108 protein-coding genes, 1 other RNA gene, 4 pseudogenes and 1 riboswitch (1 of these 114 cut by a window edge) are annotated in these 112606 nt (G+C 63.3%); of the genes and pseudogenes, 70 read left to right on the top strand and 43 right to left on the bottom strand.

Going from position 1 to position 112606, the window contains the following annotated elements; translation table 11 throughout:
* Both NKI49_RS12255 and NKI49_RS12250 read left to right on the top strand, forming a co-directional pair.
* Positions 1 to 1439: the 3' portion of a CoA-acylating methylmalonate-semialdehyde dehydrogenase gene (locus NKI49_RS12255; RefSeq protein WP_352600490.1), read on the top strand. The gene continues 58 nt to the left of window position 1, outside the view; the window shows 1439 of its 1497 coding nt (coding positions 59-1497); its start codon lies beyond the left edge, outside the window; its stop codon occupies positions 1437 to 1439.
* 245 nt (positions 1440 to 1684) lie between these two features.
* On the top strand, positions 1685 to 1990 hold the full coding sequence (locus tag NKI49_RS12250; protein WP_352600488.1) for a hypothetical protein: 306 nt from the start codon (positions 1685 to 1687) through the stop codon (positions 1988 to 1990).
* Between the two features lie 16 nt (positions 1991 to 2006).
* Here the strand turns inward: NKI49_RS12250 and NKI49_RS12245 are convergent, their stop codons facing one another.
* Complete coding sequence (locus NKI49_RS12245; RefSeq protein WP_352600486.1) at positions 2007 to 2666, bottom strand: GntR family transcriptional regulator; 660 nt, start codon at positions 2664 to 2666, stop codon at positions 2007 to 2009.
* 103 nt (positions 2667 to 2769) lie between these two features.
* Here NKI49_RS12245 and NKI49_RS12240 point away from each other — a divergent pair, with 103 nt between their 5' ends.
* The 13 genes from NKI49_RS12240 to NKI49_RS12180 all read left to right on the top strand — a co-directional run bounded on the left by NKI49_RS12240 (position 2770) and on the right by NKI49_RS12180 (position 17450).
* A complete protein-coding gene (locus NKI49_RS12240) occupies positions 2770 to 3663 on the top strand; it encodes a dihydrodipicolinate synthase family protein (protein ID WP_352600484.1) in 894 nt (297 codons plus the stop codon).
* Between the two features lie 27 nt (positions 3664 to 3690).
* On the top strand, positions 3691 to 5010 hold the full coding sequence (locus NKI49_RS12235; RefSeq protein WP_352600482.1) for an NAD(P)/FAD-dependent oxidoreductase: 1320 nt from the start codon (positions 3691 to 3693) through the stop codon (positions 5008 to 5010).
* Positions 5011 to 5026: 16 nt separating this feature from the next.
* Positions 5027 to 6028: a 4-hydroxyproline epimerase gene (locus NKI49_RS12230; RefSeq protein ID WP_352600480.1), complete on the top strand. Its 1002-nt coding sequence runs from the start codon at positions 5027 to 5029 to the stop codon at positions 6026 to 6028.
* Between the two features lie 334 nt (positions 6029 to 6362).
* Positions 6363 to 7265 (top strand): branched-chain amino acid ABC transporter permease, encoded by a 903-nt coding sequence (locus tag NKI49_RS12225; protein WP_352600478.1) that lies wholly within the window; start codon positions 6363 to 6365, stop codon positions 7263 to 7265.
* A gap of 5 nt (positions 7266 to 7270) precedes the next feature.
* Positions 7271 to 8866, top strand: coding sequence for a high-affinity branched-chain amino acid ABC transporter permease LivM (gene livM / locus NKI49_RS12220; RefSeq protein ID WP_352695639.1), 1596 nt, complete (start codon positions 7271 to 7273; stop codon positions 8864 to 8866).
* Positions 8866 to 10149: an ABC transporter ATP-binding protein gene (locus NKI49_RS12215; RefSeq protein ID WP_352600474.1), complete on the top strand. Its 1284-nt coding sequence runs from the start codon at positions 8866 to 8868 to the stop codon at positions 10147 to 10149. The genes livM and NKI49_RS12215 overlap by 1 nt, the downstream gene beginning before the upstream one ends.
* Complete coding sequence (locus NKI49_RS12210) at positions 10149 to 10877, top strand: ABC transporter ATP-binding protein (RefSeq protein ID WP_352600472.1); 729 nt, start codon at positions 10149 to 10151, stop codon at positions 10875 to 10877. Before NKI49_RS12215 ends, NKI49_RS12210 begins: the two co-directional genes overlap by 1 nt.
* A gap of 17 nt (positions 10878 to 10894) precedes the next feature.
* Positions 10895 to 11242, top strand: a complete 348-nt coding sequence (locus tag NKI49_RS12205) for a DUF6867 family protein (RefSeq protein ID WP_027027315.1) — start codon at positions 10895 to 10897, stop codon at positions 11240 to 11242.
* 137 nt (positions 11243 to 11379) lie between these two features.
* The gene (locus NKI49_RS12200) at positions 11380 to 12498 is read left to right on the top strand and encodes a branched-chain amino acid ABC transporter substrate-binding protein (protein WP_352600469.1); all 1119 of its coding nucleotides are present in this window, start codon (positions 11380 to 11382) and stop codon (positions 12496 to 12498) included.
* A gap of 273 nt (positions 12499 to 12771) precedes the next feature.
* Complete coding sequence (gene pyc / locus NKI49_RS12195; protein WP_352600467.1) at positions 12772 to 16230, top strand: pyruvate carboxylase; 3459 nt, start codon at positions 12772 to 12774, stop codon at positions 16228 to 16230.
* Positions 16231 to 16392: 162 nt separating this feature from the next.
* Positions 16393 to 16653: a DUF2312 domain-containing protein gene (locus NKI49_RS12190; RefSeq protein ID WP_027027312.1), complete on the top strand. Its 261-nt coding sequence runs from the start codon at positions 16393 to 16395 to the stop codon at positions 16651 to 16653.
* Positions 16654 to 16702: 49 nt separating this feature from the next.
* Positions 16703 to 17143: a hypothetical protein gene (locus tag NKI49_RS12185; protein WP_352600464.1), complete on the top strand. Its 441-nt coding sequence runs from the start codon at positions 16703 to 16705 to the stop codon at positions 17141 to 17143.
* 7 nt (positions 17144 to 17150) lie between these two features.
* On the top strand, positions 17151 to 17450 hold the full coding sequence (locus NKI49_RS12180; RefSeq protein ID WP_352600462.1) for a hypothetical protein: 300 nt from the start codon (positions 17151 to 17153) through the stop codon (positions 17448 to 17450).
* A 73-nt stretch (positions 17451 to 17523) separates the two neighbouring features.
* Here the strand turns inward: NKI49_RS12180 and msrB are convergent, their stop codons facing one another.
* From msrB to NKI49_RS12150, 6 genes and pseudogenes are all read right to left on the bottom strand, one after another.
* Positions 17524 to 17928, bottom strand: a complete 405-nt coding sequence (gene msrB / locus NKI49_RS12175) for a peptide-methionine (R)-S-oxide reductase MsrB (RefSeq protein ID WP_027027309.1) — start codon at positions 17926 to 17928, stop codon at positions 17524 to 17526.
* A gap of 371 nt (positions 17929 to 18299) precedes the next feature.
* Entirely contained in the window at positions 18300 to 19490 is a 1191-nt protein-coding gene (locus NKI49_RS12170; RefSeq protein ID WP_352600460.1) for a vWA domain-containing protein, read from the bottom strand.
* Between the two features lie 6 nt (positions 19491 to 19496).
* The gene (locus NKI49_RS12165) at positions 19497 to 19901 is read right to left on the bottom strand and encodes a type II toxin-antitoxin system HicB family antitoxin (protein ID WP_352600458.1); all 405 of its coding nucleotides are present in this window, start codon (positions 19899 to 19901) and stop codon (positions 19497 to 19499) included.
* An 11-nt stretch (positions 19902 to 19912) separates the two neighbouring features.
* Positions 19913 to 20107: a type II toxin-antitoxin system HicA family toxin gene (locus NKI49_RS12160; RefSeq protein WP_352600456.1), complete on the bottom strand. Its 195-nt coding sequence runs from the start codon at positions 20105 to 20107 to the stop codon at positions 19913 to 19915.
* 61 nt (positions 20108 to 20168) lie between these two features.
* Positions 20169 to 20615, bottom strand: a complete 447-nt coding sequence (locus NKI49_RS12155; RefSeq protein ID WP_352600454.1) for a GNAT family N-acetyltransferase — start codon at positions 20613 to 20615, stop codon at positions 20169 to 20171.
* A 90-nt stretch (positions 20616 to 20705) separates the two neighbouring features.
* Positions 20706 to 21544: pseudogene (locus NKI49_RS12150) on the bottom strand (AAA family ATPase).
* Positions 21545 to 21682: 138 nt separating this feature from the next.
* Between NKI49_RS12150 and ssrS the strand changes: the two are divergent.
* The 7 genes and pseudogenes from ssrS (at position 21683) to NKI49_RS12115 (ending at position 25657) form a co-directional block, all read left to right on the top strand.
* A non-coding RNA gene (gene ssrS / locus NKI49_RS12145) (6S RNA) lies at positions 21683 to 21838 on the top strand.
* Between the two features lie 94 nt (positions 21839 to 21932).
* The gene (locus NKI49_RS12140) at positions 21933 to 22520 is read left to right on the top strand and encodes a 5-formyltetrahydrofolate cyclo-ligase (protein WP_352600452.1); all 588 of its coding nucleotides are present in this window, start codon (positions 21933 to 21935) and stop codon (positions 22518 to 22520) included.
* Positions 22521 to 22584: 64 nt separating this feature from the next.
* Positions 22585 to 23409 carry a TIGR00282 family metallophosphoesterase gene (locus tag NKI49_RS12135; protein ID WP_352600450.1) on the top strand — a complete coding sequence of 275 codons (825 nt, stop codon included), beginning with the start codon at positions 22585 to 22587 and terminating at the stop codon, positions 23407 to 23409.
* 74 nt (positions 23410 to 23483) lie between these two features.
* A complete protein-coding gene (locus tag NKI49_RS12130; RefSeq protein ID WP_352600448.1) occupies positions 23484 to 24245 on the top strand; it encodes a TerC family protein in 762 nt (253 codons plus the stop codon).
* Positions 24246 to 24256: 11 nt separating this feature from the next.
* Positions 24257 to 24385 (top strand): annotated as a pseudogene (locus NKI49_RS12125) (transcriptional regulator); the annotation flags it as partial.
* 213 nt (positions 24386 to 24598) lie between these two features.
* Positions 24599 to 25348, top strand: coding sequence for a YebC/PmpR family DNA-binding transcriptional regulator (locus tag NKI49_RS12120; protein WP_352600446.1), 750 nt, complete (start codon positions 24599 to 24601; stop codon positions 25346 to 25348).
* A 12-nt stretch (positions 25349 to 25360) separates the two neighbouring features.
* Complete coding sequence (locus tag NKI49_RS12115) at positions 25361 to 25657, top strand: Rdx family protein (protein ID WP_352600444.1); 297 nt, start codon at positions 25361 to 25363, stop codon at positions 25655 to 25657.
* A 16-nt stretch (positions 25658 to 25673) separates the two neighbouring features.
* Here the strand turns inward: NKI49_RS12115 and NKI49_RS12110 are convergent, their stop codons facing one another.
* Together NKI49_RS12110 and NKI49_RS12105 are read right to left on the bottom strand one after the other, a co-directional pair.
* On the bottom strand, positions 25674 to 25820 hold the full coding sequence (locus tag NKI49_RS12110; RefSeq protein WP_352600524.1) for a glycine zipper domain-containing protein: 147 nt from the start codon (positions 25818 to 25820) through the stop codon (positions 25674 to 25676).
* A 70-nt stretch (positions 25821 to 25890) separates the two neighbouring features.
* Entirely contained in the window at positions 25891 to 26370 is a 480-nt protein-coding gene (locus tag NKI49_RS12105) for an anthrone oxygenase family protein (RefSeq protein WP_352600442.1), read from the bottom strand.
* Positions 26371 to 26533: 163 nt separating this feature from the next.
* On the opposite strand from NKI49_RS12105, the gene NKI49_RS12100 reads away from it, so the two are divergent.
* Positions 26534 to 27175, top strand: a complete 642-nt coding sequence (locus NKI49_RS12100; RefSeq protein WP_352600440.1) for a TetR/AcrR family transcriptional regulator — start codon at positions 26534 to 26536, stop codon at positions 27173 to 27175.
* A gap of 200 nt (positions 27176 to 27375) precedes the next feature.
* Here the strand turns inward: NKI49_RS12100 and rpmE are convergent, their stop codons facing one another.
* Positions 27376 to 27597: a 50S ribosomal protein L31 gene (gene rpmE, locus NKI49_RS12095; protein WP_006327661.1), complete on the bottom strand. Its 222-nt coding sequence runs from the start codon at positions 27595 to 27597 to the stop codon at positions 27376 to 27378.
* A gap of 206 nt (positions 27598 to 27803) precedes the next feature.
* Between rpmE and NKI49_RS12090 the strand changes: the two genes are divergently transcribed.
* On the top strand, positions 27804 to 29603 hold the full coding sequence (locus tag NKI49_RS12090) for an ABC transporter transmembrane domain-containing protein (RefSeq protein WP_352600438.1): 1800 nt from the start codon (positions 27804 to 27806) through the stop codon (positions 29601 to 29603).
* 8 nt (positions 29604 to 29611) lie between these two features.
* Here the strand turns inward: NKI49_RS12090 and NKI49_RS12085 are convergent, their stop codons facing one another.
* The 3 genes from NKI49_RS12085 to NKI49_RS12075 form a co-directional block, all read right to left on the bottom strand.
* A complete protein-coding gene (locus NKI49_RS12085) occupies positions 29612 to 29971 on the bottom strand; it encodes a PIN domain-containing protein (RefSeq protein ID WP_352600436.1) in 360 nt (119 codons plus the stop codon).
* 67 nt (positions 29972 to 30038) lie between these two features.
* Positions 30039 to 30320 (bottom strand): hypothetical protein, encoded by a 282-nt coding sequence (locus NKI49_RS12080; RefSeq protein ID WP_352600434.1) that lies wholly within the window; start codon positions 30318 to 30320, stop codon positions 30039 to 30041.
* Between the two features lie 64 nt (positions 30321 to 30384).
* Positions 30385 to 31872, bottom strand: a complete 1488-nt coding sequence (locus tag NKI49_RS12075) for a carboxypeptidase M32 (RefSeq protein WP_352600432.1) — start codon at positions 31870 to 31872, stop codon at positions 30385 to 30387.
* 142 nt (positions 31873 to 32014) lie between these two features.
* On the opposite strand from NKI49_RS12075, the gene NKI49_RS12070 reads away from it, so the two are divergent.
* Positions 32015 to 32368 (top strand): DUF1304 domain-containing protein, encoded by a 354-nt coding sequence (locus tag NKI49_RS12070; RefSeq protein WP_352600430.1) that lies wholly within the window; start codon positions 32015 to 32017, stop codon positions 32366 to 32368.
* Positions 32369 to 32466: 98 nt separating this feature from the next.
* Here the strand turns inward: NKI49_RS12070 and NKI49_RS12065 are convergent, their stop codons facing one another.
* From NKI49_RS12065 to NKI49_RS12040, 6 genes are all read right to left on the bottom strand, one after another.
* Positions 32467 to 33498, bottom strand: coding sequence for a peptidoglycan -binding protein (locus NKI49_RS12065; protein ID WP_352600428.1), 1032 nt, complete (start codon positions 33496 to 33498; stop codon positions 32467 to 32469).
* 1 nt (position 33499) lies between these two features.
* The gene (locus NKI49_RS12060; protein WP_352600426.1) at positions 33500 to 34525 is read right to left on the bottom strand and encodes a MotA/TolQ/ExbB proton channel family protein; all 1026 of its coding nucleotides are present in this window, start codon (positions 34523 to 34525) and stop codon (positions 33500 to 33502) included.
* Positions 34526 to 34911: 386 nt separating this feature from the next.
* Positions 34912 to 35604, bottom strand: a complete 693-nt coding sequence (gene trhA / locus NKI49_RS12055) for a PAQR family membrane homeostasis protein TrhA (RefSeq protein ID WP_352600423.1) — start codon at positions 35602 to 35604, stop codon at positions 34912 to 34914.
* Between the two features lie 103 nt (positions 35605 to 35707).
* Positions 35708 to 36508, bottom strand: coding sequence for an inositol monophosphatase family protein (locus NKI49_RS12050; protein WP_352600421.1), 801 nt, complete (start codon positions 36506 to 36508; stop codon positions 35708 to 35710).
* A 141-nt stretch (positions 36509 to 36649) separates the two neighbouring features.
* Positions 36650 to 37216, bottom strand: a complete 567-nt coding sequence (gene efp, locus NKI49_RS12045) for an elongation factor P (RefSeq protein ID WP_352600419.1) — start codon at positions 37214 to 37216, stop codon at positions 36650 to 36652.
* 112 nt (positions 37217 to 37328) lie between these two features.
* Positions 37329 to 37646, bottom strand: coding sequence for a UBP-type zinc finger domain-containing protein (locus tag NKI49_RS12040; protein ID WP_352600417.1), 318 nt, complete (start codon positions 37644 to 37646; stop codon positions 37329 to 37331).
* Position 37647: 1 nt separating this feature from the next.
* Between NKI49_RS12040 and NKI49_RS12035 the strand changes: the two genes are divergently transcribed.
* Entirely contained in the window at positions 37648 to 37950 is a 303-nt protein-coding gene (locus NKI49_RS12035; protein WP_352600415.1) for a hypothetical protein, read from the top strand.
* A 15-nt stretch (positions 37951 to 37965) separates the two neighbouring features.
* Here the strand turns inward: NKI49_RS12035 and NKI49_RS12030 are convergent, their stop codons facing one another.
* The 3 genes from NKI49_RS12030 to NKI49_RS12020 form a co-directional block, all read right to left on the bottom strand.
* Positions 37966 to 38961 carry a tetratricopeptide repeat protein gene (locus NKI49_RS12030; protein ID WP_352600520.1) on the bottom strand — a complete coding sequence of 332 codons (996 nt, stop codon included), beginning with the start codon at positions 38959 to 38961 and terminating at the stop codon, positions 37966 to 37968.
* A 46-nt stretch (positions 38962 to 39007) separates the two neighbouring features.
* A complete protein-coding gene (locus tag NKI49_RS12025) occupies positions 39008 to 39655 on the bottom strand; it encodes a thiamine phosphate synthase (protein WP_352600413.1) in 648 nt (215 codons plus the stop codon).
* Positions 39656 to 39800: 145 nt separating this feature from the next.
* A complete protein-coding gene (locus tag NKI49_RS12020; RefSeq protein ID WP_352600411.1) occupies positions 39801 to 40706 on the bottom strand; it encodes a DMT family transporter in 906 nt (301 codons plus the stop codon).
* Between the two features lie 133 nt (positions 40707 to 40839).
* Here NKI49_RS12020 and NKI49_RS12015 point away from each other — a divergent pair, with 133 nt between their 5' ends.
* Both NKI49_RS12015 and NKI49_RS12010 read left to right on the top strand, forming a co-directional pair.
* Entirely contained in the window at positions 40840 to 41319 is a 480-nt protein-coding gene (locus tag NKI49_RS12015) for an Lrp/AsnC family transcriptional regulator (protein WP_352600409.1), read from the top strand.
* A gap of 141 nt (positions 41320 to 41460) precedes the next feature.
* Complete coding sequence (locus NKI49_RS12010; RefSeq protein WP_352600407.1) at positions 41461 to 42231, top strand: sulfite exporter TauE/SafE family protein; 771 nt, start codon at positions 41461 to 41463, stop codon at positions 42229 to 42231.
* Positions 42232 to 42273: 42 nt separating this feature from the next.
* Here the strand turns inward: NKI49_RS12010 and NKI49_RS12005 are convergent, their stop codons facing one another.
* Positions 42274 to 42825, bottom strand: a complete 552-nt coding sequence (locus NKI49_RS12005) for a DUF2269 family protein (protein WP_352600405.1) — start codon at positions 42823 to 42825, stop codon at positions 42274 to 42276.
* 335 nt (positions 42826 to 43160) lie between these two features.
* Here NKI49_RS12005 and NKI49_RS12000 point away from each other — a divergent pair, with 335 nt between their 5' ends.
* The 6 genes from NKI49_RS12000 (at position 43161) to NKI49_RS11975 (ending at position 47833) form a co-directional block, all read left to right on the top strand.
* Positions 43161 to 43541 carry a hypothetical protein gene (locus tag NKI49_RS12000; protein WP_027027270.1) on the top strand — a complete coding sequence of 127 codons (381 nt, stop codon included), beginning with the start codon at positions 43161 to 43163 and terminating at the stop codon, positions 43539 to 43541.
* A gap of 378 nt (positions 43542 to 43919) precedes the next feature.
* Positions 43920 to 44453 (top strand): protease adaptor protein RcdA, encoded by a 534-nt coding sequence (gene rcdA, locus NKI49_RS11995; protein ID WP_352600403.1) that lies wholly within the window; start codon positions 43920 to 43922, stop codon positions 44451 to 44453.
* Between the two features lie 88 nt (positions 44454 to 44541).
* Positions 44542 to 45054 carry a crossover junction endodeoxyribonuclease RuvC gene (ruvC, locus tag NKI49_RS11990; RefSeq protein ID WP_352600401.1) on the top strand — a complete coding sequence of 171 codons (513 nt, stop codon included), beginning with the start codon at positions 44542 to 44544 and terminating at the stop codon, positions 45052 to 45054.
* Positions 45055 to 45067: 13 nt separating this feature from the next.
* Positions 45068 to 45688 carry a Holliday junction branch migration protein RuvA gene (gene ruvA / locus NKI49_RS11985; protein ID WP_352600399.1) on the top strand — a complete coding sequence of 207 codons (621 nt, stop codon included), beginning with the start codon at positions 45068 to 45070 and terminating at the stop codon, positions 45686 to 45688.
* A gap of 43 nt (positions 45689 to 45731) precedes the next feature.
* Positions 45732 to 46769: a Holliday junction branch migration DNA helicase RuvB gene (gene ruvB, locus NKI49_RS11980; protein WP_352600397.1), complete on the top strand. Its 1038-nt coding sequence runs from the start codon at positions 45732 to 45734 to the stop codon at positions 46767 to 46769.
* Between the two features lie 161 nt (positions 46770 to 46930).
* Positions 46931 to 47833: a metallophosphoesterase gene (locus NKI49_RS11975; protein WP_352600395.1), complete on the top strand. Its 903-nt coding sequence runs from the start codon at positions 46931 to 46933 to the stop codon at positions 47831 to 47833.
* A gap of 4 nt (positions 47834 to 47837) precedes the next feature.
* On the opposite strand, the pseudogene NKI49_RS11970 reads toward NKI49_RS11975, so the two are convergent.
* A pseudogene (locus NKI49_RS11970) lies at positions 47838 to 49087 on the bottom strand (glycoside hydrolase family 5 protein).
* Positions 49088 to 49144: 57 nt separating this feature from the next.
* Here NKI49_RS11970 and ybgC point away from each other — a divergent pair.
* From ybgC to NKI49_RS33375, 11 genes and pseudogenes are all read left to right on the top strand, one after another.
* A complete protein-coding gene (ybgC, locus tag NKI49_RS11965; RefSeq protein WP_352600393.1) occupies positions 49145 to 49615 on the top strand; it encodes a tol-pal system-associated acyl-CoA thioesterase in 471 nt (156 codons plus the stop codon).
* Positions 49616 to 49896: 281 nt separating this feature from the next.
* Positions 49897 to 50607 carry a protein TolQ gene (gene tolQ / locus NKI49_RS11960; protein WP_352600391.1) on the top strand — a complete coding sequence of 237 codons (711 nt, stop codon included), beginning with the start codon at positions 49897 to 49899 and terminating at the stop codon, positions 50605 to 50607.
* Between the two features lie 11 nt (positions 50608 to 50618).
* The gene (gene tolR, locus NKI49_RS11955; RefSeq protein ID WP_352600389.1) at positions 50619 to 51071 is read left to right on the top strand and encodes a protein TolR; all 453 of its coding nucleotides are present in this window, start codon (positions 50619 to 50621) and stop codon (positions 51069 to 51071) included.
* A gap of 7 nt (positions 51072 to 51078) precedes the next feature.
* Positions 51079 to 52239, top strand: a complete 1161-nt coding sequence (tolA, locus tag NKI49_RS11950; protein WP_352600387.1) for a cell envelope integrity protein TolA — start codon at positions 51079 to 51081, stop codon at positions 52237 to 52239.
* 40 nt (positions 52240 to 52279) lie between these two features.
* Positions 52280 to 53590, top strand: a complete 1311-nt coding sequence (gene tolB, locus NKI49_RS11945; protein WP_352600385.1) for a Tol-Pal system beta propeller repeat protein TolB — start codon at positions 52280 to 52282, stop codon at positions 53588 to 53590.
* A gap of 166 nt (positions 53591 to 53756) precedes the next feature.
* Positions 53757 to 53999, top strand: a complete 243-nt coding sequence (locus tag NKI49_RS11940) for a four helix bundle protein (RefSeq protein WP_352600383.1) — start codon at positions 53757 to 53759, stop codon at positions 53997 to 53999.
* Positions 54000 to 54243: 244 nt separating this feature from the next.
* Positions 54244 to 54750 carry a peptidoglycan-associated lipoprotein Pal gene (gene pal, locus NKI49_RS11935; RefSeq protein WP_027023578.1) on the top strand — a complete coding sequence of 169 codons (507 nt, stop codon included), beginning with the start codon at positions 54244 to 54246 and terminating at the stop codon, positions 54748 to 54750.
* A gap of 228 nt (positions 54751 to 54978) precedes the next feature.
* The gene (gene ybgF, locus NKI49_RS11930; protein ID WP_352600381.1) at positions 54979 to 56109 is read left to right on the top strand and encodes a tol-pal system protein YbgF; all 1131 of its coding nucleotides are present in this window, start codon (positions 54979 to 54981) and stop codon (positions 56107 to 56109) included.
* 58 nt (positions 56110 to 56167) lie between these two features.
* The gene (gene tilS, locus NKI49_RS11925) at positions 56168 to 57598 is read left to right on the top strand and encodes a tRNA lysidine(34) synthetase TilS (protein ID WP_352600379.1); all 1431 of its coding nucleotides are present in this window, start codon (positions 56168 to 56170) and stop codon (positions 57596 to 57598) included.
* Between the two features lie 120 nt (positions 57599 to 57718).
* Positions 57719 to 59647 (top strand): ATP-dependent zinc metalloprotease FtsH, encoded by a 1929-nt coding sequence (ftsH, locus tag NKI49_RS11920; protein ID WP_352600377.1) that lies wholly within the window; start codon positions 57719 to 57721, stop codon positions 59645 to 59647.
* Between the two features lie 276 nt (positions 59648 to 59923).
* Positions 59924 to 60297 (top strand): annotated as a pseudogene (locus tag NKI49_RS33375) (transposase).
* On the opposite strand, the gene NKI49_RS11910 reads toward NKI49_RS33375, so the two are convergent.
* Positions 60264 to 61121: a hypothetical protein gene (locus tag NKI49_RS11910; RefSeq protein ID WP_352600375.1), complete on the bottom strand. Its 858-nt coding sequence runs from the start codon at positions 61119 to 61121 to the stop codon at positions 60264 to 60266. The pseudogene NKI49_RS33375 and the gene NKI49_RS11910 sit on opposite strands and share 34 nt — an antisense overlap.
* A 368-nt stretch (positions 61122 to 61489) precedes the next feature.
* Between NKI49_RS11910 and glmM the strand changes: the two genes are divergently transcribed.
* The 5 genes from glmM (at position 61490) to serA (ending at position 67946) form a co-directional block, all read left to right on the top strand.
* Positions 61490 to 62842 carry a phosphoglucosamine mutase gene (gene glmM / locus NKI49_RS11905; RefSeq protein ID WP_027023573.1) on the top strand — a complete coding sequence of 451 codons (1353 nt, stop codon included), beginning with the start codon at positions 61490 to 61492 and terminating at the stop codon, positions 62840 to 62842.
* Between the two features lie 240 nt (positions 62843 to 63082).
* Positions 63083 to 63922 (top strand): outer membrane protein, encoded by an 840-nt coding sequence (locus tag NKI49_RS11900; protein ID WP_352600373.1) that lies wholly within the window; start codon positions 63083 to 63085, stop codon positions 63920 to 63922.
* A 213-nt stretch (positions 63923 to 64135) separates the two neighbouring features.
* Positions 64136 to 64900: an outer membrane protein gene (locus NKI49_RS11895; protein WP_352600371.1), complete on the top strand. Its 765-nt coding sequence runs from the start codon at positions 64136 to 64138 to the stop codon at positions 64898 to 64900.
* A 203-nt stretch (positions 64901 to 65103) separates the two neighbouring features.
* Positions 65104 to 66279, top strand: coding sequence for a phosphoserine transaminase (locus tag NKI49_RS11890; protein ID WP_352600369.1), 1176 nt, complete (start codon positions 65104 to 65106; stop codon positions 66277 to 66279).
* 65 nt (positions 66280 to 66344) lie between these two features.
* A complete protein-coding gene (serA, locus tag NKI49_RS11885; protein WP_352600367.1) occupies positions 66345 to 67946 on the top strand; it encodes a phosphoglycerate dehydrogenase in 1602 nt (533 codons plus the stop codon).
* 55 nt (positions 67947 to 68001) lie between these two features.
* Here the strand turns inward: serA and NKI49_RS11880 are convergent, their stop codons facing one another.
* Positions 68002 to 68913 (bottom strand): DMT family transporter, encoded by a 912-nt coding sequence (locus NKI49_RS11880; RefSeq protein WP_352600365.1) that lies wholly within the window; start codon positions 68911 to 68913, stop codon positions 68002 to 68004.
* A gap of 213 nt (positions 68914 to 69126) precedes the next feature.
* On the opposite strand from NKI49_RS11880, the gene NKI49_RS11875 reads away from it, so the two are divergent.
* Both NKI49_RS11875 and NKI49_RS11870 read left to right on the top strand, forming a co-directional pair.
* On the top strand, positions 69127 to 70425 hold the full coding sequence (locus NKI49_RS11875; protein WP_352600363.1) for an adenylosuccinate synthase: 1299 nt from the start codon (positions 69127 to 69129) through the stop codon (positions 70423 to 70425).
* A gap of 75 nt (positions 70426 to 70500) precedes the next feature.
* Positions 70501 to 72150 (top strand): hypothetical protein, encoded by a 1650-nt coding sequence (locus NKI49_RS11870; protein WP_352600361.1) that lies wholly within the window; start codon positions 70501 to 70503, stop codon positions 72148 to 72150.
* A 25-nt stretch (positions 72151 to 72175) separates the two neighbouring features.
* Here NKI49_RS11870 and NKI49_RS11865 read toward each other — a convergent pair whose 3' ends face one another.
* From NKI49_RS11865 to NKI49_RS11850, 4 genes are all read right to left on the bottom strand, one after another.
* Positions 72176 to 72517: a CcdB family protein gene (locus NKI49_RS11865; RefSeq protein ID WP_352600518.1), complete on the bottom strand. Its 342-nt coding sequence runs from the start codon at positions 72515 to 72517 to the stop codon at positions 72176 to 72178.
* Positions 72471 to 72653 (bottom strand): type II toxin-antitoxin system CcdA family antitoxin, encoded by a 183-nt coding sequence (locus NKI49_RS11860; RefSeq protein WP_352600359.1) that lies wholly within the window; start codon positions 72651 to 72653, stop codon positions 72471 to 72473. The genes NKI49_RS11865 and NKI49_RS11860 overlap by 47 nt, the downstream gene beginning before the upstream one ends.
* 116 nt (positions 72654 to 72769) lie before the next feature.
* The gene (locus NKI49_RS11855; RefSeq protein ID WP_352600357.1) at positions 72770 to 74590 is read right to left on the bottom strand and encodes an ABC-F family ATP-binding cassette domain-containing protein; all 1821 of its coding nucleotides are present in this window, start codon (positions 74588 to 74590) and stop codon (positions 72770 to 72772) included.
* 1 nt (position 74591) lies between these two features.
* Entirely contained in the window at positions 74592 to 75236 is a 645-nt protein-coding gene (locus NKI49_RS11850) for a thiamine diphosphokinase (RefSeq protein ID WP_352600355.1), read from the bottom strand.
* Between the two features lie 87 nt (positions 75237 to 75323).
* A riboswitch (TPP riboswitch) is annotated at positions 75324 to 75438 on the top strand.
* A 43-nt stretch (positions 75439 to 75481) separates the two neighbouring features.
* On the opposite strand from NKI49_RS11850, the gene thiB reads away from it, so the two are divergent.
* From thiB to NKI49_RS11830, 4 genes are all read left to right on the top strand, one after another.
* Positions 75482 to 76480: a thiamine ABC transporter substrate binding subunit gene (gene thiB / locus NKI49_RS11845; protein WP_352600353.1), complete on the top strand. Its 999-nt coding sequence runs from the start codon at positions 75482 to 75484 to the stop codon at positions 76478 to 76480.
* A gap of 230 nt (positions 76481 to 76710) precedes the next feature.
* Positions 76711 to 78327: a thiamine/thiamine pyrophosphate ABC transporter permease gene (thiP, locus tag NKI49_RS11840; protein WP_352600351.1), complete on the top strand. Its 1617-nt coding sequence runs from the start codon at positions 76711 to 76713 to the stop codon at positions 78325 to 78327.
* Positions 78320 to 79096: a thiamine ABC transporter ATP-binding protein gene (thiQ, locus tag NKI49_RS11835; protein ID WP_352600349.1), complete on the top strand. Its 777-nt coding sequence runs from the start codon at positions 78320 to 78322 to the stop codon at positions 79094 to 79096. Before thiP ends, thiQ begins: the two co-directional genes overlap by 8 nt.
* Positions 79097 to 79417: 321 nt before the next feature.
* Positions 79418 to 80824 (top strand): M48 family metalloprotease, encoded by a 1407-nt coding sequence (locus NKI49_RS11830; protein ID WP_352600347.1) that lies wholly within the window; start codon positions 79418 to 79420, stop codon positions 80822 to 80824.
* A gap of 18 nt (positions 80825 to 80842) precedes the next feature.
* On the opposite strand, the gene NKI49_RS11825 is transcribed toward NKI49_RS11830, so the two are convergent.
* On the bottom strand, positions 80843 to 81706 hold the full coding sequence (locus NKI49_RS11825; protein WP_352600345.1) for an RNA polymerase factor sigma-32: 864 nt from the start codon (positions 81704 to 81706) through the stop codon (positions 80843 to 80845).
* A gap of 328 nt (positions 81707 to 82034) precedes the next feature.
* Here NKI49_RS11825 and NKI49_RS11820 point away from each other — a divergent pair, with 328 nt between their 5' ends.
* The 3 genes from NKI49_RS11820 (at position 82035) to NKI49_RS11810 (ending at position 84415) form a co-directional block, all read left to right on the top strand.
* Positions 82035 to 82808, top strand: coding sequence for an amino acid ABC transporter substrate-binding protein (locus NKI49_RS11820; protein WP_352600343.1), 774 nt, complete (start codon positions 82035 to 82037; stop codon positions 82806 to 82808).
* Between the two features lie 144 nt (positions 82809 to 82952).
* Complete coding sequence (locus tag NKI49_RS11815) at positions 82953 to 83633, top strand: amino acid ABC transporter permease (RefSeq protein ID WP_352600342.1); 681 nt, start codon at positions 82953 to 82955, stop codon at positions 83631 to 83633.
* Entirely contained in the window at positions 83630 to 84415 is a 786-nt protein-coding gene (locus tag NKI49_RS11810; RefSeq protein WP_352600341.1) for an amino acid ABC transporter ATP-binding protein, read from the top strand. Before NKI49_RS11815 ends, NKI49_RS11810 begins: the two co-directional genes overlap by 4 nt.
* Before the next feature lie 143 nt (positions 84416 to 84558).
* On the opposite strand, the gene NKI49_RS11805 is transcribed toward NKI49_RS11810, so the two are convergent.
* The 6 genes from NKI49_RS11805 to NKI49_RS11780 form a co-directional block, all read right to left on the bottom strand.
* A complete protein-coding gene (locus NKI49_RS11805; RefSeq protein WP_006327799.1) occupies positions 84559 to 85140 on the bottom strand; it encodes a CarD family transcriptional regulator in 582 nt (193 codons plus the stop codon).
* Positions 85141 to 85510: 370 nt separating this feature from the next.
* A complete protein-coding gene (gene fdxA / locus NKI49_RS11800; RefSeq protein WP_352600339.1) occupies positions 85511 to 85849 on the bottom strand; it encodes a ferredoxin FdxA in 339 nt (112 codons plus the stop codon).
* 235 nt (positions 85850 to 86084) lie between these two features.
* On the bottom strand, positions 86085 to 86471 hold the full coding sequence (locus NKI49_RS11795; protein WP_352600337.1) for an RNA-binding S4 domain-containing protein: 387 nt from the start codon (positions 86469 to 86471) through the stop codon (positions 86085 to 86087).
* 28 nt (positions 86472 to 86499) lie between these two features.
* Positions 86500 to 89913 (bottom strand): helicase-related protein, encoded by a 3414-nt coding sequence (locus NKI49_RS11790; RefSeq protein WP_352600335.1) that lies wholly within the window; start codon positions 89911 to 89913, stop codon positions 86500 to 86502.
* Between the two features lie 710 nt (positions 89914 to 90623).
* Complete coding sequence (gene phbB / locus NKI49_RS11785; RefSeq protein ID WP_352600333.1) at positions 90624 to 91349, bottom strand: acetoacetyl-CoA reductase; 726 nt, start codon at positions 91347 to 91349, stop codon at positions 90624 to 90626.
* A gap of 126 nt (positions 91350 to 91475) precedes the next feature.
* Positions 91476 to 92660 (bottom strand): acetyl-CoA C-acetyltransferase, encoded by a 1185-nt coding sequence (locus NKI49_RS11780; RefSeq protein ID WP_352600331.1) that lies wholly within the window; start codon positions 92658 to 92660, stop codon positions 91476 to 91478.
* A gap of 302 nt (positions 92661 to 92962) precedes the next feature.
* On the opposite strand from NKI49_RS11780, the gene phaR reads away from it, so the two are divergent.
* Positions 92963 to 93571, top strand: a complete 609-nt coding sequence (phaR, locus tag NKI49_RS11775) for a polyhydroxyalkanoate synthesis repressor PhaR (RefSeq protein ID WP_352600329.1) — start codon at positions 92963 to 92965, stop codon at positions 93569 to 93571.
* Positions 93572 to 93595: 24 nt separating this feature from the next.
* Here the strand turns inward: phaR and NKI49_RS11770 are convergent, their stop codons facing one another.
* On the bottom strand, positions 93596 to 94738 hold the full coding sequence (locus NKI49_RS11770; RefSeq protein WP_352600327.1) for a citrate/2-methylcitrate synthase: 1143 nt from the start codon (positions 94736 to 94738) through the stop codon (positions 93596 to 93598).
* 92 nt (positions 94739 to 94830) lie between these two features.
* Here NKI49_RS11770 and NKI49_RS11765 point away from each other — a divergent pair, with 92 nt between their 5' ends.
* The 5 genes from NKI49_RS11765 to NKI49_RS11745 all read left to right on the top strand — a co-directional run bounded on the left by NKI49_RS11765 (position 94831) and on the right by NKI49_RS11745 (position 102916).
* Positions 94831 to 95919: a citrate synthase/methylcitrate synthase gene (locus tag NKI49_RS11765; protein ID WP_352600325.1), complete on the top strand. Its 1089-nt coding sequence runs from the start codon at positions 94831 to 94833 to the stop codon at positions 95917 to 95919.
* Between the two features lie 315 nt (positions 95920 to 96234).
* Complete coding sequence (locus tag NKI49_RS11760) at positions 96235 to 97365, top strand: patatin-like phospholipase family protein (RefSeq protein WP_352600323.1); 1131 nt, start codon at positions 96235 to 96237, stop codon at positions 97363 to 97365.
* Between the two features lie 822 nt (positions 97366 to 98187).
* Positions 98188 to 99357, top strand: a complete 1170-nt coding sequence (locus NKI49_RS11755) for an efflux RND transporter periplasmic adaptor subunit (protein WP_352600320.1) — start codon at positions 98188 to 98190, stop codon at positions 99355 to 99357.
* Between the two features lie 79 nt (positions 99358 to 99436).
* Complete coding sequence (locus NKI49_RS11750; RefSeq protein ID WP_352600318.1) at positions 99437 to 102613, top strand: efflux RND transporter permease subunit; 3177 nt, start codon at positions 99437 to 99439, stop codon at positions 102611 to 102613.
* A gap of 144 nt (positions 102614 to 102757) precedes the next feature.
* A complete protein-coding gene (locus NKI49_RS11745) occupies positions 102758 to 102916 on the top strand; it encodes a DUF3309 family protein (RefSeq protein ID WP_140735496.1) in 159 nt (52 codons plus the stop codon).
* Between the two features lie 57 nt (positions 102917 to 102973).
* Here the strand turns inward: NKI49_RS11745 and NKI49_RS11740 are convergent, their stop codons facing one another.
* The gene (locus NKI49_RS11740) at positions 102974 to 103945 is read right to left on the bottom strand and encodes an SDR family oxidoreductase (protein ID WP_352600316.1); all 972 of its coding nucleotides are present in this window, start codon (positions 103943 to 103945) and stop codon (positions 102974 to 102976) included.
* A gap of 97 nt (positions 103946 to 104042) precedes the next feature.
* Here NKI49_RS11740 and NKI49_RS11735 point away from each other — a divergent pair, with 97 nt between their 5' ends.
* Positions 104043 to 104957, top strand: coding sequence for a LysR family transcriptional regulator (locus tag NKI49_RS11735; RefSeq protein WP_352600314.1), 915 nt, complete (start codon positions 104043 to 104045; stop codon positions 104955 to 104957).
* Here NKI49_RS11735 and NKI49_RS11730 read toward each other — a convergent pair.
* The 3 genes from NKI49_RS11730 to NKI49_RS11720 form a co-directional block, all read right to left on the bottom strand.
* Entirely contained in the window at positions 104915 to 106096 is a 1182-nt protein-coding gene (locus NKI49_RS11730; RefSeq protein ID WP_352600312.1) for an MFS transporter, read from the bottom strand. The two genes, NKI49_RS11735 and NKI49_RS11730, sit on opposite strands and share 43 nt — an antisense overlap.
* A 438-nt stretch (positions 106097 to 106534) precedes the next feature.
* Entirely contained in the window at positions 106535 to 106843 is a 309-nt protein-coding gene (locus NKI49_RS11725) for a DUF1244 domain-containing protein (RefSeq protein ID WP_352600310.1), read from the bottom strand.
* 10 nt (positions 106844 to 106853) lie between these two features.
* A complete protein-coding gene (locus NKI49_RS11720) occupies positions 106854 to 107651 on the bottom strand; it encodes an N-formylglutamate amidohydrolase (protein ID WP_352600308.1) in 798 nt (265 codons plus the stop codon).
* A gap of 269 nt (positions 107652 to 107920) precedes the next feature.
* Here NKI49_RS11720 and NKI49_RS11715 point away from each other — a divergent pair, with 269 nt between their 5' ends.
* The 4 genes from NKI49_RS11715 (at position 107921) to nadE (ending at position 111218) form a co-directional block, all read left to right on the top strand.
* The gene (locus tag NKI49_RS11715; RefSeq protein WP_502899497.1) at positions 107921 to 108385 is read left to right on the top strand and encodes a DUF1036 domain-containing protein; all 465 of its coding nucleotides are present in this window, start codon (positions 107921 to 107923) and stop codon (positions 108383 to 108385) included.
* On the top strand, positions 108382 to 109815 hold the full coding sequence (pyk, locus tag NKI49_RS11710; protein WP_027023535.1) for a pyruvate kinase: 1434 nt from the start codon (positions 108382 to 108384) through the stop codon (positions 109813 to 109815). Before NKI49_RS11715 ends, pyk begins: the two co-directional genes overlap by 4 nt.
* Before the next feature lie 276 nt (positions 109816 to 110091).
* Entirely contained in the window at positions 110092 to 110331 is a 240-nt protein-coding gene (locus NKI49_RS11705) for a hypothetical protein (RefSeq protein WP_352600306.1), read from the top strand.
* Between the two features lie 59 nt (positions 110332 to 110390).
* The gene (gene nadE / locus NKI49_RS11700; protein ID WP_352600304.1) at positions 110391 to 111218 is read left to right on the top strand and encodes an NAD(+) synthase; all 828 of its coding nucleotides are present in this window, start codon (positions 110391 to 110393) and stop codon (positions 111216 to 111218) included.
* Between the two features lie 197 nt (positions 111219 to 111415).
* Here nadE and NKI49_RS11690 read toward each other — a convergent pair whose 3' ends face one another.
* Positions 111416 to 112483, bottom strand: coding sequence for an alpha/beta fold hydrolase (locus NKI49_RS11690; protein ID WP_352600302.1), 1068 nt, complete (start codon positions 112481 to 112483; stop codon positions 111416 to 111418).
* Between the last annotated feature and the right edge of the window lie 123 nt (positions 112484 to 112606).

Below are 112606 nucleotides of genomic sequence, written 5' to 3'. Positions count from 1 at the left end.
AGCAGGACGTCATGCAGCCGATGGACGGCACCGTGCGCGGCACGGTGGCGCTGGCTTCGCAGGCTGAACTGCGCGCGGCGGTCGAGAACGCCAAGGCGGCGCAGCCGAAATGGGCCGCCACCAACCCGCAGCGCCGTGTGCGCGTTTTGATGAAATTCCTCGAACTGGTCGCCCGCGACTATGACGAACTGGCCGACATACTGGCGCGCGAGCACGGCAAGACCATTGCCGACGCCAAGGGTGACATCCAGCGCGGCCTCGAAGTCGTCGAGGTCTGCATCGGTGCGCCGCATATGATGAAGGGCGAATTCACCGACGGCGCCGGCCCCGGCATCGACGTCTATTCGATGCGCCAGCCGCTTGGCGTCGTCGCCGGTATCACCCCGTTCAACTTCCCGGCGATGATCCCGCTGTGGAAGATCGCGCCGGCAATCGCCTGCGGCAACGCCTTCATCCTGAAGCCTTCCGAGCGCGACCCGGGCGTGCCGATCCGGATCGCCGAACTGTTTCTCGAAGCTGGCCTGCCGGCCGGCATTCTCAACGTCGTCAACGGCGACAAGGAAGTCGTCGACGCCATCCTCGACGATCCCGACATCAAGGCCATCGGCTTTGTCGGCTCGACGCCGATCGCCCACTACATCTATTCGCGCGGCACCGCGGCCGGCAAGCGCGTGCAGTGCTTCGGCGGCGCCAAGAACCACATGATCATCATGCCCGACGCCGACATGGACCAGACGGTCGACGCGCTGATCGGAGCCGGCTACGGTTCGGCCGGCGAGCGCTGTATGGCGATCTCGGTGGCCGTCCCGGTCGGCAACGACACCGCCAACCGGCTGATGGAAAAGCTGGTGCCGCGCGTCGAGAGCCTCAAGGTCGGCCCGTCGACGGATTCCGCCGCCGATTTCGGCCCGCTGGTGACGGCTCAGGCGCTGGAGCGCGTCAAGGGCTATGTCGACACCGGCGTCAAGGAAGGCGCCAAACTGGTCGTCGACGGCCGCGGCTTCACGATGCAGGGCTACGAGAACGGCTATTATATGGGCGGCTGCCTGTTCGATAACGTCACATCGGACATGCGCATCTACAAGGAAGAGATCTTTGGGCCGGTGCTCTCGGTGGTGCGCGCACCGACTTACGAGAGTGCGATCAAGCTCGCCAACGATCACGAGATGGGCAATGGCGTTGCCATCTTCACCCGCGACGGCGACGCGGCGCGCGACTTCGCCTCGCGGGTTCAGGTCGGCATGGTCGGCATCAACGTGCCGATTCCGGTGCCGATCGCCTACTACACGTTCGGCGGCTGGAAGGCGTCGTCTTTCGGCGACCTCAATCAGCACGGCCCGGATGCATTCCGCTTCTATACCAAGACCAAGACGGTGACCTCGCGCTGGCCATCCGGCATCAAGGACGGCGCCGAATTCGTCATTCCGACGATGAACTGACCAGACGGTTTTCTTCGTCCGCGCGTCCTCGCTTTCGACGATGGACCGCCGGCATTCAACATAGAGGGCCCGGGCTGCACCCCGGGCTTTCTGCGTTCCGGCCAGCGGCGTTCATCTGCAAACTCGCTAATGTGATGGAACCAAGCGGGTATCATCGTTCTTAGGCTATATCCCTGCATAGCTTGCAGGCCAATCAACAGCGCCGGTGACAGCCGGGGTTCTCGTCTGGCGCAAGGAGGTGTCAGATGACACGACATCTTGTGGCGACAATGTTCCTAGCATCGCTTGCGATATCGGGCGGCGCAGTGCCTGCGAATGCGGCCGGGCAATGCGCCCCGCGCGCCGATCTGATCAAGGCGCTTGGCGAGAAGTTTCACGAAAGCCAAGCCGGGCGCGGCCTGATCAATCCGAATGTGGTCCTCGAGGTCTTTGTTTCCGAACAGGGCAGCTGGACGGTTCTGGCGTCCGACACAAAAGGCCAGAGTTGCATCTTGTCCATTGGCGAAGGCTGGGACAGCCCAACGATCACCGCAGCCCTTCCCGGCGCTTGAGCCGGGTTGGGCGATTTTACCGCGTCGCCGCCGTCTCGGCGTGGCCGCGCAACAGAGCCATCAGCCGCTTGGCGTCCTTGGCGGCGGCTTCTTCGTCGCCGTCGAGAATCGAGCGGATCAACGCGACATGATGCTCTGCCGATTCGGCGAGACCCGTGTCGGCCTTGTAGCGGAACCAGAAGCGGCGGCTGTGGGTCTGCAGCGGGGCCGCCAGCCGCGCCGCGAACGGATTGTCGGCGGCCAGCGCCAAGGCGTCGTCGAGCGCCTTGTCGGCCTGGATAAAGGCAAGCACATCGCTCGAGATAACCGCCCTCTGCATGGCAAGCGCCGCCTCGTGAAACAGATCGGCGGCCTCGCGGGTGACGAAGCGGGCGGCTGACCGGGCAAGCACAACCTCGACGCCGCGCCGGGCGTCGAGCACGCGCAGCCAGTCGCCGGGATGGAGCGGAGCGATCGCGATGCCGGCGCGCGGCCGCACGTCCAGCAGCCCTTCCCAGGCCAGCCGCTGGATGGCCTCGCGCACCGGCGTGCGGCCGAGCGCCAGCTTCTCGATCAACGCGCCCTCGGTGACGAAGCTCGCCGGTACCAGTTCGAGCGTGACGATCATGTGCTCGAGCACGCGATAGGCTTTTGCCGCAGCCGGCTCGAACGCAATGCTTGCTTCCCTGGATATCAAAGGCAGATCTCCTGATATATTTTGGATATATCATAGCAGAATCCGCATTGACAGCGGGTTTCCTGATAGATATACGTCTGATATATCAGATGGAGCAATGACCATGTGGACCGGAGTTTTCCCAGCCGTTACGACCAAATTCACCACGGACGACCGCCTCGACCATGCCGAGATGGAGCGCTGCTTCGGCTTGCAGATGGAGGCCGGCTGCGACGGCATCATCGTCTGCGGATCGCTGGGCGAAGGGCCGATGCTGTCGCATGACGAGAAGATCGAAGTGCTGAAGACCACTCAGAAGGTTGCCGGCAAGAAGCCGGTGTTGCTGACGGTCAACGAGGCCGGGACGCGCGAGGCCGCCAGCATCGCCCGCCGCGCCGCCAAGGAAGGCGCCAACGGCCTGATGGTGGTACCGAGCCCGATCTATCACACCAATGCTGAAGAGACGGTCGCGGCCCTACGCGCCGTTGCCGAAGCCGGCGACCTGCCGGTCATGATCTATTCCAACCGGCTCGCCTACCGCGTCGACGTTACCGTCGACCAAATGGAGGAACTGGCGTCGGACAAGCGCTTCGTCGCCATCAAGGAATCCTCCGACGACATCAGGCGCTCCACCGAGATCATCAATCGCCTGGGCAGCCGCTACGACCTGTTCACCGGCGTCGACAACCTGGCCTTCGAGGCGCTGTCGGTCGGCGCCATCGGCTGGGTGGCCGGCCTGGTCACCGCCTTCCCACGCGAGACGGTCGCCATCTACCAGCTGATGAAGCAGGGCCGCCGCGAGGAGGCGCTCGCCATCTATCGCTGGTTCCGACCGCTGCTCGACCTCGACGTCTCGACCTATCTGGTGCAGAACATCAAGCTTGCCGAAGTGTTCGCCATTCAGACCAACGACCGCGTGCGCATGCCGCGCCAACCGCTGTCGGGCGAGCGCCGCAAGGCGGTCGAAAAGATCGTCAAGGACGCGCTCGCGGTGCGGCCGACACTGCCGCAATTCTGAGGCTTTCCTCCGAGAGGCAGCGCCCACGTGACAGGAAGTTCCAAATCGTCGCAAGCGGGGCACCGCCCCTCATCCGCCCTTCGGGCACCTTCTCCCTGTGAACGGGGAGAAGGAATAGATATCGCCATCGTCGGCGGCGGCATCATCGGCATCTGCGCGGCGGCGTTTCTTGCCGAGGCAGGGCGAAACGTCACGGTCTACGACCGCACCGGCATCTGCGAGGAGACGAGTTCCGGCAATGCCGCCGCGCTCGCCTTTTCCGACGTGCTGCCGATGGCGCACAAGGGCATGATCCGGCAGTTGCCGAAATGGCTGGCCGATCCGCTCGGCCCGCTCAGCATCCCGCCGGCCTATCTGCCGAAACTCCTGCCCTGGCTGATCCGCTTCTGGCGCGCCGGTGCGCCGGAAAAATTCGAGGCGAGCCTGGCCGCCCAGGCCAGCATGATGAAGCTTGCCGAAGCGGAGTGGATGGCTCTGCTCGACCGCTCCGGCACCAGGCCGATGCTGCGCGAGGACGGCTCGCTCGAACTCTATGAGAGCGAGGCCGAGTTTCGCGCCTCACTGTCGGGCTGGGCGGCACGCGAGCGTTTCGGCATCGGCTTCCGCCATATCGAGGGCGAGGATCTTGCGGCCCTGCAAGCGGGACTGTCGCCGCGCTTCATCAGGGGCACGTTCGTACCGGGATGGAAGACGATCTCCGATCCGAAACTGCTGGGCAAGGCGGTGTGGGCCCATGCGCAGGCCAAGGGCGCCCGCTTTGAAATGGCTCGGATCGACCGCGTCGCGGCGGACGAGCAAGGTGCGACGCTGACACTGGCGGATGGCAGCACAAGGCAGGCCAGGCACCTCGTCGTCGCCGCCGGCGCATGGTCGCATCTCCTGGCCCGGCAGATCGGCGACCGCATTCCTCTGGAGACCGAGCGCGGCTACAACACGACATTGCCGAAGAGCGCCTTCGACGTGAAACGGATGCTGATTTTTTCCGGGCACGGCTTCGTCATCACGCCGCTTGAAACGGGCCTGCGCGTCGGCGGTGCCGTCGAACTCGGCGGTATCGAGCGACCGCCCAGTTATGCCCGATCGAAGGCGCTGCTGCGGAAGGCACAGAAATTCCTGCCGGGGCTCGATCCCTCGGGCGGGCGCGAATGGATGGGGTTCCGGCCCTCGCTGCCGGATTCAGTGCCGGTCATAGGCCGCGCGTCGAGAGCCCGGCCGGTGGTCTATGCGTTCGGCCACGGCCATCTCGGCCTGACCCAGGCGGCGGCAACCGGACGGTTGATCCGGGACCTCGTCCTGGGGCAGACTCCGCCGATCGATCTGGCCCCTTTCAGCCCGCAACGGTTTTGAGTTTTCGAGGAGCGTCATGGCCAAGAAATCCTTCTTCTGCATAGACGGTCACACCTGTGGCAATCCAGTGCGGCTGGTGGCCGGCGGCGGGCCGCTGCTACGGGGCTCGACGATGATGGAGCGGCGTGCGCACTTCCTCGCCGAATATGACTGGATCCGCACCGGGCTGATGTTCGAGCCGCGCGGCCATGACGTGATGTCCGGCTCGATCCTCTATCCGCCGACGCGCTACGATTGCGACATCGCCATCCTGTTCATCGAAACCTCGGGCTGCCTGCCGATGTGCGGTCATGGCACGATCGGTACGGTGACGATGGCCATCGAGCACGGGCTGATCAAGCCGAAGACCCCGGGAGTGCTGAGGCTCGATACGCCGGCCGGACTGGTCGTCGCCGAGTACAAACAGGTCGGCGACTACGTCGAGGAGGTGCGCATCACCAACGTGCCGTCCTTCCTCCATGCCGAAGGGCTGACGGTCGAGTGTCCTGGGCTCGGTGAAATCACCGTCGACGTCGCCTATGGCGGCAATTTCTACGCCATCGTCGAGCCGCAGGCGAACTATCGCGACATGGCCGACCATTCCGCCGGCGACCTCATCGCCTGGAGCCCGGTGGTGCGGCAGCGGCTCAACGAGAAATATTCGTTCGTGCATCCGGAAAACCCTGGCATCAACCGGCTGTCGCACATGCTGTGGACTGGCCAGCCGACCCATGCCGAGGCGGACGCCCGCAACGCCGTCTTCTATGGCGACAAGGCGATCGACCGCTCCCCATGCGGCACCGGCACCTCGGCGCGCATGGCGCAGCTCCATGCCAAGGGCAAACTCAAGGCCGGCGACGCTTTCGTGCATGAATCGATCATCGGTTCGCTGTTCAAGGGCAAGGTCGAACAGGAAGTTGCCGTGGCGGGCAAGCCGGCGATCATTCCTTCGATCGGGGGCTGGGCACGCATGACCGGATTGAACACGATCTTCATCGACGACCGCGATCCGTTCGCGCATGGATTCGTGGTCCAATAGGCAATTCATCACGCAACGGAAGGCGATGGCGGGCAAAGTGGAATGCTGTCACCAACGCAAGGAATCTTCTTATCAACTTATTTTGACGGCGATTCCTTCGAAACGCGGCGCATGATGCGTCGGAATCGCCAAAGACATTGCGTTATGCCAATGATAGGGTCCCCGATAGTCCAGGGGTCGGGTGCAAAAAACGGGCGATCGGAATGGCCTGCATGGGAAACACGCGTGGCAACCAAAAAATCGCATTGCAATCCGGCCTCGAAACTTTACGACTAGGGGAAATACGAAAAGGAATGCGTCTGCATGGGCGACATTCCAGGGGAGCCACGTACACATGCAGTATTTTGTCCAGCAGCTTATCAATGGGCTGACGCTGGGATCGATCTATGGGCTGATCGCGATCGGCTACACGATGGTCTACGGCATCATCGGAATGATCAATTTCGCCCATGGCGACATCTTCATGGTGGGCGCTTTCACGGCGCTGATCGTCTTCCTCATCCTCGGCGCGCTGTTCTATTCGGTGCCCGTGGTCGTCGCGCTGCTGGTCATGATGATCGTGGCGATGCTGCTCACCAGCCTTTACAATTGGACGATCGAGAAGGTGGCTTACCGGCCGCTGCGCGGTTCGTTCCGGCTGGCACCGTTGATCACCGCCATCGGCATGTCGATCGCGCTGTCGAACTTCGTCCAGGTGACACAGGGGCCGCGCAACAAGCCGATCCCGCCGATGGTCAGCCAGGTTTACAACATCAACGGCATCAGCGTGTCGCTGAAGCAGATCATCATCGTCGTGGTCACCGCTTTGCTGCTGGTGCTGTTCTGGTACCTGGTCAACAGGACCTCGCTTGGCCGCGCCCAGCGCGCCTGCGAGCAGGACCGCAAGATGGCGGCGTTGCTCGGCATCGATGTCGATCGCACCATCTCGATCACCTTCATCATGGGCGCCGCCCTTGCGGCCGTCGCCGGCACGCTGTTCCTGATGTATTACGGCGTCATCGCTTTCTCGGACGGCTTCGTGCCGGGGGTGAAGGCGTTCACGGCCGCGGTGCTTGGCGGCATCGGCTCCTTGCCGGGTGCCGTGCTCGGCGGGTTGCTCATCGGCTTCATCGAAAGCATGTGGTCGGCCTATTTCTCGATCGACTACAAGGACGTGGCGGCGTTCTCGATCCTGGCCATCGTGCTGATCTTCCTGCCTTCCGGCATATTGGGCCGGCCTGAAGTCGAAAAGGTCTGAGACCCATGGCCGTCACCGTATCTCCTGAAAGCGAGACCATCGCCAGCCCCGTTCAGCGCGCGCTATGCGAAGCCTTCTATGCCGGCGCCATCGCGCTTGGCCTGTTCGTGCTGTTCATCGGCCTCAAGACCGGTCAGAACATTTCCAATGAACTGGTCCTGACCCAGCGCTGGATACTGCTCGGCGCAGTGGTGATCGCCACGGCCGTCGGGCGCTTTCTCTATGTCGCCTATGGCCAGCCCTTCCTGGCCAACCAGAAGATCGTCGACGTCGCCACAGGGCTTTTGCCTGCCAGCGTCGCATCTCGGTTTTTCCAGCTGCCGGCGTTCATCCTGGCCATAATCGCGGCGGCCCTGCTGTTCGGGTTCAACAGTTCTCTCGTTGGATGGATCGGGGCAGAGCCGGCCGGCTATCTGCAATTTCTACGTGCCCTGACGGTCATCTATGTGCTGGCCTGCGTGATCTACTATTTCCGCGGCTTCATCCACGCCAACTTCACCAAGCTCGGCATTGCCGCGCTGGTGCTTTACCCGATCATGGTCGTCACCGTGCTGTCGTTGATGTCCTGGTCGATCGCCGGCGGGTTGCAGGGATCTCTGAAATGGGTCGACAATTTCGGCATCCAGATCCTGATCTATGTGATGCTGGCCTGGGGCCTGAACATCGTCGTCGGGCTGGCTGGCCTGCTCGACCTCGGTTATGTCGCTTTCTACGCGGTCGGCGCCTATGCCTATGCGCTGCTCGGCACGCATTACGGCCTGTCGTTCTGGATCCTATTGCCGGCCGCCGGAGCGATGGCCGCTTTCTGGGGCGTACTGCTCGGCTTTCCGGTGCTGCGTCTGCGCGGCGACTATCTGGCGATCGTGACCCTTGCCTTCGGCGAGATTATCCGGCTGGTGATCATCAACTGGCGCGAGGTGACCAACGGCTCGGCCGGCATTTCCGGCATTCCCAAGGTCACCTTCTTCGGCCTGATGAGCTTCAACGTCTCGGATCCGAACTACATCGGCAAGGTGCTGAACATCGCGACGTCGAGCGCCTATTACAAGATCTTCCTCTACTATCTCATCCTGGCGCTGGCGATGCTCACCGCCTTCGTCACCGTCAGGTTGAGACGCATGCCGGTCGGCCGTGCCTGGGAAGCGCTGCGCGAAGACGAGATCGCCTGCCGCTCGCTCGGCATCAACACCACCACCACCAAGCTCACCGCCTTCGCCACCGGCGCTATGTTCGGTGGGTTCGCCGGTTCGTTCTTCGCCGCCCGGCAGGGCTTCGTCAGCCCGGAATCCTTCGTCTTCCTGGAATCGGCTATCATCCTTGCCATCGTCGTGCTCGGCGGCATGGGCTCGCTGGTCGGCATCGCGGTTGCCGCGATGGTGATGATAGGCGGCACCGAGGCGCTGCGTGAGCTCGACTTCCTCAAGCAGGTCTTCGGACCCGATTTCACGCCGGAACTCTACCGCATGCTTCTGTTCGGCATGGCCATGGTCATCGTCATGCTGTGGAAGCCGCGCGGCTTCGTCGGCAGCCGTGAACCAACCGCCTTCCTCAAGGTGCGAAGGGCTGTCTCCAGTTCCTTCACCAAGGAGGGCCACGGCTGATGAACGCGAGCCCGTCCATGAACGACGCCATCCTGCAGGTCGAGCACTTGTCGATGAAGTTCGGCGGCCTGGTCGCCATCGGCGACCTGTCCTTCACCGCCAAGCGCGGCGAGATCACCGCGCTGATCGGCCCCAACGGCGCCGGCAAGACCACCGTGTTCAACTGCATCACCGGTTTCTACAAGCCGTCGGAAGGCATGATCACGCTCAACCGGGCCAACGGCTCGACCTATCTGCTGGAGCGCCTGCCCAATCATGAGATACCGGCGCGCGCCAAGGTGGCGCGCACCTTCCAGAACATCCGCCTGTTCTCGGGCATGACGCTGCTGGAGAACCTGCTGGTTGCGCAGCACAACAAGCTGATGAAGGCGTCGGGCTATACGGTGCTGGGCCTGTTCGGCTTCAGTGGTTACCGCAAGGCTTCCGCCGAATCGGTGGAGCTTGCCAGGCACTGGCTGGAGAAGGCCGATCTCGTCGACCGCGCCGACGATCCGGCCGGAGACCTGCCCTATGGCGCGCAGCGGCGGCTCGAGATCGCGCGCGCCATGTGCACGGGTCCGGAGCTCCTATGCCTGGATGAGCCGGCCGCCGGCCTCAATCCGAAGGAATCGGCTGCGCTCAACGAGCTGTTGATCGATATCAAGAACACGTCTGGCGCATCGATCCTGTTGATCGAACACGACATGTCGGTGGTCATGCAGATCTCCGATCATGTCGTGGTGCTGGAATATGGCCGCAAGATCTCCGACGGCAATCCGCAATCGGTGCGCACCGATCCACGCGTCATCGCCGCCTATCTCGGCGTCGACGACGAGGAAGTCGAAACCGTGCTGACCGAAGTCGGCGACGAGGACGTCATCGAACAGCTCGATACCGGGCCTGATTCGGCGCATGGTCCGGGGACATCGTCCTCGTATCTCGCCGGGCCGGTGACCGACACGGTCGGCCACAGCACCGGCGAAAGAGTGACGGTGGCCAAGGGCGCGTCAAAGGCCGGCCAGGTCGACGCCAGGTCGCGCGCCGCGGCGAACAAGGCGGCCGCCGTGCCACCGGCACCTACTCCCGCGGCGAAGGCGAAGCCTGTTCGGAAAACCGCGCCAAAGGCGGCAACCGGAACGGCGGTGAAGTCGGCCGCGGCGGCCAAACCCGCAGCCAAGGCTCCGGCAACCGCCAAAGCTCCTTCCGGGAAGGCTGCCGGAGCAGTCTCCGGGAAAACCGCCAGCAAAGCTTCCGGAAAAACCGCCGCCAAGCCTGCGACGGGCAAGCGTGGAGGGCGCAAGTGATGGCCGGGACAACGCTGCTCGATATCAAGGGTGTGCAGACCTACTACGGCAATATCCGGGCGCTTAACGGTGTCGATGTCACCGTCAAGCAAGGCGAGATCGTGGCGCTGATCGGCGCCAACGGCGCCGGCAAATCGACGCTGATGATGACTATCTTCGGCGCGCCACGCGCCCGCAACGGCACCATCACCTTCGCCGGCACCGATATCACCCAATTGCCGACGCACGAGATCGCGCGCATGCGCATCGCCCAATCGCCGGAGGGACGCCGCATCTTCCCGCGCATGACGGTGATGGAAAACCTGCAGATGGGCGCCAGTCTCGACAATCTCAAGCACTATGACGAGGACGTCGAGAAGGTGTTCGCGCTGTTCCCGAGGCTGAAGGAGCGCATCGCCCAGCGCGGCGGCACGCTGTCGGGCGGCGAGCAGCAGATGCTTTCAATCGCACGCGCGCTGATGGCGCGGCCGAAGCTGCTTCTGCTTGATGAGCCGTCGCTGGGTCTGGCGCCGCTGATCGTCAAGCAGATCTTCGACGCCATCCGCGAATTGAACCGTAGCCAGGGGCTGACGGTTTTCCTGGTCGAACAGAACGCCTTCGGCGCGCTCAAGCTCGCCAACCGCGGCTATGTCATGGTCAACGGCAATGTGACGATGAGCGGCACCGGCAAGGAACTGCTCGCCAATCCGGAAGTGCGCGCCGCCTATCTCGAAGGCGGACACCACTGAATTCAGGAGTCTTCACCATGCAAGGCATTCTCTACGAGGAACCGTCGATCTGGCAGTTCTTCTTCGTCACCTGCCTGCTGGGCGGCTGGGCGGCATGGATGACGGGCAAGGCCAGCGCCCAGACATGGCGCAGCTTCATCCAGCTGTTCGCCTATCTGCTGGTTCTCGGCATCGGCATCCGCTTCATCCATCACGCGCTGTTCGGCGGCACGATGTTTTCGCTGCACTACTATATCGTCGACACCATCGTGCTGATGATACTGGGCTTCGTCGGCTATCAATACACACGAACCAACCAGATGGTCACACAGTATAATTGGCTCTACGAAAGAGCTTCAATCTTGAGCTGGAAACCGAAAGGTTGACGTTCATCATTAACGCCGCTTCGAAATTGAATCGGCGTGACAAGTGCCTGAAAATCGGCAAACTATGCTTTCTGCGATAAGGGTGGGCATCGCATGAAAGCTTCATCCACGCCCACTCCGTTAATGGGAGCGTTTACATGAAAAAGTCACTTTTGTCCGCCGTCGCCCTGACCGCGCTGGTCGCGTTCGGCGGCAACGCGTGGGCTGACGTATTGATCGGCGTTGCCGGTCCGATCACCGGTCCGAACGCCGCCTTCGGCGCTCAGCTGCAGAAGGGCGCCGAACAGGCCGTCGCCGATCTCAATGCCAAGGGCGGCATCAACGGCGAGCAGATCAAGCTCGAAGTCGGCGACGACGTGTCGGATCCGAAGCAGGGCATCTCGGTCGCCAACAAGTTCGTCGGCGACGGCGTCAAGTTCGTGGTCGGCCACTTCAACTCGGGCGTCTCGATCCCGGCCTCGGAAGTCTATGCCGAAAACGGCATCGTCGAGATCACGCCGGCCGCGACCAACCCGCAGTTCACCGAGCGCGGCCTGTGGAACGTGTTCCGCACCTGCGGACGCGATGACCAGCAGGGTAGCATTGCCGGCGCTTATCTCGCCGCGAACTTCAAGGACGCCAAGATCGCCGTCATTCACGACAAGACCACCTACGGCCAGGGCCTTGCCGACGAAACCAAGAAGGCCATGAACGCCAAGGGCCTGACGGAAGTCATGTATGAAGGCGTCAACGTCGGCGACAAGGACTTCTCGGCGCTGATCGCCAAGATGAAGGAAGCCGGCGTTTCCATCATCTACTGGGGCGGCTTGCACACCGAAGCCGGCCTGATCATCCGCCAGGCGGCCGACCAGGGCCTCAAGGCAACGCTGGTCTCCGGCGACGGCATCGTGTCGAACGAACTGGCTTCGATCGCGGGCGACGCGGTCGCGGGCACGCTCAACACGTTCGGCCCGGACCCGCGCCTGATCCCGACCAACAAGGAACTGGTCGAGAAGTTCCGCGCGCAGGGCTTCGAGCCGGAAGCCTACACGCTGTACTCCTACGCCGCCATGCAGGCGATCGCGGAAGCCGCGACCGTCGCCAAGTCGAACGACCCGCAGGCAGTCGCCAAGGCGCTGCATGAAAACGGCCCGTTCAAGACCGTGCTCGGCGACCTCTCCTATGACGCCAAGGGTGACCCGACGCTGCCCGGCTACGTCATGTACGAGTGGAAGAAGGGCGACGACGGCAAGTACACCTACATCCAGAAGATGTAAGCCTGTCGGCTTCGAAGCTTGCGAAAATGCCCGGCGCCTCGCGCCGGGCATTTTTCTTTGGCCGCAGGCGCGCAGACATTGCGAGCGCCTCTTGGTGGTTCCTTAGCCGGGAAGAGGACACTCGACCGGGGCATTCAGGCATCTGCCAACCGGCATCGAGCAAAGAATCGATTTAAATCGGTTTAAACCAGCGCCGATTTTGTTTGCACTGCAGCATTTTCACGCTAATCATGACGCCGATTTCTCTTCTCTTCCGCTGCTGGAGCCCCATCCTTGGCCATTACGAAGATCCTCGTCGCCAACCGGTCTGAAATCGCCATCCGCGTCTTTCGCGCGGCCAACGAACTCGGCCTCAAAACCGTGGCGATCTGGGCCGAAGAGGACAAATATTCCCTTCACCGCTTCAAGGCGGACGAGAGTTATCAAGTCGGACGCGGCCCGCACTTGACCAGGGATATGGGCCCGATCGAAAGCTACCTGTCGATCGAGGAGGTGATCCGCGTCGCCAGGCTTTCGGGCGCCGATGCCATCCACCCGGGTTACGGCCTGTTGTCGGAAAGCCCTGAATTCGCCGAAGCCTGCGCGCAAGCGGGCATCACCTTCATCGGCCCCAGGCCCGATACGATGCGCCGGCTCGGCAACAAGGTCGCCGCGCGCAATCTGGCGATCGAGGTCGGCGTACCGGTGATCCCAGCCACAGATCCGCTGCCCGACGACATGGACGCGGTCAAGGACCTGGCCAAAGGGATCGGCTATCCCGTGATGCTGAAGGCGTCATGGGGCGGCGGCGGACGCGGCATGCGTGCCATCCGTTCCGAGGCCGATCTCGCCCGTGAGGTCACGGAAGGCAAGCGCGAGGCGAAAGCCGCCTTCGGCAAGGACGAAGTCTATCTCGAAAAGCTGATCGAGCGCGCGCGCCATGTCGAGGTGCAGGTGCTGGGCGACACGCATGGCAATGTCGTGCATCTGTTCGAGCGCGACTGCTCGATCCAGCGCCGCAACCAGAAGGTCGTCGAGCGGGCGCCGGCTCCCTATCTCGGCGAGGATTTGCGCCAGGAGCTTTGCGGTTACGCGCTGAAGATCGCGCGAGAGACCAGCTATGTCGGTGCCGGCACGGTCGAGTTCCTGCAGGATGCCGATACGGGCAAATTCTATTTCATCGAGGTCAATCCGCGCATCCAGGTCGAGCATACCGTCACCGAACAGGTGACCGGCATCGACATCGTCAAGGCGCAAATCCATATCCTCGACGGCTTCGCCATCGGTACGCCGGATTCGGGCGTGCCGGCGCAGAAGGACATCAGGCTAAACGGCCACGCCTTGCAGTGCCGCATCACCACGGAAGATCCCGAGCATAACTTCATCCCGGACTATGGCCGCATCACCGCCTATCGCGGGGCGACGGGCTTCGGCATCCGCCTCGATGGCGGCACCGCCTATTCCGGCGCGGTCATTACTCGCTTTTACGATCCGCTGCTGGAGAAGGTGACGGCGTGGGCGCCGACGCCGGCCGAGACGATCGCGCGCATGAACCGGGCGTTGCGCGAATTCCGCATCCGCGGCGTGGCGACCAACCTCACCTTCCTCGAAGCGATCATCAACCACCCGAGCTTCGCCGACAATTCCTACACGACCCGGTTCATCGACACGACGCCGGAACTGTTCCAGCAGGTCAAGCGGCAGGACCGCGCGACCAAGCTCATCAATTATCTCGCGGACGTATCGGTCAACGGTCATCCCGAAACGCGCGGCCGGCCGCAGCCGAAAGCCGATGCCGCCGCACCCGTGGTGCCTTACCTCAACGGCAATGTGCCTGATGGCAGCAAGCAGAAGCTCGACGTGCTTGGGCCGGAGAAATTCGCCGCCTGGATGCGCGACCGGAAAGAGGTGCTGGTCACCGACACGACGATGCGCGATGGCCATCAGTCGCTGCTGGCGACGCGCGTGCGCACGCATGACATTGCCGGCATCGCCGGCACCTATGCGCGTGCCTTGCCGCAGCTTCTGTCGCTGGAATGCTGGGGCGGAGCCACTTTCGACGTCGCCATGCGGTTCCTCACCGAGGATCCCTGGGAGCGGCTGTCGCTGGTGCGCGAGGCAGCGCCCAATCTGCTGCTGCAAATGCTTTTGCGCGGCGCCAACGGCGTCGGCTACACCAATTATCCCGACAATGTCGTGCAGCACTTCGTCCGCCAGGCGGCTAGCGGCGGGATCGACCTGTTCCGGGTGTTCGACTGCCTGAACTGGGTGGAGAACATGCGCGTCGCCATGGACGCGGTTGGCGCCGAAGGCAAGCTGATCGAGGCGGCGATCTGCTACACCGGCGACATTCTCGATCCGGCCAGGGCGAAGTACGACCTGAAATACTATGTCGGCCTGGCCGGGGAATTGCAGGCCGCCGGCGCCCATATCATCGCCGTCAAGGACATGGCCGGCCTGTTGAAGCCTTCCGCCGCGCGCGTGCTGTTCAAGGCGCTGCGCGAGGCGACCGACCTGCCGATCCATTTTCACACCCATGATACGTCGGGTCTTTCGGCGGCGACGGTGCTGGCGGCGGTGGAGAGCGACGTCGACGCCATCGACGCGGCGATGGACGCTTTCTCCGGCAACACGTCGCAGCCATGCCTGGGCTCGATCGTCGAGGCGCTGAAGGGCACCGACCGCGATCCGGGCCTGGATCCGCAATGGATCCGGAAAATCTCGTTCTACTGGGAAGCGGTGCGCAACCAGTACGCTGCTTTCGAAAGCGACCTCAAGGGACCGGCTTCGGAAGTCTACCTGCACGAAATGCCGGGCGGACAGTTCACCAACCTCAAGGAGCAGGCGCGTTCGCTTGGGCTGGAGACACGCTGGCACGAAGTGGCGCAGACCTATCACGACGTCAACCTGATGTTCGGCGACATCGTCAAGGTGACGCCGTCGTCCAAGGTGGTCGGCGACATGGCGCTGATGATGGTGAGCCAGGATTTGACTGTTGCCGATGTCGAGAACCCGGCTAGGGACATCGCCTTCCCGGATTCGGTCGTCTCGATGCTGCGCGGCGACCTCGGCCAGTCGCCGGGCGGTTGGCCGGCGCCGCTGCAGAAGAAGGCGCTGAAGGGCGACAAGCCAATCACCGTGCGGCCGGGTTCGCTTTTGAAGACAGCGGACCTCAAGGCCAGCCGCAAGGAAGTCGAACAGAAGCTCGAGCGCAAGATCAGTGAATACGAATTCGCTTCGTGGCTGATGTATCCGAAGGTCTTCGCCGATTTCGCGGCCGCGCAGGAGACCTACGGCCCGGTCAGCGTGCTGCCGACGCCGACCTATTTCTACGGCATGAAGCCGGAAGACGAGATTTTCGTCGACATCGAGAAGGGCAAGACGCTGGTTGTGCGTTGTCTTGCGATCGGCGATGTCGACGAGAAGGGCATGGTCACCGTGTTCTTCGAGCTAAACGGCCAGCCGCGCCGCGTGAAGGTGCCGGACCGTGCGCACGGTGCGTCGGCCGCCAAGGCCCGCCGCAAGGCCGAGCCGGGCAACGAGGCGCATGTCGGCGCGCCGATGCCGGGCGTCGTCTCGGCGCTTTCGGTCGCCGCCGGCCAGGCCGTGAAGGCCGGTGACGTGCTGCTCTCCATCGAGGCGATGAAGATGGAGACGGCGTTGCATGCCGAGCGCGACGGCACAGTCGCCGAGGTGCTGGTCAAGGCCGGCGACCAGATCGATGCCAAGGACCTGCTGATCGCTTTTGGGTAAACAAGGCTGTTGGCCGCGAGGAGCTGTCGGCGTTTGGCGGCAGCCCTTCATGACGCGTCGATAACGGCTTGACCCGCCGCCCCCGGTCGGGCATCGAACCGCTGAATTCGCCGCCGCTCGCTTCCCCGAGTCGCGGCGCCTGACCGACTTTTGGAGAAAAACATGGCCGACGATATCACCGAGACCAGCCAGACTGTTGCCGCCGGCCAGCTGCGTGCCTTCATCGAGCGCATTGAGCGGCTTGAGGAAGAGAAGAAGACCATCTCCGACGACATCAAGGAAGTGTTCGCCGAGGCCAAGGGCACCGGCTTCGACACCAAGGCGATGCGCACGATCATCAGGCTGCGCAAGAAGGACCAGGCCGAGCGGCAAGAGGAGGAAACCATCCTCGACCTCTACAAGGCCGCGCTCGGCATGGTGTAAGACTAACCGGCCGGCGTCCTATGCGGTTGCCGGAGACACGGTTTGAACCATGAGCGAATTCGACTTCGGCGCCCGCCGCGCTTCTGAATTCCGCCATCGCGCCTTCTGGACGCTGTTCGACGAACGGCATCCGGAGGAAAGGGCTCGGCTGGCGAGGCGCGGACCCTGGTTCTGGCAACGCGGGTTGCCCAACTTCGCATTGGTCCTTTCCATGTACGTGGCGCCGGCGCAGAACCATGTCGGCGTCTTTTTCGGCCGCAACGAGAAGTTCGGTGCCACGCAAGCCTGGTCGCGGTTGAAACCGTTCCAACCGGCGATCGAAGACTGGTTGAAGCTCAGGCCGGAACAGAGTTGCGAGGACCTCGGCATCAATTCCATGTGGCGGGTGAACTGCTTTGCCGAGGACAATTGGCCGGCTATGGCCGATTGGCTGGTGACCGAATGCTCGCGTGTCGAGCGTGCCGTTGCCGAAGTCCTGGGGCAGGAGTAGGTCGCCGGTGCGTGCGGACTTCTTCCGCTCGCGCTGGCTTGGCCGGGTGCCGCTGGACCGGCTGTTCTGGCGCGACATGGTGCTCGCAGGCACCGTGATAAACCTTGCGTCCTCGGTGGCCGCGCTCATCCTGCTCGGGCTCAAGCTGCCGCTTGCGCTGGTTCTGGCGGTGCATTTCGCGCCGGTGCCCTACAATATCTTCCTGACCATTTGCGTCTGGCGAACGGTTGAGACATCGGGCGGTGCCAAGGCCTCGCTAATGATGCTGGGCTCCGCGCTCTGGCTGATCGCCACGGCGGTGGTCTGAAGAGAGCGTCACCCGCCGCATACGAAAAAAGGGCGGCCAAAGCCGCCCTTCGTGCGATACAATGCCATGCCGTTCAGGCGGCCGGCTCGAATTTCAGCGCCACGCCGTTGATGCAGTAGCGCAGGCCGGTCGGCGGCGGGCCGTCCTCGAAGACGTGGCCGAGATGGCTGCCGCAGCGGGCGCAATGGCACTCGGTGCGGACCATGCCGTAGCTGCGGTCGACCGTGTTCTCGACAGAACCGGGTACCGGATCGTTGAAGCTCGGCCAGCCGGTGCCGCTCTCGAACTTCAGCTTGGATTCGAACAATGGCTGGTCGCAGCCGACGCAGGAAAAGGTGCCGGCGCGCTTTTCGTAGAGCAAGGCGCAGCTTCCCGGCCGCTCGGTGCCATGGCCGCGCATGACGGCATATTGCTCCGGCGTCAGCCGGGCGCGCCATTCGGCGTCGGTGCGGGTGACGGGATAGGCGTGGGTGTCCATTTGATCTCCTCAGCCTTGGCGGCTCGTTGTTGGTTGCAATCTCTATTCGCAACAAGATAGGCGTTTGTTACGGGTTCGCCCAGTGCCGGCATTCCAGAGCCGAATTCGCCGCATTGGCCTTCTTTCAAGCGCCTGCGCCGCCCCTCACCCGCCCTCACCTGCCCCCCCCGGCATCCTCTCCCCGTAAACGGGGCGAGGGACGCTGCCGTCGGCGATCTCGCCAACCACCAGCGGTGCAGAAAAGGCGCCGGCGTTGCGGCAAGCCCCTCTCGCCCCGTTTACGGGGAGAGATGTCCGGCAGGACAGTGAGGGGCAGCGCCAACCTCCACGATTGGTGATCTCTGAAGCGATAATCCCGCACCTCTCTAAAACTAATGCTTCCTTGAAAGCTCTCTCGTCGCGCCTTCCAGCCCGGCCAACGTCAGGGGGAACATGCGGCCGCCGAAGATATCGCGAATCATCGCGATCGAATGGGTAAAGCCCCAGTTCTTTTCGCTCTCGGGATTGAGCCATACGGCATTCGGCCACTGCCGCAGCAGGCGGCCGAGCCAGACGGCGCCGGCCTCGGGATTCCAGTGTTCCACTGACCCACCCGGATGCGCGATCTCGTAAGGACTCATCGAGGCGTCGCCGACGACGATCACCTTGTAGTCGGGACCGTATTTGCGAATGAGGTCGAAGGTCGGGATCGTCTCGGCGTGGCGACGGCGATTGTCCTTCCACACGCCCTCGTAGAGGCAGTTGTGGAAATAGAAATACTCGAGCTGGCGGAATTCGGCGCGGGCGGCCGAAAACAGCTCCTCGACGCTCTTGATGTGGTCGTCCATCGAGCCGCCGACATCGAAGAACATCAGGAGCTTCACCGCGTTGCGGCGTTCGGGCCGCGTCCGGACGTCGAGATAGCCGTGCTCGGCGGTGGCGTGAATGGTGCCGGGCAGGTCGAACTCCTCCTCGGCGCCCTCCCGTACCCAGCGGCGCAAACGCTTCAGCGCGATCTTAATATTGCGGGTGCCGAGCTCGACGGCATCGTCGAAATTCCTGAACTCGCGCTTGCCCCAGACCTTCACCGCACGACGGTTTCGGCTTTCATGCTGGCCGACACGCACGCCTTCGGGATTGTAGCCATAGGCGCCGAAGGGCGAGGTGCCGCCGGTGCCGATCCATTTCGAACCGCCCTGGTGGCGGCCCTTTTGTTCCTCGAGCCGCTGCTTCAGCGTTTCCATCAGCTTTTCGAAACCGCCGAGCGCCTCGACCAGCTTTTTCTCCTCGTCGGTCAGATGCTTTTCGGCCAGTCGGCGCAGCCACTCCTCCGGGATGTTCGCAACGTCCACCGCATCCGGCCCGCCCAGCGCTTCGATGCCCCTGAAGATATGCGCAAAGACCTGGTCGAAGCGGTCGACATGGCGTTCGTCCTTCACCAGTGCGGTGCGGGCGAGATAGTAAAAACCCTCGACGTCATAGTCGACCAATCCGGCCTCCAGCCCCTCCAGCAGCGACAGATATTCCCGGAGCGAGACGGGAACACGTGCTGCCTTGAGTTCGAGGAAGAAGGGGATGAACATGACCGCCTATCGGTGGCCTTCGATCTTCTCTCGTGCGGCGCTCGCGATAAAGGCGGAACGCGTCAGGCCGCGCCGACCTGCCTCTTCATCGATCGCCGCCAACAGGCCAGCATCGAGCGACAGATTGGCCCGAACAGGGCGTCCGGAGTCGATCAGTACCGGAATCATCACGGCGGATTCACCAGAGGCGCTGTCGATTACCCCCTGTTTGAGTAGCTCAGCAACCGTACTCGATCTTGGCAATGGCAAGTGTTTCGCCAAGCGTGCTTCTGTCCATTCGCGCACAGCGGAGGTCGCATCGGCAATGGCCGCTTCGGGGCTTGCGCCGCCTCCGTGACAACCGGGGAGGTCAGGGACCCGTACGCCCCAGACATCCTCTATGCCATCGAGAATTCCGACATAGTGCGTCATGCGGTTTGTCCTCAAATCCATCCAGCCAGCCGAGCGATCGACCGAGCGACACCGGGAGATTGTTCACGATGACGAGGCACGATGATCATCACCTCAGGCCTGTCCGGATGCTCATACTTGTCGTGCTTGCCGCCGCTGACGCTTACCCAACCATCGCGCAAAAGCCTTGTGACAATCTTGCGCGTGTTGGTTTCGATCAGCGGCATCGGCGTCCTCAACCATGCGCAATATATTGCGTAAATACAGCGGTTTCAATCGTCGATCTTGCTACAATAGATCATATTCGATGAACCCCGTGCGCCGCGCCACATGGTCGTAGAGCTTGCGCGCCGTGGCGTTGGTCTCATGGGTCATCCAGTAGACGTTCTTGACGCCGATCTTGCCGGCTTCCTGCTTGACCGCTTCGATCAATGCCGCACCGATGCCCTTACCGCGCACTTCGGGGTCGGCGAACAGATCCTGCAAGTAGCAGTTGTTTTTCTCAGACCAGCAAGAGCGATGATACAGATAGTGCGTGAGGCCGACAGCCTTGCCGTCGAGGATGGCGACGAAGCCCTTGGGCTCGAACTCACCTTCCGTGAACAGGCGCTTCCAGGTGACCTCATAGACGTCTTCGGGCAGCTTGGTTTCGTAGAAGGTAAGGTAAGCGGTCCAAAGCCGGCGCCAGTCGGCGTGGTCGGATTGAGCGAGCGGACGGACGGTGATCTCGGTCATTTCATTTCCTCCAAAGTCTTCGGATGAACCTGCCTTTCTGTTCTGTGGGCGGCAACGGTCCACAGCGGGGAAAGCGCTACTGCTGCCGCCCTATTGCTGCCTTCTTGCCATGAAGGCCAGGCGCTCGAACAGATGCACGTCCTGCTCGTTCTTCAGCAACGCGCCATGCAGCTTGGGCAGCGCGTTCTTCGGGTCGGCGCGCAGATCTTCCGGCGCAATGTCGTCGGCGACGAGCAGGCGGATCCAGTCGAGCGCTTCGGAGGTCGAGGGCTTCTTCTTCAGCCCTGGCACGTCGCGGATCTCGTAGAACTGGGTGAGCGCCGCCCGCACCAGATTCTGCTTGATGCCGGGGTAGTGGACGTCGACGATTCTGTGCAGCGTATCGACATCGGGAAAGCGGATGTAGTGGAAGAAGCAGCGGCGCAGGAAGGCGTCCGGCAGTTCCTTCTCGTTGTTGGAGGTGATGATGACGATCGGCCTGACCGTGGCGCGGATGGTCTCGCCGGTTTCGTAGACGAAGAACTCCATCCGATCCAGTTCCTGCAACAGGTCGTTGGGGAATTCGATATCGGCCTTGTCGATCTCATCGATCAGAAGCACGACCTTCCTGCCGGCCGCGAACGCTTCCCACAATTTGCCGCGTTTGATGTAGTTCTTGATGTCGTTGAACCTGATATCGCCAAGCTGGCTGTCGCGTAGCCGCGAGACGGCGTCATATTCGTAAAGACCTTGCTGTGCCCTGGTAGTCGATTTGACGTGCCACTCGATCAGATCGAGGCCAAGGGCGGCCGCCACCTGGCGGGCGAGCTCCGTCTTGCCGGTGCCGGGTTCGCCTTTACCAGCAAGGGCCGCTCCAGCGCGATCGCCGCGTTGACTGCCACCATCAGATCCTTGTCGGCGACATAGGACGCCGTGCCTTCGAAACGCATTTTTGCTCCTTGGTTTGCGCCAGACGACCGTAGGCAGCAGGCCTGGTCCGCGCAAGGGTGAGTGGGCGATGGAAAGAATGGCATCTCTCTGTGTGCATCTCACTGGCGCTTGGGGAGTCACGGGCCTATATTGGGGGTGACGGTCTGCGCTTCCCGGCAGGAGACACATTTCCCCGGGGCCTTAACGATCCTTAGGGAGCTGTCCCTGGGAAGACCCGTGGGTTTTCTCACACGGCGCCCACCTACTTTGTAGGCACCCGGGATCGACTTCTCCACCGGTCGTGTGGATCGTCACTTATTGCCTGCATCCGCGCATTTCGGCGGATATTGCGGTAGAAAACGTCGCTCCTAAAACGTCATCCAAATCTGACCTTTCTATCGTCTGGGCATGACCTCCTCAAAAGACTTGAAAAAAGAACTTCGGCTCGGAGCACTCGGACGCCGCGATGCGCTCGACGAGTTCTGGCGGGTGGAGGTCGCCCTTGAAATGGCCGAGACGGCGCGCGATCACCTCGCCGTCGAGCCGGGGCAGATCGTCTCCGGCTTCTGGCCGATGCGTTCGGAAGTCGACGTCCGGCCGCTGATGTTCGCCTTGCGCGAGAAAGGTGCAAGGCTTTGCCTGCCCGCCATCCTCGACAAGACCACCATCGTCTTTCGCGAGCTTGTGCGCGGCGCGCCGATGGTCGAGATGGGCTTCGGTACGATCGGCCCACATGAGCAAGCCGAGGTGCTCGACCCCACGGTGATGCTGGTACCGCTCGCCGCCTTCGATGCGCGCGGCCATCGCATCGGCTACGGCGCCGGCTATTACGACCGCGCCATCGCCAGGCTGGTCGACAAGGGGCAGCAGCCGCGGCTTGTCGGCATCGCCTTCGACTGCCAGGAAGTGGAGCTGGTGCCGAATGAGGAGCACGACGTGGTCCTCACCGAAATACTCACCGAGAGCGGGTTGCGCCGCTTCGCGCCAAAATTGTAGATAGTTTGTTTATCTCTAGATGCGTGATCTTTTCCGAAAGGGCATGCGGCTTTTCAGGACCTAGATGAGACTCCTCTTCCTCGGCGACATGGTTGGCAAGACGGGACGCACGGCGGTTTGGGAACAACTGCCGGGTCTGATCTCGGATTTCGGACTGGATTTCGTCATCGTCAACGGCGAGAACGCCGCGGGCGGCTTCGGCATCACCGAAGAGATCTTTCGCGAGACGATCGCGGCCGGCGCCGATGTCGTCACCACCGGCAACCATGTCTGGGACCAGCGCGACGCGCTGGCTTTCGCGCCGCGCGAGGAGCGCTTCCTGCGCCCGTCCAATTTTCCCAAGGGTACGCCCGGACGCGGCTCCGGCGTCTATATCGCCAGGAGCGGCGCGCGCGTGCTGGTCGCCAACATCATGGGCCGGGTGTTCATGCATCCCGAACTCGACGATCCATTCCAGGCCGGCGAACGCGAGCTTGCCGCCTGTCCGCTCGGCGAGCAGGCGGATGCGGTGGTCATCGACTTCCACGCCGAGGCGACCTCGGAAAAAATGTGCTTCGCGCATTTCGTCGATGGCCGCGCCAGTCTGGTCGTCGGCACCCACACGCACCAGCCGACCGGCGATCACCAGATCCTCAATGGCGGGACCGGTTACATCTCCGACGCCGGCATGTGCGGCGACTACGATTCCTCGCTCGGCATGGACAAGGAAGAGCCGCTCAACCGGTTCTTGTCGAAAGTGCCGAAAGGGCGCTTCGAGGCAGCGACCGGACCGGCGACCTTGTGCGGCGTCGGCGTCGATATTTCCGACCGCACGGGACTGACCGAGAGGATCGCGCCGTTTCGTCGCGGGCCGCGGCTGGAGGAAACCGCACCATCCTTCTGGTTGTAACATTGATATAGGCGCACGCAGTACCTAACTGGCGGCGACACTGCTCTAGATCGTTACAAGAGGGGACGACCTCCATGCAGCTTTTCGAGTTCCTGGCGCCGCATTTTCAATTCGTGTCCGACCCAACGGCCTGGGTCGCGCTGCTGACGCTGGTGGTGCTGGAGATCGTGCTCGGCATCGACAATCTGATCTTCATTTCGATCCTGACCAACAAGCTGCCGGTGGCACAACGGGCCCGCGCCCGTCGGCTCGGCATCTCGGCGGCATTGATCATGCGGCTGGTGCTGCTGGCCACCATCTCCATCATCGTCCAGCTGACGACGCCTGTGTTCACCGCTTTAGGCCACGGCTTCTCGTGGCGCGACCTGATCCTGATCGCCGGCGGCCTGTTCCTCGTCTGGAAGGCGACGAAGGAAATCCACCACACGGTCGACCCCGATGACCACAAGGATACGATGCTCGGCGAGACGCTGCAGATCTCGCTCGCCGGCGCCATCTTCCAGATCCTGCTGCTCGACCTCGTCTTCTCGATCGATTCGATCATCACCGCGGTCGGCATGACCGACGAGATCGCGATCATGTACATTGCCGTGATCGTCGCGGTCAGCGTCATGATGCTGGCGGCCGGGCCGCTGGCGGACTTCATCGCCAAGAACCCCAGCATCGTCATGCTGGCCCTGGGCTTCCTGCTGATGATCGGCATGACGCTGATCGCCGACGGCATGGGCTATCACGTGCCAAAGGGCTACATCTACGCGGCGATGGGTTTTTCCGCGCTGGTCGAGGGGCTCAACATGCTGGCGCGGCGCCGCAAGAAGGCGGGCGGCGGACATTGAGCTATGACCACCAAGGCCGCGAGCGCTGGAACCATCTCGACGCGCTGCCGATCAAGCACATCCACGACCGCTGGATCAGCCAGTATCCCGGCCATGCGCTCGGTATCATCGACCGGCTGAAGCCGGACCTCGAGGCGTGAGCGGTTGTTGCTGCTCTGATCGTGCTTCGCGAACGCGGTGCGGCTGGACGAATTGAGCCGATTTATCTATAAGCCGGCCATTCCGACAGAGAACGCCGTGCTTCCGCGAGTTGCACCCGGGACGCTCTGAAATTTTGAATTCGAGCATTTTTGCGAATATCGGGCAATGTCGCCTGGCCGCAGCATGCTCTAGCCGAACACGACAGGGGTGCCATGGCTGGCCATTCACAGTTCAAGAACATCATGCACCGCAAGGGCCGTCAGGACGCGGTGCGGTCGAAAATGTTTTCCAAGCTGGCGCGCGAAATCACCGTCGCCGCCAAGAGCGGCACGCCCGATCCATCGATGAACCCGCGCCTGCGACTGGCTATCCAGAACGCCAAGGCGGTGTCGATGCCGAAGGACAACATCCAGCGTGCCGTCAACAAAGCCTCGATGGGCGACGCCGAAAACTATGAAGCCGTGCGCTATGAGGGCTACGGCCCAGGCGGTGTCGCCGTTATCGTCGAGGCCTTGACCGACAACCGCAACCGTTCGGCGTCGAACGTGCGTGCCGCCTTCACCAAGGCAGGGGGGGCAATGGGCGAAACCGGTTCGGTGTCGTTCATGTGGGACCGCGCCGGCGAGATCTATTATCCGGCATCGGCCGGCAGCGCCGACAAGGTCATGGACGCGGCGATCGAGGCCGGCGCCGACGATGTCGAATCGGACGAGGAAGGCCACACCATCTATTGCGCGTTCGAGAGCCTTGGCGAGGTGTCGAAAGCACTGGAAGGTTCGCTCGGCGAGGCCGAATCGGTGAAGCCGATCTGGCGGCCGCAGAACAATGTCCCGGTCGACGAGGAACGGGCACAGTCGCTGATGAAGCTGGTCGCCACACTAGAGGACGACGATGACGTTCAAAGCGTCTACGCCAACTTCGAAGTCGACGACGAGACCATGGCCAAGCTCAGCGCGGCGTGAACAAAGCCTGACATGACCGAAAATCCGCTGCCCACCATCCGCATCACCTATTGCACGCAGTGCCAGTGGCTGCTGCGTGCCGGCTGGATGGCGCAGGAACTGCTCTCCACCTTCGGCGCCGATCTCGGCGAAGTGGCGCTGGTGCCCGGCACCGGTGGCATCTTCACGATTTCCTGCAACGACGTGCTGGTCTGGGACCGCAAGCGCGATGGTGGCTTTCCGGACGCGGCCAAGCTCAAGCAGCTGGTCCGGGACGTGATCGATCCGGATCGCGATCTCGGCCATTCCGATCGAAAAACAAAAGCCTGAAGATCGCCGGCCGTCACTAACGTCGCCAGGCCCCGAGAGCGGCGCCAACGGCAATGCCCATGGCTATGCCCGTGGGCAGGTCGTCGAGTGCGGCGCCGATCGCCGCCCCGACGCCCACCCCGATTGCCATGCCGAAGCCCATGTTCGAGTATTGATCCTTCAAGGCGTGTCTCCCGGACGATCCACCTGATCTGTTCAGGCGGAAACCCCATGCCGTCGGCTTCCGCTCGTCGTCAACGCGCGGCGAACCAGAAGGATGCCAGCGCGGCTATGCCGGTGAGAGTACGGACATGGTTCCACATCACCCATTCATCGAGGTAGCGCGCCCATAGGCTAGCGCCTTCGCTGCTGGCTGGATCGACGGCGGCGAGTGCGTCGTTGAGCGGCACGTTGAAGAGCATGGTCACGATCGGGTTGCCGACGATGTAGATCAGCGCGCCGGCAAGCAGCCAGAACGAGCCCGGCTGGTTCCAGCCGATGATCGCGCCGGCGATGAGCACGAGGCAGACCAGGCCGGTGCCGAAAAGCGCGGTCATGAATGCCGGGGTGATGACGGTGACGTTGATCGAATTCATCGCGGCGATGCCGCCTGCTGCCGGCAAGCCGGCGAGCGCCGGCATGACAAAGTTGGAAAAGGCGAAGAACACGCCGCCGACAATGCCCGAGCCTATCGCGGCGATGAAGATCAAGGTGGGGAGAAGTTTCGTGATCATGTCAGTGCTCCATTGGCCGATTGCGGCGGTTTCGGTTGAATGCGCCGCGACGCGGCGACGAGCTGGCTCCTCGGTCAAAACATGAGAAGTCCTCACATTTGCAAAACGTGATAAACCCTCGTATTTAGCGAGTCAAGCAATTTTGTCGGATCGGGAGCCAGTCATGGACGACACCGCCACGCACATGTCCCCCCAGGAACAGATCGCTTCGCCGCGCCGGGCGCCGAGCCAGCAGCGCAGCCGCGAGCGGGTCGAACGCATGCTGGCGGCGGCCTCGGCGCTGATCGCCGAGCAAGGCAGCGATGCCATGCGCATGGGGGAAGTCGCGGAACGGGCGGGGGTGTCGATCGGTTCGCTCTACCAGTTCTTTCCGGACAAGCGCGCGATCATCCGGGCGTTGGCCGAGCGCTACACCGCCGAGAGCCAGGCCTGTATCTCGGCGGCGCTCGCCGGCGTCAGCGACGCCGAAGGCCTGGGCCAAGCGTTTTCGGAACTGGTCGATATCTACTACCGGCTGTTCTTGGCCGAGCCTGTGATGCGCGACATCTGGTCGGGGACGCAAGCCGACAAGGCGTTGCGCCAGCTCGAACTCGCCGACAGCCGGGCCAACGCCGAATTCCTCACAGAGGTGCTCAAGCGGCTGCATCCCAGCGCCGATCCGGTGGCTCTCGACACGTCGGCGTTTCTCGTCTGGCAGATGGGCGAGGCGGCTATGCGGCTGGCGATCTCGGTCGAGCGGCAGGAGGGCGACAGGCTGGTCGCTGCCTACAAGCGCATGGCGCTGCGGGAATTGCTGGACAGGTAGAATGCTCCCCATCTTCCCTCTCGTGGGGAGGGTCGCTGCGAAGCAGCGGGGTGGGGGCGGCGCCAGCCCCCCGGACCTTCGGTCCGACCTCCACAAGGGGAAGGTAGGGCGCGAGCGCCAGCTTGAGGCGAGCCACCTCGTCGCAACAAAAAACCCGCCACCAGGCGGGTTTTTCTGATCTGCGAAAGGCCGGGTGCGGCTTAGAGGCCGAAACCTTCGAAGCGCTTCTTGAACTTCGACAGGCGGCCGCCGCGGTCGAGCAGGGTCTGCTGGCCGCCGGTCCAGGCCGGGTGGGTCGTCGGGTCGATATCGAGGTTCATCGTATCGCCTTCCTTGCCCCAGGTCGAACGGGTCATGTATTCGGTGCCGTCGGTCATGACGACCTTGATGGTGTGGTAGTCGGGATGGATATCGGTTTTCATCGCTCTGTTCCTGGCTTGCCGGCGCGGCTGACGGGCATAAGCCTGCGTCGATGCGCCCCTTTTTAAAACTCGAAGCCGCAGCTATTGAGGAGCCACGGCTTCTAAAACGGTCGGCGAGCCTATACATCAGCCGGAATTGAATCACAAGGCCGCGGCACGCGCATATTGAGGCGCATGGGCTCAAGGCGGCTAGAGGAAACACTGGGATGGCGCAAACCAGCAGCGCAGACGAGCGCCGGCGCTCGCTCAAGCCGCTCAGACGTCTGTTCCCCTATATCGGCCGCTACCGCAAAATGGTTGCCGGCGCCGTCATCTCGCTGACTGTCGCGGCGGTGACGACGCTGGCGCTGCCACTTGCCGTACGGCGGATGATCGACCACGGATTTACGCCTTCCGGCACGATCTTGATCGCCGAATATTTTGCCGCGTTGGTGGCGATGGCCGCGCTGCTGGCGGCGGCGTCGGCCGGCCGCTACTATTTCGTCATCACGCTCGGCGAGCGCGTTGTCGCCGATATCAGGCGCGACGTCTTCGCCCATGTCACCACATTGTCGCCGGCCTTCTTCGACAGCGCACAATCGGGCGAGATCGTGTCGCGGCTCTCCGCCGACACCACGCAGGTCAAGTCGGCTGTCGGCGCCACCGCTTCGGTGGCGCTGCGCAATGTCATCCTTGGCCTTGGAGCCGTGGCGATGATGGTCGTCACCAGTCCGAAACTGTCCGGCCTGGTCATTGCGGCCATACCCGTCGTCGTCCTGCCGCTGGTCGCCTTCGGCCGATCGGTGCGGCGCAAATCGCGGCAGGCGCAGGACACGTTGGCGGAAGCGACCGCCTATGCCAGCGAGCAGATCGGCGCGGTGCGCACGCTGCAGGCCTTCACCAACGAAAAGCTGGTCACCAGCCACTTCTCGGGCGCGGTGGATGCCGCTTTCGAGGCAGCGCGCGCTTCGATCTTCGCGCGCTCGTTCCTCACCTTCTTCGCCATCTTCGCCATCTTTTCCTCCGTCGTGGCGGTGCTGTGGTTCGGTTCGCGCGATGTCCTCGACGGTACGCTGTCACCCGGCACGCTCGGCCAGTTCCTGCTCTATTCGGTGTTCGCCGCCGGCGCGCTCGGCGCGCTGTCGGAAGTCTGGGGCGAACTTGCGCAGGCGGCGGGTGCCGCCGAGCGGCTGACCGAGATCCTGGCCGAGAAGCCGGCGATCCAGGCTCCGGCCGATCCCAAGCCGCTGCCGGCAGCCGCCAAGGGTGCGATCGCTTTCGACGCCGTATCCTTCTCTTATCCGGCAAGACCCGATCGCGCCGCCGTGCATGGCTTGAGCTTTGAGGTAATGCCCGGCGAGACGGTGGCGATCGTTGGTCCGTCGGGCGCCGGCAAGAGCACGGTCTTTTCGCTGATCCTGCGCTTCTACGATCCGGAAACAGGCAGGATCCTGATCGATGGCGTCAACGTGCGCGAAGCCGATCCTGCTTCGGTTCGCGCGCGCATCGCCATCGTGCCTCAGGACGTCACCATTTTCGCGGCAAGCGCGCGCGACAATATCGGCTTTGGCCGGCCGGGGGCCAGCGATGCCGAGATCGAAGCGGCGGCCAGGGATGCGCTGGCCGATGAATTCATTCTCAAGCTCGACAAAGGCTATGCCAGCCAGCTTGGCGAGCGTGGCGTGACGCTCTCCGGCGGCCAGCGCCAGCGGGTGGCGATCGCCCGCGCCATCCTGCGCGACGCGCCGATCCTTTTGCTCGACGAGGCGACTTCGGCGCTCGACGCCGAGAGCGAGACGCTGGTGCAGACGGCACTTGAGCGGCTGATGCGGGGCCGCACCACCATCGTCATCGCCCACCGCCTGGCAACGGTGCTGAAGGCCGACAGGATCCTGGTGATGGATGGCGGAAGCATCGTCGAGGAAGGCACGCATCAGAGCCTGGTGACCAAAGGCGGCATCTATGCGCGGCTGGCCAAGCTGCAGTTCGAAACCGGCGCCAGCGCCTTCAGGGGCGCGGCCGAGTAAAGAAGGCGTCAGCTGGCTCGCCAATCCTTCAGCAGCACGACGCTGCCAAACTGCGAGGCCTTGGCAAAGTGGCGCTGATCGGCCGTGACAAAGGTGGCGCCGCGTTCTATCGCCATTGCGTGATAGATGCTGTCGAACAAGGTAGGATAACCATTGCCGGGCACGGCTGATGTGGCAATTTTCTCCGCCGTTGCCAGATCCTGCGCCGTCGGCTCTTCGATCGCTAGCCCCAGTTCTCGAAATTGGTCGAAAAGCTGGCCAACCGTCGCGAGCGGCAATTCGACGTGCAACGCGGCCGAAAGAGCCTCGTACAGCACCACCGACGGAGCAAGATAACCTTGGCCCTGGTCCACCATGTGATCAATCAAGTTCCGAGCTGCCTCGCTGTCTTCTTCCTGCTTGAAAGTTTCACGAAGACGGAAGCGTCGACGACGATCATTTCCTGGGGCCGTTGAGGGTGTCAGGGGATCGGCCGTCCCACTTCACGCGCTGGGCGTGCAGAAAGTCGGTGGTACTTTCGCTTTTGGGGTGGGCTCCGCGCGGCAGGTCATTCAGGGTTTTCTTGAGGCGCTTGACGGCGACTGCGCGCAACGCTTGATCGATTGCGGTTTCCACGAAACGTGACCTTTCGCTTTTTGGAACTTCGTCCTCAAGCCGGTTCTTTATTTCTGCGGCGATCGAAAAAGTAGCGCGCTCCTTTGGAGGGGAAATTCCCACGATGCGTTCTCCCAATTCCTCACACTAAAATATATGCGCTGAGGATATGAAACGCTAATGCGGCTCACGCGGCTCCATAGCGTTTGCGTAAATGTTCGGTGAAATACACGGCGTTGAGCTTTTCGCCGGTGGCGCGTTCGAGCAGGTTTGGCGTCGACCAACGTGATCCCTGCGACCAGATTCTGTCGCGCCGCCAGGCGTTGATCGCTTCGAAATTGCCTTTGGCAAGATCGTCGTCCGTGGAAGCATGCTCGCGCGTCAACGCCGCCCATTGCTGTGCCGCCATCATCGCGCCAAGCGTGTAGGAGGGGAAATAGCCGAAGGCAGCACCCGGCCAATGCACGTCCTGCATCGGCCCGTCGGCGGGATTGTCGAGGGTTGAGAGGCCGAGATAGTCGCGCATCTTGGCGTCCCAGGCCTCGGGCAAGTCGGCCACCTCCAGCCTGCCCGAGACGAGTTCCTGCTCCAGCTCGTAGCGCAGGATGACATGCAGCGGGTACGTCACCTCGTCGGCATCGACACGGATCAGGCCGCGCTCGACATGGTGGACATGCGGCAGGATGTCGTCGAGCGACCAGGCTTCGCCGAGATGCTTTTCCACGACCGGCAATGCCCAACGCCAGAAGGCGGGATTGCGCCCGATCTGCTTTTCAACGAACAGGCTCTGGCTTTCATGCACCGCCATGCCGCGCGCCTTGCCGAGCGGCCAGTGCGACCACGCCTTCGGCAGGTTCTGCTCGTAGAGTGCATGGCCGGTCTCGTGCAGCACGCCCATCAGCGCCGACAGGAAATCGGAAGTCTTGTAGCGGGTGGTGATGCGCACGTCGCTAGGCACACCGCCGCAGAACGGATGGTGCGACACCGACAGCGAGCCGTGCGTCAGGTCGAAGCCGACCGCCGCCATCATGGCAAGGCCGAGTTCGCGTTGGCGGTCGATCGCATAAGTGCCCGAAAGCGGCTTCAGTGGATGCTTGCGCAGCCGCGCTTCCTGGATCGCCAATGCTTCCGGCACGAAGCCTCTCAGGAAACTCTTCAGGTCGGCGAACACAGGAGTGATGTCGGCGGTGCGGTTGCCGGGGTCGTACTGCTCCATCAGCGCGTCGTAGGGGGCGAGACCGAGCACGTCGGCACGCAGAGCCGCTTCTTCGCGCACCAGCGCCACCACGCCCTCGAGCGCAGGCTGGAAGCCGGCCCAGTCGTTCTTGGCGCGCAGGTAGCGCCACAATTGCTCGCAACGCATGCGCGCCGTCGTCTGGCGTTCGACGAATTCGACCGGCAGGCAGGTCAGGTTGGTGTATTGCCGCCGCAGCTCGGCCAGGGCAGCCCGCTGCTGGTCGTCGAGCACCTCGCCTTCGGCCGCGGCGATCCAGTCGGCGATCTCCGGCGCGGTCGCCCTTGTGTGATACATGCCGGCCAGCGCCGACATCGCCTCGGCGCGCTTCTCGCCGCCGCCGACGGCCATGTGGGTCGCTTCATCGGCGCCGAGGATGGCCAGCGCATGCTCAAGAGCTTCGAGCTTGTGGCCGAGGTCGTCGAGTTTCTGAAAGGACATGGCTGCTTCCGTGATTGGGGACGGCGCGAAAAGATACCAACGCAAGAGCGTTTGCAACCCTCGGGCGCCGCTCGTCATATGCGTCTTGCGCTGGCGAGCCGACGCGTGAAATGCTGCCGACGACACATGAAGGGGGAACGGAATGGTCGGCAACATCCTGGTCGGGCTCGTGGCCTTGATCCATGTCTACATCGTCTACCTGGAGATGGTGCTGTGGGACACGCCACGCGGACACAAGACGTTCCGGTTGACGCCGGAATTCGCCAGCGCCTCGAAAGTGCTCGCCGCCAATCAGGGCCTCTACAACGGATTTCTCGCCGCCGGCCTGATCTGGGGGCTTTACCTCGGCGCGGCCGGTTTTCAGGTCAAGGTTTTCTTCCTGGCTTGCGTGGCCATTGCCGGCCTCTATGGCGCCGCCACGGTCGGCCGCAAGATCCTGTTCGTCCAGACCGTGCCGGCGGTGGTCGCCCTGATTGCGGTGTGGCTCGGCTGGTAGGGAAAAGGACGCCCGCGGGACCAGGGCCTTGCCGGCATCGATTTACGCCCTAGACATGAACCGACGCACAAATTCGCGTGACACTACGCGATGACAGATCAACGTTCGGTGAGCTTCAGTTCAATACGGCGGTTCTTGTTGCGCGCCTCTTCGGTGTCCGCGGGGTCGAGCGGCTGGAACTCGCCGAAGCCGGCGGCGACCAGCCGGTTGGCCGGCACGCCGTTCTCGATCAGGAACTTGACCACCGAGGTCGAGCGCGCCGTCGATAGCTCCCAGTTGTCGCGATAACGGCCGGTGCCCGACAGCGGCTTGTTGTCGGTATGGCCGTCGACCCGGAGCACCCAGTTGATCTCGGGCGGGATCTCTTTTTGCAGTTCTATGATGGCGTCAGCGAGCTTTTTCATCTCGACCTTGCCGGCGTCGTTGATCACCTCGGAGCCGGTCGGGAACAGCACCTCCGACTGGAAGACGAAACGGTCGCCGACGATGCGGATGTTCTCGCGGTCGGCGAGAATCTCGCGCAAGCGGCCGAAGAAATCCGAGCGGTAGCGATTCAGTTCCTGCACACGCTGCGCCAGCGCCACGTTCAGGCGGCGGCCGAGATCGGCGATCTTGGTGTTGGAATCGCGGTCGCGGGCTTCGGAAACGTTGAGCGCATCCTCGAGCGCGCCGATCTGCTTGCGCAATGCGGCGATCTGCTGGTTGAGGATCTCGACCTGGCTCAGCGCCTGCTGGCTGATCTGGCGCTGGCTGTCGAGTTCGCCCGAAAGAGCCGTCGCGCGCTGGTTGGCGGCGTCGCCGGCGCCCGCGCCTTGCGCCAGCAATTGTTCGAGGCGGCTCTTTTCGGCTTCCGCCGCCGACAGCGACGCCTGCAGATTGGCGAGCGAATCCTCCTTGTCCTGCGCCGTCGAGCGCTCAAGCGCCAGCAGTTGGGTCAGTTCGTTGATCTGCGAGTTGAGGCGCGAGAGCGCCGTGTCCTTGCCGGAAATCTCGCGGCCGAGCAGGAACTGCGCCAGCACGAAGACCGTGAGCAGGAACATGATGGCCAGCAGCAGCGTCGACAGCGCGTCGACGAAACCCGGCCAGTAATCGATGCGGCGGTCGGTACGCCGGCCCCTGGCGAGCGCCATGCTAATGGACCCCGGGCTTCTTCAGGGCGTCGGCGATCTTTTCCAGCGTGGTGCGCATGGCCTTCTGTTCATCGGACTGGGCCTCGACCCAGTCGCGCATGATCTGCTGCTCGGAGCGCATGTTCTTGACCAGGCCGGAAATGCCGTCGGCGAGATTGGCCATCGCGGTGGCGACGCGCGGGTTCGAGCCGCCGCCGTTCTCCTGCATGCTGCGCAGTCTCTCCGACAGCAGGCGGATCTCGTCGGAAGGTTCGGTCCTGGCCGAGTCGGAAACGATGATGTCGGACGACAGATCGGTGACCGAGGACAGCCAGTTTTCGAGCTCGGTGTAGAAGCGGGTCTGGGCGCGGCCGGCCTGCAGATCGAGGAAGCCAAGCACCAGCGAACCGGAGAGGCCGAACAGGGAGGACGAGAAGGCGGTGCCCATGCCGGCCAGCGGCGCCGACAGCCCCTGCTTCAGCGAATCGAGCACCGCGGCCGCGTCACCTGTGCCGGGATCGAGCGATTCGATGGTTTCGCGGATCGAGCCGATCGTGTTCAACAGCCCCCAGAAGGTGCCGAGCAGACCGAGGAAAACCAGTAGGCCGACGAGATAGCGCGAGGTGTCGCGGCTTTCATCGAGACGCGTGGCGATGGAATCGAGCATCGTCCGCATCGAACTGGTCGAGAAGGCCATGCTCGCGGAGCGTCCGATCATCGCCTTCATCGGTGCCAGCAGCACCGGTTCGATGGTCTCGGAGCCGGCGCGGAAAGAGTTGACCCACCGAACTTCGCGAAACAGTCGCCCGACTTGGACGAAGGCCAGCAGGATACCGACGACGAGCACGCCGACGATCAGGCCGTTCAGCCCAGGATTGGTTACGAAAGCGGTCGAGATCTGGCGGGTCAATATAGCGGCAATAAACGCCACTATGGCCAGGAAGATGACCATGGTCAGCAGGAAGACCTGCGGGCTCGACAGTTTATGTGGATCGTAGATCAGGACGTCGGAGCGTCTGCCCATGCCGAAGGATCTGAGAAAAGCCATCCGTGCCCCGTTTCCGATGCCGCTGCCGCCGATCACGTAATTCGCGACTCTAAACGGAATTGTGACCAAATTGAATGGCGCTGGCAATATTGCCAGTTAGAGCGCCAGGGCAACGAATCCCGGTTAACGGGCTGCTCTGGAGCGTTGCCGGCGCGTTGGTTGAGAAGCATCAAACGAAAGACCTGCCTGTGCCGCGGGTCCTTGGCGCAAATCTGCACCATGGGCAAATATGTACCATAGCTGCACTCACCCTGTCAAGAAAAAATTCCTATCATGAAAAGCTGCGGGCGCAAAAAGCTGTCGGCACCGCCGTGTTGTCCGTCGTCAGCATTTTTTCTAACCTGGAGTTCGGAGTCCTGGGCAGGCTGCCGAGATCGCGTGCACCATCAGAGGTGATTGATGACCAGGCAGTCGACCATGGCTGCCAGATGCAGGCCGGCGCCGGTGACGACGAAGCCGTGCCACAGCGCATTGTGGAAGCGCAGCCCCTTCCAGGCGAAGAAGATGACGCCGCAGGAATAGACGATACCACCGGCGACGATGAGCACGATCGACGTCGTCGGCAGCGTCTCGACGAGCGGCCTGACCAGGATGATGCCGCTCCAGCCGATGGCGAGATAAAAGAGAATGGCCAGCCGGTCGAAGCGGCCGGGGAGAAACACCTTGATGGCGATGCCCGTTGCCGCCGCTGTCCAGACCAGGACGATCATCCAGCTGGCCAGCGGGGAACCGTCGAGCTGGGCGAGAAAAGGCGTGTAGGTGGCAGCGATCAGAAGATAGATCGCGGCGTGATCGAAACGCCGCAGGACCCATTTGACCGGCGACGACACCGGCCACAGATTGTAGGCCAGCGATACCGAAAGCACGGTGAGCAGCGAAACGACATAGAAGGCGGCGGCGATATATTCGCCAGGTCCGACCCGAAACGCCGCCAAGGCCAGCAGCGTCGAGCCGGCCGCGATCGCCAGCACGATGCCGACGGCGTGGACGATGCCGTCGGCGATCATCTCGGCGCGCGAATAGTGCCAGCGTCCGATGAACGGGATGTCGATGTCGGGGGTGGGCCTGATGTCGTTCACTGCCGTGTTCCTGCGCCGCCCATCGCAATCTGGGCGCTCGCCGGGCAGTATTTCAAGTCTTGTTTGCGGTTTTACGACTGCGGCGCTTCAGCGCGGCGGCCGGTCAGCGCGACGTGAGCGGTCTTTTTACCGTCTTGAGCAAAGCGCGCTGGATCACTTCGTTGCCGGCGACCACCGAGCCGTTGTCGAGCATGTCCTGTCCGCCATCCATGTCCGAAACGAAGCCACCGGCCTCGCGGATCAAAAGCAGGCCGGCGGCCATATCCCATGCGGCCAGGCCGGTTTCCCAGAAGCCGTCCATACGTCCGGCGGCGACATAGGCGAGATCGAGCGAAACGGCACCCATGCGACGGACGCCGGACACTTCCGCCATGACATTGCGCAGTTCGACGAGGAAATTGCCGTGATGGCCGCGTCCCAGATGCGGCACTCCGCAGCCGACCACGGTGTCGACCAGCTTGGTGCGACCGGCGACGCGCAAGCGCCGATCGTTCATGAAGGCACCGCCGCCGCGCTCAGTGGTGTAGAGTTCGTCCATCGCCGGATTGTAGATGACGCCGGCAACGATCTGGCCCTGGCGCTCCAACGCGATCGAGACCGCGAAGAGCGGAATGCCATGCAGGAAATTGGTGGTGCCGTCGAGCGGGTCGACGATCCAGCGGTGCTGGCTGTCATCGCCTTCGACCACGCCGCGCTCTTCCATCAGGAAGGAATAGCCGGGCCGCGCCTTCGACAGTTCGGCAAAGACGATGTCCTCGGCCTTGCGATCGGCCTGGCTGACATAATCGCCCGGCCCCTTCATCGAGACCTGCAGGTTCTGGACCTCGCCGAAGTCGCGCGACAGCGAGCGGCCGGCCTTCATTGCGGCCTGGACCATGACGTTGAGAAGGGCTGAGCGTGCCATATTGTTGAAACTCCAAAAGCCTGGGGTGGATCAACCTAAATTGGATCGCGGCCCGGCTTCATCTGCTTGTCTTTTCACGCATGATCTTGCCCGAAAGTCTGCAACTTTTTGCTGCGCTGACCTTCGGTTCGAGATCATGCTCTAGTCGGCGCGGCGCACATACGTGATTTCGTTGGTGTCGACGATGATGCGCTCGCCGGCGCCGATGAATGGCGGCACCAGCACCCGGATGCCGTTTTCCAGAATCGCCGGCTTGTAGGAAGATGCCGCCGTCTGGCCTTTCACCACCGGATCCGCCTCGGTGATGGTCAGCGTGACATAGTCGGGCAACGAAATGCCGATCGGCCTGTCCTCATAGAGCTGGACCGTCACCATCATGCCGTCCTGCAGGAAAGCGGAGCGATCGCCGACGAAATCCTTGTTCAGTTCGAGCTGTTCATAGCTCTGGGTATCCATGAAGACCAGCGCCTCGTCCTGTTCGTAGAGGAAGGAAAAATCCTTCAGGTCAAGCCGGATTTGCTCGACCGTCTCGGCCGAACGGAAGCGTTCGTTGAGCTTGGTGCCGTTGATGAGGTTCTTCAGCTCGACCTGGTTGTAGGCGCCGCCCTTGCCGGGCTTGACGGTGTTGGTCCTGACCGCCACCCAGAGGCCGCCATCGTGCTCGATGACGTAGCCGGGACGGATTTCGTTGCCATTGATCTTGGCCATGATGGTGTGATCCGGGAGTGAGATTTTCGCGGAGAGCGCGATTTGCGGCTCCCAAGACCACAAAACACCCGAAGAGGCAAGCTGAGGCTGAGCGACCGTGCCGTGCAAAGGATCAGTCGAAGCGTGGAATGGTGCCGCGCTGCGGTGTCTTGTCCTGCGAGAAATCGAGCATGACCTCATCGACGTAACACCAGCCCCAGGTCTCGGGAGGGTCATAGGCTTCGATGATGGGATGGCTGGTCGCATGGAAATGTCCGGTGGCGTGGCGGTTCGGCGAACTGTCGCAACAGCCGACATGGCCGCAGGTCCGGCAGAGCCGCAGGTGCACCCACCAGGAGCCGATCTCCAGGCATTCCTCGCAACCCTCGGCACTGGGCGTCACCTTGCGGATGGAGTCGCGATGCGTGCATTGCTTGCCATGCGGAGCCATGTTGTCCTTTCCTCGCTGCCAGCGGGTGCGATGCGCCACAGGCACCGTCGATTTACCGATTGATAACCGCACCAACCGCCTCGGCAATAGCATCGGCGACCGTTGCCAGCCGCTGGATGTGTGGCGACCGCATGATAACGACCTGCATGGAAAGGTCGAGATTTTCCGTTTCGACCAGCACAACACCCTCCGGCATATGTTGCCGGAGAAGGCGCTCAGGCATCAGGCCGAGGCCATGGCGGCGGCCTTTCACCATGTCGAGCAGGGCTCACCCTTCGGCAAGGTCGTCCTCGATACGCGGTGATTTCGCGCACCGCCGTCAGGGCAGGCGGTTAGCCTTCTGCAACGCCTGCTTGGTCTGGTCGTCGCTCAGTCCTTGCAGAAAATCGTCCATCTGCGGATCGATGAGGCCGGCGCGGCGGGCGACGATGTACCAGGCGCCGGCAAGCACGAGATCCGGATCGGTGCCGATGCCGCCCATATAGAGTTTTGCCAGGCGGTTCTGGGCGGCGACATTGCCGCCTTCCGCCGCCTGCTTCATCCAGCCGAAGGCCGATTTCAGGTCGCGTCCCCCGCCGCGTCCCTCGATCATCCAGGCGGCGAGATCGATCTGCGCCGTGTCGTAGTTCTGCCGTGCCGCCTGCGCCAGCAGGCGCCGTGCCTGTGCGTCGTCGCGCGGTTTGCCGCCGACGCCATTGGCGTAGATCTGCGACATCGCATATTGCGCATCGGCGAGGCCGGTCGCGGCGGCGCGCTCATAATAGGAAACCGCTTTGGCCAAGCCCGCGTCGCCGGGATCCTGCTGGACCAGCATCTGCGCGAAATTGAACTGCGCCAGCCGGTTGCCGGCTTCGGCGGCGGCCTGCATCAGCGCGTAGGCCTCCTTCTCGTCTTTCTTGACGTAGCGGCCGTCGAGCAGCATCAGCGCGTACTGGAACTGCGATTCCGGCACGCCCTGTTCGGCGGCGAGAGCATACCATTTCGCTGCTTCAGCTGAATTCAACGGCACGCCCAGCCCGCGCGACAATATCTCGGCCACCAGCGTCTGTGCCGCCGGGTCGCCATTTTGCGCCCGAACCAGTGCGAGGTTGTAGGCCGTCTTGTAGAGCCCGCGCTGGAAGGCGCCATAGGCAGCGTCAGCCGGCTTGGCGCCGAAGCGATCGGGATTGACCGCGTCGACCGTCGGCAGCGGGGCCGGCTCGGTCGTGGTGGCGGGCTGCGGCAGCTGCTTTTCGATCGGCTTGTCGGCGTGGGCGCCGGCAGCCGGCTTGGGCTGCGGCAGGGGAATCGTTTCGGCAGCGGCGGTCTGGATCATGACCGCGGCAAGCAGGACCTGAAGGGGGAACGTTGCCGCAGCCACGTCAATCCTCGAAGCGTGGCGCGGTTTCGTCGAGCAGGGCGTTGGCGCGGGCGATCGCCGCTTTCGGATCGACGCCGTCGGCGAACACCGCGCTCGACAGCGCGACGAACTCGGCGCCGGTGGCGGCGACTGCTTCTACGGAGGCGAGATCCGACCCGGCCATGACGATGCAAGGGATCTGGATCATCCGCGCCCACCATTCGCCCAGCGACAGGTTGCGCGGATGCGGCTCGGGCTTGTTGTCGTATCCGAAGCGGCCGAAGAAGATGTAGTCGGGCCTGGTTTCACCGAGTTCGAGCGCATCGTCACGCGTCTTGGCGCCGCCGGCGCCGACCATCATTTTTGCCTGCAAGTGCTCGATCGTCTCGGCGAGTTCGGCCTTGGAGACCTCGACATGGATGCCGTCGGCCTGGACGCGGCCCGCTATGCGGGTGTCGCCGGCGATGATGACAGCCACGCCCGCTCCCTGCGCTGCCGGCACGATCTGTTCGGCAAAGGCCTGGAAGGAAGCCTCGTCCATGCCGTTCTCGGGCAGGATCAGCGAGGCGACGTCGCCGCCTTCGAACGCGGTCGCGATGCGGGCCGCCGACACGCCAGGCGGCGCGATCAGCACGATGCGACAGCGATTGGGGGGCGTTGCGTCATTCATGGTTGTTCGGTCCCGAGTTTCGCCTATGCCGGGCGAAGATGGTTGGATTGCGGCATAGAGCAAAGTGCCCGCTTTGAACAGGCGGGCAAGCGGGATCGTGATTTGGCCGGCGCTCAGCCGCCGGGCTGCGTCATTTGATGCTGCGTCATTTGATCGGGTGCGGGCCCACGGTGGACGGTCTCGGTTTCCACAGCTTCCAGCCGAGATTCATGCCGGCGGCGGCGATCAGGATGGCGGTGGCGCCGACGATTTGGGTTGGATGCAGCCGATGGCCGAAAGCCACCACATCGACCAGAATGGCGACGACGGGATAGATGAAGGACAACGATCCCTGAAGATGCGTCGGGAGCTTCTGGATGGCACCGTACATCAGGATGTACATCAGGCCGGTGTGGACGATGCCGAGCGTCGCCAGCATGGCCCAGCTCCACGGGTCAGTGGGAAGCTGCGAAAGTTTGGCGAAGGGCGCCAGCATGACGACGCCGACACAAACCTGGATAAGCGCTATCAAATGCGGCGGCGTGCCCTTGAGCTTTTTGGTGACGATTGCCGCGACGGCCCAGAAGAAGGCCGCGGCCAGCGCCATCAGGATGCCGGCAAAATAGTTCGTGCCGACATCACCGGCATCGGGCGCGGCTTGAATGATCAGCACCATGCCGGCGAAGGCGATGGCCAGCCAGGTCAGCTTAGTCAGGGTCAGCCGCTCGGCGAAGAACAGCGCGCCGAAGCCGACCAGCATGAAGGGCTGCGTGTTGTAGACAGCGGTGGCGATCGAGATCGACGCGCGCGAGAAGGCGCTGAACAGGAGCAGCCAGTTGATAACGATGGCGGCGCCGCCGAGCGCGGCGATGCCGATGACACGCAGCGACAATCTGTTTCGCAGCAATCCCAGCGACGCGCAGATGACGAGCAGCGTCAGCGCGCCGAATGCACAACGCCAGAACACCACATCCATGATCGGCTGGCCGGACAGGATGACGAACCATCCGATCGTTCCCAGGATCGCCATTGCGGCGGACATTTCGATCGTGCCACGCGCTGTCTCGTTCACAACAAACCCTCCGAATTCTTCGATGCCGGATAATCTCATGCCGTTGCGGCGCTTTCCATCGAATTAGAAAGGTGATAGCGGTGAATGGCCTAATCATATTAGGCTAAGGTCGCGAATTTGTGAGGAATGTAAAATGCTGGACGATCTCGACCGAGGTCTGCTCGAAATCCTGGTCAAGGATGCGCGCACTTCATTGAAGGACCTGGCCAGCCAGGTCGGGCTGTCGTCGCCAAGCGTTTCGGAGCGGCTTCGCCGGCTTGAGGAGCGCGGCGTCATCCGGGCGTTCACCGTGGAGATCGATCCGCTGGCGCTCGGTTACACCTTGCAGGCAATCGTGCGGATCCGGCCTCTGCCGGGCAAGCTGCATATCGTCCAAAAGCTGATCGAGGAAATCCCCGAATTCGGCGAATGCGACAAGGTGACGGGCGACGACTGCTTCGTCGCGCGTCTGTTCGTGCGCTCGATCGGCGACCTCGACGGCATTCTCGACCGCATCGCCGACAAGGCGGAGACCAGCACCGCCATCATCAAGGCGCAGCCGATCCGGCGCCGGCCGCCACCGCTTGAGGCAGCCTCGCCTCGCGACCGGGCCAAGGTCTTGCAGACTTCCTGAACAAGACCAGGTGAACCGGCCTGGCTTCAGGGCTCAGTGCCGGATCGTTTGCTGCGGCCATGCCTGTTTTTGCTGTCGCTCCGCTCGGCAATCTGGGTTATTCAGGCGTTGACGCGCTTTCCCTCCAGACCAGTTCCTCCCATGTCAGGCCTGCTTTCAGATCCGTGGTTCTACGCGGCTGCCATTCCGGCGGTCGTTCTGGTCGGCCTGTCCAAGGGCGGCTTCGGCGGCGCTGTCGGTTTCGTCGGCGTGCCGCTGATGGCGCTGACCATGCCGCCAGTGCAGGCGGCGGCGATCCTGCTGCCCATCCTGTGCCTGATGGACATCGTCTCTGTGTGGACATGGCGGGGTATCTACGACCGCAAGATGCTGGTCGATATGATGCCGGGCGCGGTCATCGGCATTGGACTGGGATGGCTGACGGCCGCACTGGTCACCGAAGAGGCGGTGCGCCTCATCGTCGGCGCCGTCGCCATCATCTTCGTGCTGCGCTGGCTCTATTTGCAGTTTCGCCATGGCGCCGGCCACGCAGCCGAACCCAACCGGGCGGCCGCCGCCCTGTGGGGCACGGTCGCCGGTTTCACCAGCTTCGTCGCCCATGTCGGCGGCCCGCCCTTCCAGGTCTACGCGCTGCCGATCCGGCTCGATCCCAAGGTGTTGTCGGGCACCGCGGCGATCTTCTTCGCGGCCACCAATGCGCTGAAGCTTGTGCCCTATTTCGCGCTCGGCCAGTTCGACACCGCCAATCTGACGGCTTCCGCCGTGCTGATGCCGCTGGCGCCGCTGGCGACCATTGCCGGTGCGTGGCTGGTGCGGCGGATGCGGCCCGAGATTTTCTATCCCTTCACCTACGCCACGGTGGCCGTGGTAGCGGTCAAGCTGCTGTGGGACGGCGTTGCCGGCCTGATGTAAGCGGGTGAGGCGGCCGCAGCCGCACTCACCATAGGGGCGGCATCAGGCAGGGCTCGGCACGAGACGACGGTTGCCGCCAAGGGCCAGCGTGGCGCCCGCCACGACGACCAGCGCCATGCCGGCGAGGATGGCGATGTCCTGCGCGGTCGGCTTGAGCACCATATCGGCGACGATCACCAGCATCACCGCGTAGTCGAACCGCGCCGTGCTCATCATGCGCTGCGCGATGGCGAGAGCGGCCGGCGTTACACCCTCCTTGGCGATCATCGCGCCCATGCGTTCGCCGGTTGGCTTGAAGATGAACATGCCGATCGAAAACGTTGTGGCGTAGCCGACCAGACCGATGATGATCCACAGATCGGAGAAGCCGACCCAGAAGCCGCACATGATGAGGCCGAAGATCAGGGTCAGCATCGACAGCGGCGCGAAGAACGTGCCGCCCAGCCGCCCGCTGGCGCAGATCGCCTGCAGCTTGTCCTCGATGTTGTCCGCGCGTTCGGCGAGCATGCCGAGCAGGAACAGCACGAAGCCGCCGCCGACCCACAGAATGGCCGAGACGACGTGGAGGAATTTGACGATAGAATACCAGTCCATGAGTTGCTCCTGAGGTGTTTCTGGTGGGCTTGGGTGGAGCTGATTTGCTCCAGCCGTCAGAGGAACGGGCGTTTAGCGTGGCGCGTGTTTCGGAACGATGTCGCGAAAATTCGGCTCTGTTTCCGGTTTCCCCGCCAACGGAAAAGGCCGCTGAGATAACGAACGCGCAACCTCATTTTCTGCTAATATGCAAAGCGTCGGGAGGGGTCGGCGCGACGTCGTCCAGAAATAGTGCCGTTGCGAGTGCGCCGACGCCGGAGTCCGGTGGCGACAACAATCGCCTGACGATCAACCCATTCCCGAAAACGGGAAAAGGCAATTCGAGGGGAACATATATGCAAGGGGTAGCACGAAATTTCTTCACACTGGCCATCATCTATTCGTTGTGCGGCATGGCGCTCGGCCTGCACATGGCGATCAGCCAGGATCATGGCCAGATGCCGACGCACGCGCATACCATGGTCGCCGGATGGCTGATGTCGCTGGTCTTCGCCTTCTTCTACCATCTGTTTCCAGCGGCCGGGCAAAAGACGCTCGCGCTCGTTCACTTCTGGCTGACGGCGGTCAGCGGCATCGGGTTGCTGATCGGCCTCTATTTCCTGCTCGCCGGCAATGCCGCGATCGAACCGCTGGTGGCCGCCTCTTCAATGGGCTTCTACGCTGCCATGCTGCTGTTTGCCGTCATCTCCCTGCCGACGGTCTGGAAGACGGCCTGAGCTGAGCTGGAATGAGCGTTGGTGCTGTGCTGTTACGGCACAGATCGGGAGGTTTGGTCAAAAAACATCGGCGCCGTTAAGCATTCATTAAGCTTTACAGGTGTTTACTATGTTCATCCAGTGATCTGGATTCTTACCGAGTGGTTGGAGCCACTTTGTTTGACGCCTCCCTGTTAAACTCCTGAGAGCCGCCTTATCCGCGGCTCTTTTTTTGTCCGCATTCCAGCGGTAGCCGCGCACTGGCTCGCCGTTAACCTTCTGTTAAACATGTGCTTGCCTTCGCCCACGACGAAGCGCATTTTCAAGCCTCAGTCATATAGGGTGCCGGACGTAACCGCAGGGGCCGAATCGCCCGGTTGCAAGTGCAGGGGCGTATCAATGAACGAGCTTTCGAAGGGCAGTGAAAAAACCGTCAAGCTGGCGGAACGCCGGGTTTTTTCGCACTCCTTCAAGCCGCTTTACCAGGAGGGCATGGGCCTGGTCGAACAGGCGGCGGAATATCTCGACGGCAAGGGCCGCGCCGAGGCGAAGAAGCTGTCCAGGCTGGCGGCTACGCTCTATGCCGCCGAATCGATGCGGCTGACCACCAGGCTGATGCAGGTTGCTTCCTGGCTGCTTTTGCAGCGCGCGGCGAATTCCGGCGAAATGACCCGCGACCAGGTCGCGTCGGAAAAATCCAAGGTGCGCCTCGACACCGCTTCCGCCCATGACGAAGCCGTCGGCTGGGCCGAACTGCCGAAGGATTTCCTCGACCTCGTCGACCGGTCGCTGCGCCTGCAGGCGCTGGTGCGCCGCATGGACGACGAGATTTACGGCGCCGGCACCGCGGTCGACATGCAGCCGGTCGGCCGCAGACCCAATCCGGTCTCCGACCAGATCAGCCTGCTCAACACGGCTTTCGCGCGCAATTAAGCGAGCTCTCAGGCATCCCCGCAAGGTCTCGTTTCCGGTTTGTTCACATTTCGCTGGCATCGCTGTCCACCGGAGGTAGACTGACCGGATGGGGGACGCGATTCGCATCATTGGTATCGATCCGGGGCTCAGGCGCACCGGCTGGGGCATCGTCGAGAGCCTCGGCAATTCGTTGCGCTTCATCGCCTCCGGCACGGTGCGTTCCGAGGATAAGGCGGCGCTGGCGACGCGGCTGTGCCAGTTGCACGACGGGCTGGCCGAAATCCTGCATACGGCCATGCCGCACGAGGCGGCGGTCGAACAGACCTTCGTCAACAAGGATGCGGTGGCGACGCTGAAGCTCGGCCAGGCACGCGGCATTGCCATGCTGGTGCCGGCGCGCGCCGGCCTCGTCGTTGCCGAATATGCGCCCAATGCCGTCAAGAAGGCGGTGATCGGCGTCGGCCATGGCGACAAGAAGCAGATCCACATGATGGTCAAGGTGCTGCTGCCGAAAGCGACCTTCGACACCGAACATGCCGCCGACGCGCTCGCCATCGCCATCTGCCACGCGCATCACCGGCAGAGCGTGGCCTACCGTATGGCGGCATTGGCATCGTGAGGGATTGTTCGGCATGATCGGCAAGCTCAAGGGCACGCTGGACGAGATCGACGAGGATCATTGCCTGGTCGATGTACATGGCGTCGGCTATGTCGCCTATTGCTCCTCGCGCACGCTGGCCGCGCTGCCCTCGCCCGGCGAAGCGGTTGTGCTGTTCATCGAGACCTATGTACGTGAGGATATGATCAGGCTCTACGGCTTCCAGTCGGTGCTGGAGCGGGAATGGTTCCGGCTGCTGATGAGCAATGTGCAAGGCGTCGGCGCCAAGGTGGCGCTGGCCATCCTGTCGACGCTGGCGCCCGCCGATCTCGCCAACGCCATTGCGCTGCGCGACATCGCCATGGTTTCTCGCGCGCCAGGCGTCGGAAAGAAGGTGGCCGAGCGCATCGTTACCGAGTTGAAGAACAAGGCGCCGGCCTATGCCGGCACTGCCTCGGGCACCATCGGCCTGAAGCAGGAACTCGGAGATGGCGTGGCGGCCGCGCCGATCGCCGACGCCGTCTCGGCGCTGGTCAATCTCGGCTATTCACGCGACACCGCGGCTAATGCGGTGGCGGCGGCGCTGAAGACGGCGGGCGAGGATGCGGATGCGCCGAAGCTGATCCGTTTTGGGCTGAAGGAACTGGCGCGGTGAGCGCTCGCTTGTCCGGTTCCCGGCCATATGCGAGGAAGGCGGCATGAGCCCGTCCCCCCGCCTCATTGCTCCGGAAAAACGCGGCGAGGATGCCGAGCAGACCTTGCGTCCGCAGACGCTTGACGATTTCGTCGGCCAGGCGGCGGTGCGAGCCAATCTCAAAGTGTTCATCGAGGCCGCGAAGGGACGCAACGAGGCGCTCGACCATGTGCTGTTCGTCGGGCCGCCCGGTCTCGGCAAGACGACGCTGGCGCAGATCATGGCGCGCGAACTCGGCGTCAATTTCCGCTCGACCTCCGGCCCGGTCATCGCCAAGGCCGGCGATCTGGCGGCACTGCTCACCAATCTCGAAGAAGGCGACGTGCTGTTCATCGACGAGATCCATCGGCTGAGCCCGGCGGTGGAGGAAATCCTCTATCCGGCGATGGAGGATTTCCAGCTCGACCTCATCATCGGCGAGGGGCCGGCGGCGCGCTCGGTGAAGATCGACCTTGCCCGTTTCACCCTGGTCGCCGCCACCACGCGGCTTGGCCTGCTGACCAATCCGTTGCGCGACCGTTTCGGCATTCCGGTGCGGCTCAATTTCTATACGGTCGAAGAGCTGGAGCAGATCGTGCGGCGCGGCGCCCGCATCATGCACATGCCGCTCGGCGACGACGGCGCGCTGGAGATCGCGCGACGCGCACGCGGCACGCCGCGCATCGCCGGACGACTGCTGCGCCGTGTGCGCGATTTCGCATCGGTCGCCGGCGATGGCCATGTCGACCGCCTGATCGCCGATGAGGCATTGACCCGGCTGGAGGTGGACGCGCTCGGCCTGGACGCGCTCGACCGGCGGTATCTGTCGATGATCGCCCGCAATTTCGGCGGCGGGCCGGTCGGCATCGAGACGATCGCCGCCGGCCTGTCCGAGCCGCGCGACGCCATCGAGGACATTATCGAGCCCTATCTGATCCAGCAGGGTTTCATCCAGCGCACGCCGCGCGGCCGTGTGCTGGCGGCCAATGCCTGGCGGCATCTCGGTCTCAATGAGCCGAAGGACCTTGCGCAGCAGCAGATCAACCTGTTCCAGGAAGAATAGAGGGCTGCGCATTGGCGGCTGACCTGCCGGCGCCGATTAAGCATCGGTGAACGGGCCTGCGCAAAATCTCCTAATCTTCGCCGGCTTGCCGGCACAATCCTGGCCTCTAACGGCGTCGCTACGTCGGCGCGCTTGCTCCGAGTGAGTGCCGGAGCTGAGCCATGATCACCAGACGTGGGTTCCTGAAATTCCTTGGAGGCTCGCTTCTCTCCGTCGCGGCGCTCGGCGCCTATGCTGCCGGCATCGAGCCGATGCTCCTGACGCATGTGAAGCGCTATGCCCTGACGCCATCGCATTGGCCTGCCGGACTGAAGCTGCGCATCGTTGTGCTCGCCGACATTCATGCCTGCCGGCCATGGATGACGCCGGAGCGAATTGCTTTGCTAGCCGCCGAGGCAAACACGCTTCAGCCGGATGTGACCGTCATGCTCGGAGATTATCCGGCCGGCATCCGCCTGGTGACCGACTGGGTCGATGCGTCGGAATGGGCGCCTGCTCTGTCCGGCCTCAAGGCCCCGCTCGGCGTCTGGTCGATCCTCGGCAACCATGATTGGTGGGCGGATCGTGCCGCGCAGCAGGCCGGGGCCGGGCCGACGATTTCTCGCAAAGCGCTGGAGGCCGTCGGCATTCCTGTGCTGGAGAACGATGTCGTGCGCCTGGAAAAGGACGGGCATGGCTTCTGGCTTGCCGGACTCGCCGACCAGCTGGCATTGCGACCAGCCAAAGCCTTGGGCCGTACCGGTTTCCAAGGCCTGGACGATCTCGACGGCACGCTGGCCAAGGTCAGCGACGCCTCGCCGGTCATTCTTCTCGCGCACGAGCCCGACATTTTTCCAAAGGTGCCGCACCGGGTTTCACTGACCCTGTCGGGCCATACCCATGGCGGACAAATTCGGCTGTTCGGTTATTCTCCTGTCGTGCCGTCGCGTTTCGGCAACCGCTATGCCTATGGCCATGTCGTCGAAAATGACCGCAATCTGATCGTCTCAGGCGGACTCGGCTTCAGCATCATGCCTGTTCGTTTCGGCGTCCGCCCTGAAATCCTGTCGATCGATCTTGGCTGAACGGTCAATGCAGCCCGCGGATCGCGTCCATCACACCGGGGTCGGCCTTGTCGCCGTTGAAGGCATCGACGATGCCGAAGGCGCCGCCGTAGCTCCATACCGACCATGAGAAGCCGTGCGCTTCGGCGCGCGCGATCATGTCCCTGACATAGGCGGCCCGGTATTCGGCCGGCACCACATAGGCATTGCCGTATTCCTGGCGGATCATGCCGAACTCGCCCAGCGTGATGTTTTCCGGTTTGATGCCGTTGGCCTTCGCCCATGCCGCAACCTTTTTGAACGGCGCATCCATCAGGCCAAGCAGCTTGTCGGGACTATCCATGCTGGCGACCTGTTCGTCGAGATAGGCAAGAAGGCCGCTCCGGCGTGTCCATGGCGCCTCGGCCTTGATCCTCGCGCGGATGGTGTCCAGTGTCACTTCGAGCTGCGCCTGTGGCATCGCGGTCAGCGGATAAGGCAGGCCGGTCACGTAGGGAATGAAGTCGCCGGCCCAGGTCGCGCCTTGATGGGTCAGCAGGAACGGATCGTAGCAATGGAAGGTCCAGATGACGTTGTCGTCGGGAATTGCCGTCGGGTCGATCTTCTCCAGTGAGGAAGCGGCGGAATAGCAGGCGCCTGTCAGCACAAGGGTGAGTTTCGTCGCCGAGGAACGCGCCGCCGCGAACAGTTTGCGCTGGCGGTCCGGCCACAGGCTGGTGCCATCGCTGTCGCAGTCGACGATCGGTTCGTTCATCGGTTCGAGGGCGACCTTTTCGGGATCTTCGCCGGCCAGCGTGCGTGCCATCTTGCGCACCATTTCGATGTAGCGGTCGAAGGCGAGTGGATCGTCCATCACCTCGGCCATGCCGATGTTGCGGCTGCCGCCGGCCGGGATCAGGTGCATGTCGACGATCACATTCAGCCAGCGCGGTTGATCATGCGGACCGAGTCAAGCACGCTGGCATAGAGATCGTCGCGCAGGGCCACGGTCTGGCCGGACAGCAAAGGCGAGGGGTCGACCGGCATGCGCAGGAAATCGAAGCCGGCGTTCTTCAAGGCCTTCAGATCGTCATCGCCAAGGAATTTCCGCCATTCCGGGTAGGGCAGGATGGCCTTGGCATCGCTCCACTGGTTCTCACCCGGCCAGGTCACCCATTGGTCCAGGTTGAGGCCGCGCTTCAACGTGAAAGTTGCCGCGTGGCCGGGCCAGGCAAAGGCCACCAGCAGAAGCAGCGCCGCCACCAAGGTCTTGATCATCGCCGTCAACGGTGCCATCCGATGCCATGTCACGCGGGGAACAGGTGCGCCGCCGGAACTGAAAAAGGAAGCGCAATGGGCGATCATGGTGAATCGGCGACGCTGCTGGCCGGGCTTTCCGGCGCGCTGACGGAGTTCGGCCATCGGCTGATGGCGCGGGTCTATTATGCGGATACCGATTTCTCGGGCGTCGTCTACCACGCACGCTATCTCGAATTCCTCGAGCGCGGCCGTTCCGATTATCTGAGGCTCACCGGCGTGCATCACACCGAACTTGTCGACGGCAAGCACGGCGAGAAGATCGTCTGGGTGGTGCGCCGCATGGAGATCGACTTTCGAATCCCCGCCCGCATCGACGACATTCTGACTGTCGACACCCGCACCGAAAAGATTTCCGGCGCGCGCATTTTCATGGCGCAACAGGTCAAACGCGGCGACGAGGTGCTGGTCGAGGCCAGGGTCGAGGCGGCGATCATCGGCGAGGATGGCCGGCCAAGGCGCTTCCCCAGGGAGTGGATCGCAGCCTTCATACCTCGGGTATGCTGACATTCAGGTGATGCCCTGGTGCAGCATGTGGACGATGGTCTTGCAGTGCGCGGGCGTGGCAATGCGCCGCGCTTCCAGAACTAACCCATCCTTAACCATAACGGTTCATGAAGATATTGGTGAAGATTGGGGGGATTCAGCGCCTTCGTTTCACCAATATTTGCCCCGAAAAGGCCGCCAACGGCACAGTTTGGGGTTGTTCCGGTAGCTTCGTGCGAACCGACCACAAGGGATGCCATGGGCCAGCCGCCAGCTCGCCTGGAAATCTTAAGGACGTAACGATGGAAAATATCGCACTCGCCGAACCGGGCGCGCAATTGTCGATTTGGGCGCTGTTCATGCAGGCCAGCTGGGTGGTCAAGCTGGTCATGATCGGTTTGCTTTGCGCTTCGGTCTGGACCTGGGCGATCATCGTCGACAAGCTGGTTGCCTATGCCCGCATGCGGCTGGCGCTGAACCGCTTCGAGCAGGTGTTCTGGTCCGGGCAGTCGCTGGAGGAACTCTACCGCACGCTCGCCGACCGCAAGACGTCAGGCATGGGCGCAATTTTCGTCGCCGCCATGCGCGAATGGAAGAAGAGCTTCGAGAAGGGCGCCAAGTCGCCGCTCGGCCTGCAGACCCGCATCGACAAGGCGATGGACCTGGCGCTGACCCGAGAGATGGAGAAGCTCGAGGGGCGCCTCGGCTTTCTTGCCACGACAGGTTCGGCGGCGCCCTTCATCGGCCTGTTCGGCACCGTCATCGGCATCATGACCTCGTTCCAGGCGATCGCCGGGTCCAAGAACACCAGCCTTGCGGTGGTCGCGCCCGGCATTGCCGAGGCATTGCTGGCGACGGCCATCGGCCTGCTCGCCGCCATCCCCGCCGTCATCGCCTACAACAAGCTGTCGTCCGACGCGAACAAGATCGCGGTGCGCATGGAAGGGTTCTCCGACGAGTTCTCCGCCATACTCTCGCGCCAAATCGATGAAAAAGTCGCGCCGAAGGCCTGAGGAGCAACAGAATGGGTATGTCCGTAGGCATAGCGGGACGCGGCGGGCGCGGCCACAGGCGGCGCGGCCGTCACCATGGACTGATGTCGGAGATCAACGTCACGCCGATGGTCGACGTCATGCTGGTGCTGCTGATCATCTTCATGGTCGCGGCGCCGATGCTGACGGTCGGCGTGCCGATCGACCTGCCCGACACGCAGGCCAAGGCCATGAATGCCGACACGCAGCCGATCACCGTCTCGATCAACGCCGAGGGCCAGATCTATCTGCAGGAAACCGAGATTCCGATCGAGGAACTGGTGGCCAAGCTGCAGGCGATTTCGAAAACCGGCTACGAAGAACGCATCTTCATCCGCGGCGACAAGTCCACGGACTATGGCACGGCGATGAAGGTGATGGCCCGCATTTCGGCCGCCGGTTACAAGAATATCGGCCTGGTTTCATTGCAGGAACAGGATCAATAGACGCACGATGAGGACCGGCCTCACCACATCGGTGATATTGCATGCCGCGGTGCTGGCCTTCGGCCTGTTCACCCTGTCGGCGCCGGCCGCGCTCCCGTCGGCCGATGTCGAGTCGGTCGCGGTCGACATCGTGCCGATGGAAGCCATCGCGCAGACGTTGCAGGGCGACAAGAAGGCCGTCATGCATGAAAAGCCGGCGCCGCTGCCGACGCAGCGCCCGGATATCGTGCCGGATGCGCAGAAGGTCGGTGAAAACAGCGTCGACACCGACAAGCCGATAACGCCGGAAGCCAAGCCGAAGCCCGTCGACACCACATCGGCTCCGCCGCCGTCGCCGACCCCGGCCGAGAAGCCCAAGACCGAGGACGTTCCGAAGCCGCAGGAGAAGCCCAAACCGGTGCCTGCGACCGAAGTGGCGCCGGCACCGCAGCCCAAGGAAGAAGTGAAGCCCGAGCCGGTCAAGCAGACGGAGCCCAAGCCGACGCCGGCCAAGGAGCCGACGCCGACACCGCCTCAGGACAAGACCGCGGCCATCGAACCGACGCCCGAGGTGAAGCCCGACGCCGTTGCCCAGGCGATCGCGAAAGACCAGCCCGACGACGCCCAGCTTCCGGACTCCGCGCCCGCCCCGCAAGCGCGCCCGAAGCCGCAGCCGCAGCCCGCACAGGCCGAAAGCGCCAAGGCTCCGGACCGCAAGGATGCCGACAAGCCGGTCAAGGAGGCCTCGTCGAAACCGAAATCGGACGACAAGCAGTTCAATGCCGACGAGATCTCGGCACTGCTCGACAAGCAGAAACCGTCCGGCGGCGGCGCCAAGCGCTCGACCCAGCAGTCTTCGCTCGGCGGCGAGAAGGATCAGGGCCAGAAACTGTCGAGGTCGGAGCAGGGCGCTTTGGAAAGCCAGTTGGGTGGTTGCTGGACCTTGCCGGCCGGCGTGGAAGGCTCGGAGAGTTTCATCGTCGTCGTCCGCTTCAATCTGGACACTTCCGGCAAGCTCAACGGCCGTCCATCCGTTGAAAAGTCGAGCGGCAACCGGCAGTTCGATGAAAGCGCCGTGCGCGCGGTTCAGAAATGCGACGTGGCCGGCCTGCAGGTTCCCGCCGGCAAGCAAGACATCTGGTCCGATATCCGGGTCACGTTCGATCCAAGGGAAATGCTCGGCCTCTAGGCCTGGCGTCCACACAGTCAATGAAGAGAAGCGAAAAGATATGAGATCTTTCCTCAAGCCGCTCCTGACGATTGCAGCGATGGCGCTGGGCATGACGGCGGTCGTTCCCATGCCTGCATGGGCTCTCGTCGAGCTCAACGTCAACAAGGGCAATGTCGAGCCGCTGCCGATCGCCATCACAGATTTCCAGGGCGGCGACGCGCTTGGCGCCCAGATTTCCGAGATCGTCACCGCCGATCTCAAGCGCTCCGGCCTGTTCGCGCCGATCGACAAGAGCGCCTTCATCGAGAAGATCTCCAACCCGGATGCCGCCCCGCGCTTCGACGACTGGAAGGTCATCAACGCGCAGGCGCTGGTCACCGGCAGCGTCAGCAAGGAAGCCGATGGTCGCATCCGCGCCCAATACCGGCTGTGGGACACCTTTGCGGGCCAGCAGATGGCTGGCGAGCAGTTCTTCGCCAACGATGCCAATCAGCGGCGCGTCGCCCACATCATCGCCGATGCCATCTACGAGCGGCTGACCGGCGAGAAGGGCTATTTCGACACACGCGTCGTCTTCATCGACGAATCCGGCGCCAAGAACGCGCGCAAGAAGCGGCTCGCCATCATGGACCAGGACGGCGCCAATGTCCGCTATCTCTCGAACGGCAAGTCGATCGTGCTGACGCCGCGCTTCTCGCCGAACCGGCAGGAAATCACCTATATGTCCTATGAGAGCGGACAGCCGCGCGTCTATCTCCTGCAGATCGAGACCGGCCAGCGCGAACTGGTCGGCAATTTCCCCGGCATGACCTTCGCCCCGCGCTTCTCGCCAGACGGCCAGAAGGTGATCATGAGCCTGCTGCGCGACGACGGCAATTCCAACATCTTCGCCATGGATCTGCGCAGCCGCTCGACGACAAGATTGACCAATTCGGCCGCGATCGACACATCGCCGTCCTATTCGCCCGACGGCAGCAAGGTGGTGTTCACCTCCGACCGTGGCGGCCGCGCGCAGATCTATGTGATGGGCGCGGATGGCTCGGGCCAGACCCGCATCTCCTTCGGCGACGGCGTCTATTCGACCCCGGTGTGGTCGCCGCGCGGCGACCTCATCGCTTTCACCAAGCAGACCGGCGGCGAATTCCAGATCGGCGTCATGAAGACCGACGGCTCGGGCGAACGCATCCTGTCGTCCGGCTTCCAGCAGGAAGGCCCGACCTGGGCGCCGAACGGCCGCGTGCTGATGTTCTTCCGCGACTCCGCCGGTGGCCCCAAACTGATCTCGGTCGATCTCACCGGCCGCAACGAACAATCGATCCCGACGGCGAACTTCGCGTCCGATCCGGCTTGGTCGCCGCTCCTGGAATAGGAGAGGAGTTGAAGAATTGAAGAATTGAAGAGATGGAGAAAGCAGGGGGCTACGTTAAGCGAGCGAAGGACCTGGAGGTCTACAAGCGCGCCTATGCTGTTTCTCTCGAAGTGCATAAGCCACGCTCGCTTTCCCGAAAATAGAGCAGTACGCGCTGGCCGATCAGATGCGCCGCTCCAGCAAGGCCATCTGCGCCAATCTGGCGGAGGGTTTTGCCAAACAGACCCATTCCAAGGCCGAATTCGCACGGTTCATCTCGATGGCCATAGGGTCGTGCAGTGAAGTGGAGACTTGGGTTTCGTATGCGTTCGACCTTGAGTATATCAAGCAAAAGCAGCTCGATGAATGGCTGCGATCCTACGCCCATGTGCATGGAATGCTGGTCAATCTGAGAGAGAAGTTGACGTGAACTCTCTCGTCCGGGGGCCTCGTCATTTCTTCAATTCCTCAACTCTCCAATTCCCTTTTTTTCACATCTCGGTCGCGTTTTGGCCGCATTTCCGCCTACCGTCCCGGACAAATGTGGCTCCGAGTCAAATGCTGCGGACGGGCAGCCTAAACCAAATTTTAACCGTGTTTCTTGAATGCCGGTTAACCCAAACGTGGTTACTGGGTGATCAACGAAATCACTCGAAATGCGAAGGAGAGGCGGCATGGGCCGTATCGCAGCACTTACCAGAAACCCGGTCATGATCGCGCTGGTGGCAATGCTCGCCGTCGCCGGTTGCGCCTCGAAGAAGACGCCGAACAGCGCGGCCGATCTCGGTCTCAACGGTGCCGGCGCGGCAACGCCCGGCTCGGCGCAGGACTTCACCGTCAACATCGGCGACCGCATCTTCTTCGACACGGACTCGTCCTCGATCCGCGCCGACGCGCAGACGACGCTTGCCCGCCAGGCGCAGTGGCTGAACCAGTACAAGCAGTATGCGATCGTCGTCGAAGGCCATGCCGACGAACGCGGCACGCGTGAGTACAATCTGGCGCTCGGCGCCCGCCGCGCGGCCGCCACGCGGGACTTCTTGGTTTCCAAGGGTGTTTCCGGCAGCCGCCTGAAGACGATTTCCTACGGCAAGGAGCGTCCAGTCGCGGTGTGCGACGACATCTCCTGCTGGTCGCAGAACCGCCGTGCGGTCACCACACTCAGCGGCGCCGGTTCCTGAGCATCGGAGAGCCGCTCAGCGCACCAAGAGAGCGTCCGGCTGCGCCGTAGCGGCAGAAATGCAACACAGCTTTGCGAAAGGCGGCCCTCAGGGCCGCCTTTTTCATATCGAGGTGTCCGAAACAAAATTTGGACGAAGTCTCGCGCCCTGTTATGAGCCCAGGGCGCTTGGCTGGTCTCACACCGATTGGAAAGCGCGAACAGACTAACGACACACGGCGAGAGGCACATGCATTTGAGATCGGTTCTGAGCGGCACGCTTGCGCTGCTGCTCCTATCAGGCGTCACCGCCCTGGCTGGCGGCTTGGGCACCAACGGCACAGGGCAACCGGCCGACAGCGGGTTTTCCTTCCATCTACCGTCAATCGAATTGCCCGGCCTGTTCGGCGACAAGAAGAAACCGGACCAGGTTCAACTCGCGCAGCAGTCGACCGGTGCCAGCGCTACCGGGCTCGATGATCAGCTGCGCCAGATGAACGGCAAGATCGAGGAGCTCAATTTCCAGATCCTGCAGATGCAGGAGCAGATCCGCAAGCAGCAGGAAGACAACGAGTTCCGTTTCCAGCAGCTCGAAGGCGGATCGCAAGGGGCCCAGCAGCCCGCCGGCCAGAAGAAGTCGGAGGCCGTGCCCACCGATAGCGGCAATGGCGTGGCCGAGGCACCTGCCACCCGGGCGCCGGCCGGTACCGGCAATCAGGCAGCCGGCCAGTCCGCCGGCGGCCAAAGCGTCGAGGACATCATCGTCGAATCGCCCAGCGGCGATCCCGGCAAGGTGGTCCCTGGAACGGGCGCGCCGGAAAAGACCTTCGGCACCATCACCGTCGACAAGAACGGCAATGTCGTCGATGCCGGCGGCAGCACCCAGGCGACGGCGCCAGCCCAGGACACCGCCCCTGCGGCCGCCCCTTCGGCCACGGGCGCCCCGGCCAAGGCCGGCAAGTCCGACGGCACGGTGGTTGCCGCGCTGCCCTCGACCAACGACCCGGAAGAGCTCTACCGGAATTCCTACCAGTTCATCCTGTCGGGCGACTACAGCACCGCCGAGCAGGGGTTTCGCGACCATATCGCTCGCTTTCCCCGGGATGCGAAGACCGCGGACGCGCATTACTGGCTGGGTGAGTCGCTGCTCGGCCAGCAGAAATACCGCGACGCGGCCGAGACCTTCCTCGCCGCCAGCAAGGAATATCCCAAGGCCAAGAAGGCTCCCGACATGCTGCTGAAGCTCGGCGTGTCGCTGGTCGGGCTCAAGCAGCACGACGTTGCCTGTGCCACCTTCAGCGAGGTCGGCAAGCGCTACCCCGACATTTCCAGCGCGCTCAAGGAACGCGTCAAACAGGAGAAGGCCCTGGCTGCGTGCTGACCGTTCCCGTGCATCTCGCTGTCCCAAAGTCGGGACCACTTTTGGGCGACATGCATTGATGCTCGATACCGAGCCTGATCTTTCGAAGACCCTTTTTTCGCATATCGATTTTACCAGCGGCGCCGTTGCGGCCGTGTCCGGCGGCAGCGACTCGACCGCCCTCCTTCTCCTTCTCAAACAGCATCTCGACCAGACCGCGCCATCCGCCAGGCTGCTGGCGGTGACGATCGACCATGGCTTGCGGCAAGGCTCGGCAGCGGAAGCGCAAGCGGTGGCGAAGCTCTGCGCCGAGCGCGGTATCGCCCACCGCATCCTGGTCTGGCTGGGACGCAAGCCTTCGACCGGCCTGCCGGCGGCGGCGCGCGAGGCGCGCTATCGGCTGCTGGCAGATGCGGCGCGGGCGGAAGGCATCGGCGTGATCGTGACCGGCCACACCGCCGACGACCAGGCCGAGACCGTGCTGATGCGGCAAGCGCGTGATGAGGGATTGGCACGCGAAGAAGGACTGGCGCAGGAAGAACGACTGGCGCATGACGAGCGCGAGGAGCTTGCCGGCATGGCCGGCCGGGGGCTGGCCGGCATGGCGCCGGCCACGCTCTATGACTGGCGCGAATGGATCGTCAGGCCGCTTCTCGGGGTCCGGCGCACGGCGTTGCGCGACGTCCTCGAGCGCCGGCATGTCGGCTGGGCCGAAGACCCGACCAATAGCGACGAAGCCTTCGAGCGGCCGCGCATGCGCGCAGCGCTGGCCGGCGATGGCTTCCAGGGCATGGCCGATGCGCTGGCGCTGGCCGGCCGGGCGGCCGCCGAGCGCAAGCAGCTCGGTCTCGGTGCCGCCGATCTGATCCTTCGCTACGCCAGCCAGCCGGCCATGGGTCTCATCCGCCTCGACCCGCATCTGCTTTCGGATGCCGACGAACGCGCGGCCGTCTACGCGCTGCGCATTCTGCTGGCCACGACCGGAGGCGTGGCTTTCCTTCCGGACCAGCCCCGCGCTGAACTACTGTTCGGCCGGCTGAAGGCCGGGTTTGTTTGCGCCACATTGTCGCGGACGGTTATCGATTTCCGGCGTGCTGGCATCTTCCTGCGCCGCGAGGAGCGCGGCTTGCCGCCCGCCGCCATGGTCGCCGACGGCACCGTCTGGGACGGCCGCCGCCGCATCACATTGGACGACAGGTCAGGCACATTGTTGATCGCGCCGTTGGGGGCCGTCGCGGCCAAGCGGCTGGAGAGCGCCGACGAAGAAACACCGCAAAGCCTGATGCGCGCCGCGCTGGCGGCCGAACCGGCATCGCGGCAAGCCATTGAAAACCCTGGCCTGCCGCAGGACCGGGCAGCATCGCAAGGGTTCGTCGCGCGACCGGTCATTGCGCCCTTTGCCCGTTTTCTGCCGTCCTTCGATCTCGCGCCGGCGCGGGCCGTCGCGGAACTGATCGGCGCGCCGCCGCCTCCCGCCCTGCCTTTCCGCGGCCATAGTGCCGGTCGATGATGGGCGAAAGCTTAACCCAGACATGCTGTTCTGCTTGGCAATGGGGGGTGCTCTCCCTATGTTAGGCCCAAGTTTCCTCTCATGACGTGTGTCCGCTAGCGGACGCCAACGGGACAATTGATGAATCCGAACTATCGCAACCTCGCGCTCTGGGCGATCATAGCGGTCCTGCTCATCGCCCTCTTCAATCTGTTCCAGGCGCCGCAGACGCGCGGGGCTTCGAGCGATGTGCCTTATTCGCAGTTCCTGCAGGATGTCGCTGCGGGCCGGGTCAAGACGGTGACCATCGCCGGCGCCCGCATCACCGGCAATTACACCGACAATTCCAGCGGGTTCCAGACCTATTCGCCCGGCGATCCGTCGCTGGTCTCGCGGCTGCAGGACAAGAACGTCACCATCAATGCGCGGCCCGAGACCGATGGTTCCAGTTCGCTGTTCGGCTATCTGATTTCCTGGCTGCCGATGATCCTGATCCTCGGTGTGTGGATATTCTTCATGCGCCAGATGCAGTCCGGCTCCGGCCGGGCCATGGGCTTCGGCAAATCGAAGGCCAAGCTTCTGACCGAGGCGCATGGCCGCGTCACCTTCCAGGATGTCGCCGGCGTCGATGAAGCCAAGGAAGACCTTGAAGAGATCGTGGAATTCCTGCGCGATCCGCAGAAATTCCAGCGCCTTGGCGGCAAGATCCCGCGCGGCGTGTTGCTGGTCGGCCCTCCGGGAACCGGCAAGACGCTGCTCGCCCGCTCGGTTGCCGGCGAAGCCAACGTGCCGTTCTTCACCATTTCGGGTTCGGACTTCGTCGAAATGTTCGTCGGTGTCGGCGCATCCCGTGTCCGCGATATGTTCGACCAAGCCAAGAAGAACGCGCCCTGCATTATCTTCATCGACGAAATCGACGCCGTGGGCCGCCATCGCGGCGCAGGCCTCGGCGGCGGTAATGACGAGCGCGAGCAGACGCTGAATCAGCTGCTGGTCGAGATGGATGGCTTCGAATCCAACGAAAGCATCATCCTGATCGCCGCCACCAACCGGCCCGACGTACTCGATCCGGCGCTGCTCAGACCGGGCCGCTTTGACCGCCAGGTCGTGGTGCCGAACCCCGACATCGTCGGCCGCGAGAAGATCCTCAAGGTGCATGTGCGCAATGTGCCGCTGGCGCCCAATGTCGATCTCAAGGTCGTTGCCCGCGGTACGCCGGGCTTCTCCGGCGCCGACCTGATGAACCTCGTCAACGAATCGGCGCTGATGGCGGCGCGGCGCAACAAGCGCCTCGTCACCATGGCCGAGTTCGAGGACGCCAAGGACAAGATCATGATGGGCGCCGAGCGCCGCTCCTCGGCCATGACCCAGGCCGAGAAGGAGCTGACCGCCTATCACGAAGCTGGTCACGCCATCCTGGCGCTCAACGTGCCGTCGGCCGATCCGCTGCACAAGGCCACCATCATCCCGCGCGGCCGCGCGCTCGGCATGGTCATGCAGTTGCCGGAAGGCGACCGCTATTCCATGAGCTACAAGTACATGATCTCGCGCCTCGCCATCATGATGGGCGGCCGCGTTGCCGAGGAGTTCAAGTTCGGCAAGGAGAACATCACGTCGGGCGCTTCCTCCGACATCGAGCAAGCAACCAAGCTGGCGCGCGCCATGGTCACGCGCTGGGGCTTCTCCGACAAGCTCGGCCATGTCGCCTATGGCGACAACCAGGAGGAAGTGTTCCTCGGCCACTCGGTGGCGCGCACGCAGAACATCTCGGAAGAGACGGCGCAGATCATCGACGCCGAAGTGCGCCGCCTGATCGACGAGGCCTATTCGACGGCGAAGTCCATCCTGACCAAGAAGAAGAAGGAATGGATCGCGCTGGCGCAAGGGTTGCTCGAATACGAGACGCTGTCGGGCGACGAGATCAAGCAACTGATCGCCGGCGAGAAGCCCGCGCGTGACCTCGGCGACGACACGCCGCCCAGCCGTGGCTCAGCCGTGCCGAAGTCCGGTGGCCGCCGCAAGAAGGGCCCCGAGCCCGAAGGCGGAATGGAGCCGCAGCCGTCAAGTTAGGCTTTGCCGGGAGACTGATTTCGAAAACGCCGCGGCTGGTCCGCGGCGTTTTTGTTAACGGAGGCTTTGCTGGTGATCCACCCGGCCAAAGACTGGCCAGTTGTTGAAGTCGGCGCCGGCCCTCATTGCCCTGCCCGTCCTCCGCAGCAGCTGCGCTGCAGCTGCGGAGGGTGGACCGGGTAGTGTGCTGAGAGTTTTGCAAATTCGCTGAGCGAGGGCGGTCATGGCAGGCTGGTGATGTTCAACGTCACCTGATTCCTGCGAAGGAACGCCACCATGACCAAGACAGAAGGTAAATCCGCCAGCGCTGCCGTCAAAGACATTCTGCTTTCGAACCCAGATGGATTGCACGAAGTGATCCGTGCGGTGATGCAAGAGGTGCTCGAGGCCGAGATGGACGAGGCGCTTCGAAGAGCGAACGCACGCCGGAGCAGCTCGGCTACCGCTCAGGCTATTATGGCCGCACGCTTGTCACCCGTGACGGCAAGCTTGAGCTGCGGGTTCCGCAGGGGAGGAGGCGGCAACGAGGGTTGAATAGATCGCTGGCAATTGGCAACAAAAAGGCCCGCCAACCTTGCGGTTCGCGGGCCTTTTTATCTTCAGCTACATGGGCCGATCAGCTCTTCAGCTTGGCATTGCAGAGGCTGTAGAAGCCGCCGCCTTTCTGGATCCACTTGAGACCGCCAAGCGTGTTGGCGTCCTTGTTGGCATAATACTGTTCGAGGCAGGTATGCATCCGACCCTTGGCCGGAGTCTCGCCGGCGAATTTTGGCGAGATCGCGGACGGGAACGTGACGCCCTTGGGGGCAGCCGCTGTCGGCTTTACCGGCTCCTTGGTGTAGGTTGCCTCGCTCGGGGCAGGCACGGTGTCGTCATCCGAGGCGGCGGCGCCGCATTCGGCCTTGCGGAAGTCGTTCCACTTCATGCCCTTGAGCGTATTCGCCGTCTTCGCGGCCTGGTACTTGGTGCTGCATTCGGCCATGCTCAGGCCCTTGCCGCCGTCGTCGGAAGCCGCCGCGGCAGCCTTGGTGGTCGCCGGCTTGGTGTCGGCGGCGGCGGATGCACCAGCGGCGCATTCGGTCTTGCGGAAGTCGTTCCACTTCATGCCGTTCAGCGTGCCGGCAGTTTTTGCCGCCTGGTACTTGGCGCTGCATTCCTTGGCGGTCAGGCCTTTCGCGGTGCCGTCATCGGCAGCCGCCGCGGCCTTTGTCGCCTTGGCCGGTTTCGTTGCGGCGGCCTTCTTGGTATCGGCTGCCTTGGTATCGGCTGCCTTGGTATCGGTCGTAGCCGCGGCATCGGTACCGCACTGGGCCTTGCGGAACTGGTTCCAGGTCTGTCCGGAAAGCGTCCCCGCGTCCTTGGCGGCATTATATTTCGTGCTGCATTCGGCCATCGTCAGCGCGCTGGCTGGTGCCGCCAGGAACAGCGTCACTACGGCGAGGCCGGTCAAAGTGGCAAGTCGGTGGATGAGCATAGCGTTTCTCCGTTGCAGCAGCCCATTATACGTCCCGGCAAATCAATAACGCTCAACGACCGGTTGCGCCAGATGCTAAGTTACGTATATATCGCCGAAAACCGGCGCCTCCCGGCAAGGTGATGAAATTGTTGTCGCTTGCCGGCTTCAGGACAAGGTTTTCCCGGCGCATTCGCGCCGAATGGCTCGCGTAACTTGTATATTGCGGCGGGACAGTCTCGCCATGCTGGGCCGGCGCAGTGTTGTGTGCAGTGCACAACAATGAATTTCTAAGGATTGGTAACATATAATCACACAATGTGATGATAGCGCACCGGCCAATTGTGGCATGACGTGCCGGGCAAGAACGATCGGGGATACAGGCTAGAATGGCAGGAAATTACTTCGGCACGGATGGTATTCGCGGACGCGCCAACAAATTTCCAATGACCGCGGAAATCGCCATGCGGGTCGGCATGGCCGCCGGCCTGTCGTTCCAGCGCGGCAGCCACCGTCATCGTGTCGTCCTCGGCAAGGACACCAGGCTCTCCGGCTATATGATCGAGAACGCCATGGTGGCCGGCCTTTGCGCGGCCGGCATGGACGTGTTCCTGCTCGGCCCGATCCCGACACCGGCGGTTGCCATGCTGGTGCGTTCGCTGCGCGCCGATATCGGCGTCATGATCTCGGCTTCGCATAATCCCTATTACGACAACGGCATCAAGCTGTTTGGACCCGACGGCTACAAGCTCTCCGACGAGATCGAAGAGCGCATCGAGAGCATGCTCGACAAGGACATCGAACTGGCGCTCGCCGATTCCGACGGGCTTGGTCGCGCCAAGCGTGTCGACGGCGTCCATGACCGCTATATCGAGTTCGCCAAGCGCACCTTGCCGCGCTCGATGTCGCTTTCGGGCCTCAGGATCGTGGTCGATTGCGCCAATGGCGCCGCCTACAAGGTGGCGCCCGAGGCACTGTGGGAACTGGGCGCGGAAGTCGTGGCCATCAATGTCGAGCCCAACGGCTTCAACATCAACAAGGAATGCGGCTCGACCCATCCGGCCGGCCTTCAGAAGAAGGTGCACGAAGTGCGGGCCGATATCGGCATCGCGCTCGACGGCGATGCCGACCGCGTCGTCATCGTCGATGAAAACGGCGCGATCGTCGACGGCGACCAGATCATGGCGCTGATCGCCGAGTCCTGGCACCAGAGCGGGCGGCTCGCCGGCGGCGGTGTCGTTTCGACGGTAATGTCCAATCTCGGCCTCGAACGCTTCCTCGGCGACATGAAGCTGCAATTGCACCGCACCAAGGTCGGCGACCGTTATGTCGTGGAGCATATGCGCGCCCATGGGCTCAACGTCGGCGGCGAACAGTCGGGCCACATCGTGCTGTCGGATTTCTCGACCACCGGCGACGGCCTCGTTTCCGCGTTGCAGGTGCTGGCCTGCATCAAACGGCAGGGCAGGCCGGTCAGCGAATTGTCGAAGAAATTCGAGCCGGTGCCGCAACTCTTGAAGAATGTGCGCATCGTCGGCGGCAAGCCGCTCGAGGAAGCCCTGGTCAAGGCCGCCATCGAAGATGGCCGCCATCGCCTCGGCAAGGCCGGACGGCTGGTCATCCGACCATCCGGCACCGAGCCGCTGATCCGCGTCATGGCCGAGGGCGACGATCCGCAACTGGTCGAGGCCGTCGTCAACGACATCGTCGAGGTCATTTCGGAAACCCGCAGCGCCGCCTAAATCCAGCGCCCGGAAGGGCGTCGCCAGCGCGCCCGGAGGGCGTCGCGCCGAAGCGCTTTCACTCTGCAAAGCCCGCCTGTCCGGCGGGCTTCTTTTGTTGGCCAATGACTCGAAATCTGGAGATTCATAGTTAAGCAACAGGGTTAAATGCCTTTTAACCTTTGCAATTCATTATCCACGACTGAAAGCCAATCGCATTCGGACACGATCGCCGTTCCGAGCTTCTCAGGGGTGACAAGCATGTTCAATACAGCAAGGAAGGCCTTGTTCGCCGCGCTGTTCGCGGGCCTGGCATGGCCGGTGTTCGCAGCCGATTTCGTGGAACCGCCGGTGGTCGAAGAGGCTCCGCCGCCGGCGGTCTATGAGCAGCCTGCCGAAGTCGGCGGCTGGTATATCCGTGGCGACCTCGACTATCACAAGTCTGATGTGCGTGGCATCGACTATACGACCTACACCGTCGATCCCGTCACCACCATCATCACACCTGGCGACAGGTCGTTCGATTTCGGCAAGCTCAAGGGCGGTTTCTCGCTCGGCGCCGGTGTCGGTTACAAGGTCAACGACTACTTCCGCACGGATCTGACCGCCGACTACTGGTTCAAGTCGAACTTCGACGGCGGAACCTCGGACCTCACCACGACCTCGACCGAAGTGTCGAAAATGAGCGCCTTGCTGCTGCTGGCCAACGCCTATGTCGATATCGGCACCTATCACGGCATCACGCCCTATGTCGGCGCCGGTATCGGTGGTGCGCGCGTCAAGTGGGACGATGTCTACGATCCGAACACCACCGAACACAATCCCGGTGCGGCCAACTGGCGCTTCGCTTACGCTCTGATGGCAGGCGCTTCCTACTGCTTGACCGACAAGATCATCCTCGATGCGGGCTATCGCTTCTCCCATATTCAGGGCGGCCGCATGTTCGAATGGGATGCGAGCAGCTCGGGTCCCGGCTTCGATCGCGGGTTCAATACCCACGAGGTGCGCGGTGGCCTGCGCTACCAGTTCGGCGGCAACAATGGATGCGCCGCACCGGTCGTGGCCTACCAGCCCGAACCCGAACCGATCTACACCAAGTAATCGCCTCGCCGTTCCAGGAATTCGTCGACCGCCCGGCAACAGCCGGGCGGTTTTTTGTTTGCGCGTTTGCAAATGAACCTGCACTTCGGAAATCAATTCGCTAACGCTCTGTTAGCCTTAACCCCGACTTAACCACTATGGTTAACAATGCCTCCTGAAACGATGGCTGCCGTCGCGGTTGCGGGCGGCGCCAAATCCGGGGAGTCGGGGACCATGACACTCACATCGCGTATGGTGCTGGCGCTAGCCGCACTCGGCCTCATGCCGCTGACCCCCGTGCTCGCCGCCGACTACGATCCGCCGATCTATGTCGATCAGGCGCCCGACTACGTGCCGGTCGAAGTCGGTTCCGGCTGGTATCTGCGCGGCGATGTTTCCTATCTGGTGCAGAAGAGCTTCAAGAACGATGATTTCGCCTTCACGCCCGCGAGCTTCGACGAAAAAGAAGACCCGATCTTTGCCAGCATAGGCTTCGGCTACCACTTCAACGATTATCTGCGCGCCGATCTCAATCTCGGCTATCTTCCCGGCAACAAGATCGGCGTCGGCTATGACGATTCCGGGAGCACGGTAGCGTACACCCAAGCCTCGGCTGACCTGAAGAACTACGCGTACTCGCTCATGCTCAACGGCTACGTCGACCTCGGCACTTATGTCGGGATCACACCCTATCTGGGCGGTGGCGTCGGCATCGTGCAGAGCACGCACAAGCTTTCGGCGAGCTATTTCACCAACAATTTCGACCCCACCGACGATTTCGTCCAGGAGGAAGACAAGACGCAGTATTCCTTCGCCTATACGCTGAATGCCGGTCTGGCCTATCAGGTGACGAAGAACGTTTCCGTCGATCTGGGCTATCAGTATTTCTCCGCCCCGGATGCCGAATATGTGACGGCCGAAAGCCTGACTTCCTATCCGGTCCACAAGGGCATCAGCAACCATCAGGTCAAGCTCGGGCTGCGCTACGATCTCTGGTAGGCCTGGGGCAGCCCAGGACCTTGGCGGCGGATCCCTGCGGTCCGCCGTTTGCGTTTGAAAAATCACGCGATGCTGATCGTGGATCGCCGGTATCCCGGCAGCGACAAAAACTTTCCTCTTGACGCCCGAAGCCTGAACGCATATCGCCGTCCGTGGGCCACCCCTCCCCAACGAGGGGCCACTATCTGGAAGGATAGACCACGATGACGACGCATGCGAAGCCCGGACTCCGTCCGGCAAACCCCAATTTTTCCTCAGGTCCCTGTGCGAAACGCCCCGGCTGGTCGGTCGAGGCGTTGAAGAACGCTGCGCTGGGCCGTTCCCACCGCGCCAAAGTCGGCAAGACCAAGCTCGAGCAGGCGATCGCGCTGACGCGCGAAATCCTCCAGGTTCCTGCCGACTACCGCATCGGTATCGTGCCGGCGTCGGACACAGGCGCCGTCGAGATGGCGCTGTGGTCGCTGCTCGGCGAGCGCGGCGTCGACATGGTCGCCTGGGAGAGTTTTGGTTCCGGCTGGGTCACCGATGTGGTCAAGCAATTGAAGCTAGCCGACGTGCGCAAGCTCGAAGCGGGCTACGGTGAACTGCCGGATCTGGCGAAGATCGATTTCGATCGCGACGTGGTCTTCACCTGGAACGGCACGACGTCAGGCGTGCGCGTGCCGAATGGCGATTTCATTCCGGCCGACCGCCAAGGCCTGACCATCTGCGACGCGACCTCGGCGGCGTTCGCGCAAAAGCTCGATTTCGAAAAACTCGATGTCGTCACCTTCTCCTGGCAGAAAGTGCTGGGCGGCGAGGGCGCACACGGCATGCTGATCCTGTCGCCCCGCGCCGTCGCGCGGCTGGAGACCTACAAGCCTTCATGGCCGCTGCCGAAGATCTTCCGCCTCACTTCGGGCGGCAAGCTGATCGAAGGCATCTTCAAGGGCGAAACCATCAACACGCCGTCGATGCTGTGCGTCGAGGACTATCTCGACGCGCTTCAATGGGCGAAGTCGATCGGCGGTCTCGACGCGCTGGTCGCCAGGGCCGATGCCAATGCCGCCGTGCTCGACGGTTTTGTCGGCAAGTCTTCGTGGCTCGGGCATCTCGCCACCCTGCCGGCGACGCGGTCGAACACCTCCGTGTGCCTGTCCTTCACGGACCCGGATATCGCGGCACTCGACGCGGACGCGCAGGCGGCCTTCGCCAAGGGCCTGGTCTCCGCACTCGACAAGGAAGGTGTCGCCTACGACATCGGCTCCTATCGCGACGCGCCGCCCGGCCTGCGCATCTGGTGCGGCGCGACGGTCGAGACATCCGACCTCAAGGCATTGCTGCCCTGGCTCGACTGGGCTTTTGCCGCGCAGAAGGCGTCGCTCAAGGCTGCGGCCTGAGATCATTCGCGGCGGCCTTCGGGCCGCCCATTCCGCCGATCAATCCTATTTTCAAGGAGGCCGCCATGGCGCCCCGCGTTCTCGTCTCAGACAAACTTTCCCCCACCGCCGTGCAGATCTTCAAGGATCGCGGCGTCGAGGTCGACTACCTGCCCGACCTCGGCAAGGACAAGGAAAAGCTGCTCGAAGTGATCGGCCAGTATGACGGCCTCGCCATCCGCTCGGCGACCAAGGTCACCGAGAAGCTGATCAACGCCGCCACCAGGCTCAAGGTCATCGGCCGCGCCGGCATCGGCGTCGACAATGTCGATATCCCCGCGGCGAGCCGCAAGGGCATCATCGTGATGAACACGCCTTTCGGCAATTCGATCACGACAGCCGAACACGCGGTCGCGATGATCTTCGCGCTCGCCCGCCAGATCCCGGAAGCCAACGCATCGACGCATGCCGGCAAATGGGAAAAGAACCGCTTCATGGGCGTCGAGATCACCGGCAAGACGCTGGGAATCATCGGCTGCGGCAACATCGGCTCGATCGTCGCCACGCGCGGCGTCGGCCTCAAGATGCACGTCATCGCCTTCGACCCGTTCCTGTCGGACAAACGTGCCGAGGAACTCGGCGTCGACAAGGTCGAGCTCGACGAGCTGTTCGCGCGAGCCGACTTCATCACGCTGCACACGCCGCTAACCGACAAGACGCGCAACATCATCGATGCCGCGGCGATCGCCAGGATGAAGAACGGTGTGCGCATCATCAACTGCGCCCGCGGTGGGCTGATCGTCGAGGCCGACCTGGTCGCGGCGCTGAAGAGCGGCAAGGTCGCCGGCGTCGGCATCGATGTGTTCGAGGTCGAGCCGGCCGAGCAGAACGCCCTGTTCGGCATGGAGAACGTGGTGGCGACGCCGCATCTCGGCGCTTCGACGGCCGAAGCGCAGGAGAATGTCGCGCTGCAGGTCGCCGAACAGATGGCCGACTATCTGATCAAGGGCGCCGTCTCCAACGCCATCAACATGCCGTCGATCACGGCGGAAGAAGCGCCGCGGCTCAAGCCCTTCGTCAAGCTCGCCGAAGTGCTCGGCGCCTTTGTCGGCCAGGTCACCGAAGATCCGATCAAGGAAGTGGAGATCCTGTTCGACGGCTCGACCGCGACCATGAATACGCGGGCGCTGATCAGCGCTGCCCTTGCCGGCCTGATCCGGCCGCAGGTCGCCGACGTCAACATGGTCTCGGCGCCGATCATGGTGAAGGAGCGTGGCATCATCGTCGCCGAGGTCAAGCGGGACAAATCCGGCGTGTTCGACGGTTATATCAAGCTCACCGTCACGACCGAGCACAGGACGCGCTCGATCGCCGGCACCTGCTTCTCCGACGGCAAGCCGCGCTTCATCCAGATCAAGGGCATCAATCTCGACGCCGAAGTCGGCCAGCACATGCTCTATACGACTAATGCCGATGCCCCCGGCATCATCGGTCTGCTCGGCACGGTCTGCGGCGAGAACGGCGTCAACATCGCCAACTTCCAGCTTGGCCGCAACCGGCCGGGCGGCGATGCCATCGCGCTGCTCTATCTCGACGCGCCGTTCCCGGAAAAAGTGCTGGAGCAGGTCAAGGCGCACAAGTCGATCGATTCAGCCAAGCGGCTGCAGTTCGACGTCAACACGATTTGATCCAGCTTGTCGTGGAGATCCAGAAGGCGCGGTCTGACCCGCGCCTTCCGATTGCTCAACGCGTCCTGGCCGACGGCAGCATCGCCATCTTTCGCCCGCTATATTCGGCAAGAGCGATGCCGCCGAGCACGAGCACAAGCGCCAAGGCCTGATAGAGCTGGAACGTCTCGCCGACGATCAGAACCGAAAGCAGCGTGCCGAAGATCGGCACCAGATTGATGAACAGGCCGGCGCGGTTGGCGCCGATCAGCTCGTTGCCCCTGATGTAGAGGATCTGCGAGATGACCGACGCGCCGATCGCGGTATAGACGATCACCGCCCAGCCGCGCGCGTCGGGTACGATGACATTGCCGGCAGCGACCTCCCACAGGAAAAAGGGCAGCGAGGTGGCGAGCGCGGCCATCGACATGGCCAGCATCAGGCTTTGCCAGCGCATCACCGGCTTGAGCCGCAGCCCGACCGAGTAGCCGCTGTAGAGCACGACCGCGACCAGCATGATGGCGTCGCCGAAATTGAGCTCCAACGTCAGCAGCCGGCGGGGGTCGCCGTGGCAGGCGGTCAGGATGACGCCGAGGATGGTCAGCACCACGCCGACGATCTGCGCCCAGTTCACGCGCAAGCGAAAGAAGATGAAATTGGCTGTCATGATCAGGATCGGCATCGCCGCCTGTTCGATCGAGACGTTGATCGCCGTCGTATAGTTGAGCGCCGTGTAGAAGATGGTGTTGAACAAGGTGAAGCCGCTGGCGCCGAGTGCGGCCAGAACGAACCAGTGCCTGCGCACTACCGGCCAGTCCTCCTGGATTGTCTTCCAGCCGACCGGCAGCAAGATCAGCACGGCCAGCGCCCAGCGCAGGAAGACCAGCGTCATCGGCGAAACGTGATCGACCGCCAGCTTGCCGGCCACCGAGTTGCCGCCCCACAGCAAGGTGGTGAGCATCAGGAATATGTAGGCGCTTCGGTGCATTGCGGGTCGCCGCCGGGAGGACTGAACTGGTGGTCCTTGCCGGCCTATTGCCCTCGCCCGGCCAAGTAAAGGATGTCAAAGCCGAAAATTGTTGTGCCTTAGGGTATTTTCGGCGGCAAAGAAAGGTCGCATCGCCTTGCTCTTGACGCTATAGAGGCCTGTCGTTTCGAACCATATTCAAGCCGCTCGGCGGCGTCTCAAGGGAAAAGAAACATGGCCAATGTGGTGGTCGTCGGCTCGCAGTGGGGCGACGAAGGCAAGGGCAAGATCGTCGACTGGCTGTCGGAGCGCGCCGATGTCGTTGTGCGTTTCCAGGGCGGCCACAATGCCGGCCACACGCTGGTCGTCGACGGCAAGGTCTACAAGCTGTCGCTGCTGCCGTCGGGCGTCGTGCGGCAAGGCAAGCTTTCCATCATCGGCAATGGCGTCGTCTTCGACCCGCACGCTTTCGTGGCCGAGGTGGCGAAGCTCAAGGGACAGGGCGTCGACGTGACGCCGGATCGCCTGAAAATAGCCGAAAACACAGCGCTAATCCTTTCCCTGCACCGAGAGCTGGACGGATTCCGCGAGGATGCCGCCTCCAATTCCGGAACGAAGATTGGCACGACCCGCCGTGGCATCGGCCCCGCCTATGAGGACAAGGTGGGCCGGCGCGCGGTTCGGGTGATGGATCTGGCGGATTTGGAAACACTGCCCTTGAAGGTCGACAGGCTGCTGACGCATCACAACGCACTGCGTCGCGGGCTCGGCCATGGCGAGGTCACGCATGACGCGATCATGGCGGAATTGACCTCGATCGCGAATGACATCCTGCCCTATATGGATCGCGTCTGGAAGATACTCGACGACAAGCGCCGGGCCGGCGAACGCATCCTGTTCGAGGGCGCCCAAGGCACACTGCTCGACATCGATCACGGCACCTATCCCTTCGTCACCTCGTCCAATACGGTGGCCGGGCAGGCGGCTGCCGGCTCCGGCGTCGGCCCAGGCGCCATCGGCTATGTGCTCGGCATCACCAAGGCGTACACCACGCGCGTCGGCGAAGGCCCGTTCCCGACGGAACAGAAGAACGAGATCGGCGAGTTCCTCGGCACGCGCGGCCATGAATTCGGCGTCGTCACCGGTCGCAAGCGTCGCTGCGGCTGGTTCGACGCGGTGCTGGTGCGCCAGGCCGTCGCCGTCAACGGCATCAAGGGCATCGCGCTGACCAAGCTCGACGTGCTCGACGGGCTGGACGAGATCAAGGTCTGCACCGGCTACCGGCTCGATGGCGAGATGATCGACTATCTGCCGGCCAGCCAGGGCGCGCAAGCCCGCGTCGAACCAGTCTATGAGACGCTTGAGGGCTGGAAAGGCACCACTGCCGGGGCGCGCAGCTGGAACGATCTGCCGGCCCAGGCGGTCAAATACGTCCGACACATCGAGGAGTTGATCGGCGCGCCGGTCGCACTGCTCTCCACCAGCCCGGAACGGGACGACACGATACTTGTGACCGATCCGTTTCAAGACTAGTTTCTCAAGCCTTTCCGGGCATGGCGGCTGATTTGCGGGGGCCGGTCCGGGAGCAAAATACAGGTCGACCCAAGCATGGCAGATTTCGTTTCTGTTCTGAAAAAGCAGCTCGACAAGCACGACGAGCCGGCGCTCGATACGCGCAAGCGGATCTATGATAGCGCGCGTTCCGCGCTCCAAAGGAAACTTGGGGAGTTTTCGCCACCGCTTTCCGCCGACGTCATAAGCAAACAGAAACGCTCCCTCGAAGACGCCATCGCGGGTATCGAGCGGGACTATGCCAAGAGCCTGCCAGAGTCCGATCCGCTCGCCGAACTGGAACACATCTTTTCCTCGATCGATCGGAACAAGAACCAGCCAAGTCATACACGGTCGCCGGCAGAACCAGTCTTGCCTACACCGCCCGCCGCCAAGCCTGAGCCCTCCCGGCCCGCCCCACCGCCGGCCGCCAAGGTCGAGCCGAGTTGGCAAAAGCCCGCTTCGATTCCGGTGCAGCCCGTCCCGGACTTGGCCGGCCAGGCCTTGCCGGGCATGGGTGCGGACCGCGACGAGAGCGAGGACGTCTTTCCGAATGACAACGAGCCGGCGGCGACCGAGACTTTCCAGCGCCCTCGGCCTGCCGAGCGCAAGCGCAGCTATGGCGGACTGATCGCCGCCGTGGCCATCTTGCTGGTCGTTGCCGGTGGTGGCTACGGCATCTGGCTGAACAAGGACGCCTTCGGCAAGATGCTGGGTCTCGATGGCAGCAAGGTGGCGAAGACCGAGCCGGTGAAACCAGCTCCGGCCAAGCCGGCCACCGATGCCCAACCAGCGCCCGCAGCCGGCACCGAGGCCGAAGGAACAAAGTTCACGCAGCGGCTGACGCCACAAGGCAGCGAGGTAGATCCCGGCCCGGCCGGCGGACAAAGCGGCGTAGGCGAGGGTGAATCCGTCGCAGCACTGACGACGCCGCCATCCGCGACCAACGCGCCGGCGATTGCCGCGCCGAGCGCCGGCACGCCGCCCGCCGCCGCACCTGCCGCGAATACGGCTCCGCCGGCGGCACAGGCGACGCCGCCCGCCAATGGAGCACCGGCTGCGCCGGCCGGTGCGACCGCCACTCCGCCAGCGCCGGCAGGCGCCGCGCCGACTGCGCCTGCCCCGGCACCGGCACCGGCGCAAACGTCGCTGCCGGTCGGCCAGAAAGCGATCTTCTACGAGGAGCGCACCAGCACTGCGCAGGGTTCGGCCGAGCCTGGCAACATCGTCTGGTCGCTGGTGCAGGAATCGCCCGGCGGTGACCTGCCGCCGGAGCCGGCGATCCGCGCCGAAGCGACCATTCCCGGCAAGGACATCCAGTTGCGCATGACCATCCGCCGCAACACCGACCAGACCTTGCCGGCCAGCCATATCATCGAGATGATCTTCCTGACGCCCGAGGGTTTCGAAGGCGGCGGTGTCGACAACATTCTGCGCGTCGCCATGAAAGGCTCCGAACAGGACGCCGGCAGCCCGCTGATCGGTATCCCGGCCAAGATCGCCGATGGGTTCTTCCTCGTCGCGCTCAACGACACCAAGGCCGACGAAGACGCCAATTTGACGTTGCTTCGCGGCCAGGACTGGATCGACGTGCCGGTGGTCTACAAGACCGGACGACGGGCGCTGCTGACCATGGAAAAAGGCATTCCCGGCGAGAAGGTGTTCGACGAGGCGATCAAGGCTTGGCAGGCGAAGACGGCGGGCTAAGTCGACGGCAACCGGCCGACCCCGGTCAGAAGCCCTGAAACAGCATGTCGAGCGCGGCGACGATGTCGTCGTGGTGCTTGGAAAGATTTCCCTCGGCATCCGCCAATTCGGATGCTGTCAAGGCTGATATGAACTGTGTGACCATCACATGATCTTTGCCATCGATGGCGAAAGTCGGGTTTAGCCGTCGCCCGGAACCGGGGCTGTTGGGCGGCATCAACGGAACGACGACCCTCGTGCCCAGTCCTTCAAGAAGCTCAGACTGAACGTCGAGAAGATAACCGTACCTTCGGCATTTCGATAGAGATCGTAGCGTGCCATCAAAACAGCCGGTGTTTGGCCAATGGCAGTCCGTTGCGTCTGACATATTCATTAGAGCTATCAATGGCTTCTCTGTTCTCTTCTTGCCATCGACGGGTTTTTTCCGCCGCAATCGCTTTCGCGATACCTGCCTCGGCGGCGCGTGAGATATTGATGCCCAACGCCTTGGCGTCCTTGATCAACTGGGAGTCGATGGACGTGTTAACAGATTGTCGCTGAGGTTTTGGCGCCGATTGAAGCACAGAAACCACCTCCTTTTATGCGCATATTGTACGCGCATAAAAGTTCAGTTGCGATCTCACCCCTCCATCTCCTCGCGCAACATTTCCAGCTCAAGCCATTCTTCCTCGAGCGCCGCCAGTGTCGCGCGCTCCTTGTCGAGAGCGGCGATGGTTTTCTGGAACGAGGCCGGATCGCGCTCGTAATAGGCGGGGTCGGCGATGTTATTCTCCAGCCGTGAGATCGAGGCCATCACCGCCTCGATTTTTTTCGGCAGCGATTCCAGTGCGAACTTTTGCTTGAACGACAGTTTCTTCGCTGGCCCTTTTGACGCTGCCGGCTCGCCTTTGCCCGTCGCTGGCGCTTCGCCGGCCTCGGCCTTCGCGCGCGCCTTGCGGTCATCGAGCCTGGTGCCGCCGCGCTGCGCCAGCATGTCGGAATAGCCGCCGGCATATTCGATCCAGCGGCCGCCGCCATCGGGCGCGATGATGCTGGTCACGGTGCGGTCAAGGAAATCGCGGTCGTGGCTGACCAGGATGACCGTGCCGGCAAAGCCGGCGACCAGTTCCTGCAAGAGTTCCAGCGTCTCCATGTCGAGATCGTTGGTCGGCTCATCGAGCACCAGAAGGTTTGCCGGCCGTGCCAGCACGCGCGCCAGGATCAGCCGCGCCCGCTCGCCGCCGGAAAGCTCGCGCACCGGCGTGCGCGCCTGCTCCGGCTTGAACAGGAAGTCCTTCATGTAGGAGACGACATGGCGCTGCTCGCCATTGATGACGAGGTTCTCGCCGCGTCCGTCGGTGAGATATTGCGCCAGCGTCTCCTGCGGATCGACCGCTTCGCGCTTCTGGTCGAGCGTGGCGATCTCCAGGTTGGTGCCCAACCGCACGGAGCCGGCGTCCGGCGCCAGTTCGCCGGTCAGCATCTTCAAGAGCGTCGTCTTGCCGGCGCCGTTCGGGCCGACGAGGCCGACGCGGTCGCCGCGCTGGATGCGGGTCGAGAAGCCCTTGACCACGGTGAGGTCGCCAAAACTCTTCTCGATATTCTTGGCCTCGATTACCAGCTTGCCGGATTCGGCGGCGTCGCTCGCCACCATGGTGGCCGAACCTTCGGCGCCGCGATGGCCGCGAAAACGCTGGCGCATGGTCTGCAATTCGCCCAGCCGGCGCATGTTGCGCTTGCGTCTTGCAGTCACGCCATAGCGCAACCAGTGCTCCTCGCGCACGATCTGGCGGCCGAGCTTGTGCTGTTCGCGCTCTTCTTCCTCCAGCACGAGGTCGCGCCATTCTTCGAAATGGCCAAAGCCCTTGTCCAGCCTGCGGGTCTGGCCGCGATCGAGCCAGACGGTGGCACGCGACACGCGTTCGAGAAAGCGGCGGTCGTGCGAGATGACGATGAGGGCGGAGGAGGTGCGAACGAGCTCCTCTTCCAGCCACTCGATGACCGACAGATCGAGATGGTTGGTCGGCTCATCGAGCAGCAGAATGTCGGGTTCCGGCGCCATGACGCGGGCAAGTGCCGCGCGCCTGGCCTCGCCGCCGGACAGATCGTTCGGCCGTTCTTCGCCCGACAGGCCGAGGTGCTCCATCAGATAGCTGGCGCGGTAGGGATCGTCGGCGGGGCCAAGCCCGGCCTCGACATAGGCGCGCACGGTGGCGAAGCCTTCCATGTCGGGCATCTGCGGCAAATAGCGGACGGTCGCCGAAGGCTGGCGGAACACCTCGCCGTCCTGCGGCTCGATCAGTCCGGCGGCGATCTTGAGCAGCGTCGACTTGCCGGAGCCGTTGCGGCCGACCAGCGCGATCTTGTCGCCGGCCGAAGCGGTCAAGGCGGCGCCATCGAGCAGCGGCGCGCCACCAAAGGTCAGTTTTATCCCGTCGAGATTGAGAAGGGGCGGGGCCATGTCAGCTTTCAGCTAATGGATAGGGATGAGCAAGCAGCATCGCGCGGCCGTGGCCGAGGGCGATCTCAAGGCTGCCCTTGACTTCGTTGGAGATGGTCAGCGACGAGCCGAACGCCACCTGGACGTGGTTCAGCGGCCATTTGGCGCCGGAAACGGTCAGGCCGGCAAGTTCGGAGAAGCCAAGGATCGAAAACAGCGTGCCGGCGGCATAGTCGAAACTGGTTTTCCCGGACAGCAGAGGGACGCCTTCCTGGGCGCCGCTGGTCAAAAGTACTTCCGTTCCTGCCTCGGCCAGCCGCAGGCCGAGTGCCATATGCAGGAAGGCGTGGTCGGCGCGCTTGCCGCCGAAGGCGCCTGCAAGCACGAGACGGGTCGCACCGCGTTCGAGCGCAGCCGCGATCGCCAGTTCACCGTCGGTCTGGTCCTTCTCCGCCGGAAAGGTCCGGCGCGGTACGGCGGCGAGATCGTCAGGCAGATTGGCCGGCACGGAATCGAAATCGCCCACCCACAGCTCCGGGGTAAGGTCCAGCAGCCGCGCGTGGCCGATGCCGGCGTCGGCGGCGATCACGCGGGAACGTTCGACATGGCGGTCGAGCCGCGGCGTGCGGATGAGATCGCCGCCAAGCAGGATGGTGAATGTGCTCATATCCTGTCGCCCTTACCAGCCCGGCACGGGAAACGGAAGGCCGGCAAACTCCGCTTGCGTGGTTCGCCGGCCGGGCCTATGTGTCGAGGCGCTCTAACGGGGTGCCGGACGCGATCTTCGCGGACCGGCTGAGAGGCAGTCTCGCCAACCCGCTGAACCTGATCCGGTTTGTACCGGCGGAGGGATTAGACGTTTCGGACAGTCCGACGCCTCAATTCCCTTCAACTCGAACGAAGGAGGCGCCGATGCGCACGCTTTTATACTCTCTTGTCTCGGCAATGGTCCTGGCCCTGTCCGGACCGGCCTTGGCCAAGGACAAGCTCACCGTCTACACCTATGAAAGCTTCACCGCCGACTGGGGTCCCGGCCCGGTTGTGAAGAAGGAGTTCGAGGCGGAATGCGGCTGCGATGTCGAGTTCGTCTCGGTCGCCGATGGCGTGGCCTTGCTCAACCGCGTCAAGCTCGAAGGCGCCTCGACCAAGGCCGACATCGTGCTTGGCCTCGACACCAACCTCACCGCCGACGCCAAGGCCAGCGGCCTGTTCGCGCCGCATGGCGCGGTGACGGAGGTCAACGTGCCGGGTGGCTGGAGCGACGACACTTTTGTTCCCTTCGACTACGGCTATTTCGCCGTCGTCTATGACACGCAGAAGCTGAAGACACCGCCGAAGAGCCTGAAGGAGCTGGTCGAAGGCAGCGCCGACGACAAGATCGTCATCCAGGATCCGCGCACTTCGACACCGGGTCTCGGCCTGCTGTTGTGGGTCAAGTCGGTCTATGGCGACAAGGCGCCGGAGGCCTGGGCCAAGCTCAAGGCCAAGGTGCTGACCGTGACGCCGGGCTGGAGCGAGGCCTACGGCTTGTTCACCAAGGGCGAGGCGCCCATGGTGCTGTCCTACACCACCTCGCCGGCCTATCACATGGTCGCCGAAAACACCGAGCGCTACCAGGCGGCGTCCTTCGAAGAGGGCGAGTACCTGCAGATCGAGGTCGCCGGCATCACCACCACGGGGGCCAAGAATCCGCTGGCGGAAAAGTTCATGGCCTTCATGACCGGACCGAAATTCCAGGACGCCATCCCGGAGACCAACTGGATGTTCCCGGCCGGCAAGACCGACAAACCGCTCAACCCGGCCTTCGACAAACTGGTCAAGCCGACCAAGACCTTGCTGTTCAGCCCCGAGGAGGTCGCGGCCAACCGCAAGGCCTGGGTGGATGAATGGCTGGCGGTGATGAGCAAGTAGTTTGGCTATATGATTGAAAGATGATCGCCCTACGGCGCCCCCCTCTGTCCTGCCGGACATCTCCCCCACAAGGGGGAGATTGGCAGCTTCGTTGCCGGCTCGTTCCTGGCAGCGTTTGAGATTGGCGGAAGCCGCAGCGACATCCGATCTTCCCCCTCGTGGGGGAGATGTCCGGCAGTCACGTTCGTCAAGTCCCCGCCAGTCGATGATATCGAGGCAGATGGTGCAGCGTGCAACGCGCTGACCCCCGCACCACCGCCGGTGTCCTCGCACTCGCTGCAATCGCGCTCCTCATTGGCGGGGCGTTTGCCGGCCTGATCATCGAGGGTGCCCACGACTTATCCGGCGCGCGGGGGGCCTTCGACGCCTATCTCCTGCGCGTTATCCGCTTCACGCTCTGGCAGGCGGCGCTCTCGACGCTGCTTTCAGTCGGCCCGGCATTGTTCGTGGCGCGCGCGCTGTCGCGGCATCCAGCTTTCTTCGGCCGCGCCTTCATCCTGCAACTCTTCGCCATACCCCTGGCCCTGCCGGCGATCGTCGCGGCACTCGGCATCCTCGCCCTCTATGGCCGTGCCGGATATTTCGCCGGTCTGTTCAGTGCTGCTGGCGGTCAGAGCTGGCCGGGAATCTATGGCCTGTCCGGCATTCTAATCGCTCACGTTTTCTTCAACCTGCCACTGGCGACCAGGCTATTTCTGGAGGCGCTGCGGACCATACCTTCCGACCAGTGGCGGCTGGCGAGCCAGCTCGGCATGGGGGCGCGGCCGGCCTTCCGGCTGATCGAGTGGCCGACCTTGCGTGCCGCCTTGCCAGGTGTCGCCGGGCTTGTCTTCATGCTCTGCATCACCTCGTTCACCATCGTGCTGACGCTCGGCGGCGGGCCGGCCGCGACGACGCTCGAGGTCGGCATCTACCAGGCGCTGCGCTTCGATTTCGATCCGTCGCGGGCGGTGACGCTGACCCTGCTGCAAATCGCATTGACCTTCGTCGTGGTGCTGGCGCTGACGCGGCTTGGCGCCAACGTGGTCGGAGATACCAGCCTGCCGGTCGCGCCACGCCGCTATCTCTCCATCAAAGGCACCGAGACCGCGCTGAATGCCGTGCTGATCGTGCTTGCACTGCTGTTCGTCATCGGACCGATGGCGGCCACGGTGATGGCCGGACTTGGCGCCGATCTTGGCCGCCTGGCCAGCGAGGTCGCCGTAAGACAAGCGATGCTGACCAGCGCGGTGCTCGCCTTTCTGTCGGCGCTGCTTTCGGTGATGCTGTCGCTGGCGCTGACCATGGCGCGGCGTGCGCTGGCGATGAACCGCCGCGTCGGCCCGAGGACGATGCTCGAACATGCCACCGATACAGGCGCGGGGTTTGTCCTGGTCGTGCCGCCGATCGTCATCGGCGCCGGCTGGTTCCTGTTGCTGCGCCATATCGGCGACGTCTTCGCCATTGCCCCGGTCATGGTCGTTACCGTCAACGCGGTGATGGCGATGCCGTTCGCGCTGCGGGCCGTCCGTCCCGGCTACGATGCCGCAAGCGAGCGACACGAACGGCTCTGCGCACAGCTCGGCATCGCTGGATGGAACCGGCTCATTCTGGTCGACTGGCCGTCACTGCGGCGGCCACTTGCCACCGCCTTTGCTTTCGCCATGGCACTGTCGCTCGGCGATCTCGGCGTCATCGCCCTGTTCGGCAGTGATTCCGTGCAGACCTTGCCTTACCTTCTCCTGGCGCGGATGGGCAGTTACCGCACCGAGGATGCCGCCGGCCTGGCGTTGCTGCTCGGCCTCGTCTGTCTCGCGCTGGTGCTGGCAGCGGACTGGCTTGGAAGGGAGAAGATCCGTGATGCCTGACGACGCGGCCGGCGGGAAAGGGGTTCCAGTTCGGCTGGACAAGGTCTCGTTCAGCTATGGCGAGGCACCGCTTGTCTTCGACATAGCGTTCGCCGTGGCGAAAATCACCGCGGTCATGGGGCCGAGCGGCTCGGGCAAGTCGACGCTCCTCAATCTGGTCGCCGGCTTCGAGACACCTCTGTCCGGCCGTGTCCTGATCGACGGGGTCGATGTTACGGCCGAGCCGCCGGCGGCTCGGCCGGTGTCGATGGTGTTCCAGGAAAATAACCTTTTCGCCCATCTCTCCGTCGAGCAGAATGTCGGACTCGGCCGCTCGCCATCGCTGCGGTTGACGCAGGCCGATCAGGCGACCGTCGCCGATGCGCTTGCGCGCACCGGTCTTTCCGGCAAGGAAAAGCGGCTACCGCGCGAACTTTCCGGCGGCGAGCGGCAGCGCGTTGCGCTCGCCCGCGTGCTGGTGCGCGACCGTCCGGTGCTGCTGCTCGATGAACCCTTCGCCTCGCTCGGGCCTGCCTTGCGTGCCGACATGCTCGATCTGGTTGCCGCGGTCCATGCCGAGCGCGGCATGACGGTGGTGTTCGTCACGCATCAGCCCGAAGATGCCCGCCGTATCGCCCAGCACGTGGTGTTCCTGGACGACGGCATGGTCGCTGCCGCCGGCGAGGCGGATGATTTCTTCGCCGGGGCTGGTCCGGAAGAATTCCGGCGCTATGTCGGTGCGAGTGCAGGGGAGGCCGTATCACGAGATATTGCCCGGAAGCGGCCATAATTTACGGTCAAACCGGCTCCAGGGATGGGGCGCTTGCTTGCCATGGCTGGAGTAGTGTGGCTAGGTCCGCCTTATTGGTCCGGCATGGACCCTGATTTGGCTACAGCATCCGCCGCCCGTCCGGAGGGGACGCGCGACGGATATTGTAGCAGTTTGTTTTTACGCGTGGCACCTTCCGAAGGTCGCTCCCGATTTTCGTGGCCATGCGCCGGGACCCGAAAGGAGGCCGTTCTGGCGATCGGCGTCAACAGACCACGAACGAATCCGCTGGCGCGCTTTCTCGCTCTGGCCGGTTTTGCCGTGGCGTTGGCGAGTTGCCAGATGTTTACGCCTCCGGAAGTTCAGGAATCCGGCTTCCAGCCGTCCGACAAGCCGATCACGGTCGATAATGTCACCGGCAACAACAAGCTCGCCGAACTGGCCAAGGCGCAGCACCCGCGCATTCTGGCGACCTATGGCGGCGAATATTCCGATCCGAGGCTGGAGCGCATGGTCGCCAAGGTGGTCGGCAGCCTGACAGTGGTGTCGGCCAACCCGACGCAGACCTATCGCATCACCATCCTGAATTCGCCCAACGTCAACGCGTTCGCGCTGCCGGGCGGCTATCTCTACATCACGCGCGGCCTCCTGGCGCTGGCCAACGACTCTTCCGAGCTCGCCGCCGTCATCGCGCACGAGATGGGCCATGTCACTGCCAATCACGGCCTGCAGCGCCAGCAATTGGAGGCCGAGGAAGGCCTGGCGACCAAGGTCGTTTCCGACGTGCTCGGCGATAGCCCGACCGCCAAGGCCGCGCTGATCCGCGGCAAGCTCAGGCTGGCGCAATTCTCGCGCAACCAGGAACTGGAGGCGGACGCCATCGGCATCAAGTCGATCGGCGAGGCGGGTTATGATCCCTATGCCGCCGGCCGCTTTCTGCAGTCGATGTCGGCCTACACCGACTTCCGCTCGATCAGCGGCGCCACCGATGCCAGCCTCGACTTCCTGGCCACGCACCCCAATACGCCGCAGCGCATCGATCTGGCGCAACGCCACGCCCGCCAGTTCGGCGCGCCCGGCGTCGGCACGCGCGACCGTGATTCCTTCCTCGCCGGCATAGACGGCCTGCTTTACGGGGACACGCCCGAGGAAGGCTATGTGCGCGGCGAAACCTTCCTGCATCCTGGCCTTGGCGTGTCCTTCTCGGTGCCCGAAGGCTTCATCATCGACAATTCGGCGGCGGCAGTGACGGCGACCGGGCCGGGCGACATAGCGATCCGCTTCGACGGGGTTTCGATCGACAAGAACCGGACGCTGACCGACTACATCCGCAGCGGCTGGGTCGCCGGTCTCGACGACAGCGCCGTCAAGCAGGAAACGATCAACGGCAATGAGGCGGCGACCGCGCATGCCGGCGCCGAAGGCTGGCAGTTCGACATCGCGGTGATCCGTGCCGGCGGCCAGGTCTACCGGCTGCTCACCGCGGCACCCTCGGCCAGCACCTCGCTGGACACGGTGGCGCGCTCGGTCAGCGGCTCCTTCCGGATCCTGAGTGCCGCGGAAAAGGCGGCCCTGAAACCGCTGCGTATCCGCGTGCTCACCGTTCAGCCGGGGCAAACGATGGGTTCGCTTTCAGCTCAGATGGTTGGTGTCGACCGCAAGCTCGACCTATTCCGCGTGCTCAACGCGCTGTCGCCGGGTGCGGCGGTTTCGGCCGGTGACAAGGTCAAGATCGTCACCGACAAGTAAAGGCCTTTTGTCGGAAGTTCAGGCGGCCGCCGCCAGAAATTCGGGGTTCTGCTTCACCAGTGCGACCTTTAGCTTTTCCATGGCGCGGGCCTCGATCTGGCGGACGCGCTCCTTGGAGATGCCGAGCGTCTCGCCAAGTGCCTCGAGCGTGGCCCCCTCGTCACTCAGCCGGCGCTCCTCGATGATGCGGAGCTCGCGCGCGTTGAGCGCGCCAAGCGCTGTCTTCAGCCACACCGAACGGCGCTCGACATCGATCGTATCGCCCACGATTTCGTCGGGCAGGGGATCGTCCGAGACCAGGAAGTCCATCCGTTCGGTGGCGCCCGTTTCGTCGGCTAGCGGCACGTTGAGCGAGGAATCCGGAGCCGACAGCCGCGAATCCATCATCGCCACGTCAGCCTCGGAAACACCAAGTGCAACCGACACCTCGCGGTAAAGGGTTTCGTTGGAGAGCGGCTCGGTCCCGTTTGCAAGACGGGCACGCAAGCGCCTGAGGTTGAAGAACAAAGCCTTCTGCGCCGAACTGGTGCCGCCGCGTACGATCGACCAGTTGCGCAAGATGTAGTCCTGCATCGAGGCGCGAATCCACCACGTCGCATAGGTCGAGAACCGCACTTCGCGCTCCGGTTCGAAGCGGGCGGCGGCCTCAAGCAGGCCGACATGACCTTCCTGGATCAGGTCGCCGAGCGGCAAGCCGTAGTGGCGGAACTTCGAGGCCATCGAGATGACGAGCCGCATATGGGCGACTGTGATGCTATGCAGCGCGTTTTGGTCGTTGTCTTCCTTCCAACGCAACGCGAGCCGGTGTTCCTCGTCACGTTCGAGGTAGGGAGCCTTCATTGCCGCACGGACCATGATCCGTCCTGCCGTGTCTTCCATCATGAGGTGCTCCCTGGCTCAGGCGATGCGGATGACTTCGCGAACGTGGCAGGAGCCGGGTTGAAATGACGGCGTCCTGCCCTACAACAGCCAGAACGTGCCATGCTCGGGAAAGGTTCCGTGGCCGCTTGCGGGCGGACTGCGTTGCCTGGGAGACGTCGGCGGTGATCCGTGATGATCCTGATCGCCACCGGAAATCGCTTTTTATGGAATCTGGTTTCAGAAATTGGCTGTCTTTGAAATTCTGTTCCTTATTTTTCTCCCCAGCATCTGTCAGTTTCCTGCGCTCACAACGTGCCTGACATCAGGCCCAGGACGGGATCACAGAAAAATGAAATGGCTGAAGTCGCTCATAGTCGCCGGAACGCTGCAGGTTCTGGCAATCACCGCTGGCCATGCCGGCGCCAATCTCGACCAGATCAAGCAGGCAGGAGTCATCAAGGTCGGCACGGAAGGCACTTATGCGCCGTTCACCTATCATGACGCTTCCGGTGCGCTGGTCGGTTTCGACGTCGAAATCGCCAAGGCGATCGGCGACAAGCTCGGGGTCAAGGTCGAGTTCCTCGAAGGGAAATGGGACGGGCTGATTGCCGGTCTCGATGTCAATCGCTATGACGCCGTCATCAATGAAGTCGGCATCACCGACGCCCGCAAGGCCAAGTACGATTTCTCAGATCCCTACATCGCTTCCAAGGCGGTGCTGATCGTGCGTGGCGACAACACCGACATCAAGAGCTTCGCCGACCTCAAGGGGAAGAAATCGGCGCAGTCGCTGACCTCGAATTTCGGCAAGCTGGCCGAGACAAACGGCGCCGAGCTCGTCGGCACCGATGGTTTCGACCAGTCGATCCAGCTGCTTTTGACCGGCCGCGCAGACGCCACCATCAACGACAGCCTGTCGTTCCTCGACTTCAAGAAGCACAAGCCCGACGCCAATGTGAAGATCGCCGCACAGGAAGAGAACGCCGACTATTCCGGCGTCATCGTGCGCAAGGGCGATCCGGAGCTGGTGGCGGCCATCAACAAGGCGTTGGCCGACATCAAGGCCGATGGAACCTACCAGAAGATCGCCGATACCTATTTCGGCCAGGACGTTTCGAAGTAATCCTTACGAGGTGGGCCGGTCTCCCCGGCTCCCGGCAACGTATCGGGCGGCGGGCTGTCTTTGACGGCTCGTCGCTTTTATCGTGATATGGCACCCAGCGTTCGCGCTTCATCAAGCCACCTTGCCCATTCTGGAGGATCTTTCGTGCTGCACTGGCTGCAACTGATGCTGGAGTCGCTGCCTTCGCTGCTGTGGGCTGCCTTGATCTTCACCGTGCCGCTGACGCTGCTGTCTTTCGCCCTTGGGCTGACGGTCGGCCTGGGTGCGGCGCTCGGCCGGCTGTTCGGCCCGAAGCCGCTGGTCGCGCTTGTGCGCTTCTATGTCTGGATCTTCCGTGGCACGCCGCTCCTGGTGCAGCTGTTCCTGATCTTCTACGGCCTGCCGTCGGTCGGGATCCTGCTCGACGCCTTCACGGCGGCGCTGATCGGCTTCACGCTCAACATCGGCGCCTACACGTCGGAGATCATCCGCGCAGCCATAGGCTCGGTGCCGAAAGGCCAGTGGGAAGCCGCCTATTCGATCGGCATGACCTGGGGCCAGGCGATGCGGCGCACCATCCTGCCGCAAGCCGGCCGCGTTGCCGTGCCACCGCTCTCCAACACCTTCATCTCGCTGGTCAAGGACACCTCGCTGGCCGCCGCCATCACCGTGCCGGAGATGTTCCAGGCCGCGCAGCGCATCGTCGCCACCACCTATGAGCCGCTGATCCTCTATGTCGAGGCGGCGATCCTGTACCTCGCGATGAGCTCGGTGCTGTCGGCCTTGCAAACACGGCTGGAACGACGGCTCAACCGCTATGGCGGCTTCCTGGAGGCACGCTCATGATCGGCCTCACCAACATCGAAAAGCGCTTCGGCGACAATCTCGTGCTGAAGGGCGTGACCGTGGCGTTTGCGGAAGGCAGCGTCACCGCGCTTGTCGGCCCTTCCGGCGGGGGAAAAAGCACGTTGCTGCGCTGCATCAATCTCCTGGAGATTCCGACCTCCGGCACGGTGCGGATCGGCGACGAGACGCTCGAGTTCCGCCCCGGCGGCAAGGTTCCGGCCGGGGACATAAGGCGCCTTCGCTTGCAGACCGGCATGGTGTTCCAGAATTTCCAGCTGTTCCCGCATCGGACGGCGATCGAAAATGTCATGGAAGGCTTGGTTACGGTGCTGAAATGGTCGCCTGAACGGGCGCGCGAACGGGCGCGCGCGCTGCTGGAAAAAGTAGGCATGGTGCACAAGGCCGATGCATGGCCGGCGACATTGTCAGGTGGCCAGCAGCAGCGCGTGGCGATCGCACGGGCACTGGCGCCGTCGCCGAAAGTGCTGCTCTGCGACGAGCCGACCTCGGCGCTCGACCCGGAACTGGCGCAAGAGGTGGTCGACGTACTTGGCAAGCTCGCCAGCGAAGGCACGACGATGGTGATAGCGACACATGATCTGCGCCTCGCCTCCAAGATCGCACAGGAAGCGGTGTTCCTCGATGCCGGCGTTGTCGTCGAGAAGGCGCCGTCAACCGTGCTGTTCGCCAATCCGGAGCGTGAGCGCACGAAGCGCTTCATCGCGACGCTGAAGCAGGAGGCGGAGAAGGAAGGTGGCGGCGAGGGTGGACCAACCTTATAGGTTTGCGCTGCCTCATCCGTCGCCTGCCCGACCTTCACTATCCGGGGAAAATGCCGGCAGGGCCAGCGGACCTTCCGGTATTGTCGACAACAAAAAACCCGGCGCGATGAGGCCGGGTTTTTCAGAACTCAAAGCTGGAAAGCTCAGGCAGCTTCTTCCTGCTCGGCTTCCTCGTTGTCGGCCTTGGCGCCGCGCTTGGGGCCCTTGTTGAGGTTGACCTCGATCAGGCGCACGGCTTCCGTTTCCGACATGCGGTTGACCGCGGCGATCTCGCGGGCCATGCGGTCGAGCGCCGCTTCGTAGAGCTGGCGTTCGGAATAGGACTGCTCCGGCTGGTTGTCGGCGCGATAGAGGTCGCGCACGACTTCCGAGATCGAGATCAGGTCGCCGGAATTGATCTTCGCATCATATTCCTGGGCGCGGCGCGACCACATGGTGCGCTTGACGCGGGCGCGGCCCTGCACGACTTTCAGCGCGCGCTCGACGTAATCCTCTTCCGACAGCTTGCGCATGCCAATGGAGGTCGCCTTGGCGACCGGCACCTTCAGGCGCATCTTGTCCTTCTGGAAATCGATGACGAACAGTTCCAGCTTGTGCCCAGCCACTTCCTGCTCGTCGATGGAGACGATCTGGCCGACGCCATGCGCCGGATAGACGATGTACTCGCCGGTCTTGAAACCGTGGCGCGCAGCGGTGGACTTCTTCTGCGGGGTGATCGTTGCCATTACGCCCTGAACTCCTTGTTGTGGTGCCGGCATGCTGCCGGCCCGAACTCGCGTGACCGGGAAACCCGATCATTAGCCGCACAACAGATGAACCCACCGGAAGGCCAAGGACCGGCAAACCGCACGAACTGCGACCGCCTGCCCCAGATCGCTCTGGTCCGGAATGGGATTGTCACCTTTCAGTGATTTGGGGCGTCTGCGCCATAAATCGACGTTGTGTCACCGGCATGTTTCGCTCATGTAGCACAAAAAGTCGGAAGAATCAAGGTTTTGCTGCAAAAGCGAAGGCCGCACTTTATCGCCGCCTGTCAAGGCGGTTAATGTGAAGTGCCCCTTACGCCGCGTAATACCGGCCTTTGCGGGGTTGTTGTCAATCGCCTTCGCCGGGTTCCGGGGAGAAATATTTCTCGAACTTGCCGGCCTCGCCGTCGAAGGATTTGGCGTCGGCCGGCGGTTCCTTCTTGGCGGTGATGTTGGGCCATTTTTCGGCATATTCGGTGTTGATTTGCAGCCATTTGTCGAGGCCGGACTCGGTGTCGGGCTTGATCGCGTCGGCCGGGCATTCCGGCTCGCAGACACCGCAGTCGATGCACTCGTCGGGGTGGATGACGAGCATGTTCTCGCCTTCATAGAAACAGTCGACCGGACAGACCTCGATGCAGTCCATATATTTGCATTTGATGCAATTGTCGGTCACGACATAGGTCATCGATAGGCTCCGGGACGTCCCAGTTTTGTTGGCTTTTTCCGTGAGGTAACGCCTTTGGCCGCTGCTTGCAAGGGCAGCCATTCCCGGCGGCGTCGGCGTTCCGGAATGGAATTCCGGACGGCTGGCGCAATCGAGACCCGACCCCTCCCGGGGAGCGTCTTTTTGCCGGGCTCGCTTTGACTCAGGCGTGCCCCTTGTTTCAAAAATATCATACGCATTTCGCGCGCGGCAAGCATCAGTCCTCGCCAAGCAGGCGATCGGTCTGTCGGCGCTCTCTTTTGGTCGGGCGGCCGCTGCCGGCCTCACGCAGAGCCGGAAGCGCATCGGGAACGGCTTCGCCCTTCGGCGCGGGCGGCGGCGATATATCCTCATAAAGCGTACGCGCTTCCTCGGCCGGACCGCGCCGGACGCCGGGGTTCAGCACTTTCCAGACGAAGATGCGCCGCTCGAGCGTGATGGTCAGCACGTCACCCGGCTTGACCAGATCGGAGGCCTGCGCTGCTTTGTCGCGATTGATGCGAACGCGGCCGGCGACCACCAGTTTCGCCGCCAGCGAGCGCGATTTCACAGCGCGCGAGAAGAACAGCCATTTGTCGATGCGCTGGCGGTCTCTCGCGGCCATTGGGGCGACCATCGAAGCCGAGCCGGGGCTACTTCTTCAGCTGGTCGCGCAAGGCGGCGAGTTTGGCGAAGGGCGAGTCCGGATCGAAGCGCACTGGACGCTCCTCACGCGGCTTTGGCTGGAAGGCAGGCTTTCCGCTGCCCTTTTGTCGATCGGGGCCGCCGGCCTTGCCTTCCGGTCTGCCGCCCTTCCAGTCGGGCCGGCCTTCGCGGCGGTCGGGACGCTCGCCTTGCGGACGGCCGTCACGCCGCTGCTCGCCTTCGCCCTGTGGCTTGGGCTTGAATTTCGAGCGATCGAAGCGCGGCTTGCCGGCGCCGTCGCGCCTTGCCTCATGGACTGGGCGTTCTCCAGGTGCCGCCGCTGGTACGCCAGCGGCATCGGCCGGTGCATTGCTGCGGCCGCGCGCCTGTCCGTTGCGCGGACGATTGCCGCGGCCTTCGTGATGGCGCGGACGCTGCTCGAAACGGCCCTGACGCCACAACAGGATCGGCTTGGGCGCTTCGGCCTCTGGTGCGGGTTCGCCGGGTTCAGCCTCCCCCTCGTGAGGAGCGTCGGCGCCGTCACCCCCACCCGCGCCGCTTTGCGTCGCGACCTCCTCCATCGAGGAGGAGGTGAGCGCGTCGGCGCTTTCGGTGACAGTGGCGTCAGCGACGGCCCCTGCAACGAGTGGAACCTCCTGCGGGGTCTCCGCCGGAGCTTCGGGCTGTTCTTCCACGACAGGCTGTGCCGCTGCTTCCAAGATGGGTTCGGTGGGCACTTCAGCTGAAGCATCGACAGTGGTTGTCTCATTCGGCTCCGCTTCTGCGGGGACAGCCGGTTCCGGCTCCGAAGCTTCGACCGACGCCTCCGCGGCTCCATCGGTCGCCGCGGTTTCCGCCGCCTTGGCCTGCTCGGCGCGTGCGGCTTCTTCCGCCGCGAGCTTAGCCGCCGCAGCTTCGCGCGCGGCATTGTCCTGCGCTTCAAGCCGCGCCTTCACTTCGGCCGGCGGCTTCGGCTCGGCTCGATAGCCCAAGCCTTTCAGGATCTCTTCCATGTCGTCGGCGGTGGCGCCGAGGATCGACATCATCGGCGGTGTCACCATGAAGGACTGGCCGTCATAGGCGCCGTCCGGACGCTGGCCGAGGCCAGGCTTCCAGTTGGTGGCCGGACGGATCAGGTCCGCCAGTCTTTCCAGAATGTCGACACGCACGGCGCGGCGGCCGAGATTGCGATATCCGGCAAGCTTGTAGAATGTCTTGTCGAAGGTCGGGTCGATGACCACCGATGTGCGGCCGGAGGCCAGCGCATGAACGACGTCGCCGAAGCCCGGTCTGTCCTTGCCGTCGTTCTTCAACGCCCACAGCAAGGTCACCAATCCGGCGGGTGCCGGCTTGATCAGCGCCGGCACGAAGACATGGTAGGCGCCGAAGCGCACGCCGAGCCGGCGAAGCGCGGCGCGGCCTTCCTGGTCGAGCGATTTCATCTCCTCGGCGATGTCGCGGCGGTTGATGAGGCCGAAATTCTCGACCAGCTGGAAGGCGATGCCGCGGGCAATGCCGGAAATCTGCTCGGCATTCCTGAGATCGACCAGCGGCTTCAGCAGGGTTTCGACCTGGAAATTGACGAAACGTTCGGCGCGTGCCGCGACTTTATCGCGCGCCGGGCCGGTGAGCTGTTCGTCGGCCAGCAGCACCAGGCGCGGCTTCAGCGCGTCTTCGCCGGAAACCAGCGTGCCTATCGGTGCGCCGATCCAGCGCAGCGTGCCGTCCGAGCCGAGCGCGAGGTCGCCGTTGGCGCAGGCGCCGAAGCGTTCGGCGCGGGCCTCGAATTCGGCGGCGAGCGCCTTTTGCGCGGCGGTGCGCACGGCCTTTGCGTCTTCGCCGCCGGCGGTCTGGTCGGCGGTGAAGCGGAACCCTTGCAGTTCGCCGACATGATGGCCTTCGACGAGGACGGTTCCGGTAGGACTGATTTCGGCTTCAGGCATGGTATTTTCTCTAAGGCGCCGCATGAGGACGGAAGTCCTGCGGTCTACGAAGCGTTTCGTCAACCGCTCATGCAGCGCATCCGACAATCTGTCTTCGATTTCGCGCGTCTTTTCCCGCCAGTGTGCCTGATCGGCCAGCCAGCCGGGCCGGTTCGACACGAATGTCCAGGTGCGGATCTGGGCGATGCGGTGCGACAGCGTGTCGATATCGCCCTCCGTTGTATCAGCGCGGCGCACCTGCTCGGCCATGTAATTCTCATCGACATGGCCATGCCGGGCGAGATCCTGGTAGATCGACGCAATGAGGTCGGCGTGCTGGGCCGGCGCGATCCTGCGGTAGTCGGGCAAGGCGCAGGCCTCCCACAACAGCGCCACGCGTTTGGCGTCGGTGGCAAGCGCGCGGATGTCCTCGTCACGCGACAGGTGCTCAAGCGCCTGTGCATCGACCGCCGGCAGCGCGCGCGTCAGCCCCTCGACCGGCGCGTTGGTCTCGATCGAGCGCTTCAGCGCGTCGAGGCTGGCGAAATCGAAACGGGCGGTGCGCCACTGCAGCACCTTCACCGGATCGAAATCGTGGCTCTCGATCTTCTTGACCAGTTCCTCGTCCAACGGATCGACCTGTCCAGTGACGCCAAAGGTGCCGTCGCGCAAATGGCGTCCGGCGCGCCCGGCGATCTGGCCGAGCTCGGCCGCGGTCAGATTGCGATACTGGTAGCCGTCGAACTTGCGGTTCTGGGCAAAGGCGACGTGGTCGAGATCCAGGTTGAGGCCCATGCCGATCGCGTCGGTGGCGACGAGATAGTCGACATCGCCGGACTGGAACAAAGCCACCTGGGCGTTGCGGGTGCGCGGCGAGAGTGCGCCGAGCACGACGGCGGCGCCGCCCTGCTGGCGGCGGATCAGTTCGGCGATGGCATAGACTTCGTCGGCGGAGAAGGCGACGATCGCCGTTCGCCGCGGCAGGCGGGTCAGCTTCTTGGATCCGGCATAGGCGAGATGCGACAGCCTTGGCCGCGTCACTACAGAGATGCCTCTCAGCAGGCGCTGCAAAATGCCGTGCATGGTGGCGGCACCGAGCAGCAGCGTTTCCTGGCGGCCGCGCAGATGCAGGATGCGGTCGGTGAAGATATGGCCGCGCTCGAGGTCGCCAGCCAGTTGCACCTCGTCGATGGCGACGAAAGCGGCGTCGGTCTCGCGCGGCATAGCCTCGACGGTGCAGACCGAATATCTGGCGCCCGCCGGCTGGATCTTCTCCTCGCCGGTGATCAGCGCAACCTTGTGGGCCCCGACTTTCTCGCAGACGCGGGTATAGACCTCCCGGGCGAGCAACCTGAGCGGCAGGCCGATGATGCCGCTCTCATGCGCCACCATGCGCTCGATGGCGAGGTGGGTCTTGCCGGTGTTGGTCGGCCCGAGAACGGCGGTCACGTCGCGACCGGTCAGGATCAGCGGCTCGGTGTGTTTCGGCTGGATGTTCATTGACCTGGAAATAGGGCTTTCTGGTCTCTCGTTGTCGGGAGCGCGCCCTGGGTGGCGCGTATGACAGGCGACACATAGGGATTTCGGGCGCGAAGCGAAAGCGGAATGTTCCGGCAGGGCTCAGAAGGCGTCCGTGTCAAGTTCCCGATTGGGTGCCGATTAACAGTTGGAACGAGTCTGGAACGAATCGGCGACGAATCAGTGACTCGCCGAGATTCAGGTTTTGTTCACGGCTATATGTGGATTTGGCGGGCACGAGTCTCACCACATGCTGAATCGTCGAACTGGCCCGTTTCATGCTTGGCGAGCCCTGTCGTTAACTTTTGCCGATAAGCGATCGCGGCGGCTTGGGCGTGCCGAACCAACATTATGAAATTGTTGATCTTTCCTAATCCGCGTTAAGGAATTTGTGGGCGATTCCGGCCGCTGTCGTTAACGTTGCGCTCAAAGCCGGAACGAAATGGCGACGAATCGGGATGGCCGGAATATTCCCGATCTGTTCACCCCAACATCTTGTGTTTCGAACAGCTTATCCACCGAGAATCCACAGGATTGCAAACAAGTTTCGCACAGGCGGCGCGGCCGCCATTAACCTTTGCGTGCCGGATTGGATCATCGCATGGCGGCGCGGCCTCCAGGCGACCTAGCCGCCATGAAAACGGAACCTGTTTTTCCCGCCCGTTTGTCGCTTTGCGTTGCCGGAGCATTGCTCAGGCGAAATACTGGCCGCCATTGGCCGTAATGGTCGAGCCGGTGATGAAGCCGGCATCCTCGGACGCAAGAAAGACGACGCAACGCGCGATCTCTTCCGGCTCGCCGAGCCGGCCGATGGGAATCTGCGGGATGATGCGCTCGTTGAGCACCTTCTCGTCGATCGCCTTGACCATTTCGGTGGCGATGTAACCAGGGCAGATGACGTTGACGGTAATGCCGGCGCGAGCGCCTTCCTGCGCGAGCGCCTTCGAAAACCCGATGTCGCCGGCCTTGGCGGCGGAGTAGTTGACCTGGCCGGCCTGGCCCTTCTGGCCGTTGATCGAGGAAATGGTGATGACGCGGCCGAACTTGCGGTCGCGCATGCCGCTCCACAGCGGATGCGTCATGTTGAAGACGCCCGAGAGATTGGTGTCGATAACCTCCTTCCACTGCTCGCGCGTGATCTTGTGGAACATGGCGTCGCGGGTGATGCCAGCATTGTTGACCAGCACCGAGATGGGACCAAGATCGGCCTCGACCTGCTTGATGCCGGCGGCGCAGGCATCGTAGTCGGCGACCGACCATTTGTAGACCGGGATGCCGGTCTCGGCCTTGAATTTCGCCGCCGCCTCGTCGTTGCCCGCGTAGTTCGCGGCAACCGCATAGCCGACGCTCTTCAGCGCCATCGAGATCGCCGCGCCGATCCCGCGCGATCCGCCTGTGACGATTGCAACCTTGGTCATATGTCCTCCCTTGGGTCGGAGGAGCGAATAGGGAGTAGCGAATAGCGAGTAGGGATTTGATGTCCCGCCGCGCTGACGCCATTCTTCCCCTATTCGCTACTCCCTATTCGCTATTCACTTCTTCTTTTAGAGCGCTTCGACGCACATGGCGACGCCCATGCCGCCGCCGATGCAGAGTGTGGCGAGGCCTTTCTTGGCGCCTCGGCGGCGCATCTCGTGGATCAGCGTGTTGAAGATACGGGCACCCGAAGCGCCGATCGGATGGCCGATGGCGATGGCGCCGCCATTGACGTTGACGATCGAGGGATCCCAGCCCATGTCCTTGTTGACGGCGCAGGCCTGCGCGGCAAAGGCCTCGTTGGCCTCGACCAGATCGAGATCGCCGACCGACCAGCCGGCCTTGGCCAGCGCCTTGCGCGAGGCGGGGATCGGGCCGGTGCCCATTATCTGCGGATCGACGCCGGCGGTCGCCCAGGAGACGATGCGCGCCAGAGGCGTGATGCCGCGTCGGGCCGCTTCCGCCTCGCTCATCAGCAGCGCGCCGGCGGCGCCGTCATTGATGCCGGAAGCGTTGGCGGCGGTCACGGTACCGTCCTTGTCGAAGGCCGGCTTCAGCTTGTTCATGGCGTCGATCGTGGCGCCATGACGGATGTATTCGTCCTGGTCGACGATGGTGTCGCCCTTCTTGCCCTTGATGGTGAAGGCAACGATCTCGTCCTTGAACTTGCCGGCCTTCTGCGCGGCCTCGGCCTTGTTCTGCGAAGCCAGCGCGAACTGGTCCTGATCGTCGCGTGTGATCTGGAATTGGCGGGCGACGTTTTCGGCCGTGTTGCCCATGTGATAGCCATTGAAGGCATCCCACAGACCGTCCTTGATCATGGTGTCGATCATCTTGTAGTCGCCCATCTTGACCCCGGCGCGCAGGTGCTGGGCATGCGGCGAAAGCGACATCGATTCCTGGCCGCCGGCGACGATCACCTTGGCATCGCCGGTGGCGATCTGCTGCATGCCGAGAGCAATGGCGCGCAGGCCCGAGCCGCAAACCTGGTTGAGGCCCCATGCGGTGGTCTCCTTGGGCAGGCCGGCGATGATCGATGCCTGGCGGGCCGGGTTCTGGCCTTGGGCCGCGGTCAGCACCTGACCAAGGATTACTTCGTCCACTTCAGCCGGCTCGACACCGGCGCGCGACAGAAGTTCCCGCACGACGACAGCACCGAGTTCATGCGCCGGGGTGGCGGCAAAGGCGCCGTTGAAAGACCCGACGGCCGTGCGCGCGGCACTGGCAATGACGATGGCATTGGCAGAGGACATTTTCTTCTCCGGACTTCGAATTGTCGTGTTTTGGACGTTGTTGGCGACTTTTCTTGCCGTTTCCACGGTTCAAGTCAAACCGGAAATCGGCATGGCGCCCATGCCCCGCAAGCGGGTCTCGCATCGCCTTGTCAGGAACCGTGCCACTGCTGCGCAGCATATTGCCCCGGCCATGCAGCGATAAATAATCCCGCACTGCACAAACTGCTTGGAATTATGACGCTTTTGCGCATATCCTTCGAAAAAGGCGCAATCGTTACCGGCTGCTTACTCAGGCACGCCGGTGTCCGGGGAGGATGCAGATGGCCGCAAAAGACGATCCGATCATTATCAAGAAATATGCCAATCGCCGCCTCTACAATACGGGCACCAGCACGTATGTGACGCTCGAGGATCTTGCCGAGATGGTCAAGAAGGGCGAGGAGTTCACGGTCCAGGACGCCAAGACCGGTGACGACATCACGCATCCGGTGTTGACCCAGATCATTTTCGAACTGGAGAACAAGGATGGGCAGAACATGCTGCCGATCCCGTTCCTGCGCCAGCTGATCGCCTTCTACGGCGACCAGATGCAGATGATCGTGCCGAGCTTCCTCGAACAGTCGATGATCGCCTTCTCCAAGGAACAGGAGCGGTTCCGCGAGCAGATGAAGGGTGCCATCGGCAAGTCGCCGCTCGACATGATGAAGATGACGACGCCGATCAAGGCGCTGGAGGAGCAGACGCGCCGCAACATGGAAATGTTCCAGAACGCGATGCGGCTGTTCACGCCGTTCCCGCCAGCAGGTCCGGCGCCGGCCGCACCCGCGGCCGAACCGGCCAGGAAGGAAACGCCGGAAAAGCCCGACGATCTTCAGGAATTGAAGAACCAGATCGCCGCCATGCAGCGCAAGCTCGATACGATGTCGTGAGCGCGTAGCGCTTTTCTCCCGATCCTACGGCAACAATCCCTCATAGCGGCCGCGCGGCCTGATGCTGCCGCCGCTCACTGCCTGTTCGACCATGTGGGCGGCCCAGCCAACGCTGCGTCCAAGCGCGAACAACTGGAATGGCGCATCGCGCGGCAGACCGAGGCCGCGCGTCAGCACCGCCAGGGCAAAGTCGACGTTCGGGCGGGCGCCGGTCGCGGCAATGGCGGTGATTTCGAGCGATCTCAATGTCTCGTCGGTGGTGTCGATGGCCGCCAAAAGCGCCGTCGCGCGGGGGTCGCCTTCGGGATAGAGCGGATGGCCGAACGCCGGCAACGGCCGGTCGTGGCCGAGCCAGCGCCGGATCGCCGCATCGGCGCCGTGCAGTGCCGCATCGTCTGCGAGTTGCATCACTGCCTCGCCGGCGCCACCATGCCGGGGGCCGGAAAGTGTCGCCAGACCCGCCAGCAGGCAAGCGGCGGGCGACGCCCCGGTCGAGGCCGCGACGCGCGCGGCGAAGGTCGATGCATTGAGTTCGTGGTCGGCAAGGAGAACAAGGGCGCGGCGGATCGCTTCCGCTCCCGCCGCACCCAACGACCAGCCCTGCGCCAGCCGTTGGTGTACGGGAGCCGCGCCGGCTACGGCGCCCAGCGATTGCGCCAGCGCATCCACCGCGTGCGCGGCATCGGCGCACAGCGAGACGGCGCTGCGTCCGAGCGAAGGCCGCCCCTGACCGGCGAGCGTGGAAAGTCGGGTAAGCGCCGAGGTTCGGCCGACTTGCTGGGACGCATCCGACGACTGTGCCTTGAAAACCACCGGTCCAGGCAGGGCCCAGAGCAAGGCGGCGGTTTCTTCCAGCGTGGCCGTATCCGAGAATGTAACGGCGTCTCGGCCCCGATAGATAAGGCGTCCGTGCGAAACGGTCGAGATCGCGGTGACGATCGACGGTTCGCCCCACGCGATGGCGCTTTCGGCGATGGCAGACGGGCTTCGTCCGCGCGCCCGGCGGGTCGCCAGTGCGGCGATATCGTCGGCGCGATATTGGCTTCGGCGTGGATCGATCGGGTCGGGTCGCATGCCGATCCGCCCGCGGCTGACATAGGCGTAGAGCGTCTGCGGCCGCACCTTGAGCCGTTCCAGCGCCTCGTCCCGCGACAGCCATTCGGACATATCGGCTCTCAGATTGATTCTGTTGATCAAGATTGATGCTTGTGTTGCCCACCCTTATTCTTGAACTCGGAAAAGCTCAAGGAGACAAGGCCATGGCAAACGGGCTCGATGATGTGGTGGCGGCGGAAACAGTGCTGTCCGACGTGGATGGGCTGGGCGGTCGCTTGACGATCCGGGGGTACTCCCTGCCGGAACTGGCCGGGCTATGGAGCTATCCGCAGGTCGTCCGCCTGCTTCTCGACGGCTTCTTCGATGACCTTCCCGGCGATGCGGAGCTGGCCACGAGACTGGGCCAGGCGCGCGTCGAGGTGTTCGACCGGCTCCTGCCTTCGCTGCCCCTGCTGGCGCCACTCGACGTCTACAGCGCCATGCGCGCCGGCATGGCGCTGCTGCCGGACGGCGAGACGCTGGCGGATGCGCTTCGGCTGATCGCGGCGCCCGCCGTGCTGACGCCGGCCCTCTTGCGCCTGCAGCGCGGCGAGCAGCCGGTCGCGTCGGATGGGAAGGCCGATCATGCCGCCGATATGCTGAGGATGCTCGAGGGTTCGGTGCCAACGGAGGCTCTGGCAAAGGCACTCGACACTTACCTCGTGACCGTCTGCGACCACGGCCTCAATGCTTCGACCTTCGCCACGCGCATCGTCGCCTCGACGCAGGCCGGGCTGACGTCGTCGGTGCTGGCTGGCCTCGGCGCGCTCAAGGGGCCGCTGCATGGCGGCGCGCCCGGCCCTGTCATCGAGATGCTCGATGCCATCCAGGCGCATGGCGACGCAGCCGGCTGGCTGCGCGGCGAGATTGCGCGTGGCGGACGCATCATGGGTTTCGGCCATCGCATCTACCGCGTGCGCGATCCACGCGCCGATGTGCTGAAGGCGGTGGTGCGCCAGCTCGGCGGCGAGGGCGAGACCGGTCGCCGGCTGGCGTTCGCGGAGAACGTGGAGCAAACGGCGCTCGACGTGCTTCGGATTGCCAAGCCGCAGCGCTCGCTGCAGACCAATGTCGAGTTCTATACCGCGCTCGTGCTCGAAGCGGCGGGTTTCCCCAGCCAAGCCTTCAGCAATGTCTTTGCCGCCGGACGCGTCGCCGGCTGGGTCGCGCATGCGCGCGAGCAGCAGATGACGGGACGGCTAATTCGTCCACAGTCGCGCTACGTCGGACCGATGCCGGACCTCGTCGCCTAGAGCATGATGCCGAAAAGTGCGAAGCGGTTTTCGGACGACATCATGCTCTATCCCTTTGATTTAGAGGCGGATTCAGATTTGAGGTCGATTCGGCCCGAAATCATCCGACTCTAGGCATTTGATCCGTTCGAAGGAAATACCGCCTCTCCGCCGCAAGGCGGAGGTCTTTCGGCATGACCGAATTTTTATGCGATCACGCGACCGTGCTCGTGTTCTTGCCTTTGTGCGCCCTTATATGCTGCACTGCAACATAGGTCGGCCGTGACCCCGTTCCGATTCCCGGGCCGGGGGTCAGGCACCGAGAGTAGGAACGCCATGACGAAAAACGGCAAGGCGGAGGAAAAGAAGAAGATCAACATCGCGCTTCAGGGAGGTGGCTCGCATGGTGCCTTTTCCTGGGGCGTGCTCGACCGCTTGCTCGAGGATGGCAGGCTGGAGATATCAGCGGTTTCCGGCACCAGCGCCGGCGCCATGAACGCCGTGGCTCTGGCCGATGGCTTCGTTCGCGGCGGTGTAGAGGGCGCGCGGCAAAAGCTCGACGATTTCTGGGGCGCGGTGGCGGCGAAGGGCCGGTTCAGCCCGGTGCAGCGTATGCCGTGGGATGTCGCCTGGGGCAATTGGTCGATCGAGAACACGCCGGGTTATGTCTTCTTCGATACGATGTCACGGGTGTTTTCGCCCTACGTCGCCAACCCGCTTGGTCTCAATCCGCTGCGCGACGTGGTCGAGCGGGAGATCGATTTCGGCAATGTCCGCGCCTGCAAGTCGATGGAGCTGTTCATTTCGGCGACCAATGTCGAGACAGGCCAACTGCGTGTCTTCTCCGACGGCGAGATCGACCTCGACACGGTGATGGCTTCGGCCTGCCTGCCGCAGCTGTTCCGCGCGGTGGAGATCAAGGGCGTGCCCTATTGGGACGGCGGCTATGGCGGCAATCCGGCGCTTTATCCCTTCTTCAAGACGGCGGCGACCGAGGACGTGCTTTTGGTGCAGATCAATCCCGTGGTGCGCGAAGGAACACCGAAAAGCGCCAACGAAATCCAGAATCGCATCGACGAGATCACCTTCAATGCCGGGCTGCTGCGTGAATTCCGCTCAATCGCCTTCGTCAAGGAACTGATCGCCGCCGGCCGCCTGCCGCATGGCGAGTACCGCGATATCCGCATGCACCGCATCGATGCCGACGAGGCGTTCAAGGACCTGTCGGCATCGTCGAAGGTCAACGCCGAATGGGCGTTCCTGACCTATCTCAGAGACCTTGGCCGCACCGCCGCCAGCGATTGGCTGGAGGAGAATTACGACGCCGTTGGGAGCCAAGCGACGCTCGATCTCTCCGGCGAACTCGATGACGGCTTCAGACCGGTGCGCGGTCCCGCACCCGGCCGGCGGGTGAAGGAATTTCTTGCGGTGCGCAAAAACCCGCAGGCGGAGCGCCGCCGGGCCTGAGGACGCCAGCGCCCACCGCAAGTGCATCCGATGCTGAATCCGTCGAAGGCGGAGCCTGCCGCAAAAAAGTTCCGCATCATGCTGACGCCTGCTGCCATGCCGATGTGCGAAACGCCTTTTCGTACCCGCGCGAGCAACGGGATTGGCAGCCGGCTTGACGGTCGAGACGGCCGGGAAACTGTCCGCGTGAGCCGTAATACTTGCGCTGTCTCCGTATCGGGGCCGCGCCGGTTGCGATGTCACTGACGACAGGTCGCGCTGTTCGGGCGCGGATTTCTGGCTGCATTCGCATTCGTGCCCTCAAGCTCCGCAGCGAAGGGTAGATCCGATTTGTCATTCGGAATCCGTGCTTAGGCCCGTCCATTTCTAAAACAGTTCCAATGCTTTGCATGGCTGTCGCCCGACATGGAGAGCCAGACATCCGGTGCTCGCGAAGGTGGGGCTGATCGGCAGATTACCGGCGAAAGTCGCTGCCAGGGTCACGGTCCGGCGGGCAACGGCGGCGCGACTACGAAGATGTCACCGCCAGGGCCGGTACCGGAATGCGGGCTGCCTGGATCGGGGACAGGGGTGGAGTGGCGAGCGATGCCGGGTTGAGAGGAGCGGCCTGTCAGCTGATCGGGAAACTTGAACTCGGCGGGCGCATCTTGTCCGGCCATGTAATGGTCCCGCAACTTTTCTGACTATATTGCGCCGCAACTTTGAGGTAGAAGCTCGCTCGCCGATCACGGCAAATTGAACACGGCCCGGCGCGCACCCATATCGGCGACGCGCCCGCGTTATCAAGACGCGGTGCCGAACCCGCAATGGAAAACAACGACGATGCCGAGAATCAGGTTTCACAAGCTTGCAGCCATTGTTGTGCTTATTGGTTTCGCGGCCTGGATGGTGACGGGCGAGTTCTCGTCGGTCGGCAGCGCCGCTGTCGACAACAAGAAGGCAGGAGAGGCCGCGAAGGAGCAGGAGGCCGGCAAGCCGAAGGCGGCCGAGGCCGAACCGAAGGCGCCGTTGCGCACCGTCGCGGTGGTGACGCCGCCGCGCAAGACATATGCGCGCGCCATCCGCATTTCCGGCCTGACCGAGGCCGACAAGCGCGCGGTGCTGGCGACGCGTGTCGCGGGCGTCATCGACAAGCTGCCGGTCAAGCAGGGCCAGCACGTCAAGACCGGCGACCTGGTGCTGATGCTCGCCGCCGAGGAAAAGATCTCGATGGTCGACAACGCCAAGCAGCTCGTGGCGCAGCGCCAGGCCGAGCTGGACGCGGCGCTGCGGCTTATGAAGACGGGCAATCTTCCCAAGCTGCAGCTCGACACCGCGCGCTCGAACCTGACGGCGGCGCAGTCGATGCTGGAGACGGCGCAGGCGGAGCTCGACCGCAACGAGGTGAAGGCGCCGTTCGATGGCGTCATCGACCGGGTGGCGGTGGAACTCGGCAGCTCGGTGATGCAGGGCGGCGAAGTGGCGACCATCCTCAAGCTCGACCCGGTGATCGCGCGCGGCGAGATCAGCGAGCGCGATCTGCGCTACATCAAGATCGGCGACGAAGCCAATGTGCGCCTGGTCAACGACCAGAAGGTCACCGGCACGGTGCGCTATATCAGCCGTGATGCCTCGTCGCAGACCCGCACCTTCCGCGTCGAAGTGGCGATACCCAATGCGGATGGCAGCATTCCTGCCGGCATGACGGCCGAAATCACGCTCAGTGCCGAGCCGGCCGACGCGATCTTGCTGCCGCGCTCGGTGGTGACGCTGGGCGACAAGGGCGATCTCGGCATCCGCGCCGTCGGCAAGGACGACAAGGTGGCGTTCTTCCCGATCGACCTGGTGGACGACACGCCGAACGGCCTGGTGCTCGGCGGCATTCCGGATGACGCGCGCATCATCGTCGCCGGCCAGGAACTGGTGAAGGAAGGCGATTCGGTCAAGCCGGTCGAGGCCGACCAGGCGACTATCAACAAACTGATCGGCGAAGCCACCGCCGGCACGCAGTAGGCAGCGGCACCGGCGCTGGGCCTTGCCCTGGCGACGGCGGTTCGTTCGCCACTCCCGAAAGCAACAGCAGGCATAAGTCATGGATATCGTCAGACTCGCAATCCACAACGCCCGCCTCACAATATCCGCCCTGCTCTTCCTGCTGGCGGCGGGCTGGGTCGCCTATCAGTCGACACCGAAGGAAGCGGAACCCGATGTTCCGATCCCGATGATGTATGTCAGCCTGATCTATCAGGGCATCTCGCCGGAGGATTCGGAACGCCTCCTGCTCAGGCCAATGGAAACCAAGCTGAAGAGCCTGAAGGGCCTCAAGGAAATGCGCTCGGCCGCTTTCCAAGGCGGCGGCTATGTGCTCGTCGAGTTCCAGCCGCAGACCAATCTGGCGACGGCGCTGCAGGACACGCGCAGTAAAGTGCAGGACGGCAAGGCCGACCTGCCGCAGGCGGCCGAGGAACCGACCGTCACGGAAGTCAACGTCTCTGAGTTTCCCGTTCTCGTCGTGACGCTTTCGGGCGATGTGCCGGAGCGTGTGCTGACGGCGGCGGCGCGCGAGTTGCGCGACCGCATCGAGGAAGTGCCGGGCGTGCTGGAAGGCTCGCTCCAGGGCGCGCGCGACGATCTGGTCGAAGTGGTCATCGACCCGGTGAAGCTGTCGTCCTATGGGCTGCAGCTCGATCAGATGATGCAGGGTGTCGGCGCCTGGAACAGCCTGGTCGCTGCCGGCAACCTCGAAGGCTCCGAAGGCAAATATGCGGTCAAGGTGCCCTCGTTGATCGAAACGCCGGAGGATGTCGCCAGCCTGCCGGTCGTCGCCACGCCCACTGCCGTGGTGCAGGCCAAGGATATCGCCACCATCCGCTCGACCTTCAAGGACGCCGAGACGGTGACCCGCCTCGACGGCAAGCCGGCTATCGCCATCGAGGTGAAGAAGCGCATCGGCGCCAATCTGATCGACACGCTGAACCATGTCAGGGAGGTGTCCGACACCTTCATCAAGACCATGCCCGAAGGCATGCACGTCACCTACACGCAGGACAAGTCGGTCTTCGTCAACCAGCTGCTGGGCGACTTGCAGAACCACGTCATGATCGCCGTGATCCTGGTGTTCATCGTCATTCTCTACGCACTGTCGGGACGCGCCTCGCTGCTCATCGGCCTCGCCATCCCGTCATCCTTCCTGATCGGCATCCTGTTGCTGGCGATGATGGGCTACACGATCAACATGATCGTGCTGTTCAGCCTCATCCTGGCCGTCGGCATGCTGGTGGACGACGCCATCATCGTCACCGAATTCGCGGAACGGCGCATGAGCGAAGGCATGCCGAAGGAAGAGGCCTTCGCGCTTGCCGCCAAGCGCATGGCAGGCCCGGTCATCGCGGCGACGATGACGCGCATCGCCGCCTTCTCGCCGCTGCTGTTCTGGCCGGGCATCATCGGCGATTTCATGAAGTACATGCCGATCACGCTGATCGTCACGCTGTCGGCCTCGATGCTCTACGCGCTGGTGTTCGCGCCGACACTGGGGGCGATCTTCGCCAAGGCGCCACAGCACCACGAGGATGACAATCGCGACGGCTGGTACATGGCGGTGGTCAAGCAGGCGGTGCGCTTCCCCGTCACCGTGCTGGTGCTGACTGTCGCGCTGCTGTTCGGTGTCGGTTTTGCCTATTCGAAATATGGCGCCGGCGTCGAGTTCTTCCCCAGCGTCGAGCCGGACTACGGCCTGCTCTATGTGCATGCGCGCGGCAACCTTTCGCTGGCCGAAATGGACACGGCAACCAGGATCGCCGAAAACAGATTGCTCGGCTGGCCGGGCGTGAAGTCGGTCTATACCCGTGTCGGCAAGACGCAAGGCGGCGGCCAGGACATCCCCGAAGACGTCGTCGGCGTGATCCAGTACGAGTTCGTCGACTGGCGCGAGCGCAAATCGGCCAACCAGATCCTCAGTGACCTGCGCATCGTCATGGCTGGCATTCCCGGCGTCGATGTCGAGGTGCGCGTGCCGGAGGCCGGTCCACCGACCGGCAAGCCGATCCAGATCAGGCTTTCGGCCGCGGATCCCAAGGGGCTCGACGACAAGGCGCGGGCCGTGGCGGCGCGGATCGCCAAGGTGCCCAGTGTCATCGACATATCGGATGGCCTGCCTCCGCCCGGCGTCGACTGGGCGCTCGAGGTCGACCGCGCCAAGGCGGCGCAATACGGCATCAGCCCGACTTCGGTCGGAACCGTGGTGCAACTGGTGACCAATGGGCTGAAGCTCTCGGAATACCGGCCGGCCGGGGCCGACGACGCGGTCGATATCCGTCTCCGGCTGCCGGAAGACCGGCGCACGCTGTCGACGCTCGACGAGCTCAGGGTGCAGACCTCGCAAGGGTCGGTGCCGATCTCGAACTTCGTCGTGCGCAAGCCCGAGCCGACTGTCGGCATCCTCAACCGCATCGACGGCGCACGCACCGTGGTGATCCAGGCCAACGTCGCCGCCGGTGCGCAAGTTGCCGCCGTACAGGAACAGGTCACCAAGGCCGTCTCCGAGATGGACCTCGGCAGCGGCATCCGATGGAAGCTTGCCGGCTCCAACGAGGACAGCGCGGAAGCCAGCGCCTTCCTCAGCAAGGCCTTTGGCGCCGCACTCTTCCTGATCTTCCTGGTGCTGCTGGCGCAGTTCAACAAGTTCACCAGCGTGTGGCTGGTGTTGTCCTGCGTGGTCATGGCGACGATCGGCGTGTTCCTAGGATTGCTTTTGACAGGCGAGGCCTTCGGCATCGTCATGTCGGGTATCGGCGTCATCGCGCTGGCCGGCGTGGTGGTGAACAACAACATCGTGCTGATCGATACTTACGACCGATTGCGCGAAGAGGGTTGGGACAAGATGGAAGCCGTGCTGCAGACCTGTCGCGAGCGCGCGCGCCCGGTGGTGCTGACGGCCGTCTCGGCGATCCTCGGCGTGCTGCCGATCGCCTTCGGCCTTGGGCTCGAAATATTCCATCATGAGACGACGATCAACGCGCCGTCGACGCAATGGTGGATTTCGCTGTCCTCGGCAATCGTCTTCGGCCTGTCTTTCGCCACCATCCTCACGCTGGTGGTGACGCCGTCGATGTTGATGGTATTCACCCGTGCCAAGGTCAAGCCCGGCGCCCGGCGCGGCTGGTTCAGCCGCCTGCTGCGGCGCGGCAAGGGCGAGATCTCGCCGGATGCGCCGGCGGCGGATGCCGGAGCGGAACCGGCGATCGCTTTCCCCAAAGCAGCCGAATAGACAGGGTTCCCGATCTCACAGACAAAGGCCGCCCGGAACAATCGGGCGGCCTTTTGCATTGTTCTCCAGAGAGCCGATGCAAAGCATTGCTACGGAGCAATGCAGGGCATTGCTCCGTAGCAAACGCAGAGCGGGGAATTTCTGATGCCGATCAGCACCATTGTCATCATCGTCCTGATCCTGGTCCTCATCGGCGCGGTGCCGGCCTGGCCGCATTCGCGCTCCTGGGGTTACGGACCATCGGGCATTGTCGGCGTGGTGCTGGTGGTGGTCCTGGTGCTGCTGCTGATGGGCCGGCTCTGAGCCGTCCGCAGGACGGGTGTAGCGGGCATTTCGCCGTTGCGCCCGTCGCCGTGCGTCTCAGGCAACTCTCGAAACGCCGTTCACGTCAACATCCGCTGTGCGGATACCGATATCTTCGAGAGCCTCGGCGACCGCCTGATCGAGCGGCGTATGCGGGACTGGGCCGATGATGCCTTCCAGCCTCGCCGAGGCCAGTTGGTGCGGTTCGAAGCGCAGATAGGACATCGAGACGATCTCGCGCCACATCGCCACGAACGGGCTGCCGGCACGCAGCACCCACCAAGGCATCAAGGTCATCTTGAGCGCGCGGCCGAGCGCTTTCTCGGAAGCCGCCTTGATCTGCAGATCGGTGACTGCATGGCCCGGGAAGTTCAGGGATTCATAGGCGTCGAGCTTGTCGAGGTTTTTCGCCAGGCCAACAAAGGCCTTGGCGAAATCCGGCAGATAGGCCCATTCGTGCACCAGATCGACCGGACCGGGCGCGGTGTAGGTGCCCTTGTTCATCTTGGCGGCGACGACCAGATCGAACCATGATCCGCTGCCGGTGCCGCCGAAGAAGTCGCCGGCCCGCAAGAGTACGGTGCGGACGCGCCCGGCCTCGGCTTCGCGACGAAACAGATCTTCCATGGCGACACGGATGCGGCCCTTTTCCGTTGTCGGATAGAAGGGCGTGTCTTCGGTGATCACCGCCGGCATCGGCGAGCCGTAATTGTAGACGGTGCCGGGAAAGAGATGCAGCGCACCGTTCGCATGGCAGGCGGCCATCACATTCTCGGCCATCGGCAGGCATTTGCCCCAGTCCGTGTAGATCGGGCTCAGGCTGTTGAAGATGAGATCGACGCCTTGCGTGGCGCGGATGAGGGCTTCGCGGTCGAGGGCGTCGCCGGCAACGGCCGTGGCGCCCTTGAGTTCGTCAGGCATCTTGCCGCTGCGGGTGATGGTGCGGACATCGTGGCCGGCGTCGATGAAGGCCTTGGCGACCACGCGGCCCAGCCGGCCATTGGCACCGAGAATTGCGATCTTGGTCATTGGAAGTACTCCTGGGTTGGGATTTGCAGTCCGAATATGATCACCTCATATGCGAATGGAAATTGACTGTGAATGGAGTCCTGATATTCAGAAATGAATGGATGAAATCGACTGGAACCTGATCAAGAGCTTCGTCACCGTGGCGGAAACCGGCAGCCTTTCGGCTGCGGCGCGAAAGCTCTCGGCAAGCCAGCCGACCCTTGGCCGTCACATCGGCGAGCTCGAACAGGCGCTCGGGGTCACGCTATTCCGGCGTGGGCGGCGTGGCTATGAACTGACGGAAGCCGGCGGCACGCTGTTCGAGCGCGGCAAGGCGGTAAGCGAGCAGGCGAGCGCTTTTTCGCTGCTGGCGCTGGGCTCGGTCGAGGCGATCGAGGGCACGGTGCGCATTGCCGCCAGCGAGGTGGTGGCGGCTTATGTGCTGCCGGAGATGATGGCACGGCTCGGCGTGGAGGAACCGGGGATCGAGGTCGAGATCGTCGCCTCGAACCAAGTCGAGAACCTGCTACGCCGCGATGCCGACATCGCCATCCGCATGGTCAGGCCGGCGCAAAACGAGCTGGTGGCGCGCAAGGTCTGCGATATCCCGCTCTGCGCCTGTGCAGCCAAATCCTATCTCGACAGGCGTGGTCGTCCCGGCGAGCCCGCCGATCTTGCCGGGCACGCGCTGGTCGGCTTCGACCGCAGCGACGAAATGCTTCGTGCCTTTGTCCAGCATGGCATTCCCGTCACCCGTGGCAGTTTCCGCTTCAGGGCGGATAACCAGATCGTCCTGTGGGAAGCGGTGCGGGCGGGAAACGGTATTGGTCTCGGCCAGGAGCCGCTGGCCGACCGCGACCCGCTGGTGGAAAAGGTGCTGCCTGGCTTTCCACTGCCCGATCTGCCGGTGTGGCTGGCCATGCACCGCGACGTGCGCACCAGTGTGCGCATCCGCCGCGTGGCGGATTTTCTCCACGACGAGCTGAAGCGCTATTCGGCGGGTGCTGCGTCAGGGGCGAACTCGGCGCGGTGAGCAAGTCCGGCCATCAGCAGGACAACGATCAGCAGGCCTGACATCGCAATGAAGATCGGGCCGAAGCTGGAATGCTCGGCAACGAAGCCGATCGCCGACGGCGCCACGAGGATACCGGAGTAGCCCATGGTGGTGACGACGCTCATGCCGGTTCCCGACGACATGCCTTCCTGGTTGCCGCCAGCTGAAAAGATGATCGGCACCATGTTGGCAATGCCGAAGCCGCAAAGGGCAAAAGCGGCGATGGCAAGCCAGGGCGAGGGCGACAGGCCGGCGACCAGCATGCCGGCGGCGGCGACGATCGCCGAGCCGCGTAGCGTCGTGACCGCGCCGAGGCGGTTACGCACGCCGTCGCCGAAGAAGCGCATGACCGCCATGACACCGGAAAAGGCAGCATAGGCAAGACCGGCAATGGCAAGATCGGCACCGAGTTCCTGCCGCAGATACAGGGCTGCCCAGTCGAGCACCGCGCCTTCCGAGATCATCGTCAGCAGCGCCATCAGGCCGACGAGGTAGACCAGCGGGTTGGCCGGCAGCGTGAATTTATGATGCTCGGCTGCTTGCGGCCTCGCCTCGGCGATCAGGTGGCGGACCGCCGCCGCGATCACCGCGAAGGCAAGCGCCGTTACCACCGCGGCGTGGGCGAGGTGGCCGTAATTCTGAATGGCGAAGCCGCCAAGCGCGCCGCCGAAGAAACCGCCAAGGCTCCAGAAACCATGCGAGGATGACATGATGGCGCGGGAGAGCCGCCGTTCAACCACCACGGCATTGGCATTCATGGCGACATCCATGCCGCCGATCGAGCCGCCGAAGATGAACATGGCGATGGCGGCCAGCGGAACGTTGGGCGCCAATGCCACCACCAGCAAGCCAAGGCTGCCGCAAAGACCGAACCAGCGCAGCACGGTGCGCGAGCCATGCCTGGAGATCAGGTGGCCGCACCAGGTCATGGCGGCGACGGCGCCGGCGCCGAACAAAAGAATCAGCAGGCCGAGCGTGAATTTGGATATATCCAGCCGGGTCAGGAACACCGGAATCTGTGGCGCCCAGCTGCCGGTCAGAAAGCCATTGGCAAGGAAAATGGCGGCCACGGCCCATCGTCCGCGAATGGCAGTCTGCATGGCGTTTTGCGCGTTCATCGGGCGAATCCGGTCAGAAAATGGCTTTGCGCGGCAAATTAGATCGATTCAATTTCCAGTCAAGCGCTGCTCGCAGGGAAATGCCTGGACCAAAGGCCGAAATAGGACCGGCATCGTTCTTGGCGGACTTACTACGTTGGAGACTAACGGAAACGCTTCCCCTTCGTCATCCACGGGCGGAGCAAGGAGCGTAGCGACGCGGCGCAGACCCGAGGATCCATGCCGCGACTTCTGAGCGATGCTACGGTGCAAAATTAGCTCCGGTGAGCGCGACCTTTCATTCTGAGCCGCTGTGCTCTTGGCGACCGTCGCACAGGATCCCAGGGTTTCCGCGACGTCGCTTCGCGAGTGCTCCACCCTAGGGTGGCGAAATCGGAGAAGCCTCGCCGATCGCAGATACCGTGGCCGAAGGCCGCTCGCCCTATCTCTAATGATCCTCTAATGGTCCCTGGGCCGCCTTGCCTCGAATTCGGCTTTCTTGGCGTCGGAGGCTTCGGTCTGGTTGAGCACCTGCCATTCGGCATAGGGCATGCCGTAGACGATCTCCCGCGACTGGTCCTTGGAGAGATCGATGCCTTCGGCGTTGGCTGCGTCGCGATACCAGTTCGACAGGCAGTTGCGGCAGAAGCCGGCGAGATTCATCAGGTCGATGTTCTGCACGTCGCTGCGTTCGCGCAGGTGCGCCAGCAGCCGGCGGAAGGCGGCGGCCTCGAAGTCGCGCTTCTGCTCGTTACTGAGTTCGGTCATCGAAACCTCCTCATACCGGCCCGGTGCGCGAGCCGAATTGCTTCACCGTGTGTATATCGGCACGGCGATCGATCGCGTCAACGATCGGTGCCAGCCGCTCGGCCCACGCAAGGATGCCCTTCTGGTCTGATATCAGGTCCTGGCGGATCTCGATCAGCGCGTGGGCGTAGCCGTTGACGATGGCGTGCCTGAACATGGTGTCGCCGCGCAGCGCGCCGTCATAGGGTTCATTGTCGCCGACGACGAGGCTCTTGTCGGCGGCGAGCATGTCGATCAGCGGCCGGGCTACCCGGTCGTCGCGGTCCCACAAGATGCCGACATGCCACGGGCGCTTGATCCCCTGCATGGTCGGGGTGAAGGAGTGAACGGAGAGGATGAAAGGCGCTTGCCCTGCGGCCTGCGCGACCGAAGCTATCATGGCGCCGACGGCGTCGTGATAAGGCCGGTAGAAGCGGTCGAGCCGTCTTTCGCGCTCCTCCGGCGCGAGAGGGTAGTTTCCCGGTACGACTGTGCCGTCATAGAGCTGGCGGATGAGGGTCGGATCGTCCTCGCCGCGATTGGGATCGATCAGCAGCCGCGAAAAATTGGCGAGCACCGCAGGTACGTCAAGCGAGGCGGCGAGTTCGCGCGTCACCGCCTCGACACCGATGTCGTAGGCGATGTGGCGGTCGAACTCCGCCAAGGGCAGACCGAGGCTGCCATAGTCCTCCGGCAGGTCGCGGCGGGCATGATCGGCCAGCAGCACGATGCCTCGCTTGCGGTCGCCCTCGACAATGTCCAAAGGCGCGAAAACTGTGGATCGGGTCATCGGCGGGAAATGGTCTGTTCGCTGGCTTCCGGGGAGGATGCTATCGTCATTCCACGAAGACGACGCTTGCGCAATGCCGTTGTTTGGCCAAGGTTTCTGCGGAAATCTGGAAGCTGCCGGCGAATCGTGCGGCGTTGTCTTTCTAAATCGATTGGAATTGGACAAAACGGCGCGTTGACATGCGCCCGGACTTTTCCGAAAAGGGGCGCAGAGAGATGCTGATGTGGTTCTTGAGGGGTTTCAGGATGAGTTCCGCCGGTGGGCGGCGCGTGCGCTTTGCCTTCGCCATGCCGCTCCTGACGCTCGCCACAGGACTGTCCGCGGTGGTCGCGGCTTCGCCCGCGCGCGCGGATTTCCGCGTCTGCAATGCCACGCAAAATCTAGTCGGCGTCGGTATAGGCTATCGCGCCAAGGCCGGCTGGATCACCGAAGGCTGGTGGCACATAGAAGGATCGAGCTGCAAGACATTGATCGAAGGGCCGCTGTCATCAAGGTTTTACTATCTTTATGCAGAAGACGCCGAGCGGGGTGGACGCTGGGACGGCCCGATCAACATGTGCGTGGCTGAAAAAGAGTTCAAGATCGCCGGCGTAACCGATTGCGTCGCCCGGGGCTTTCAGCGCGCCGGATTCCAGGAATATGACACGGGCGAGCAGGCAAGCTGGATGGTCCAGCTGACCGATGAGCCCGCAACGGGAGGCGCTCCAGCCGCCCCGGGAACCAACAGTCAATGAGACGTAGCCGCAAGGTCAAGATCCTAGCCACCATCGGTCCGGCCTCCTCCTCGGAGGAAATGCTGAAGAAGTTGTTCGAAGCGGGCGCCGATGTGTTCCGCATCAACATGAGCCACACCGATCATGAGCTGATGCGCACGCTGGTCGCACGCATCCGCGCGGTCGAGGAAGCGGTCGAGCGGCCGATCGGCATCCTGGCCGACCTGCAAGGCCCAAAGCTGCGCGTCGGCAAGTTCGCCAACGGCAAGGAAGTGCTCACCGTCGGCCAGACTTTCACGCTCGACGACAATCCCGAGCCCGGCACCTCGACCAGGGTCTATCTGCCGCATCCTGAAATCCTGAGTTCGGTCGAAGCCGGGCATCGCCTGCTGATCGACGACGGCAAGCTCGAACTGAAGGCGGTGAAAAGCAATGGCAAGGCGATCGTCTGCACGGTCGTCGCCGGCACCACCATTTCAGACAAGAAGGGCGTCAGCCTGCCCGACACCGATCTGCCGGTCGGCGCGCTGACCGAGAAAGACCGCAAGGACCTTGACGCCGTGTTGTCCACGGGCGTCGACTGGGTGGCGCTGTCCTTCGTGCAGCGGCCGGAGGATTTGGCGGAAGCGCGCAAGATCGCGCGCGGCCGGGCGCTGATCATGGCCAAGATCGAAAAGCCGCAGGCAGTTGCCCGGCTGGCCGAGATCATCGAACTGTCGGACGCGCTGATGGTCGCGCGCGGCGATCTCGGCGTCGAGATGCCGCTCGAGGCCGTGCCCGGCATCCAGAAGCAGATCACGCGCGCCGCGCGCCGTGCCGGCAAGCCGGTCGTGATTGCAACACAGATGCTGGAATCGATGATCACCGCACCGGTGCCGACACGCGCCGAAGTGTCCGACGTTTCGATCGCCGTTTTCGAGGGCGCCGACGCCATCATGCTGTCGGCCGAATCGGCGGCGGGCGCCTATCCCGTCGAAGCGGTGGCGATGATGAACCGCATCGCCACCAAAGTCGAAACCGATCCCACCTATGCCGGCATCATCAACGCGCAGCGCTCCGAGCCGGAAGCGACCGGCGCCGACGCCATTTCGCTGGCCGCGCGCGAGATCGCCGAGACACTGAAATTGGCGGCGATCATCACCTATACGGCGTCCGGCACCACTGGGCTACGCGCCGCCCGCGAGCGGCCACAGGTGCCGATCGTGGCTTTGTCGCCGATCGTCAACACCGCGCGGCGGCTGTCGCTGCTGTGGGGCACGCATTGCGTCGTCTCGCCCGACGCCACCGATCTCGACGACATGGTCGATCGCGCCTGCCGCATCGCACTGGAAGAAGAATTCGGCAAGCCGGGAGACCGCGTCATCATCACCGCCGGCGTGCCGCTGAGGACGCCGGGTTCTACCAACATGCTGCGCATCGCCTATGTCGGATCGGAAGCGGCCGGCCGCTAGAGCAATTCCAGGAAAAGTGTGAGCGGTTTTCCCGGGAAAGCGCATAGCGCTTTTCCTTGGGAATTGCATCAAAACAAAGAGTTAGAGCGTTTCACCGTTTCCATGAAACGGTGAAACGATCTAGCCGTGTCTTGAAGTGTTTCCTGAGCGCCCTTGCCGCGGCATCCGCATGGTCTATGCGCCGCAGAAAGCGGTGTGCACGAGGAACGGGTCATGGAGGTATTGGTCCGGGCCTAGTATCTTTCGTAGGTCGAAATCGACTTTCCGGATTGCGCAGTGCCTGCCGGCGCTGCGGGAGGTCCACCTGGGGATATTCTGCGCGGTCGGATCAATACCGGCATCGGCACCAATTTCACCTGCGACGTCGTGGGGGTGCAACCGACGAGCATCGTGCTTAAAATGACCGCCTGCAATGGCCAGCCCATGGCGGAGATCACCGACGAGCGGGGCAAGGCCCGGTGCAAGGTCCCGAACCTCTTGGCCTACCCGCGCCATGTCTTCCAGGTCACCGGTTAGAGACATGCCAAGCCGTACCGATCAATCCGTTCAAGACCCCATCCCGCAAGGAGTGAATCATGCAAGCCGTACAGCGCCAGATTGCTGAACAGCTCAAGGTCCAGCCACCGTTCGCCGACCAGGCCGCCCTCGAAGCCGAAGTGACGCGGCGGATCGCCTTTATCCAGGATTGCCTGCTGAACTCCGGGCTCAAGACCCTGGTGCTGGGCATCAGTGGCGGCGTCGACTCGCTGACCGCCGGCCTGCTGGCACAGCGCGCCATGCGTGAGCTGCGCGAACGCACCGGCAACCTGGACTACCGCTTTATTGCGGTGCGCCTGCCGTACGAAACCCAGTTCGACGAACACGAAGCTCAGGCTTCGGTGGACTTTATCGCCCCCGACGAGCGCCACACGGTGAACATCGGCCCGGCGGTCAAATCCCTGGCCGGGGAAGTCGCGGCGTTCGAAGGCAAGGCCGCGCTGTCGCGGGACTTCGTCCTCGGCAATACCAAGGCGCGCATGCGCATGGTCGCGCAATACACCATCGCCGGGGCGGCCCATGGCCTGGTGATCGGCACCGACCACGCGGCGGAAGCGGTAATGGGTTTCTTCACCAAGTTCGGGGACGGCGCCTGCGACCTGGCGCCGTTGAGCGGGCTGGTGAAGAACCAGGTCCGGGCCATCGCCCGGCACTTCGGCGCGCCGGAGTTCCTGGTGGAAAAAATCCCCACCGCCGACCTTGAGGACCTGGCACCGGGCAAGCCCGACGAAGCCTCCCATGGCGTCACCTATGCCGAGATCGACGCCTTCCTGCATGGCGAGCCGGTACGCCAGGAAGCCTTCGATATCATCTGCCGGACGTACGAAAAGACCCATCACAAGCGTGAGATGCCATTTGCGCCATGATTCACTCGGCGAGAATGTCATGGGAAGCGTCGATATGGTTTCCGGCAAAGCCCCGCCTGGGATGATCCGTTCTGCGTAAGATCCTTCCAGAGGAGAATGGTCGAGAAAGGTGCCGGCGAGAACGGCGCATGCGCCGTGACCGAAGAAGATGCGGTGCCCATCAATGGCGTCTTGCGATGACTCTCGGATGACACGTGTCAGGTCGGTGCAAGCTCTGCTTCCGGCTCCTTGAGATCGGCGCATTTGCCGACGCCATACAGATCGCCCGCGATCCGGGCTTCGACGCTTTTGGCCATCGCCAGCAGGTCGACATCCCTGCCGGAGACCTTCTCAATGGCGCCGACGACGAGATCGGGGGCAATCCAGTCCGGTTTGTGGCCGAGATTATGCACCCAGACGAGTTGGGCGCCGGGTATGTCGCGCTGGAGACCGACGGAGTGGATCTTCGCATAGACGACCTTGTCGCGATCGCCCGAAATGATCACGGCCGGCGCCTGGATGTCTGCATAGTGGGGCGCCGCGCCGAGTGTATAGCGATAGAGCCCGGCGACATCGCTGGCGTTGGCGCGAAAGGCCGATGGCCGCAGCACCAACGGGATCGAGGCATTGGCGAGATAGGTCTCCGGCACCTTGTTGGGTGAGAACACGCAGGTCGTGGCGTCGGCCATCCGCAGCATTCCGGCAGGATAGGCAAGCGTTTCGGAGAACAGCCGGCCGATCACCGGAATTGTGGTCAGATCGTAGTACCAGGAGGTTGCGCCACCCGGCCAGGGATGGGTCGCCGGTGCCAGGAAGACCAGACCAAGCGTCTTGTCGGGATGCTCGCGGCCGAAAGCCGACGTCACCACGCCGCCGAAGGAATGACCGACGATGATCGCCTTTCGGATGCCCAGACCGTCCATGAGCTTGGCGAGGGTGTTCGCCTGGGCAGAGGGGTCCTCGTTGTTGCCGGAGCCGCGGCCCGACCAGCCGAAGCCTGGCCTGTCGAAGAACAGCATTTCGGCACGGCCTTCGAGCAGCGGCCGCAGCGGCAGCATCTGGTCCCTGAGGTTGGCGCTGGCGCCGTGGATGAAGACGATCGGCGGCAGGTCGGCACCGGCGGGCGCCGGCACATGAACATAGTGGATATGAGCGCCGCCGATGTCGGCAAATTCACCGATCGAGGGATTGCGGCGCTCGATCCGCCATGAACCGACGCGCGTCACGCCGACAAGGCCGAAGACAAGCGCCATCAGGAAGGCCAGTGCGGCGTAGATCAGGTTCATGTGGGGCGGGGTGAGACGGGATAAGTTGTGGGGTAGGGCAGTAGGGCAGTAGGGCAGTAGGGCAGTAGGTCAGTAGGTCATTACGTAATGAGGTACTGCCGTAATGACGTAATACCGTCATAA

Origin of the sequence: Mesorhizobium sp. M0587, from assembly GCF_040320945.1 — a bacterium.
GTDB lineage: Bacteria > Pseudomonadota > Alphaproteobacteria > Rhizobiales > Rhizobiaceae > Mesorhizobium.
Note: the sequence above shows the minus strand (reverse complement) of the source record. Positions and strands in the feature narration are given on the sequence as shown.

Excerpts from the sequence above, each read along its gene's own strand:
- tilS (WP_352600379.1), top strand. The coding sequence starts at position 56,168 with ATGCTCGATACCGAGCCTGATCTTTCGAAGACCCTTTTTTCGCATATC.
- NKI49_RS11740 (WP_352600316.1), bottom strand. The coding sequence starts at position 103,945 with ATGACCAAGATCGCAATTCTCGGTGCCAATGGCCGGCTGGGCCGCGTG.
- NKI49_RS12160 (WP_352600456.1), bottom strand. The coding sequence starts at position 20,107 with ATGCCGCTGATCGAAACCAACACGCGCAAGATTGTCACAAGGCTTTTG.
- NKI49_RS11735 (WP_352600314.1), top strand. The coding sequence starts at position 104,043 with ATGGATGAAATCGACTGGAACCTGATCAAGAGCTTCGTCACCGTGGCG.
- efp (WP_352600419.1), bottom strand. The coding sequence starts at position 37,216 with ATGGCCAAGATCAATGGCAACGAAATCCGTCCCGGCTACGTCATCGAG.
- rpmE (WP_006327661.1), bottom strand. The coding sequence starts at position 27,597 with ATGAAAACCGATATCCATCCCGACTACCACACCATCAAGGTCGTCATG.
- tolA (WP_352600387.1), top strand. The coding sequence starts at position 51,079 with ATGAGGACCGGCCTCACCACATCGGTGATATTGCATGCCGCGGTGCTG.
- NKI49_RS12210 (WP_352600472.1), top strand. The coding sequence starts at position 10,149 with ATGGCCGGGACAACGCTGCTCGATATCAAGGGTGTGCAGACCTACTAC.
- NKI49_RS12240 (WP_352600484.1), top strand. The coding sequence starts at position 2,770 with ATGTGGACCGGAGTTTTCCCAGCCGTTACGACCAAATTCACCACGGAC.
- NKI49_RS11975 (WP_352600395.1), top strand. The coding sequence starts at position 46,931 with ATGATCACCAGACGTGGGTTCCTGAAATTCCTTGGAGGCTCGCTTCTC.
- NKI49_RS12075 (WP_352600432.1), bottom strand. The coding sequence starts at position 31,872 with ATGTCCTTTCAGAAACTCGACGACCTCGGCCACAAGCTCGAAGCTCTT.
- NKI49_RS11855 (WP_352600357.1), bottom strand. The coding sequence starts at position 74,590 with ATGGCCCCGCCCCTTCTCAATCTCGACGGGATAAAACTGACCTTTGGT.
- phaR (WP_352600329.1), top strand. The coding sequence starts at position 92,963 with ATGGCCGCAAAAGACGATCCGATCATTATCAAGAAATATGCCAATCGC.
- NKI49_RS11895 (WP_352600371.1), top strand. The coding sequence starts at position 64,136 with ATGACACTCACATCGCGTATGGTGCTGGCGCTAGCCGCACTCGGCCTC.
- NKI49_RS12190 (WP_027027312.1), top strand. The coding sequence starts at position 16,393 with ATGGCCGACGATATCACCGAGACCAGCCAGACTGTTGCCGCCGGCCAG.
- tolR (WP_352600389.1), top strand. The coding sequence starts at position 50,619 with ATGGGTATGTCCGTAGGCATAGCGGGACGCGGCGGGCGCGGCCACAGG.
- NKI49_RS11725 (WP_352600310.1), bottom strand. The coding sequence starts at position 106,843 with ATGACCGAACTCAGTAACGAGCAGAAGCGCGACTTCGAGGCCGCCGCC.
- NKI49_RS11865 (WP_352600518.1), bottom strand. The coding sequence starts at position 72,517 with ATGTCAGACGCAACGGACTGCCATTGGCCAAACACCGGCTGTTTTGAT.
- NKI49_RS11820 (WP_352600343.1), top strand. The coding sequence starts at position 82,035 with ATGAAATGGCTGAAGTCGCTCATAGTCGCCGGAACGCTGCAGGTTCTG.
- NKI49_RS11880 (WP_352600365.1), bottom strand. The coding sequence starts at position 68,913 with ATGCACCGAAGCGCCTACATATTCCTGATGCTCACCACCTTGCTGTGG.
- NKI49_RS11940 (WP_352600383.1), top strand. The coding sequence starts at position 53,757 with ATGCGCCGCTCCAGCAAGGCCATCTGCGCCAATCTGGCGGAGGGTTTT.
- NKI49_RS12000 (WP_027027270.1), top strand. The coding sequence starts at position 43,161 with ATGCAAGGGGTAGCACGAAATTTCTTCACACTGGCCATCATCTATTCG.
- NKI49_RS11745 (WP_140735496.1), top strand. The coding sequence starts at position 102,758 with ATGCCGATCAGCACCATTGTCATCATCGTCCTGATCCTGGTCCTCATC.
- NKI49_RS12100 (WP_352600440.1), top strand. The coding sequence starts at position 26,534 with ATGGACGACACCGCCACGCACATGTCCCCCCAGGAACAGATCGCTTCG.
- rcdA (WP_352600403.1), top strand. The coding sequence starts at position 43,920 with ATGAACGAGCTTTCGAAGGGCAGTGAAAAAACCGTCAAGCTGGCGGAA.
- NKI49_RS12065 (WP_352600428.1), bottom strand. The coding sequence starts at position 33,498 with ATGGCGCTCGCCAGGGGCCGGCGTACCGACCGCCGCATCGATTACTGG.
- NKI49_RS12135 (WP_352600450.1), top strand. The coding sequence starts at position 22,585 with ATGAGACTCCTCTTCCTCGGCGACATGGTTGGCAAGACGGGACGCACG.
- NKI49_RS11750 (WP_352600318.1), top strand. The coding sequence starts at position 99,437 with ATGGATATCGTCAGACTCGCAATCCACAACGCCCGCCTCACAATATCC.
- NKI49_RS11805 (WP_006327799.1), bottom strand. The coding sequence starts at position 85,140 with ATGGCAACGATCACCCCGCAGAAGAAGTCCACCGCTGCGCGCCACGGT.
- thiB (WP_352600353.1), top strand. The coding sequence starts at position 75,482 with ATGCGCACGCTTTTATACTCTCTTGTCTCGGCAATGGTCCTGGCCCTG.
- tolQ (WP_352600391.1), top strand. The coding sequence starts at position 49,897 with ATGGAAAATATCGCACTCGCCGAACCGGGCGCGCAATTGTCGATTTGG.
- ybgF (WP_352600381.1), top strand. The coding sequence starts at position 54,979 with ATGCATTTGAGATCGGTTCTGAGCGGCACGCTTGCGCTGCTGCTCCTA.
- NKI49_RS11720 (WP_352600308.1), bottom strand. The coding sequence starts at position 107,651 with ATGACCCGATCCACAGTTTTCGCGCCTTTGGACATTGTCGAGGGCGAC.
- NKI49_RS11825 (WP_352600345.1), bottom strand. The coding sequence starts at position 81,706 with ATGATGGAAGACACGGCAGGACGGATCATGGTCCGTGCGGCAATGAAG.
- NKI49_RS12120 (WP_352600446.1), top strand. The coding sequence starts at position 24,599 with ATGGCTGGCCATTCACAGTTCAAGAACATCATGCACCGCAAGGGCCGT.
- NKI49_RS12205 (WP_027027315.1), top strand. The coding sequence starts at position 10,895 with ATGCAAGGCATTCTCTACGAGGAACCGTCGATCTGGCAGTTCTTCTTC.
- livM (WP_352695639.1), top strand. The coding sequence starts at position 7,271 with ATGGCCGTCACCGTATCTCCTGAAAGCGAGACCATCGCCAGCCCCGTT.
- NKI49_RS12070 (WP_352600430.1), top strand. The coding sequence starts at position 32,015 with ATGGTCGGCAACATCCTGGTCGGGCTCGTGGCCTTGATCCATGTCTAC.
- NKI49_RS12250 (WP_352600488.1), top strand. The coding sequence starts at position 1,685 with ATGACACGACATCTTGTGGCGACAATGTTCCTAGCATCGCTTGCGATA.
- thiQ (WP_352600349.1), top strand. The coding sequence starts at position 78,320 with ATGCCTGACGACGCGGCCGGCGGGAAAGGGGTTCCAGTTCGGCTGGAC.
- ruvC (WP_352600401.1), top strand. The coding sequence starts at position 44,542 with ATGGGGGACGCGATTCGCATCATTGGTATCGATCCGGGGCTCAGGCGC.
- NKI49_RS11690 (WP_352600302.1), bottom strand. The coding sequence starts at position 112,483 with ATGAACCTGATCTACGCCGCACTGGCCTTCCTGATGGCGCTTGTCTTC.
- NKI49_RS11850 (WP_352600355.1), bottom strand. The coding sequence starts at position 75,236 with ATGAGCACATTCACCATCCTGCTTGGCGGCGATCTCATCCGCACGCCG.
- NKI49_RS12005 (WP_352600405.1), bottom strand. The coding sequence starts at position 42,825 with ATGGACTGGTATTCTATCGTCAAATTCCTCCACGTCGTCTCGGCCATT.
- NKI49_RS12030 (WP_352600520.1), bottom strand. The coding sequence starts at position 38,961 with ATGATCCAGACCGCCGCTGCCGAAACGATTCCCCTGCCGCAGCCCAAG.
- NKI49_RS12230 (WP_352600480.1), top strand. The coding sequence starts at position 5,027 with ATGGCCAAGAAATCCTTCTTCTGCATAGACGGTCACACCTGTGGCAAT.
- NKI49_RS12140 (WP_352600452.1), top strand. The coding sequence starts at position 21,933 with ATGACCTCCTCAAAAGACTTGAAAAAAGAACTTCGGCTCGGAGCACTC.
- nadE (WP_352600304.1), top strand. The coding sequence starts at position 110,391 with ATGCAAGCCGTACAGCGCCAGATTGCTGAACAGCTCAAGGTCCAGCCA.
- pal (WP_027023578.1), top strand. The coding sequence starts at position 54,244 with ATGGGCCGTATCGCAGCACTTACCAGAAACCCGGTCATGATCGCGCTG.
- NKI49_RS11755 (WP_352600320.1), top strand. The coding sequence starts at position 98,188 with ATGCCGAGAATCAGGTTTCACAAGCTTGCAGCCATTGTTGTGCTTATT.
- NKI49_RS12010 (WP_352600407.1), top strand. The coding sequence starts at position 41,461 with ATGTCAGGCCTGCTTTCAGATCCGTGGTTCTACGCGGCTGCCATTCCG.
- NKI49_RS11830 (WP_352600347.1), top strand. The coding sequence starts at position 79,418 with ATGTTTACGCCTCCGGAAGTTCAGGAATCCGGCTTCCAGCCGTCCGAC.
- msrB (WP_027027309.1), bottom strand. The coding sequence starts at position 17,928 with ATGGACACCCACGCCTATCCCGTCACCCGCACCGACGCCGAATGGCGC.
- NKI49_RS11810 (WP_352600341.1), top strand. The coding sequence starts at position 83,630 with ATGATCGGCCTCACCAACATCGAAAAGCGCTTCGGCGACAATCTCGTG.
- glmM (WP_027023573.1), top strand. The coding sequence starts at position 61,490 with ATGGCAGGAAATTACTTCGGCACGGATGGTATTCGCGGACGCGCCAAC.
- NKI49_RS11900 (WP_352600373.1), top strand. The coding sequence starts at position 63,083 with ATGTTCAATACAGCAAGGAAGGCCTTGTTCGCCGCGCTGTTCGCGGGC.
- NKI49_RS12115 (WP_352600444.1), top strand. The coding sequence starts at position 25,361 with ATGACCGAAAATCCGCTGCCCACCATCCGCATCACCTATTGCACGCAG.
- NKI49_RS12165 (WP_352600458.1), bottom strand. The coding sequence starts at position 19,901 with ATGACGCACTATGTCGGAATTCTCGATGGCATAGAGGATGTCTGGGGC.
- NKI49_RS11910 (WP_352600375.1), bottom strand. The coding sequence starts at position 61,121 with ATGCTCATCCACCGACTTGCCACTTTGACCGGCCTCGCCGTAGTGACG.
- NKI49_RS11730 (WP_352600312.1), bottom strand. The coding sequence starts at position 106,096 with ATGAACGCGCAAAACGCCATGCAGACTGCCATTCGCGGACGATGGGCC.
- serA (WP_352600367.1), top strand. The coding sequence starts at position 66,345 with ATGGCGCCCCGCGTTCTCGTCTCAGACAAACTTTCCCCCACCGCCGTG.
- NKI49_RS11875 (WP_352600363.1), top strand. The coding sequence starts at position 69,127 with ATGGCCAATGTGGTGGTCGTCGGCTCGCAGTGGGGCGACGAAGGCAAG.
- NKI49_RS11780 (WP_352600331.1), bottom strand. The coding sequence starts at position 92,660 with ATGTCCTCTGCCAATGCCATCGTCATTGCCAGTGCCGCGCGCACGGCC.
- NKI49_RS12225 (WP_352600478.1), top strand. The coding sequence starts at position 6,363 with ATGCAGTATTTTGTCCAGCAGCTTATCAATGGGCTGACGCTGGGATCG.
- NKI49_RS12090 (WP_352600438.1), top strand. The coding sequence starts at position 27,804 with ATGGCGCAAACCAGCAGCGCAGACGAGCGCCGGCGCTCGCTCAAGCCG.
- NKI49_RS11890 (WP_352600369.1), top strand. The coding sequence starts at position 65,104 with ATGACGACGCATGCGAAGCCCGGACTCCGTCCGGCAAACCCCAATTTT.
- pyk (WP_027023535.1), top strand. The coding sequence starts at position 108,382 with ATGAGACGTAGCCGCAAGGTCAAGATCCTAGCCACCATCGGTCCGGCC.
- NKI49_RS11870 (WP_352600361.1), top strand. The coding sequence starts at position 70,501 with ATGGCAGATTTCGTTTCTGTTCTGAAAAAGCAGCTCGACAAGCACGAC.
- NKI49_RS11795 (WP_352600337.1), bottom strand. The coding sequence starts at position 86,471 with ATGGCCGCGAGAGACCGCCAGCGCATCGACAAATGGCTGTTCTTCTCG.
- NKI49_RS12215 (WP_352600474.1), top strand. The coding sequence starts at position 8,866 with ATGAACGCGAGCCCGTCCATGAACGACGCCATCCTGCAGGTCGAGCAC.
- NKI49_RS12050 (WP_352600421.1), bottom strand. The coding sequence starts at position 36,508 with ATGGCACGCTCAGCCCTTCTCAACGTCATGGTCCAGGCCGCAATGAAG.
- NKI49_RS12200 (WP_352600469.1), top strand. The coding sequence starts at position 11,380 with ATGAAAAAGTCACTTTTGTCCGCCGTCGCCCTGACCGCGCTGGTCGCG.
- NKI49_RS12040 (WP_352600417.1), bottom strand. The coding sequence starts at position 37,646 with ATGGCTCCGCATGGCAAGCAATGCACGCATCGCGACTCCATCCGCAAG.
- NKI49_RS12015 (WP_352600409.1), top strand. The coding sequence starts at position 40,840 with ATGCTGGACGATCTCGACCGAGGTCTGCTCGAAATCCTGGTCAAGGAT.
- fdxA (WP_352600339.1), bottom strand. The coding sequence starts at position 85,849 with ATGACCTATGTCGTGACCGACAATTGCATCAAATGCAAATATATGGAC.
- NKI49_RS11765 (WP_352600325.1), top strand. The coding sequence starts at position 94,831 with ATGGCAAACGGGCTCGATGATGTGGTGGCGGCGGAAACAGTGCTGTCC.
- NKI49_RS12185 (WP_352600464.1), top strand. The coding sequence starts at position 16,703 with ATGAGCGAATTCGACTTCGGCGCCCGCCGCGCTTCTGAATTCCGCCAT.
- ftsH (WP_352600377.1), top strand. The coding sequence starts at position 57,719 with ATGAATCCGAACTATCGCAACCTCGCGCTCTGGGCGATCATAGCGGTC.
- NKI49_RS11790 (WP_352600335.1), bottom strand. The coding sequence starts at position 89,913 with ATGAACATCCAGCCGAAACACACCGAGCCGCTGATCCTGACCGGTCGC.
- phbB (WP_352600333.1), bottom strand. The coding sequence starts at position 91,349 with ATGACCAAGGTTGCAATCGTCACAGGCGGATCGCGCGGGATCGGCGCG.
- NKI49_RS12025 (WP_352600413.1), bottom strand. The coding sequence starts at position 39,655 with ATGAATGACGCAACGCCCCCCAATCGCTGTCGCATCGTGCTGATCGCG.
- NKI49_RS12060 (WP_352600426.1), bottom strand. The coding sequence starts at position 34,525 with ATGGCTTTTCTCAGATCCTTCGGCATGGGCAGACGCTCCGACGTCCTG.
- NKI49_RS12105 (WP_352600442.1), bottom strand. The coding sequence starts at position 26,370 with ATGATCACGAAACTTCTCCCCACCTTGATCTTCATCGCCGCGATAGGC.
- NKI49_RS11760 (WP_352600323.1), top strand. The coding sequence starts at position 96,235 with ATGACGAAAAACGGCAAGGCGGAGGAAAAGAAGAAGATCAACATCGCG.
- NKI49_RS12155 (WP_352600454.1), bottom strand. The coding sequence starts at position 20,615 with ATGACCGAGATCACCGTCCGTCCGCTCGCTCAATCCGACCACGCCGAC.
- ruvB (WP_352600397.1), top strand. The coding sequence starts at position 45,732 with ATGAGCCCGTCCCCCCGCCTCATTGCTCCGGAAAAACGCGGCGAGGAT.
- tolB (WP_352600385.1), top strand. The coding sequence starts at position 52,280 with ATGAGATCTTTCCTCAAGCCGCTCCTGACGATTGCAGCGATGGCGCTG.
- ybgC (WP_352600393.1), top strand. The coding sequence starts at position 49,145 with ATGGGCGATCATGGTGAATCGGCGACGCTGCTGGCCGGGCTTTCCGGC.
- NKI49_RS12130 (WP_352600448.1), top strand. The coding sequence starts at position 23,484 with ATGCAGCTTTTCGAGTTCCTGGCGCCGCATTTTCAATTCGTGTCCGAC.
- NKI49_RS11770 (WP_352600327.1), bottom strand. The coding sequence starts at position 94,738 with ATGTCCGAATGGCTGTCGCGGGACGAGGCGCTGGAACGGCTCAAGGTG.
- ruvA (WP_352600399.1), top strand. The coding sequence starts at position 45,068 with ATGATCGGCAAGCTCAAGGGCACGCTGGACGAGATCGACGAGGATCAT.
- NKI49_RS12170 (WP_352600460.1), bottom strand. The coding sequence starts at position 19,490 with ATGTTCATCCCCTTCTTCCTCGAACTCAAGGCAGCACGTGTTCCCGTC.